Annotated in this window: 96 protein-coding genes and 3 tRNA genes (2 of these 99 running past the window's edge); 59 read left to right on the forward strand and 40 right to left on the reverse strand. The window is 71.1% G+C overall.

Translation table 11 applies throughout. The annotated features are described in order from the left end of the window. Positions 1 to 345: the 5' portion of a transcriptional repressor gene (locus ACSMXO_RS03910; RefSeq protein ID WP_432873800.1), read on the reverse strand. It extends 81 nt beyond the left edge of the window; the window shows 345 of its 426 coding nt (coding positions 1-345); the start codon lies at positions 343 to 345; its stop codon lies beyond the left edge, outside the window. A 214-nt stretch (positions 346 to 559) separates the two neighbouring features. On the opposite strand from ACSMXO_RS03910, the gene ACSMXO_RS03915 reads away from it, so the two are divergent. After that, positions 560 to 1,048, forward strand: coding sequence for a DUF2231 domain-containing protein (locus ACSMXO_RS03915; RefSeq protein WP_455416709.1), 489 nt, complete (start codon positions 560 to 562; stop codon positions 1,046 to 1,048). Between the two features lie 58 nt (positions 1,049 to 1,106). On the opposite strand, the gene ACSMXO_RS03920 is transcribed toward ACSMXO_RS03915, so the two are convergent. Continuing rightward, a complete protein-coding gene (locus ACSMXO_RS03920; protein WP_455416710.1) occupies positions 1,107 to 1,445 on the reverse strand; it encodes a translation initiation factor 2 in 339 nt (112 codons plus the stop codon). A 92-nt stretch (positions 1,446 to 1,537) separates the two neighbouring features. On the opposite strand from ACSMXO_RS03920, the gene ACSMXO_RS03925 reads away from it, so the two are divergent. Beyond that, a complete protein-coding gene (locus ACSMXO_RS03925; protein WP_346259830.1) occupies positions 1,538 to 1,723 on the forward strand; it encodes a hypothetical protein in 186 nt (61 codons plus the stop codon). A gap of 183 nt (positions 1,724 to 1,906) precedes the next feature. On the opposite strand, the gene ACSMXO_RS03930 is transcribed toward ACSMXO_RS03925, so the two are convergent. The 3 genes from ACSMXO_RS03930 to ACSMXO_RS03940 form a co-directional block, all read right to left on the reverse strand. After that, on the reverse strand, positions 1,907 to 2,533 hold the full coding sequence (locus tag ACSMXO_RS03930) for a flagellar biosynthesis protein FlgA (RefSeq protein ID WP_455416711.1): 627 nt from the start codon (positions 2,531 to 2,533) through the stop codon (positions 1,907 to 1,909). Positions 2,534 to 2,823: 290 nt separating this feature from the next. Continuing rightward, complete coding sequence (locus ACSMXO_RS03935) at positions 2,824 to 3,249, reverse strand: FmdB family zinc ribbon protein (protein WP_455416712.1); 426 nt, start codon at positions 3,247 to 3,249, stop codon at positions 2,824 to 2,826. Between the two features lie 95 nt (positions 3,250 to 3,344). Next, positions 3,345 to 3,959, reverse strand: coding sequence for a 5-formyltetrahydrofolate cyclo-ligase (locus tag ACSMXO_RS03940; RefSeq protein ID WP_455416713.1), 615 nt, complete (start codon positions 3,957 to 3,959; stop codon positions 3,345 to 3,347). 101 nt (positions 3,960 to 4,060) lie between these two features. Between ACSMXO_RS03940 and ACSMXO_RS03945 the strand changes: the two genes are divergently transcribed. The 14 genes from ACSMXO_RS03945 to ACSMXO_RS04010 all read left to right on the forward strand — a co-directional run bounded on the left by ACSMXO_RS03945 (position 4,061) and on the right by ACSMXO_RS04010 (position 24,390). Further along, entirely contained in the window at positions 4,061 to 6,910 is a 2,850-nt protein-coding gene (locus ACSMXO_RS03945; protein WP_455416714.1) for a diguanylate cyclase, read from the forward strand. A 9-nt stretch (positions 6,911 to 6,919) separates the two neighbouring features. Further along, positions 6,920 to 7,876: a UTP--glucose-1-phosphate uridylyltransferase gene (locus ACSMXO_RS03950; RefSeq protein WP_346259827.1), complete on the forward strand. Its 957-nt coding sequence runs from the start codon at positions 6,920 to 6,922 to the stop codon at positions 7,874 to 7,876. Positions 7,877 to 7,898: 22 nt separating this feature from the next. Continuing rightward, positions 7,899 to 9,218, forward strand: a complete 1,320-nt coding sequence (locus ACSMXO_RS03955) for a molybdopterin molybdotransferase MoeA (protein WP_318400299.1) — start codon at positions 7,899 to 7,901, stop codon at positions 9,216 to 9,218. Between the two features lie 78 nt (positions 9,219 to 9,296). Beyond that, positions 9,297 to 9,938 (forward strand): GNAT family N-acetyltransferase, encoded by a 642-nt coding sequence (locus tag ACSMXO_RS03960; RefSeq protein ID WP_346259826.1) that lies wholly within the window; start codon positions 9,297 to 9,299, stop codon positions 9,936 to 9,938. Between the two features lie 220 nt (positions 9,939 to 10,158). Beyond that, on the forward strand, positions 10,159 to 10,989 hold the full coding sequence (gene sepX / locus ACSMXO_RS03965) for a divisome protein SepX/GlpR (RefSeq protein ID WP_346259825.1): 831 nt from the start codon (positions 10,159 to 10,161) through the stop codon (positions 10,987 to 10,989). 96 nt (positions 10,990 to 11,085) lie between these two features. After that, positions 11,086 to 11,162: transfer RNA gene (locus ACSMXO_RS03970), tRNA-Ala, on the forward strand. Between the two features lie 372 nt (positions 11,163 to 11,534). Beyond that, complete coding sequence (locus ACSMXO_RS03975) at positions 11,535 to 13,628, forward strand: right-handed parallel beta-helix repeat-containing protein (protein ID WP_455416715.1); 2,094 nt, start codon at positions 11,535 to 11,537, stop codon at positions 13,626 to 13,628. A 182-nt stretch (positions 13,629 to 13,810) separates the two neighbouring features. Further along, on the forward strand, positions 13,811 to 14,731 hold the full coding sequence (locus ACSMXO_RS03980) for an ABC transporter ATP-binding protein (RefSeq protein ID WP_346259893.1): 921 nt from the start codon (positions 13,811 to 13,813) through the stop codon (positions 14,729 to 14,731). Positions 14,732 to 14,967: 236 nt separating this feature from the next. After that, a complete protein-coding gene (locus ACSMXO_RS03985) occupies positions 14,968 to 15,672 on the forward strand; it encodes an ABC transporter ATP-binding protein (RefSeq protein ID WP_455416716.1) in 705 nt (234 codons plus the stop codon). A 16-nt stretch (positions 15,673 to 15,688) separates the two neighbouring features. After that, the gene (locus ACSMXO_RS03990; RefSeq protein ID WP_455416717.1) at positions 15,689 to 18,877 is read left to right on the forward strand and encodes an FtsX-like permease family protein; all 3,189 of its coding nucleotides are present in this window, start codon (positions 15,689 to 15,691) and stop codon (positions 18,875 to 18,877) included. Further along, positions 18,874 to 21,702, forward strand: a complete 2,829-nt coding sequence (locus ACSMXO_RS03995) for an FtsX-like permease family protein (protein ID WP_455416718.1) — start codon at positions 18,874 to 18,876, stop codon at positions 21,700 to 21,702. Before ACSMXO_RS03990 ends, ACSMXO_RS03995 begins: the two co-directional genes overlap by 4 nt. Positions 21,703 to 21,962: 260 nt before the next feature. Beyond that, the gene (locus tag ACSMXO_RS04000; protein WP_455416719.1) at positions 21,963 to 22,196 is read left to right on the forward strand and encodes a hypothetical protein; all 234 of its coding nucleotides are present in this window, start codon (positions 21,963 to 21,965) and stop codon (positions 22,194 to 22,196) included. Positions 22,197 to 22,328: 132 nt separating this feature from the next. After that, positions 22,329 to 22,979 carry a SigE family RNA polymerase sigma factor gene (locus ACSMXO_RS04005; protein ID WP_455416720.1) on the forward strand — a complete coding sequence of 217 codons (651 nt, stop codon included), beginning with the start codon at positions 22,329 to 22,331 and terminating at the stop codon, positions 22,977 to 22,979. A 1-nt stretch (position 22,980) separates the two neighbouring features. After that, positions 22,981 to 24,390: a hypothetical protein gene (locus ACSMXO_RS04010; protein WP_455416721.1), complete on the forward strand. Its 1,410-nt coding sequence runs from the start codon at positions 22,981 to 22,983 to the stop codon at positions 24,388 to 24,390. A gap of 137 nt (positions 24,391 to 24,527) precedes the next feature. On the opposite strand, the gene ACSMXO_RS04015 is transcribed toward ACSMXO_RS04010, so the two are convergent. The 3 genes from ACSMXO_RS04015 to ACSMXO_RS04025 all read right to left on the reverse strand — a co-directional run bounded on the left by ACSMXO_RS04015 (position 24,528) and on the right by ACSMXO_RS04025 (position 29,400). After that, positions 24,528 to 25,355, reverse strand: a complete 828-nt coding sequence (locus ACSMXO_RS04015) for an SGNH/GDSL hydrolase family protein (RefSeq protein ID WP_455416722.1) — start codon at positions 25,353 to 25,355, stop codon at positions 24,528 to 24,530. Positions 25,356 to 25,513: 158 nt separating this feature from the next. Then, positions 25,514 to 27,040, reverse strand: a complete 1,527-nt coding sequence (locus ACSMXO_RS04020) for an outer membrane protein assembly factor BamB family protein (protein ID WP_455416723.1) — start codon at positions 27,038 to 27,040, stop codon at positions 25,514 to 25,516. A 713-nt stretch (positions 27,041 to 27,753) separates the two neighbouring features. Continuing rightward, a complete protein-coding gene (locus tag ACSMXO_RS04025; RefSeq protein WP_455419164.1) occupies positions 27,754 to 29,400 on the reverse strand; it encodes a dolichyl-phosphate-mannose--protein mannosyltransferase in 1,647 nt (548 codons plus the stop codon). A gap of 147 nt (positions 29,401 to 29,547) precedes the next feature. On the opposite strand from ACSMXO_RS04025, the gene rsmI reads away from it, so the two are divergent. Next, positions 29,548 to 30,408, forward strand: coding sequence for a 16S rRNA (cytidine(1402)-2'-O)-methyltransferase (gene rsmI, locus ACSMXO_RS04030; RefSeq protein ID WP_455416724.1), 861 nt, complete (start codon positions 29,548 to 29,550; stop codon positions 30,406 to 30,408). Between the two features lie 24 nt (positions 30,409 to 30,432). Here the strand turns inward: rsmI and ACSMXO_RS04035 are convergent, their stop codons facing one another. Next, on the reverse strand, positions 30,433 to 31,506 hold the full coding sequence (locus ACSMXO_RS04035; protein WP_455416725.1) for a hypothetical protein: 1,074 nt from the start codon (positions 31,504 to 31,506) through the stop codon (positions 30,433 to 30,435). Positions 31,507 to 31,727: 221 nt separating this feature from the next. On the opposite strand from ACSMXO_RS04035, the gene metG reads away from it, so the two are divergent. Then, positions 31,728 to 33,530, forward strand: a complete 1,803-nt coding sequence (metG, locus tag ACSMXO_RS04040) for a methionine--tRNA ligase (RefSeq protein ID WP_455416726.1) — start codon at positions 31,728 to 31,730, stop codon at positions 33,528 to 33,530. 76 nt (positions 33,531 to 33,606) lie between these two features. Continuing rightward, complete coding sequence (locus ACSMXO_RS04045) at positions 33,607 to 34,467, forward strand: SAM-dependent methyltransferase (RefSeq protein ID WP_455416727.1); 861 nt, start codon at positions 33,607 to 33,609, stop codon at positions 34,465 to 34,467. 104 nt (positions 34,468 to 34,571) lie between these two features. Here the strand turns inward: ACSMXO_RS04045 and ACSMXO_RS04050 are convergent, their stop codons facing one another. From ACSMXO_RS04050 to ACSMXO_RS04060, 3 genes are all read right to left on the reverse strand, one after another. Further along, positions 34,572 to 34,778 carry a DUF397 domain-containing protein gene (locus ACSMXO_RS04050; RefSeq protein ID WP_455416728.1) on the reverse strand — a complete coding sequence of 69 codons (207 nt, stop codon included), beginning with the start codon at positions 34,776 to 34,778 and terminating at the stop codon, positions 34,572 to 34,574. Further along, a complete protein-coding gene (locus ACSMXO_RS04055) occupies positions 34,775 to 35,647 on the reverse strand; it encodes a helix-turn-helix domain-containing protein (protein ID WP_455416729.1) in 873 nt (290 codons plus the stop codon). The genes ACSMXO_RS04050 and ACSMXO_RS04055 overlap by 4 nt, the downstream gene beginning before the upstream one ends. A gap of 220 nt (positions 35,648 to 35,867) precedes the next feature. Further along, positions 35,868 to 37,163 (reverse strand): DUF6236 family protein, encoded by a 1,296-nt coding sequence (locus tag ACSMXO_RS04060; protein WP_455416730.1) that lies wholly within the window; start codon positions 37,161 to 37,163, stop codon positions 35,868 to 35,870. 136 nt (positions 37,164 to 37,299) lie between these two features. Between ACSMXO_RS04060 and ACSMXO_RS04065 the strand changes: the two genes are divergently transcribed. Next, complete coding sequence (locus ACSMXO_RS04065; protein WP_346259809.1) at positions 37,300 to 37,743, forward strand: hypothetical protein; 444 nt, start codon at positions 37,300 to 37,302, stop codon at positions 37,741 to 37,743. A gap of 23 nt (positions 37,744 to 37,766) precedes the next feature. On the opposite strand, the gene ACSMXO_RS04070 is transcribed toward ACSMXO_RS04065, so the two are convergent. Beyond that, positions 37,767 to 39,053: a hypothetical protein gene (locus ACSMXO_RS04070; protein ID WP_455416731.1), complete on the reverse strand. Its 1,287-nt coding sequence runs from the start codon at positions 39,051 to 39,053 to the stop codon at positions 37,767 to 37,769. Positions 39,054 to 39,257: 204 nt separating this feature from the next. Between ACSMXO_RS04070 and ACSMXO_RS04075 the strand changes: the two genes are divergently transcribed. Then, positions 39,258 to 40,163: a TatD family hydrolase gene (locus ACSMXO_RS04075; protein ID WP_455416732.1), complete on the forward strand. Its 906-nt coding sequence runs from the start codon at positions 39,258 to 39,260 to the stop codon at positions 40,161 to 40,163. Positions 40,164 to 40,193: 30 nt separating this feature from the next. Here the strand turns inward: ACSMXO_RS04075 and ACSMXO_RS04080 are convergent, their stop codons facing one another. The 7 genes from ACSMXO_RS04080 to ACSMXO_RS04110 form a co-directional block, all read right to left on the reverse strand. Further along, on the reverse strand, positions 40,194 to 41,279 hold the full coding sequence (locus ACSMXO_RS04080; protein WP_346259806.1) for an Lrp/AsnC family transcriptional regulator: 1,086 nt from the start codon (positions 41,277 to 41,279) through the stop codon (positions 40,194 to 40,196). After that, positions 41,276 to 42,142 carry an alpha/beta fold hydrolase gene (locus ACSMXO_RS04085; RefSeq protein ID WP_455416733.1) on the reverse strand — a complete coding sequence of 289 codons (867 nt, stop codon included), beginning with the start codon at positions 42,140 to 42,142 and terminating at the stop codon, positions 41,276 to 41,278. The genes ACSMXO_RS04080 and ACSMXO_RS04085 overlap by 4 nt, the downstream gene beginning before the upstream one ends. Then, positions 42,139 to 43,305, reverse strand: coding sequence for a M24 family metallopeptidase (locus tag ACSMXO_RS04090; protein WP_346259804.1), 1,167 nt, complete (start codon positions 43,303 to 43,305; stop codon positions 42,139 to 42,141). Before ACSMXO_RS04090 ends, ACSMXO_RS04085 begins: the two co-directional genes overlap by 4 nt. Positions 43,306 to 43,313: 8 nt before the next feature. Further along, complete coding sequence (locus tag ACSMXO_RS04095; RefSeq protein WP_455416734.1) at positions 43,314 to 44,237, reverse strand: ABC transporter permease; 924 nt, start codon at positions 44,235 to 44,237, stop codon at positions 43,314 to 43,316. Then, complete coding sequence (locus ACSMXO_RS04100) at positions 44,234 to 45,199, reverse strand: ABC transporter permease (RefSeq protein ID WP_346259802.1); 966 nt, start codon at positions 45,197 to 45,199, stop codon at positions 44,234 to 44,236. Before ACSMXO_RS04100 ends, ACSMXO_RS04095 begins: the two co-directional genes overlap by 4 nt. Before the next feature lie 74 nt (positions 45,200 to 45,273). Continuing rightward, positions 45,274 to 46,887 carry an ABC transporter substrate-binding protein gene (locus ACSMXO_RS04105; protein WP_455416735.1) on the reverse strand — a complete coding sequence of 538 codons (1,614 nt, stop codon included), beginning with the start codon at positions 46,885 to 46,887 and terminating at the stop codon, positions 45,274 to 45,276. Further along, positions 46,887 to 48,095, reverse strand: a complete 1,209-nt coding sequence (locus ACSMXO_RS04110) for a dipeptidase (RefSeq protein WP_346259800.1) — start codon at positions 48,093 to 48,095, stop codon at positions 46,887 to 46,889. The genes ACSMXO_RS04105 and ACSMXO_RS04110 overlap by 1 nt, the downstream gene beginning before the upstream one ends. Before the next feature lie 130 nt (positions 48,096 to 48,225). Here ACSMXO_RS04110 and ACSMXO_RS04115 point away from each other — a divergent pair, with 130 nt between their 5' ends. The 7 genes from ACSMXO_RS04115 to ACSMXO_RS04145 all read left to right on the forward strand — a co-directional run bounded on the left by ACSMXO_RS04115 (position 48,226) and on the right by ACSMXO_RS04145 (position 55,625). Then, entirely contained in the window at positions 48,226 to 49,344 is a 1,119-nt protein-coding gene (locus ACSMXO_RS04115) for an ABC transporter ATP-binding protein (protein ID WP_455416736.1), read from the forward strand. Then, positions 49,331 to 50,485, forward strand: coding sequence for an ABC transporter ATP-binding protein (locus tag ACSMXO_RS04120; protein WP_455416737.1), 1,155 nt, complete (start codon positions 49,331 to 49,333; stop codon positions 50,483 to 50,485). Before ACSMXO_RS04115 ends, ACSMXO_RS04120 begins: the two co-directional genes overlap by 14 nt. 215 nt (positions 50,486 to 50,700) lie before the next feature. Further along, positions 50,701 to 51,576, forward strand: a complete 876-nt coding sequence (gene rsmA, locus ACSMXO_RS04125; RefSeq protein WP_455416738.1) for a 16S rRNA (adenine(1518)-N(6)/adenine(1519)-N(6))-dimethyltransferase RsmA — start codon at positions 50,701 to 50,703, stop codon at positions 51,574 to 51,576. 130 nt (positions 51,577 to 51,706) lie between these two features. Beyond that, complete coding sequence (locus ACSMXO_RS04130) at positions 51,707 to 52,663, forward strand: 4-(cytidine 5'-diphospho)-2-C-methyl-D-erythritol kinase (RefSeq protein WP_455416739.1); 957 nt, start codon at positions 51,707 to 51,709, stop codon at positions 52,661 to 52,663. Between the two features lie 23 nt (positions 52,664 to 52,686). Beyond that, positions 52,687 to 54,495, forward strand: a complete 1,809-nt coding sequence (locus tag ACSMXO_RS04135; RefSeq protein ID WP_455416740.1) for an ABC-F family ATP-binding cassette domain-containing protein — start codon at positions 52,687 to 52,689, stop codon at positions 54,493 to 54,495. Between the two features lie 119 nt (positions 54,496 to 54,614). Next, a complete protein-coding gene (locus tag ACSMXO_RS04140) occupies positions 54,615 to 55,070 on the forward strand; it encodes a DUF4383 domain-containing protein (RefSeq protein WP_455416741.1) in 456 nt (151 codons plus the stop codon). An 81-nt stretch (positions 55,071 to 55,151) separates the two neighbouring features. Continuing rightward, positions 55,152 to 55,625, forward strand: coding sequence for a DUF4383 domain-containing protein (locus ACSMXO_RS04145; RefSeq protein ID WP_455416742.1), 474 nt, complete (start codon positions 55,152 to 55,154; stop codon positions 55,623 to 55,625). Positions 55,626 to 55,644: 19 nt separating this feature from the next. On the opposite strand, the gene ACSMXO_RS04150 is transcribed toward ACSMXO_RS04145, so the two are convergent. Continuing rightward, positions 55,645 to 56,247 carry a TetR/AcrR family transcriptional regulator gene (locus ACSMXO_RS04150; protein ID WP_318397763.1) on the reverse strand — a complete coding sequence of 201 codons (603 nt, stop codon included), beginning with the start codon at positions 56,245 to 56,247 and terminating at the stop codon, positions 55,645 to 55,647. Positions 56,248 to 56,478: 231 nt separating this feature from the next. Then, positions 56,479 to 57,450 (reverse strand): acyl-CoA desaturase, encoded by a 972-nt coding sequence (locus ACSMXO_RS04155; protein ID WP_455416743.1) that lies wholly within the window; start codon positions 57,448 to 57,450, stop codon positions 56,479 to 56,481. Positions 57,451 to 57,598: 148 nt separating this feature from the next. Here ACSMXO_RS04155 and ACSMXO_RS04160 point away from each other — a divergent pair, with 148 nt between their 5' ends. The 11 genes from ACSMXO_RS04160 to pglW all read left to right on the forward strand — a co-directional run bounded on the left by ACSMXO_RS04160 (position 57,599) and on the right by pglW (position 70,928). Next, entirely contained in the window at positions 57,599 to 58,450 is an 852-nt protein-coding gene (locus ACSMXO_RS04160) for a helix-turn-helix domain-containing protein (protein ID WP_455416744.1), read from the forward strand. A 46-nt stretch (positions 58,451 to 58,496) separates the two neighbouring features. Continuing rightward, positions 58,497 to 58,567, forward strand: a tRNA-Gln gene (locus tag ACSMXO_RS04165). 31 nt (positions 58,568 to 58,598) lie between these two features. Beyond that, entirely contained in the window at positions 58,599 to 60,155 is a 1,557-nt protein-coding gene (gene glmU, locus ACSMXO_RS04170) for a bifunctional UDP-N-acetylglucosamine diphosphorylase/glucosamine-1-phosphate N-acetyltransferase GlmU (RefSeq protein ID WP_455416745.1), read from the forward strand. Between the two features lie 51 nt (positions 60,156 to 60,206). Beyond that, a complete protein-coding gene (locus ACSMXO_RS04175) occupies positions 60,207 to 61,187 on the forward strand; it encodes a ribose-phosphate diphosphokinase (protein WP_455416746.1) in 981 nt (326 codons plus the stop codon). A gap of 355 nt (positions 61,188 to 61,542) precedes the next feature. Next, positions 61,543 to 62,232 carry a 50S ribosomal protein L25/general stress protein Ctc gene (locus tag ACSMXO_RS04180; protein WP_455416747.1) on the forward strand — a complete coding sequence of 230 codons (690 nt, stop codon included), beginning with the start codon at positions 61,543 to 61,545 and terminating at the stop codon, positions 62,230 to 62,232. Between the two features lie 99 nt (positions 62,233 to 62,331). Further along, positions 62,332 to 62,922, forward strand: a complete 591-nt coding sequence (gene pth, locus ACSMXO_RS04185; protein WP_455416748.1) for an aminoacyl-tRNA hydrolase — start codon at positions 62,332 to 62,334, stop codon at positions 62,920 to 62,922. Between the two features lie 154 nt (positions 62,923 to 63,076). Beyond that, entirely contained in the window at positions 63,077 to 63,946 is an 870-nt protein-coding gene (locus tag ACSMXO_RS04190) for an inositol monophosphatase family protein (protein WP_455416749.1), read from the forward strand. A 45-nt stretch (positions 63,947 to 63,991) separates the two neighbouring features. After that, a complete protein-coding gene (locus ACSMXO_RS04195) occupies positions 63,992 to 64,135 on the forward strand; it encodes a hypothetical protein (protein ID WP_346259787.1) in 144 nt (47 codons plus the stop codon). After that, positions 64,132 to 65,043 (forward strand): sulfate adenylyltransferase subunit CysD, encoded by a 912-nt coding sequence (gene cysD / locus ACSMXO_RS04200; protein ID WP_455416750.1) that lies wholly within the window; start codon positions 64,132 to 64,134, stop codon positions 65,041 to 65,043. Before ACSMXO_RS04195 ends, cysD begins: the two co-directional genes overlap by 4 nt. After that, entirely contained in the window at positions 65,043 to 66,332 is a 1,290-nt protein-coding gene (gene cysN, locus ACSMXO_RS04205; RefSeq protein ID WP_455416751.1) for a sulfate adenylyltransferase subunit CysN, read from the forward strand. The genes cysD and cysN overlap by 1 nt, the downstream gene beginning before the upstream one ends. Positions 66,333 to 66,503: 171 nt before the next feature. Next, entirely contained in the window at positions 66,504 to 70,928 is a 4,425-nt protein-coding gene (gene pglW, locus ACSMXO_RS04210) for a BREX system serine/threonine kinase PglW (protein WP_455416752.1), read from the forward strand. 27 nt (positions 70,929 to 70,955) lie between these two features. Here pglW and ACSMXO_RS04215 read toward each other — a convergent pair whose 3' ends face one another. From ACSMXO_RS04215 to ACSMXO_RS04250, 8 genes are all read right to left on the reverse strand, one after another. After that, positions 70,956 to 71,348 (reverse strand): RidA family protein, encoded by a 393-nt coding sequence (locus ACSMXO_RS04215; RefSeq protein WP_455416753.1) that lies wholly within the window; start codon positions 71,346 to 71,348, stop codon positions 70,956 to 70,958. 152 nt (positions 71,349 to 71,500) lie between these two features. Further along, a complete protein-coding gene (locus ACSMXO_RS04220) occupies positions 71,501 to 72,373 on the reverse strand; it encodes a hypothetical protein (RefSeq protein ID WP_455416754.1) in 873 nt (290 codons plus the stop codon). After that, positions 72,370 to 72,864: a hypothetical protein gene (locus tag ACSMXO_RS04225; RefSeq protein ID WP_455416755.1), complete on the reverse strand. Its 495-nt coding sequence runs from the start codon at positions 72,862 to 72,864 to the stop codon at positions 72,370 to 72,372. Before ACSMXO_RS04225 ends, ACSMXO_RS04220 begins: the two co-directional genes overlap by 4 nt. 16 nt (positions 72,865 to 72,880) lie before the next feature. Continuing rightward, positions 72,881 to 73,834 (reverse strand): hypothetical protein, encoded by a 954-nt coding sequence (locus tag ACSMXO_RS04230; RefSeq protein ID WP_455416756.1) that lies wholly within the window; start codon positions 73,832 to 73,834, stop codon positions 72,881 to 72,883. Further along, complete coding sequence (locus ACSMXO_RS04235) at positions 73,834 to 74,169, reverse strand: hypothetical protein (RefSeq protein ID WP_455416757.1); 336 nt, start codon at positions 74,167 to 74,169, stop codon at positions 73,834 to 73,836. Before ACSMXO_RS04235 ends, ACSMXO_RS04230 begins: the two co-directional genes overlap by 1 nt. A gap of 282 nt (positions 74,170 to 74,451) precedes the next feature. Beyond that, a complete protein-coding gene (locus ACSMXO_RS04240) occupies positions 74,452 to 76,092 on the reverse strand; it encodes a GmrSD restriction endonuclease domain-containing protein (RefSeq protein WP_455416758.1) in 1,641 nt (546 codons plus the stop codon). 45 nt (positions 76,093 to 76,137) lie between these two features. Next, positions 76,138 to 77,124: a hypothetical protein gene (locus tag ACSMXO_RS04245; RefSeq protein ID WP_455416759.1), complete on the reverse strand. Its 987-nt coding sequence runs from the start codon at positions 77,122 to 77,124 to the stop codon at positions 76,138 to 76,140. Beyond that, entirely contained in the window at positions 77,114 to 78,418 is a 1,305-nt protein-coding gene (locus ACSMXO_RS04250; protein WP_455416760.1) for a DUF3696 domain-containing protein, read from the reverse strand. Before ACSMXO_RS04250 ends, ACSMXO_RS04245 begins: the two co-directional genes overlap by 11 nt. 166 nt (positions 78,419 to 78,584) lie before the next feature. Between ACSMXO_RS04250 and ACSMXO_RS04255 the strand changes: the two genes are divergently transcribed. From ACSMXO_RS04255 to pglX, 3 genes are all read left to right on the forward strand, one after another. Further along, entirely contained in the window at positions 78,585 to 78,926 is a 342-nt protein-coding gene (locus tag ACSMXO_RS04255; RefSeq protein ID WP_455416761.1) for a M91 family zinc metallopeptidase, read from the forward strand. Next, a complete protein-coding gene (locus ACSMXO_RS04260; protein WP_455416762.1) occupies positions 78,923 to 79,516 on the forward strand; it encodes a hypothetical protein in 594 nt (197 codons plus the stop codon). Before ACSMXO_RS04255 ends, ACSMXO_RS04260 begins: the two co-directional genes overlap by 4 nt. Before the next feature lie 119 nt (positions 79,517 to 79,635). Then, positions 79,636 to 83,223, forward strand: a complete 3,588-nt coding sequence (gene pglX, locus ACSMXO_RS04265) for a BREX-2 system adenine-specific DNA-methyltransferase PglX (protein ID WP_455416763.1) — start codon at positions 79,636 to 79,638, stop codon at positions 83,221 to 83,223. A 393-nt stretch (positions 83,224 to 83,616) separates the two neighbouring features. On the opposite strand, the gene ACSMXO_RS04270 is transcribed toward pglX, so the two are convergent. The 3 genes from ACSMXO_RS04270 to ACSMXO_RS04280 form a co-directional block, all read right to left on the reverse strand. Further along, a complete protein-coding gene (locus ACSMXO_RS04270) occupies positions 83,617 to 85,716 on the reverse strand; it encodes an Lsr2 family DNA-binding protein (protein ID WP_455416764.1) in 2,100 nt (699 codons plus the stop codon). Positions 85,717 to 86,269: 553 nt separating this feature from the next. Next, positions 86,270 to 86,512: a DUF397 domain-containing protein gene (locus ACSMXO_RS04275; RefSeq protein ID WP_455416765.1), complete on the reverse strand. Its 243-nt coding sequence runs from the start codon at positions 86,510 to 86,512 to the stop codon at positions 86,270 to 86,272. Between the two features lie 19 nt (positions 86,513 to 86,531). Beyond that, positions 86,532 to 87,386, reverse strand: a complete 855-nt coding sequence (locus ACSMXO_RS04280; protein WP_455416766.1) for a helix-turn-helix domain-containing protein — start codon at positions 87,384 to 87,386, stop codon at positions 86,532 to 86,534. 175 nt (positions 87,387 to 87,561) lie between these two features. Between ACSMXO_RS04280 and ACSMXO_RS04285 the strand changes: the two genes are divergently transcribed. From ACSMXO_RS04285 to ACSMXO_RS04325, 9 genes are all read left to right on the forward strand, one after another. Further along, positions 87,562 to 88,176 carry a hypothetical protein gene (locus ACSMXO_RS04285; protein WP_455416767.1) on the forward strand — a complete coding sequence of 205 codons (615 nt, stop codon included), beginning with the start codon at positions 87,562 to 87,564 and terminating at the stop codon, positions 88,174 to 88,176. Beyond that, complete coding sequence (locus ACSMXO_RS04290) at positions 88,173 to 88,433, forward strand: hypothetical protein (RefSeq protein WP_455416768.1); 261 nt, start codon at positions 88,173 to 88,175, stop codon at positions 88,431 to 88,433. The genes ACSMXO_RS04285 and ACSMXO_RS04290 overlap by 4 nt, the downstream gene beginning before the upstream one ends. Before the next feature lie 2 nt (positions 88,434 to 88,435). After that, on the forward strand, positions 88,436 to 92,191 hold the full coding sequence (locus ACSMXO_RS04295; RefSeq protein WP_455416769.1) for a hypothetical protein: 3,756 nt from the start codon (positions 88,436 to 88,438) through the stop codon (positions 92,189 to 92,191). After that, on the forward strand, positions 92,188 to 95,109 hold the full coding sequence (gene pglZ, locus ACSMXO_RS04300; protein ID WP_455416770.1) for a BREX-2 system phosphatase PglZ: 2,922 nt from the start codon (positions 92,188 to 92,190) through the stop codon (positions 95,107 to 95,109). The genes ACSMXO_RS04295 and pglZ overlap by 4 nt, the downstream gene beginning before the upstream one ends. Then, positions 95,106 to 96,425: a BREX system ATP-binding protein BrxD gene (brxD, locus tag ACSMXO_RS04305; RefSeq protein ID WP_455416771.1), complete on the forward strand. Its 1,320-nt coding sequence runs from the start codon at positions 95,106 to 95,108 to the stop codon at positions 96,423 to 96,425. The genes pglZ and brxD overlap by 4 nt, the downstream gene beginning before the upstream one ends. A 41-nt stretch (positions 96,426 to 96,466) precedes the next feature. After that, positions 96,467 to 98,599: a DEAD/DEAH box helicase gene (locus tag ACSMXO_RS04310; RefSeq protein WP_455416772.1), complete on the forward strand. Its 2,133-nt coding sequence runs from the start codon at positions 96,467 to 96,469 to the stop codon at positions 98,597 to 98,599. 166 nt (positions 98,600 to 98,765) lie between these two features. Continuing rightward, positions 98,766 to 99,671 carry an arylamine N-acetyltransferase family protein gene (locus ACSMXO_RS04315; protein ID WP_455416773.1) on the forward strand — a complete coding sequence of 302 codons (906 nt, stop codon included), beginning with the start codon at positions 98,766 to 98,768 and terminating at the stop codon, positions 99,669 to 99,671. A 159-nt stretch (positions 99,672 to 99,830) separates the two neighbouring features. Continuing rightward, positions 99,831 to 99,903: transfer RNA gene (locus tag ACSMXO_RS04320), tRNA-Arg, on the forward strand. 56 nt (positions 99,904 to 99,959) lie between these two features. Continuing rightward, positions 99,960 to 101,669: a hypothetical protein gene (locus ACSMXO_RS04325; protein WP_455416774.1), complete on the forward strand. Its 1,710-nt coding sequence runs from the start codon at positions 99,960 to 99,962 to the stop codon at positions 101,667 to 101,669. 117 nt (positions 101,670 to 101,786) lie between these two features. Here the strand turns inward: ACSMXO_RS04325 and ACSMXO_RS04330 are convergent, their stop codons facing one another. Next, entirely contained in the window at positions 101,787 to 102,338 is a 552-nt protein-coding gene (locus ACSMXO_RS04330) for a hypothetical protein (protein WP_346259773.1), read from the reverse strand. A 69-nt stretch (positions 102,339 to 102,407) separates the two neighbouring features. On the opposite strand from ACSMXO_RS04330, the gene ACSMXO_RS04335 reads away from it, so the two are divergent. From ACSMXO_RS04335 to ACSMXO_RS04345, 3 genes are read left to right on the forward strand one after another with little or no spacing between them, the layout of a single operon-like run. Beyond that, positions 102,408 to 102,743 carry a hypothetical protein gene (locus tag ACSMXO_RS04335; protein ID WP_455416775.1) on the forward strand — a complete coding sequence of 112 codons (336 nt, stop codon included), beginning with the start codon at positions 102,408 to 102,410 and terminating at the stop codon, positions 102,741 to 102,743. Next, a complete protein-coding gene (locus ACSMXO_RS04340) occupies positions 102,743 to 103,447 on the forward strand; it encodes a WXG100 family type VII secretion target (RefSeq protein ID WP_346259771.1) in 705 nt (234 codons plus the stop codon). The genes ACSMXO_RS04335 and ACSMXO_RS04340 overlap by 1 nt, the downstream gene beginning before the upstream one ends. A 47-nt stretch (positions 103,448 to 103,494) precedes the next feature. Further along, a complete protein-coding gene (locus tag ACSMXO_RS04345; protein ID WP_455416776.1) occupies positions 103,495 to 103,857 on the forward strand; it encodes a YbaB/EbfC family nucleoid-associated protein in 363 nt (120 codons plus the stop codon). Between the two features lie 22 nt (positions 103,858 to 103,879). Here the strand turns inward: ACSMXO_RS04345 and galK are convergent, their stop codons facing one another. Beyond that, a complete protein-coding gene (galK, locus tag ACSMXO_RS04350) occupies positions 103,880 to 105,097 on the reverse strand; it encodes a galactokinase (RefSeq protein ID WP_455416777.1) in 1,218 nt (405 codons plus the stop codon). After that, complete coding sequence (gene galE / locus ACSMXO_RS04355) at positions 105,094 to 106,083, reverse strand: UDP-glucose 4-epimerase GalE (RefSeq protein WP_455416778.1); 990 nt, start codon at positions 106,081 to 106,083, stop codon at positions 105,094 to 105,096. Before galE ends, galK begins: the two co-directional genes overlap by 4 nt. A 199-nt stretch (positions 106,084 to 106,282) precedes the next feature. Between galE and ACSMXO_RS04360 the strand changes: the two genes are divergently transcribed. Next, positions 106,283 to 107,389: a hemolysin family protein gene (locus ACSMXO_RS04360; protein WP_455416779.1), complete on the forward strand. Its 1,107-nt coding sequence runs from the start codon at positions 106,283 to 106,285 to the stop codon at positions 107,387 to 107,389. Positions 107,390 to 107,602: 213 nt separating this feature from the next. On the opposite strand, the gene ACSMXO_RS04365 is transcribed toward ACSMXO_RS04360, so the two are convergent. Together ACSMXO_RS04365 and ACSMXO_RS04370 are read right to left on the reverse strand one after the other, a co-directional pair. Continuing rightward, entirely contained in the window at positions 107,603 to 108,871 is a 1,269-nt protein-coding gene (locus tag ACSMXO_RS04365; RefSeq protein ID WP_455416780.1) for a YCF48-related protein, read from the reverse strand. 3 nt (positions 108,872 to 108,874) lie between these two features. After that, positions 108,875 to 109,636, reverse strand: a complete 762-nt coding sequence (locus tag ACSMXO_RS04370) for an RNA polymerase sigma factor (RefSeq protein WP_346259765.1) — start codon at positions 109,634 to 109,636, stop codon at positions 108,875 to 108,877. Positions 109,637 to 109,755: 119 nt separating this feature from the next. Between ACSMXO_RS04370 and trpS the strand changes: the two genes are divergently transcribed. The 4 genes from trpS to ACSMXO_RS04390 all read left to right on the forward strand — a co-directional run bounded on the left by trpS (position 109,756) and on the right by ACSMXO_RS04390 (position 113,038). Next, entirely contained in the window at positions 109,756 to 110,781 is a 1,026-nt protein-coding gene (gene trpS / locus ACSMXO_RS04375; protein WP_346259764.1) for a tryptophan--tRNA ligase, read from the forward strand. Positions 110,782 to 110,916: 135 nt separating this feature from the next. Next, positions 110,917 to 111,432, forward strand: coding sequence for a 2'-5' RNA ligase family protein (locus tag ACSMXO_RS04380; protein WP_346259763.1), 516 nt, complete (start codon positions 110,917 to 110,919; stop codon positions 111,430 to 111,432). A 98-nt stretch (positions 111,433 to 111,530) separates the two neighbouring features. Beyond that, entirely contained in the window at positions 111,531 to 112,439 is a 909-nt protein-coding gene (locus ACSMXO_RS04385; protein WP_346259762.1) for a YihY/virulence factor BrkB family protein, read from the forward strand. A gap of 152 nt (positions 112,440 to 112,591) precedes the next feature. Beyond that, positions 112,592 to 113,038: a hypothetical protein gene (locus ACSMXO_RS04390; RefSeq protein ID WP_346259761.1), complete on the forward strand. Its 447-nt coding sequence runs from the start codon at positions 112,592 to 112,594 to the stop codon at positions 113,036 to 113,038. Positions 113,039 to 113,270: 232 nt separating this feature from the next. Here ACSMXO_RS04390 and ACSMXO_RS04395 read toward each other — a convergent pair whose 3' ends face one another. Further along, complete coding sequence (locus ACSMXO_RS04395) at positions 113,271 to 114,917, reverse strand: glycoside hydrolase family 13 protein (protein WP_455416781.1); 1,647 nt, start codon at positions 114,915 to 114,917, stop codon at positions 113,271 to 113,273. 366 nt (positions 114,918 to 115,283) lie between these two features. Further along, positions 115,284 to 115,343, reverse strand: the 3' end of a protein-coding gene (locus tag ACSMXO_RS04400; RefSeq protein ID WP_455416782.1) for a LacI family DNA-binding transcriptional regulator. 1,017 nt of this gene lie beyond the right edge of the window; the window shows 60 of its 1,077 coding nt (coding positions 1,018-1,077); its start codon lies beyond the right edge, outside the window; it ends in the stop codon at positions 115,284 to 115,286.

Genomic DNA, 115,343 nt, shown 5'->3' on the forward strand with positions numbered 1-115,343 from the left:
GTACGCGCTCACCGGGTCGAGGCAGGGTGCGGAGCCGACCGCGCAGTCCACGTCGGCGATCTCGCCACAGCCCCGGCAGACGACGTGATGGTGGTTGTCGCCGACCCGCGCCTCGTAGCGGGCGGGCGATCCGGCCGGCTCGATCCGGCGGGAGAGCCCGGCCCGGGAAAGCGCGCCGAGCACGTCGTAGATCGCCTGGGTGGAGACCGAGTCGAGGCGTTCCCGGACCCGCTGGGTGATCTCTTCCACCTCCAGGTGCCCGCCACCGGCCAGTACGTCGAGGACGGCGAGGCGCGGCCGGGTGACCCGAAGGCCCCTCGACCGGAGCAGTTCCTCGCCAGTCATCCCACTATCACAGCACGTCGATGGGACCCCAACAAGGCGGATGCGGGCCGATCGTGGTCACCGCCACACGGCGAGCCGGCAGGTCGCACCGGAGATGGAACCTGAGTGAACCGGGACGGCTCGATGCTCGTGTACCGGTATAGATCGCGGATGACGTGATCGAATTCTCGTACCGTCAGGGTCTCCCGTCGGGAGCGGTAGCAAGGAGGCGTCGGTGTTCAGGGAAGTCATGGGTCTCCCCGCCCACGCGCTGCTGGTGCACGCGGCCGTCGTCTTCGTGCCACTGCTCGCGTTGGTCTCCACCGGGTACGCCGTACTGGCCCGGTCCCGGTTCCGCAGCCGGCTCGACTGGGCGGCGGGGGTACTGGCGGTGGTCGCACCGGTCGCCGCCTTCTTCGCGGTGCAGAGCGGCGAGGAGCTGCAGGAGGTGCTGGTCGCCAAGAACTACGGCCCGGAGATCCTCCAGAAGGTGGAGGAGCATCAGGGCTACGGCGAACTGACGTTGTGGTGGAGCCTCGCCCTCGGTGTGGTGACGCTGGTGCTGCTCGTGGTGACCAGCCCCCGGGCCCGGACCCGGTCCGTGCCGGGTTGGCTCGGCCTGCTACTCGGCGCGGTCGTGGTGGTGCTCGCCGCGCTGAACGTCTGGTACGTCTATCTCACCGGCGACACCGGCGCCGAGGCGGTCTGGCAGGGCGTCATCTAACCCGCAGACCGACAACTGCCGCGCCCCCCGCCCGGCCGGCGCCCACCCGAGCGTCGGGTCAGAACAGGGCTCGGGAGCAGAGCAGGCACATCAGCACCAGCACCACCGCGCCGCCCACCAGGCCGACGCCGTAGGTCAGCGTCCGGGCGCTCCCCTCCTCGGCGTCCAGGGCGGCGTGGTCCTGGGCCGGCAGTGCCCGTGGCGGTGCCGGCCGTACGTGCAGCGGCGGACGCCAACCCGGCGGTGGGGTGGTACTCGGCGGCGGGCCGGGGTAGTGGATCCCGGGTCGTACCGGCGGCGTGGCGGGCTCTGCCGTGGACTCCGGGCTGTCGGCGGGTGGTCCGGTGGGTCGACGCCAGAAGGCGTCATCGGCGGAGTTCCCGCTCTGCGTCGTCACGCTGTCCGACGCTACCAACCGGAGCCGTTTCCGGCCCCTTGCCCGCTGTCACCGGCGGACTGTGGACCGGCTGCCCCGGGTACGCTTGCCGGGTGTCGGGGACGGAGCAGCAGCGCACCACCGGGGTCGGGCGGGATGACGACCGGCCGGTCAAGCTGACCGGTGACTACCGGGTGCTGCCGGAGCAGTCCGTGGACGACACCGACCGAGGCTGGGGCGAGCGGCCGGACTCCAACGACGAACGGTTGTTGGCCGAGCGCCCGCCGCACTGGGAATGACCCGCCTGCGCCGAAGCGCCTGCGATTGATCGACCGCGTCGTTCCGGGCCACTGGCCACCGGCGTAGTGCCTGCTGCTGGTCACCGGCGTAGTGCCGGCGGTTGATCACCGGCTCCGTGCCGGGCGGCTGGTCACCGGCTCCGTGCTGGGCGGCTGGTCACCGGCCTGCGGCTGTGACGGTGGCTACGAACGAACGATGATCGCGAAGCGGGTGGATTCCGGCATCCCGACCGCGCGGTGGGCCTGGTCCGGGCGGAGCGCCAGGTAGACGGCGCTGGCCGCGCCGTCGGTCTGGCCGGGACCCAGCACGTCGAGCACCAGTACCCGGGTTGCCAGGACGGTCGGCTTCGGTGCCCGGCCCGCCTGGTCACCGCCGGGTGCCGCGAGGAGATCCACCCGGGCTCCCGGCCGGGCCACCGTCAGCGCGGCCGGCTCGGCGAGCCGGATCGGCACCCCCACGGTCCCCGCCGGCACCGGCATCCCCGAGTCGCCCGGGGCTACCGTGCCACCGGGTCCAGCCGGCGACCCGCTGGGCCGCTCCGCCGGCCCGCTCCCCGGCGCCGGACTCGCGCCGGCCGACCCGGTGGACGCCGGTCCGCCGGATTCGGCGGGGTCGGCCTTGCCCCCGCTGGCACCGGCCGACGGCGCGGGGCAGGGCGACATCGGCTCGCGTAGGTAGAGCGCGCCGAGCGCGAGCGCCAACAGGGCGGCGACCAGCATCCAGCGGAGTATCGAGCCGGCACCCGGTCGTGACCAGCGGGTCGGGCTCAGCGTGGCATCGCGACGGGTGGGCGTACGGTCGAGCGCCACGGCGAACCTCCCTCGGCCCGGCGGCGCCAGTGGGGTCGGCGTCGTCCGGTGCGCAGCAGGCTAGGCGAGGGCGCCTGGGGGAGGCAGTCGACGATTCACGCCCTGTGGATAACTCGGGGGGTTGTGGATAACTCCACTGACCCCGGCCAGGCGCATTCGCCCAGGCCGCCCCGCCGGGAGACGGAGGGGTCGGCGAAGCGACCTGCCGGCCACCGTGTCGACGGCGGACGAGCCGGCCTTCTCCCAGCCCCGGCAGATGCGCTGGTTGCAGATGCGCTGGTTGGAGGTCGTCAGGTCGTGCTGGTCGAGGAGGAGGACGTCGCCTTCGGCTTGCTGCCGGACCCGCTCGACGCGCCGTTGGTCGAGCCGGATCCGCCGCCGCTGGTGGAGCTGGACGTGCCGCCGCTGGTCGAGCCCGAGTCGCCGCCGGAGCCGGTCTTCGCGGAGTCGCTCTTCGACGAGTCGGACTTGGCCGCCGTGGAGCTGCCGGCCCCTTCCGAGCCGTTGCTCCGGGAGTCGGTCCGATAGAAGCCGGAGCCCTTGAAGACGATGCCCACGGAGTTGAAGAGCTTGCGCAGGCGACCCTCGCACGCCGGGCACTCGGTCAACGGCTCATCGGTGAAGGACTGCACCGCCTCGAGCTGGTGGCCGCACTCGGTGCAGGCGTACTGGTAGGTGGGCACGTTCCCCTCCGGATCTTGCAAGTCTGTTGGCACTCGACGTATCCGAGTGCCAATGGTGCGGCATCGTACCCGTTTTCGTCTAGCCAAAGTGTCCGGGCCGACGCCGGGGAACCCGGACCCGCGACCGGTCAACCGGACACCACCGGCTGGAGTCCACCGGAAGGGGTGATCACGGCCCGTACCGGACAGTCATGATCCATCGCCGGGACCGAGTCGATCAACTCGCCGTCGTGCAACAGCGCCACCGTGAGGACCCCGGGAGCGGCCCGGGCGAGGGCACGGTCGTACGAGCCGCCGCCGCGACCGAGCCGGACGCCGCGCCGGTCGACCGCCACCGCCGGTACGACGACCAGCTCCGCCGAGCCGATCGCGCCCCGACCGAGCCGGTCGGTGGCGGGCTCCCGCAGCCCTCGGCCGGCCGCGACCAGGCAGCCCGGTCCGGCGTACGGCGCCCAGTCCAGGTCGAGGTCGGGGCGGAGTACCGGCAGCAGGAGCTGTGCACCCGGTCCCAGCGCCCCGGCCAGCTCGTCCGGCAACTCCGCTCCGCCCGGCTCACTGCCGACCGGCACGTAGCCGGTGACCAGGCGCGGTCGTACCCGCTGGGCCAGGGTGCGGAGTTCGGCCCGGACACGCTCGGCGGCGGCCAGTCGGGCCGGAGCCGACAGCGCCCGGCGCCGGGCCAGCATGGTGGCCCGGAGCGCGCTCTTGCGCGGGCCGACACCTTCATCCGAAAAATCCGGCACGTAACACTCCCGGGGGCAGGCCGGTTAACCATTGCGGTTGGGTCAGCATCGCAGCATCGGGTGCCGAGCTTCCGGGGGGATGAGTGACGCTGCGTGGACGCTTGACCACAGCTTTCCTCGCCGTCGTGCTCGGGCCGGTGCTGCTCGGTGCGCTCTCCGTCGCCGGTACGGCCGCGACGGCGAGCCGCCATCAGGCCGAGCACCGGCTCAACCTCGCCGCCGACGCCGTCCGTACCTCGATCGGCGCACTCTGCCAACAGTTGCATGCCACGGCCGGCGCGCTGGCCGTACTCGCCGATCCGGCCAGCCGGACCGGCGCGGCGGCCGAGGTGGTGGCGCGAGGGCTGGCGGACGGCGTGCTGATCACCGGCCCGGCCGGTGCGGTCGACTTCGTCACCCCGACGGCACCGGCCCGGCCCTGGGCCTTCTGCTCCGGGACGGCCGGCACCGGCCCGGCGCCTCGTGCCCTGGCGGCCCGGGTGGAACTCCGGGACCGGTCGGGGGCGGTGACCGGCGAGGTCTGGGCCGCACAGGTCCTCGACGCGGCGTTCGTCCGCCGGCTCGCCACCGCCAGCGGAACCGCGGTGACCCTGCTGCGGGAGGTGCCCGGGCCAGCGGCGACGTCTCCGGGCGCGCCGCCGTCGGGCCTCGTCGCGGCACCGGGCTCCGCACCCCCGGATCCCGGGGCCTCCGGTAGTCGTCCGCCCGGCACCGGCATCCCGGGCGTTGGTTCGTCCGTCGGTGGTGGTCCGGCTGGCAGCGTCTCCCCGGGCGTTGGTTCGTCCGTTGGTGGTGGTCCGGCTGGCAGTGCGGCGCCGGACGCGGGGCCGCAGGGGGCCGAGTCGCCGAGTACCGAGTCGAACGGTTCCCGGGCGGCCGTGCTCGCCGCCGCCCGGCGGATCTCCGGGGACAGGATCGTCCAGGCGAACGGGGGCCGGTACGTCCGCCGGGTCGGTCCGGCCCCCGGCCAGCCGTTGGCGCTGGTGCTCTCGGTGCCCCGCGATCCGCCGGTGGCCCGGTACGGACCCCTCGCGATCGTCGTACTGCTCGCCGGGGTGTTCGCGGTACTGGCCGCCGGCCGGCTGGCCCGGTCGACCACCCGGCCACTGGCCGAGCTGGCCCGGGCCGCCGACCGGGTCGCCGAGGGTGACCTGGCGACCCGGGTGCCGGTCCGGTCCCCGGACGAGGTCGGTCGGCTCGCCGACAGTTTCAACCGGATGACCCGGGAGGCGGAGTCCTACCTCCGGGCCCTGGTGATCAGCCGGCACCAGTTGCGTGACCAGCTCGCCGTGCTCGGCGACACCCTGGCCAGCTCACACGACCTGCACCGGATCTTCCAGTTGCTGCTCCGGGCCGCGATGGCGGCGACCGGGGCCCGGGCCGGGGTGGTGCTGCTGCTCGACCCGAGGACCGGAGTCCTGGTCAGCCAGTGCGCCGAAGGTCTCGACCGGCGCGGTGTCGGGCTCGGCCGACCGGCGTCGACCCGTGCACCGGCCGCACCCGCCAGCTCCGGCGGCACCGACCCGGCCGGCGACGGGAGCACCGACCCGGCGGGTGGTGGGCACACCGACCCGGCATGTGGTGGACCCACCGACCCGGCGGGCGGTGGCCCTACCGACCCGGCGGGCGGTGGAGCTACCGGGCCGGCGGGCGGTGGAGCTACCGGGCCGGCGGGCGGTGGAGCTACCGGGCCGGTGGACGGTCGGGGGAGCGGTTTCGCGGGAGCCCATCGGGATCGCCCGACCGACGACCGGCAGCGGCACGGCGATCCACCGGCGCTGCGGGTACCGCTCGGCAAGGGGCTGCTCGGCACGGTCGTGGCGACGGGTGAGCCGCGCCGGGGCCGGCTGGACCGGGACGGGCCGCGCCTCTACGGCCGCGAGCCGCGCTGCCGGACATACGTGGCCGTGCCGCTCCCGTCCTCCGGTACGGCCGGTCAGGTGCCGTATCCGGGGGCGGAGCCGGGGACCGGTACGCCGCCGCTGCGCCCGGCGACCGCTGGCGGCTGGCCGGGCACGGCCGCCGGGCCGGGTACCGGGCGTCCGGGGCTGACGTTCGGGGTGGGGCGGACGCCGGTCGGCGTACTGGCCCTCTATGACCGGCTCGGGGCGGACGAGTTCGACGACGTCGACCTGGTCACGCTGAGCACCTTCGCCGACCATGCGGCGGTGGCGCTGGAGAACGTCCGGATGCACGAGGAGGCGCAGCGGTTGTCGCTGACCGACCCGCTGACCGGGCTCTGGAACTACCGCTATCTCAAGGAGTCGATCCGGCGGGAGATCGAACGGGCCAGCCGGTTCGGCCGGATGCTCAGCGTGCTCGCCCTCGACCTCGACCGGTTCAAGGAGGTCAACGACACGTACGGGCACGCGGCCGGGGACGCGGTGCTGGCCGAGTTCGCCCAGCGGATCCGGGGTGCGATGCGGGAGGTGGATCTCGCCTTCCGCCAGGGCGGCGAGGAGTTCGTGGTGCTGCTGCCGGAGACGGATGCCCGGGGCGCGGCGACGGTGGCGGAGCGGCTGGGCGCGGCCGTCCGGGAGACCCCGATGGCGATCCGGCCCCGGCCCGGCGCGGTCACCCCGGTCGGGGCCCTGGTCTCGGTCACCGTGTCGATCGGCGTCGCCGTCTATCCCGATCACGCCGCCACCGGCCCGCAGTTGCTGGTCGCGGCCGATGAGGCGCTCTACGCGGCGAAGGCGGCGGGCCGGGACACGTACCAGATGGCCACCGCCGGTGGCCGGCTGACGGTCGAGGAGATCCCGGTCCGGGCCGGCGCGGCGACGCCGGACGACGGGCTTCCGTGGGCGGGTAGCCGGCCGACGCTCGGCGCGGGCGGCGGCTGGCCGACCCGGGCGGGGCGGCCGGGCGCGGACGGACCGGTCACCGCCGACGGCGGCCCGGACGGCGCGTTATCCGGGCCACAACCGCCGCGTCAGGGCCGTGGCCGATAGTCTCGCGACATGCCGGAGAACGCAGCTACCCCAGCCAACTCCTCGACGCCGACGGCCGGACGACGGGCGGTGAAGGCGGTCATCCCGGCCGCCGGCCTGGCGACCCGGTTCCTTCCCGCCACCAAGGTGGTGCCGAAGGAACTGCTGCCGGTCGTCGACCGTCCGGTGTTGCAGTACATCGTCGAGGAGGCTGCCCAGGCCGGTATCGACGACGTCCTGCTGATCACCGGCCGGGGCAAGACCGCGATGGTCGACCACTTCGACCGCCGGCCCGACCTGGAGGCGCGGCTGGAGGAGAAGGGCGACCCGGAACTGCTGGCCGCGGTGCGCCGGCCGGGAGAGCTGGCGCAGATCTACACCTGCCGCCAGCCGGAGCAGCTCGGTCTGGGCCACGCCGTCGGGTACGCCGAGACGCACGTCGGTGACCAGCCGTTCGCGGTCATGCTCGGCGACGAGTTCGTGAACCTCTCCGAGCCGCTGCTGCCGGCCATGCTGGATCTCCAGGCCCGGACCGGCGGCATCGTGCTGGCCTTCTTCGAGGTGCCGCCGGAGGAGACCAAGCGGTACGGCATCGCCTCGGTGGCGCCGGCCGACCGGAGCCTGGCCGACCTCGGCGAGGTGGTGGAGGTGACCGGGCTGGTGGAGAAGCCGAAGCCGGAGGACGCGCCGAGCAACCTGGCGGTGCTCGGCCGGTACGTGCTGCCCAGCGCGATCTTCGAGGCGATCGGGCGTACCGGAAAGGGCAGTGGCGGGGAGATCCAGCTCACCGACGCGATGGGTCTGCTGCTCAAGGAGGGTATGCCGGTGCACGCGATCGTCTACCGTGGCACCCGTTACGACACCGGCATGCCGCTGGGCTACCTGCAAACCGTGGTGCAACTGGCCTGCGAGCGCGAGGATCTCGGTGCGGAGTTCCGGCAGTGGCTGGGCGAGTTCGTCGCCTCCGACGCCGGCCGCCGCACATGACGCCCCCCTGCGAGGTGACGGTGTGACAGCGACGGCCGATGCCGAGGCGGCCGCCAACGAGCTGACGCCGCTCGCCGACTACCTGGGCAGCGTGCTGCGCAGGTTGCGGGCGCTTCCCCCGCTCGACCTCGACCTCACCCAGGCGTACGGCAACGTGCTCGCCGAGGACGTCGTCGCGCCGCACGCCTATCCGGCCTTCGACCAGGCGGCCATCGACGGATACGCGGCGCGCTGGGAGGACATCTCGGGAGCGGGGCGTACCGGTGGCACGGCGGGCGGGTACGGCCCGAGCCGGCTCGGCGATCCCCGCCCGGTGCGGCTGAACGTCGTCGGTGACCTCGGCGCGGCGAGTTGGCGGCCGGTGCGGCTGACCCCGGGAGCCTGCTTCTCGGTGGCGGCCGGCTCGCCGCTGCCGATCGCCGCCGACGTGGTGGTGCCGGTGGAGTGGACCGACCAGGGCATGGCGGCGGTGGAGATCTTCCGGACTCCGAAGCGCGGCTACGGGCTGCGCCGGGCCGGGGAGGAACTGCCGGCCGGTACCCTGCTGGCCCGCTCCGGCTCGTACATCTCGCCGGCCCTGGTCGCGGTCTTCGCGGCGACCGGCATCGGGCACGTGGTGGTCCGGCCCAGTCCCCGGGTGGTGATCGTGGCTACCGGTGACGAGCTGGTCGACGTCGGCCGGGCCAGCCAGCCGGGGCAGGTGGTGGACATCAACTCGCACGCGTTGACGGCGGCGGCTGCCGAGGTGGGCGCGTTGGCGTACCGGGTGGGCATCTGCGACGACGACCCGGAAGGGCTGCGCGGGCTGCTGGAGGACCAGACACTCCGGGCCGACCTGATCATCACGACGGGTGGTACCGGCGCCGGCCCGGGTGACATGATCCGCCGGGTACTGTCCCGCCGGGACGGTGGTCGGGCCAGCCCGGTGACCTTCATGGAGGTCGCCCTCTATCCCGGAAGCGCCCTCGGATTCGGTACGGTCGGAGCCGAGGAGGTGCCGGTGGTGTGTCTACCCGGTGAGCCCGGCGCGGCATTGATCGGCTTCGAGGTGCTGGCGAGGCCGGCGATCCAGTTGCTGGCCGGGGCCGAGCCGGTGTTCCGGCCCAGCGTGCGGGCACACCTGCTGGAGACGGTCTCCTCGCCGTCCGGGCTGCGGGAGTTCCGGCCGGCGCATGTGGCCGAGCGGCGCGGCGGCGGCTACACGGTGCAGCCGCTGCGCGGCGGGCCGTACACGCTCTCCGGGCTGGCCGAGGCGAACGGACTGATGGTGCTCGGCGAGCGGGTGACCAGCGCGGCGGCCGGCTCCACGGTGGACGTGCTGCTGCTGGACCGGCGCCGGTGACCGGGCTGCCGGGAACGGCGTGCGGAACGGTGTCGGGACGTCGATGAGGAGGCGCGGGTTGCCGACGGGACACCGGGCGTGAACCTTGCCACGACCCCGGGCTGGCCGGTCGTACTCCGGGACGGGGCGGTGTTGCTGCGCCCGTACCAGCGGTCGGACGCGGCGGCCTGGTCCGAGGTGCGCTGCGCCAACCAAGCCTGGCTGGCACCCTGGGAGTCGTCCCCGCCGGGGCGGTGGGACGAGATGAACTCTCCGGCCGCGTTCCGCTGGGTCTATCGCGACCAGCGCAAACAGGCGCGTCGCGGCGAGAGCATGCCATTCGCGGTCTGCCTGGTCGAGGGTGGTCGGGAGCGGTTGGTCGGGCACCTCAACCTGGGCAACATCGTGCGCCGGGCGTTCTGCTCGGCGTACGCCGGCTACTGGGTGGACGGCCGGGTGGCCGGGCGCGGCGTGATGCCGACCGCGATGGCGCTCGCCGTCGACCACGCGTTCGGGCCCGGTGGGCTGCACCGGATCGAGGTCAACATCCGGCCGGAGAACGGCCCGTCCCGGCGGGTGGTGGAGAAGCTGGGCTTCCGCGAGGAGGCGTACCACCCGCGATACATGCACATCGACGGCGCCTGGCGTGACCACATCGGGTACGCGATGACCAGCGAGGAGGTCATCCGGGAGGGCGGCCTGCTGGCCCGCTGGCACCGGCTGCGCGCCGCCGCCTCCTGACCCCGCGGCGTTGCCCCTGTTGATCTTCTTAGTCGCTGGTCGGCCGGCGCGCCGCACGATATTCCTGGTGTGTCCCCGTAACCTGAAGTAATCGGGACGTGCGGCAACGTCGGACGGACCCGCGCCGGCTCCGGGAGCTGGTCCGCGCCTGCCGTGGACGTACCCGGCGGTGCGGGAGGTGCTCGTCCGGTCGGTTGCCCCGAGGTGGGTGACGGGAGGGATGAGGGTGCCGGCCTCGGTGCTCCTCGCCGTCCTCGCCGCAGCCGGTCTGCTCGCCCTCGCGCCGGCACTGGTCCGCCGGTACGACGCCACGGAGCGGCTGGCCGCGGAGCGGGCGCAGTCGACGGCGCGGGTGCTCCAGCGCCGCCGACGGCGCCGGAGTGTCCCGGGCCGGCAGCCGGTGAACCCACCCCGCACTCGAATCATCACCCTGCGTGCCGGCGTTCCGCCCCCTGAGGCTGCGGGCGCCGAACCGGTCTCGCCGGCCGCCGGTCCCCGCACCCCGGTCTCCGGGCCGCCGGGGAACGGTCGGCGCAGCCGTCGACTGCGTTCGGTGCCCCGGACCCCGGGACCGGTCCGGCGGCGGCCACCGCCCGCCCGGCACACCCCGGCCGTCTACCGGCGGCGCCGGGTATTCGCCGCCCTGCTGCTGCTCAACTTCGTCGAGCTGGTCGGGGTGGTGCTGGTCAGCCCCGGCTTCTGGATCGGCTTCGCGGCCACCGGCGCGCTGCTGTGCGCGTACCTCGTACACCTGCGCAGCCGGGCCATCGCCGACCGCCGTCGGCGGCGGATGCAGGCCCGGGAGGCAGCCTGGCTGGCCGCCCGGCAGGCGGAGGTCCGGCGCGCCCAGGCCCGCCGGGCGCAGGCCCGCCGGGAGGCGCAGCGTCGCCTGGCGGCTCAGCGGGAAGCGGTACGCCGGGCGGCGCTGGGGATGAACCGGACGGCCGACCTGCCACCGGCGGCCAGTGGGGGCGGTCGGGCGGCGGGGTCGGTCTCCTACCGGCGGGCCGGTGGCCTGCGCGGGCGCCCCTACGAGGCCGGCGGACGGTGACCGGCGCCGGGTGACGTGTCGGCGGGGCTGGTTCGCGCTCGGACCGGCCGACCTGTTAGCCTTGGCGCCGGCCCGCCCTGTTGGTGGGTCGGTCAAGGGGCTGTGGCGCAGACCGGTAGCGCACCTCGTTCGCATCGAGGGGGTCAGGGGTTCAAATCCCCTCAGCTCCACCATCGAAGTAGCAGGTCAAGGGCGGTTTCTCGGAAGATCGAGAAGCCGCCCTTGATCATCTGACCGTCATCTGACCGGCGGACGGGTCCCGGACCGTGGCGGAGGAACTCAAGACCGGCGAGGCCATCGGCACCTTCCTGCTCTGGTCGATTCAGCCAGGACCTCGAAACGTCGGCGATCCTCGGCCCCGGCGCGCACCGAGGAACCCGGCCAGCGCGGCGAGGAGCGCGTTCGCGTACACCCTGGCCGGGTGGGCACCTGTTCCCGGGCCGCACAGGATCCGCACACGGGCCGCCCCGTGCGACGCCAACCGTGGTACTGAACTGGTGCCAATGGCAGCAATCGCGTGAGGAAGCCACCCGAGAGGACGCCCCGTGCAATCCCTGACATGCCCGACCACCGCGCCCCAACGAGAGCGATCACCAGGACGGGCCAGGCAGCGCCTGCTCGCCGCCGCCGGCCTGGCCACGCTGGGCCTGGCCACGCTGGGCCCGGTCGCCGTGCCGGCCCCCGCGCACGCCGGGGTGAGCCCGATCCCCGAAGCCGCGACGGGGGCACCCCGGGCCCTGGCGTATCCGGTCCCGGCCGGTGCGCTCTTCGTGTCGCCGGCCGGCAGCGACAGTGCCCCGGGCACGGAGAGCCAACCATTGCGTACGCTCACCGCCGCGGTCGCCAAGGTGGCCGCCGGCGGGACGATCGTGATGCGCGGTGGCGTCTACCGGGAGGGGATGGGCGGCGTCAACAAGCGGATCACCGTGCAGCCGTACCCGGACGAGAGTGTGCGGCTCAAGGGCTCGGACGTGATCTCGGCCTGGACGGCCGACGGCGGTGACTGGCGGGCCAGCACCTGGGTCTCGCCGCTCTGCCAGACCTGCTACGACGCGGACGCCATCGATCCGGCGTACCCGTTGGCGGGCAGACCCGACCAGGTGTTCCGGGACGGCGCACCGCTGCGCCAGGTCGGATCGCGGGCCGAGGTGGTGCCGGGCACCTTCTTCGTCGACCCGACCAGCAAGGCGCTGTACGTGGGTGACAACCCCACCGGCGCGGTGGTGGAGGCGTCGGTCCGGTGGCGGGCCATGCTGCTCAACCCGGGCGCGGCCGGCAGCGTGATCCGCGGCCTCACCTTCACCGAGTACGCACCACACTGGAACGAGGACCAACTCGCGGTGCTGATCGTGAACGCACCGGACGCGGTGATCGACAACAACGTCCTCACCCGCAGCGCGGGCCGGGCACTCGGGATCTACAACACCGGGATCACGGTCACCGGCAACCAGGTGGTCGACAATGGCGGCGCGGGAGGGAACTTCAACCGGGCGCACGACGTACTGGTGACGGGCAACACGTTCAGCCGCAACAACACCGCCCGGTTCGCGGTGTCGACCTGTACCTACGCCTGCACCATGGCCGGGCTCAAGATGGCGCACACCGCCCGGCCGACCGTGCGGGACAACGTCTTCGCCGACAACCACGGCACCGGCTACTGGTGCGACCTGGGGTGCACCGACGGAGCCATCAGCGGCAACACCGTCGTGAACAACGCCAACAACGGCATCTACTGGGAGGTCTCGGCCCGTGCCACGATCACGGGCAACCAGATCGACGGCAACGGGCGGGGTATCAAGGTGTCCGGCTCCGACCACGTGTCGATAACCGGCAACCGGTTCTCCGGCAACCGGACCCAGCTCGGCGTCTACGACGACGCGCGGTCCCCCTCCACCGACTCGTACTCGGCCGGTCTGGGGCTGACCTGGAACACCACCGACACCGTAATCACCTCGAACACCGTGCACGGGACGTCGGCGACCACCCGGTTGATGGAGACGAACCGTACCGCACAGGTCAACGCCGCCCAGATGATCGGGCGGGCGACCGGGAACACCGTGTCGGGGAACCAGAGCATCCACTGGTGCCCGTCGAGCACCTGCACCCAGTACACCACGATCGCGGCGTTCGCCGCCGCCACCGGCATCCCGTTCGGATCCGTCGGCACCCCGACTCCGACCAACCACCTGACCGACCCGGGCTTCGAGGCGAGCCCGCCGGTCTGGGGCACCTTCGGCCCGGCCACCGTGCTCACCCCGGTCGGTACCGCGCGCAGCGGCGCCCGGGCGCTCCAGATAGGCACCACCGGTACGCCCCCGGTCACCGCCGGTGCCACCAGCCCCAACCCGCAAACGCGCACGGTAGCCGGCCGGACCTACTCGGCGTCCTGTTGGGTACGGTCGGCCAGCCCGGTCACCGCGCGGGTCCGGGTGCAGGAGTACACCCCGGACTGGCAGTCGGTCACCGGGCCGACCGAGTCGGCGGGGGTGGCACTGGGCGACCCGAACACCTGGTATCAGGTGGCCCTGACCCACACCGCCACGACCAGCGACAACCTGCTGCCGCTCAGTGTCCTGTCGCACAACCTGACCCCGGGCGGTCCCACGTTGCTCGTCGACGACTGCACGCTGACCAGCTGACCGACTGACCGCAAACGGTGCTGCGCCGGGAGATCGTCTCCCGGCCCAGCACCGTTGCCGCCTCTCGCCGTCCGGGCCGCCAGCCAGCAGGTCGCCCTGAGCGCCGCGCTGTTGACCGCATAGATCTTCATGGCTAGAGTCTGCGCGACGCGGGCCGAAGGAGAGGTGTCGCCATCACACCGCTGTCTCTCCCGCAACCACCGGCACGGCGAGCGGCGGAGTTCGGCCGGGACGCGCTCATCGTCTGCGAGAGCCTGGTCCGGATCTACCAGACCGGGTCGATCGAGGTACAGGCGTTGCAGGGGCTGGACCTCGTCGTACAGAGCGGCGAGATGGTCGCCGTCGTCGGGGCGTCCGGGTCGGGCAAGTCGACGCTGCTCTCCATCCTCGCCGGAATCGACGCCCCCACCGCCGGGCGGGCCCGCGTCGACCGGTGGGACCTGCTGGCGATGTCCCGGGCCGACCGCGTCCGCTACCGGCGGCACACCGTCGGGTTCGTCCGGCAGCAGAGCACGAGCAATCTCGTGCCCTACCTGACCGCGCGGCAGATGGTCGACCTGCCGATGACCGCGGCCCGCACGCCGGCCAGTACCCGCCGCGCCCGCGCCGCCGAACTGCTGGACGCCCTCGGTGTCGCCGACTGCGCCGACCGGCGTCCCGCGCAGATGTCGGGCGGGCAGCAGATGCGGGTCGCCGTCGCGGTCGCCCTCGCCAACCAGCCCCGGGTGCTGCTGGCCGACGAGCCGACCGGCGAGCTGGACACCGCCACCTCGGCGGAGGTTCTCGGGGCGCTGCGGGACGTCAACCGGCAGCTCGGCGTCACCGTCGTCGTCGTGACCCACGATCCCGAGGTCAGCGGCAAGGTCGAGCGGACAGTGGCGATCCGCGACGGGCGTACCAGCAGCGAGGTGTTGCGCCGTGCGGCGACCGGCGCCGACGGCGACGTGCGGGTGGTCGCCGAGGAGTACGCCGTGATGGATCGTGCCGGGCGGGTCCAGGTGCCGCGCGAGTACCGCGAGGCGCTGGCGTTGACCAGGCGGGTCCGGCTCGCCCTGGAGGCCGACCACGTCGCGATCCGCCCCGACCTCGCCGAGCCCGCATGAGCGAGCGCAGCGAGCGAATCATCGGACTCAGTGCCAATGTGTCTCATGTCGGCACGGAGCGCAGCGGAGTGCCGGCATGAGCGAGCGCAGCGAGCGAATCATCGGACTCAGTGCCGATGTGTCTCATGTCGGCACGGAGCGCAGCGGAGTGCCGGCATGAGCGAGCGCAGCGAGCGAATCATCGGACTCAGTGCCGATGTGTCTCATGTCGGCACGGAGCGCAGCGGAGTGCCGGCATGAGCGCCGACCCGCTGGTCACCGTACGCGGCGTCCGGCGGAGCTTCGGTGTCGGGCCGACGGTCGTACACGCGCTACGGGACGTGTCGTTCGACGTCGACGCCGGCACGATGGTCGCCCTGGTCGGCCGCTCCGGCTCCGGCAAGACCACCCTGCTCAACATCGTCGGCGGGCTGGACCGGCCGGACTCCGGCACCGTCGTCGTCGACGGCACCGAGGTGACCACCCTCGACGAGGACGGCCTCTCCCGGCTACGACGCGCGACGGTCGGCTACGTGTTCCAGACGTTCGGACTGATCCCGGTGCTGTCGGCCGCGGAGAACGTCGGCGCACCGCTGCGCCTGGCCCGTACCCCGGTGGCGGAGCGCGAGCGCCGGGTCGAGCTGCTGCTGGAACTGGTGGGCCTGGCCGACCACGCCCAGCAGCGTCCCGGCGAACTCTCCGGCGGCCAGCAGCAGCGAGTGGCGATCGCCCGGGCCCTGGCCGCGTCACCACGGCTGCTGATCGCCGACGAGCCGACCGGGCAACTGGACGCCGAGACGGGCCTGTCGGTGATGTCGTTGCTGCGTGCCGTGGTGGAGTCCGAGGGTGTCACGGCACTGGTTTCCACGCACGACCCGGTGATGATGGCGCTGGCGGACCGGGTGATCCGGATCCAGGACGGCCGGCTCGACGACGAGCCCGACGGGCTGGCATCCCGGTGACGGCCCGGGGCGGCGGATGCTGAGGCTGCTCGGGCTCCGTGCCCGCGCCCAGTGGCCGCTGCTCGCGGCTCTGCTGGCGGTCGTCGTGCTCGGCGCGACCCTGCTCGGCACCTGCGCCCTGCTGGTGACCGGTACCGCAGATCGGGCGTTCGAGGTCGCCGCGGCCCGGGCCGCTCCCGGCGACGTCGGCGTCACCGCCTACACCGTCACCGTGCGGGGCACCCACGCCAGCTCGGTGGCCGCCGATACCCGCGAACTGTTGACCTCGACCCTCGCCCCGTTCTCCGCGACGACGGCCACGCGGGCGTCGTCCGCGTTCCGCACGCTGCCGGAGCAGCTGGCCGGACGGACCGACGTCCTGACCGAGACGTACCTGTCGGCAATGGATGACCTGCCGGCCCGTGCCGCGCTGGTCGACGGACGCTGGCCACAGGCCGCCGGTGGGGCCACGTCGCTGGAGGCCGTGCTGCTCGAACCCACCGCGCGGCGGCTCGATCTCGGCCTCGGCAGTCGCGTCCGGCTCGGCGCGGAGTTGACCGACGAGCCCGCCCCGGCGGTCGACGTGACCGTGGTCGGCGTCGTACGCCCGCTGCCCGGCACCGGGTGGGACCGTGACCCGCTCGGCGGGGCCGGCTACGATCTCGCGTTCAGCGACGGGCGCCAACCGCAGTTGGTGCACGCCTACGGTCCGGTCATCGTCGATCTCGCCGACCTGCTCTCCGGCGGCCACACCATCGACCGGATGGAGATCACCGCCCAACCGGACCTCTCCAGTCCCGCCCGCCACGACCTGGAAACCGTCGCCGGGGCCGTACGCGGCGCCGACCGCCGGCTGGCCGGGATCCTCGGCGACCGGGTGCGGATCGAGAACCTCGCCTCGCGGCTGCCACAGACGCTGCTGGCCGCCCGTGAACAGCAGCGGGTCACCGCCGCCACGGTGCTCGCCGTCGCCCTGCTCGGCGGTGTACTGACCGCGACCGCCCTGGCCCTCGCCGGACGGCTCGCTGCCGGAATACGCGCCGAGGAGACCGGCCTGCTGTCGACACTGGGCTTCGGCCGTGGCCAGCTCGCCGCCGTGTCGGCTGTCGAGGGCGGTACGCTCGCGCTGCTCGCCGCCGCGCTCGCGGTCCCCGCCTCGTCCCTGCTGCATTCCGGCCTGACCCGGCTACCACCGCTGGCGGGCGCCGGCCTCGCCGGGCCACCGGGGGTGACCGCCCCGCAGCTGCTCGTCATCGTCGGCGGCGTACTGGTGCTCGCAGCGGTACTCATGGTCCTCGCCGCCCGGCCGGTCGCCGTGGCCGGCGGCCGACGCGACCCGCGCGGGCTGCTCGCCCGGTCCGGCGCAGACGTCCTGCTCGTGGCGTTCGGCGCGGTCGGGCTCTGGCAGCTGCACGCCCAGGCCGCCGGCGCCGACAGCCGGGTCGACGCCGTCCGGGTTGTCGCGCCCACGCTGCTGCTGGCCGCCGGCGCCGCGCTGGCCCTGCGCCTGATACCGCCCGCGTTGCACGCTGCCGAGCGGCTGGCCCGCCGTGCCCAGGGACTGGCGCTTCCGCTTGCCGCGTTCGAGGCCGCCCGCCGGCCCCAGGCGGTCGCCGCCAGCCTGCTGATCGGCCTTGCCTGCGGAGCCGGCACCTTCGCAGTCGCCTTCGACGCCACCTGGGAACGGTCGCAGTACGACCAGGCCGACCTCTCGATCGGCACCGACCTGGCGATCGCGCTGACGGCCCCGCCGGTCGCCGGGCAGGGCGCGGCGGTCAGCGGGGCGACCGGGGGAGCGGTGAGCCCGGCCGCCGAGCGGGGCGTCGCCATCGGCCAGTGGCTCGGCACGGCCGGCGACGCGCCCCGGCTGGTGGCCGTGGACACCGGCCGCGCCGGGACGCTGCTGCGCGGGCGGCTGGACGGCGACCGTAGCTGGGCGGAGGTGGGCGCCGCACTGGCGCCGCCGTCCCGGGCCGTCGGAGTTGCCGTCCCGGCCGGTACCGCCCTCGCCCTGACCGGTACGGCGACCGGTTCGACCCCGGTCGTGGTGACCCCCAGGCTGGTGTTCCAGGACGCCACGGGCCTGCGGACGACCTGCACCGGCGAACTCGTCCCGCTCGACGGCGCGGTACACCGGCTACCGGAGTGCGTGCCGGCCGACGGTCTGGAACTGGTCGCGCTCTCCCTGCCGATCGCGGCCGATCCGTCCGCCGGTCCGGCCGGTCCCGAGCGCAGCCACGTCGCCGTGACGCTGATGGTTCCCGGGGCGTCGGCCCGGAACGGCGCACCGCCGTGGACGGCCACCTCCGCCCCGCCCGCACCCGAACAGCTCACGGATTCGGCCGTCGCGCTCGCCGGCACCGCCTCGGGCATCGAGTTGAGAATGACGACGACCGTCCAGCTCAGCGGCGCTCAGATCGCCGCCCGTGACCTCGTCGCGACCGCCTTCCCCGCGCCCGGACCGATACCCGTGGCCGTCTCGGCCCGCCTCCTCGACGAACTCGGGGTGCACCGCGGCTCCCCGCTCAGCATCGGCGTCGGCGCCTCGGCCGTTTCCGTCGTCGTCGCCGACGTGGTGCCGTACGTCCCGTCCGCCCCCGGTGCCGCCGCCATCCTGGCCGACCTGGACGCGGTCTCCCGTGCCCTGGTGGTCGCCGGCGACCTCCAGTATCCCGTGGACGGCTGGTGGGTCGGCCACCCCACCCGGACGGACGCCGCCGTACACGCCGCGGCCCTGCACGTCGGTCAGGTCACCACCCGCGCCGCCGAGGCCGAGCGCCTGCGCGCCGGGCCGTTGCGCGCCGGACTGCCGGCCGCGCTTCGGCTGCTCGTCCCCGCCGCCGCGTTGCTGCTGGTCGCCGGTGTCGTCCTGCACGTACTCGTCGACCTGCGGGCCCGCACGGTCGAGGTGGCCCGGCTGCGCGGACTGGGAATGACCCGGCGCGAGGTCCGCGCGGTGCTGTTCGGCCAGTACGCCGGCCTCCTGCTGCCGCTGCTGATCGCGGGTGCGGCCGTCGGCGGGCTCGCCACGCTCGTCGTCGCGCCCCCGCTGGTCCGGTCCGACGCCGGTGCCGCGCCGGTCCCGCCCGTCGTGCCGTACTGGCCGTGGGCGGCCGAGGCGGCCCTGCTCGGCCTGCTGCTGGCCGGTTGCGTGCTCGCGGTGGCGGTTGTGGTCACCGTCCGGACCCGGCGCGCCGAGGCCGCGTACCTGCGGGTGAGTTCGTGATCCGGCTCCGGCGCCCCTCGGCGTCCTGGCGACCCGCTGTGTCCTGGCGACACGCCGTGCACTGGCTGCCCGCGCCGCACTGGCCGACCGTCCGCAGCCGCCCTCGGGCCGATGCCGGGCCGCTGCTGTTGACCGCGGTCGTCGTCGCGGCCGTCGTCCTGTTCGCCGGTGCCGTGCCGCCACTGATCCGGGCCACCGCCGACGACGCCGTCCAGCAGGCGGTACGCCGCGCCGGCGACGACGCCGCAGTCCGGGTGCATACCCGTTGGGAGCCGGACGCCGGACCGCGCGGCGGACGCGTCCGCGACCCGTACCTCGCCGAGGCCGTCGGCGACCTGCACGGGATGGCCCGGGACGAACTCGGACCCGATCTGGCGGCCGCGCTGCGCCCGTCCATCGCCAGCGTCACCAGCAGCATACTCAAGATCACTGACGGCAGCGTGCAGCGCACCTTCCAGCTCAGCTACCTCGGGAACGATCCTGCGACCGGTGGGGGCCCGGACGTCATCTGGATCGCCGGCGGCGCCCCCCGGCCGGCGGTCCCGGAGGCGGACAGCCGGGTCGAGGTCCTGTACGGCGGACCGCCCCGGCCGGTGCAGGTCGGCCTGTCGAAGGCGGACGCCGAAGCCCTCGGCCTGGGCCCCGGCGACCGCATTCCGCTCGTGGACCAACGCAAGAACGAGAAGTACGTCCAGGTCAGCGGTGTCTTCGAGGCGGCGGACAGCGGCGATCCGGCCTGGCGACTCGCACCGTGGCTGTTGCGACCCGTTCCCGGCGTCGACGGCGTGGGCAGCACCCGGCTCGCCGGGCTGCTCTCCGCCGACTCCCTGCCCGACGCCCGGCTCGCCTTCGAGGACGACGAGCTGGAGCGCAGCATCTGGTTCAGCCCCGACCCCGAGGCGTTCACCCAGGACTCGGCGGGGAGCATCGCCGCGACCGTGGTCGCCCTCAAAACGTCCTCCGGCTCCTCCGGGGTCCGAGACAGCTCCCTGCGCTGGGAGACGCGGCTCGACGCCGTGCTACGGGACGTCCGGACCCAGATCGCCGCCGCGACCGCGCAGGCGTCCGTACTGCTCATCGGTGTCCTGGCCGTCGCGGTATTGGTGCTGACGCTCGCTGCCGAGCTGCTGGTCCGGCGCCGCGCCTCGGCGCTGGCCGCCGCCCGGCAGCGCGGCGCCGCCCTGCCGGACCTCGCTGCGGAACTGCTGCTCGAATCCAGCGTGCTGGCGCTGGTGGCCGCCGTGGCCGGGCTCGCGCTGGCCGGCGCGGTCGCCCCGGGCCTCTCCTGGAGCTGGGCGGCCCCGGTGGTCCTCACCGCAGCCGCTGCCGGCCCGGCTCTCGGCACACTCGCCGCCGCCCGGGCCACCCGGGACCGACGCGTCCCGGCCAACCGGGCCGCCCGCCGCTGGGTCCGCCGCACCGGGCAACTGCGCCGGGCCACCCTGGAGACCGCGGTCCTGGCCGCCGCGCTGGCCGCCTTTGTCGCGCTGCACCAGCGCGGAATCCTTCCGGCCGTCCTCTCCGGCGCGCCAGCCGGTCCGGAGTCCGGCCAGCACGATGGCCTGACACTGCCGGCGAGCGCGCCCGCGCTTGGCGCGCTCACCGGCGGGCTCGTGCTGCTGCGGCTGCTGCCTGCCGGCACCCGCCTTGCACTGCGGCGCTCCCTGCGCTCCCGCCGCCCGCTGGCGGTGTTCGGCGCCGCGCGGGCGGCCGCGACGTCGGCACGCGTACTTCCACTGCTGGTCCTGGTGACCTCGGTCGCGCTGGCGTCGTTCGCGCTCACGCTCCAGGCCACCACCGTCCGGGGCCTCGCGGCGGGCGCGTGGCGTACCGTCGGCGCCGACGTCCGGGTCGACGTCAGCCCGGCCGCCGAGGACTCCACGGCAGATCTCGCCCGGCGCATCGCCGCTGCGCAGGGGGTGCGGCAGGTGGTGGCCGCGCAGGTGACCGACAGCGCCTCGATCGCCGCCGATTCGACGCTCGTCGCGCCCCGTCTGGTGATCGTGGACGCCGTTGCTCTCGCGCGGCTCCTGGCTGCGACCCCGTTGGCGGGCGGACCGGAACTCGACAAGCTCGCAGTGACCGGCCCCGGCCCCGTCCCGGCGCTGGTGCGCTCCAGCGACGGCGAGCTGCGGCCCGGCATGCGGCTGGAGCTCCGCCGGCAGGACGGCCCGGCCGTCCAGCTCGCCGTGGTCGGCGCGGCGCCCACCGTCGGCGACGCGGACGACGTGGTCATCGTCGACGCCGCCGCGATTGCCGCCACCGGTGTGCCGGTCGTTCCGAACACCGTGTGGGTGGCCGGCCCCGGCGCGGCTCGGGCGGCCGCCGACACCAGCGTCGCGGCTGAGGTGGTGGTGCGCGAGGACGTGTTGGCGCAGCGCCGCGCGGCGCCGCTCTCCTTGGGGATGCTGCGACTGGGCCGCGCCTCGGTTGCGATGTTGCTGGCCATGGGGCTGCTCGGACTCGCGCTCGGCGCGGCTGCCGGTGCGCCGGAGCGGTGGCAGACCCTTACCCGGCTGCGGACGCTCGGCCTGCGGCCGACGGACGCCCGCCGGGTCGCCGCGGGTGAGTTGCTGCCGCCGGTGGTCGTCGCCGCGGTGGGCGGCACACTGCTCGGCACACTGCTCGCGGGCCTGACGCTCGGTCCGCTCGCGCTGCGACTGCTCACCGTGCAGGCTGCCGACCCGGCGCTGGTGCTGCCGTGGTGGGAGATCGGCCTGCTCGCCGTCGCGTTGCCGGTGGCGGTCGTCGCGGTGCTGCGGGTCGAGTTCGCATTCCGGCGCCGTCGGCGGCTGGGCGAGGTGCTCCGGGCGGGCGGGGGATAGCCGCCGGCGACCGGGCGCGGTACCTCGGGCGGGCGGGGATAGCCGGCGATCGGACCTGCGGTAGTTCCGGTCGGAACCGGATGTTCTCCGGAACCGGATGTTCTCCGGAACCGGATGTTCTCCGGAATCGGACCCGGCTGCGGCTGCGGCTGACTGTGAGCGCTCCGGGAACGCGGTCCACCCGGCCGGAGCGGCGGTGGACCGCGACCCGCTGCTCGTTCCGGCGCATCCGCGGGCGATCGCGCTCGTAACATGAGAACGTGGAGTGGGTCACCGTACGCTTCGCGGGCGGTCCGGCCGACGGCACTGCCCGGGACCTGCCGGCCGCGCCCGGTGGCCGGCCGCCGCGACGGTGGGTGTTGAGCAGCAGCTCGGACGGGCCTGCGGACCTGCCCGGCGTGGACCACCTCTACGAGTTGCGGCCCCAGCAGGACGCCGACGGCTGCTGGACGATGGCGTTCGTCCGCTCCGACCCGGTCGGCATGACCGAGTAGCGACGCCGGGGCGAGGGACCGGCCGCACGACGTGCGGCGTTGACCGTGCCGGAAATTGTCGACCACGGATACAACCATTCGCGGCCCGGCGAGCATCCCAGTGCCGGAATCGTCTCTGGGAGGGTCGACCGGATGCAGCCGGACTGGGAGCACGAGTACGTCGAGTTCGTCACCGCCGCGATGCCGAGGATGCGGCGGTTGGCGTACCTGCTCTGCGGTGACGCGCACCGGGCCGACGATCTTGTCCAGCAGACCTTCACCACGCTCTACGTGCACTGGCCCCGGGTGCGGACCGTCACCCACCTCGACGGGTACGTCCGGACCACCCTGGTCCGGTTCTTCCAGGGTGAGAAGCGGCGGCCGTGGTCGAGGCGGGTACGCCTCACCGACTCGCCGCCCGAGCCGCTCCCCGGGCACGGGCCGGACGTCGAGGAGCGGAGCGTGCTGCGGGCCGCGCTCGACCGGCTGCCCCGGAGGCAGCGTGCCGTGCTGGTGCTGCGGTTCCTCTGCGACATGTCCGTGACCGAGGTGGCCGAGACCCTGCGGTGCTCGGCCGGGACGGTGAAGAGCCAGAGCTTCCACGGGCTGGCCACGCTCCGACGGCTGCTCGACGAGCAGTCGGGGCCGGGCGCGACGCCGCTCACCTCGCGCGATCCGACCGCCCGGGCCGGGCCGCCGCCGCTGGCTGCGGCGACACCCTGGCCGTCCCAGAGTTGGTCCCGGCCGGCGGCCTCTACCCCCACCACCTCCGAAGGCTTTCCCCGCTCGACGGATAGGAGATGAGATGGACGAGTTCGACGCCGCCGCAGCCCGTGACCTGTTGCGCCCGCTGGACGGGGATCCGGACCAGCCATCCACCGTGGAGATCGAGAGCCTGCTCCGGGCCGGCCGGCGCCGGGTCCGGCACCGCCGGCTGCTGGCCGGCGGTGGCCTGGCCGCGACGACCGCCGTCGTCCTGGTAGCGGTTCCAGTCGCACTGGCGGCGGTACGCGACCGCGAGCCCACCGTCCCGGTGCCGGACACCGGGGAGGTGGCTCAGCCCGTCCCGACCCCGAGCGGTCCGGCACCGGCGACCCCGCCACCGGCGCCGACCAGGTGTACGCCGCACCGGCTGCCGCTGCCGGACGGCGCCACCGAGAGCCAGGTACTCGACGGCGACCCGACCGGGCGCTACCTGGTCGGGGTGGCCCGGGACGCCCGGACGGCGCGTACCTGGACGTTGCGCTGGGACCGGGGCGCCATGACGGTGCTCGAACCGCCGACCACCGATCCGGCCCGGCTGCTGGTCAACTCGCAGGGAGTCGTCGCGGGTGACGGCATAGCGGTGCGGGACGGTACGGCCGTGCAGGTCTCCTGGGTCTACCGGTACGGCCGGTTCGTCGACCTGACCGACTCGAACGGGGGCTATCTCGGCGACGTGATGGATCTCAACGAACGCGGTGACGTGCTCGGCGGCATCCGTACCTCCGGCTATCAGGGCGAGCCGGCCGGCACGACGGGCGGCCCTCCGGAGCTCCCGGGCGGTGCGGCAGGAACGCCGAGCGGTGCGGGCGCGTCGCCGGGAGGCGGGCCTCCCGACGGCTACACCGACGTCTCGGGGCGCCACCCGGCAATCTGGGCGGCCGGCGCGGAGCAGAGCCCGACCAGGCTGGCGGAGGACGGCACCGGGTCGCCCTACGCCACCGGGATCGACGACGACGGCACCCTGGTCGGCGGCTTTCTCAGGTTCGGGGCCGGCTGGGCGGTCCGGATGATGGTGTGGGCTCCGGACGGTACGACGCGCACCCTGGCACCCCCGCCGCGACACGGTGTCAGCACCGCCAACCTGTCGATTCGGGGCGGCTGGGTGCTCGGCTGGTCGGTCGCGCCGCCCGGCGCCGGGCAGAAGGCCGTACCGACCCGGTGGAACGTGCGTACCGGCGAGGCGACCCCGCTGACCGGTCTGGCCCGGGGAGTGGCGATCAACCGGTACGGCTGGGTGGCCGGGTTCGTCCGGGACGCGGCCGGCGTCGAGACCCCGGCGGTGCTGGCCGGCGAGCGGCCGCTGGTGCTGCCGGCGCCGGATGGGGCGGTACCCGGCAGGGAGGGACCGGCGGCGGTGAGCGTCAGCGACGACGGCCGGGTGGTCGGCGGGCTCGTCTCGGTCGGCCCGGACGCCACCGCCACCGCCGCCGTCCGCTGGACCTGCGAGTGATCCGGAGGTACGGCGGGGAGCCGAGTGGTCCCCGCCGTACCCCACGGTCCCGATTCCGGCCGGGCGACCGGTCCGGAGCAGCCCGGCGAGGCGGCGGTGCGCCCGGGCGGGTACCGGGTGGGTCGGGTGCGTACCGGTCAGGACCTGCGGGCGGCGGCGGCCCGGAGGGCGGTCTCGACGATGCCGGCGTACCCGACGTGTCCGGCCCGGTTCGGATGGTACGACTCGCCGAGCGGGTTGGAGGTGCCGTTCAGCCACTCGACGTCGTCGCAGACCGCGTGCCCGGTGAACGGCCCCCGGGCGTCGACGAAGGCGAACCCGTGCGCGGCGGCCCGGGCGGCGATGGTGGTCGCCAGCAGGTCCGCCGCGGCGTTGAGCTCGGCCTGCTCACCGGGGGAGATCCGGGCGATGATGTTGCACTCCTCGCCGTTGAAGAGGCGCGGATATCCGACCACCGCGACCCGGGCGTTCGGGGCGAGGCTGCGGATCCGGGAGTAGAGCTGGTCGAGCCGGCCCGGCAGGGTGTTCCGGATGATGTTCTCCGCGCTGTCGATCTGGGACCAGCAGGTGGTGGGCCAGGGCAGCGCGCACTGCACGATCACCGACGACCAGCCGAGGTCGTTGCCGCCGGCCTGCACGGTGACGTAGTTGGTGGCCGAGTTGAGGCTGCCGAGCTGCCCGCTGAGCACGCTGGAGGTGGTGGCTCCGGCGCAGGCCGGGAAGCTGAGCGTGGCGCCGAGCCGGGCCGCGTCGAGCACCGGGTAGGAGTGTCGGGAGCGTTGGCAGGAGCCGCTGTCCGGGTAGTACTCCCGGGTGCCGGTGCCGGAGGCGTACGAGTCGCCGAGCGCGGTGTAGGTGGTCGCGGCCGCGTGCGCGGGTACGGCGGCCAGGCCGACGGCGAGCGTGCTGACGAGTGGGACGGTGATGGCGGCTAGCAGGGGGACCAGGCGACGAGGCAGCGACATGATTGGCCTCCCGACATAGGCAAATGTAGATGTCAGGTTGGCAGATACCTGCGCCGCGCGAAAGTAGCTGTGTAGGTTTCTTTCTTCTCGTTCACCTCTGGTTCTCGTGGCCGTCGAATCGTCCGGAGGCCCCGGGCCGGTCTGCGGTGTCGACCGGCTCAGCGGGCCGCGATGGCGTGGAACGCGCCGGCCCGGGTGCCGACGTAGATCCGCCCTCGCCAGACCGCCGGAGTCGACTCGATGCAGCCGCCCAGCTTGACCTTCCACAGTGGCTTCGGTGCGGCCGTGGTGTCGGCGACGTCGTACCCGTGCAGCGTGCCGTTGCAGTCCCCGATCACCAGTACGTCGTCGACCACCACCGGCGACTGCCAGGTCGGGCCGGGCAGCTCGAACCGCCACCGTACGGCCCCGGTCGCCCGGTCGACGCCGAGCACCTCGCCGCCCTGGGTGTCGAAGATCGCGATGTCCCTGTGCAGGGCGGGGCTGCCCCAGATGCCGGCCGGCTTGCGGGCGTGGTCGTCGACGTGCCAGACGCTCGGGTTGCCCTTGCGCTTGGGGTCGAGCTTCATCATCTGCCCGACCTGCTTCGACCGGGCGGTGCCCCGCTCGTACTCCGAGCCGACGTAGAGCGCGCCGGTCTCGTCGACCGCGATCGAGGCGTCGGTGTCGTCACCGGTCCAGAACCGGAACACCCGCTTGGGCTTGCGCCCCTGCTTCAGACCGCTGATGTCCCAGCCCTGCACCAACCCGCCGGAGTTGGCAAAGTAGACCACGTTGCCGGAGATCGCCACGGAGTTCTCGATCGAGACCATCCGGTCGTCCACGTCGCGGAGGAGTTGGGCGTCCCAGCCGGGGGTGTTGAACACCAGCTTCGGCTTGACCGTGACCTTGCCGTTGGCGGCGTACCTCCGGTTGAGCTTGACGATGTGGAACTGGCTGTTCTCGCCGCCGAGGAAGAGGTAGTCGTCGAGGATCAGGCCGGCACCGTCGAAGTCGTCGTTCCACATCGTCGGCGAGACCGCCCGCGCCGACAGCTTCCACAGCTCGGTCGGCCTGCCCCGGTCGATCGCGATCACCCGGTAGTAGTTGTCCCGCGATCCGGAGTAGACCAGCGGAAACCCGTCCGGGTCGACGGTGACCGAGCCCTTGATGATGTCGCCGGTCGGAAAGTCCGGCAGGATCCGCTCGCCCGTCTCGCCGTCCAAGAAATGGATCTTGTGGTCGTACGCCCCGAAGACCACCCAGGTCCGCCCGTCCCGCTCGAAGACGGCGGGTTGGCCGGTCCAGCCCGTACCGCACCAGACCCGGGTGCCCTTCTCGTCGGTCGACTCCCCACACAGGCCACCGCTGCGCGGGAACTGCCACTGCCGCGCCGGGGTCGTCCGGGGCATCGGCCCGGTGCCGTAGTAGGTCCGGGTCGGATTGCCCCGGAAGGTGAGCAGGCCGTCCACCTTGGTGCCGTACGGCTTGCCGACGAGGGCCGGATCCGACCAGCCGGTGAACGCGGTGGGTTTGGCGGCACCCACGCCGCCCGGGGTCGGGCTGGCGCTGCCCGACCAACTCGGGCCGGTGGCAGGCGCGTCGCCGCCCAGATCACAGGAGGTGAGGCCGAGCACGGCCACCAGGCCGACCACGACCAGCCGGGTCGGTGTCGGGGTGAATCCTGAACGCAGTGGTCCGGTCACCGCAACAGTGTGCCTATCGACGTCAACTACCGACAGGACCGCTATTCGGTCACTTCAATGTCGGGTCGTTCCGGCGGGTTGGCCTGATGATCGGCGGAGTCGGCATCCTGTGAACGGGGGAGCCGCCCGGTGGCAGGCGGGTGCCGGTCCCGGCCCGGGAGCGAGCGGTGGCGGCCCCGCTTCGGGCCGGTTCAGATGGCCGGCCGGGGCCGGTCGATCGGGTGGCTGATGCCCGTCCGAGTACTCTGCCCCATACGCCCGTTGTGTTCGGCGGTGCGTCGGTCGGAAATCTGACTTAACACCACCCGTTGTGCCACTGATCCAGGGTGGTTAAGCTCCTTGGTGCGCGCCCCAATCGCCCGCTTCCCCCGTGGCAGGCGATCGGGGCGCGCACCTATGTCCGGGCCTTGCCGTGGCCCGACCAGCCTTCCTGCCAGCGCCGTCCGCCGTGCCCCGCGCACCGGCCACGAGGCGCCCCGGGGCGACCACGCACGCCTAGCCGTTCCTGCGATCGTCCACGTTCCTCCCGGTCGTCCATCATGGAACCGCGCCGTCAGATCGTCGTCGGATCGCACCATCACGGTGCGAGCGGCACGCCGGGACCGTCGAGACGGCCGGGATTGTCGAGACGACCGGGACCGTCGAGACGGAGCGGCCGGCGCGGGCACGGAGCGTGCGCCGCCCGGCCGTCTCGGTCGGCTGTGCCGAAGGGGTCAGATCCAGCGGTTGCCGAGCCACATCCGGCTCGACCACTCCGCGTACGGCAGGATCTGCCCCACGAAGATCGGATGGAAGTAGGCGAAGCAGATCGCCACCAGCAGCACGTACGTGCCGGCGACGATCGCGCCGATCATGCGGCGGTCACTGGTCCGCCCGCCCTGGCCACCGTCGCCGGCCGATGCGGCGGGCGGATCACCGCCGGCCGGGGCGCCCGCTGGCGCCGGTGCCCGGGCCGGGCCGATGATCGCGCCCAGCACGTAGGTCACGGCCAGGATCATGAACGGCACCACCGGCGCGACGTAGAAGAAGAACATCGTCCGGCCGTCCAGCGCGAACCAGAACCACGGCAGCAGACCGGCCGCCGCCGGCAGCAGGATGGCCAGGGGCCGCCAGTCCCGCCGGGCCAGGCCCAGCCAGGCGACCGCGGCCAGCGCCGGCAGGAACGACCACCACAGGATCGGGGTACCGAGCAGCAGGATCTCCGAGGCGCAGCTCGGAGCCCCGCAGGCGCCCTGGTCGGACCAGTGGAACGCGACCGGCCGGCCGAGCAGCAGCCACTGCCAGGGCCAGGACTGGTAGACGTGTTTGTCGTCGAGGCCGGAATGGAACTTGAGCGCCTCTTCGTGGTAGTGCCACAGGTTCTGCAGGCTGCCGATGATCGGCAGGCTGGACTGGCCGGTGTCGGCCCGCCAGTTCCGGAAGTAGCCGTTGTCGCTGGCGAACCAGCCCGACCAGGTCGCGAGGTAGACGAGCCCGATCAGCACCCCGGCGCCGAGTAGCCAGAGCCCCTCGTCGAGGAAGGTGTCCCGCCACGGCCGGCGTACCCCGGCGGAACGGCGGGCGCCGACCTCCCAGAGCACGACCAGCAGCGCGAACACCGGTACGAAGTACAGTGCGCTCCACTTCACCCCGAAGGCACAGCCCAGCATCACGGCGGCGAGCAGCCGCCACCACGGCACCCCGTCGGACCACCGGAACGGCGGCCGGTTGCGTCGCCCCGGCTGGCTCGGGTCGAGGCCGGACTCGATCGCCCGCAGCCAGCGCTTCCGCCGGACGTCCCGGTCCACCACCAGGGCGCCGAACGCGGCCAGCACGAAGAACATCAGGAAGATGTCGAGCAGCGCGGTGCGGGAGAGCACCAGGTGGAAGCCGTCCAGCGCCATCAGCAGCCCGGCGGTGCAGCCGAGCACGGTCGACTGGAACATCCGGCGGGCGATCCGGATCAGCAGCAGGACGGAGAGCGTACCGATCGCCGCGGCGGAGAACCGCCAGCCCAGCTCGTTGTAGCCCCAGATCTGCTCGCCGATCGCGATCATCCACTTGCCGAGCGGCGGGTGCACCACGTACGCGGCGGTATTGTTCTTCTCGTCCCATTCGACGCCGCGCAGCAGCAGGTTGTGCGCGTCGGTGGCGTAGTAGATCTCGTCGAAGATCTTGCCCTTGGGGTTGCTCAGCCCGACGAAGCGGAGGATGCCGGCGATCAGCACCACCACGGCGGTGGCCAGCCAGGACCACGGTTCGAGCCGGGCGTCGAACGGGGCCAGCCGGCGTCTGATGATCCCGGGTACGCCCCCGTTGGGGCGCTCGGGGCGCTCGGTCGTGGCTGTCCCGGCCGGGGTGGCCGAGACCACCTCGACCACCGGGCCTGCCGGCGGCCCGGCGGTGCCCGGGCTCTCGGTCTGCGCTGTCGACGCCAGAGTCACCCCGTGATCGTAGGCTGCGATGGTGTGAAACGGGGCACGACGCTCGCTATGTGCGATGACAGGTATCGATGAAGGAGTCGGTCGGTGGAAAAATCGCCCGGTAACGGCCGGCTGATCCTGCTCGGAGCGCCGCTCGGAAACCCCGGCGACGCCTCGGCGCGGCTGCGGGACGCCCTCGGGCAGGCCGACGTCGTCGCCGCCGAGGACACCCGCCGGCTCACCCGGCTGGCCCGCGACCTGGACGTCACCATCACCGGCAAGATCGTGTCGTACTTCGAGGGCAACGAGGAGCGCCGTACCCCGGACCTGGTCGACGCCGTCCTCGACGGCGCGCTGGTGGCGCTGGTGACCGACGCCGGGATGCCGAGCGTCTCCGACCCCGGCTACCGGCTGGTCCGGGCCGCGCTCGACGCGGGCGCCCCGGTCACCGTGGCGCCCGGCCCGAGCGCGGTCACCACCGCGCTCGCCCTCTCCGGCCTGCCCACCGACCGGTTCTGCTTCGAGGGGTTCCTGCCCCGCACCGGCGGCCCGCGCCGGGCCCGGCTGCGGGCGCTCGCCGCCGAGGAGCGGACGCTGGTCTTCTTCGAAGCGCCGCACCGGGTGGCCGGCGCGCTCGCCGACCTGGCGGCCGCGTTCGGCACCGACCGGCCGGCGGCGCTCTGTCGGGAGCTGACCAAGACCTACGAGGAGGTGCTGCGCCGCCCGCTCGGCGAGCTGGCGACCTGGGCCGCCACCGGCGAGCCGCGCGGCGAGATCACCCTGGTGGTGGCGGGTGCCCCGGCGGTCGCCGCGCCGGTCCCGGCCGTCGCGGACCTGCGGGCCGCGGTCGCCGACCTGGAGGCCGGGGGTACGTCCCGACGCGACGCCATCACCGCGGTCGCCACCGAGTACGGCCTGCGCCGCCGGGACGTCTACAACGCCGTGCACCCCCCGGCGTCGAGCTGACGCGTCGGCCGGCGCCAGCGGGGGTCAGTAGGCGCCGGCCAGGAACCCGGCGGCGAGCAGCAGCGGGCCGGCGACGCTCACCAGGGCCGCGGTGTGCCGGTTGCGCCGCTCGACCAGTCGCAGCGCCCCGCTGGTCCAACCGGCTCCCACGCAGCACAGCAGCACCATCCCGAAGCCGAGTACCCAGCGCAGGTGCAGTAGTCCGGTGCCCGCGCCGACGTACGCCTTCCCGCTGTCCGCCCCGGTCATCCGGGCCGTGAACCGGCTGCCGAACTCGCGGTGCGCCGCGCCGACGTCGACCAGCCGGATGTCGTGGACCCGCACCGAGCCGCTGTCGGCGCTGAAGGTGCCCCGGCAGTGCTGCCCGAGCCCGTGCCCGGTGCAGGTCTGCACCGTCGCCGTACCCAGCTCGCCGTGGCCGACGGCGAGCCAGAACGGCTCGGCACTGACCCAGGCGAAGAAGCTGGCGACCAGGGAGCAGAGGATCACCCCGGCGAGCCCGAGCGCCGGGTTCCGCGGCGGCTTCGGCGGTCGCGGCACCCGCCGCCGGGTCGCGGCCGCGGCCGGGTCCTTCGGCCGGCCGTACCAGGTCCGGGGAGTCGGCTGCACGGGCGTGCCGTCCCAGTGGACCTCCTCGATCGGCAGCCAGAAGTCGTCCTCCTCGGCCGCTTCCGGATCCGTTCCCGGTGCGGCGGTCGGTAGCGACCCGGTCGGTCCGCTCCAGGTCGGTGCGGTGGCCCGGGGCGCCCGCCGGGGCAGCATCGCGAGCGGGGCGCCCGTGGTCGGCTCGATACCGGACGGGCCGGCGAGCGTGCCGGGGGCACCGAGCCAGGCGGAGCCGAGTGCGGGTGTGGCACCCCGGAACGGTCTGGCCGGAGCCGGCTCGTACGCCGGGGCCGGCCGCTGCTGCGGCGCCGGTCCCGCCTCGGCGGCCGGATTGTCGGTGGCCTCGGCGGGCTGGACCGGCCCGGTGGGTGATTGTCCGGACGCGGTCCCGGCGGGTGTCGGCGGACCGGGCTGGGCGGGTGCCGTCGGGCCGGGCTGGGTCTCGGAAGGGCGCGTTTCCGCTGCTGGCTGCCCACCCTCCTGGCCCGTCACCCGTCCATTGGACAACGCTGCTCGGACTCGCCAGGGCAGCCGCACAGGCGTGTCGAAGGAGAAAAAAGTCGGATATCAGTCTGAATATTGGCAGGTTGAGTGATCTTTCCGCTAAACACCCGTCGATGGCGGGCCGCCGGCCAGCCCCCTACCGGCGCCGTCGGCCCGGGGTACGGCGTTGGTTCGCGGTACTCGGAGGGTGGTCACTAGGCTTGCTTCTCATGAGTCACGTTCTCGCGGCGGTTGCCTGGCCGTACGCCAACGGCCCGCGCCACATCGGCCACGTCTCCGGCTTCGGGGTCCCCTCCGACGTGTTCAGCCGGTACATGCGGATGGCCGGGCACGACGTACTCATGGTCAGCGGCACCGACGAGCACGGCACGCCGATCCAGGTGCAGGCGGACAAGGAGGGGGTCACCCCGCGCGAACTGGCTGATCGCTACAACCGGGTGATCGTCGAGGACCTGCACGGGCTCGGCCTCTCCTACGACCTCTTCACCCGGACCACCACCCGCAACCACTACGCGGTGGTGCAGGAGCTGTTCGAGACGCTGCACCGCAACGGCTACATCGTGCCCAAGGTCACCATGGGGGCGATCTCGCCGTCCACCGGCCGTACCCTGCCGGACCGCTACATCGAGGGCACCTGCCCGATCTGCGGCTACCCCCATGCCCGGGGTGACCAGTGCGACAACTGCGGCAACCAGCTCGACCCGATCGACCTGATCAACCCCCGATCCAAGATCAACGGCGAGACACCGCAGTTCGTCGAGACCGAGCACTTCTTCCTCGACCTGCCGGCCTTCGCCCAGGCGCTGGCGAAGTGGCTGGACACCCGGGAGGGGTGGCGGCCGAACGTGCTGCGCTTCTCCCGGAACCTGCTGGACGACCTCCAGCCCCGGGCGATCACCCGGGACCTGGAGTGGGGCGTACCGATTCCGCTGGAGGGCTGGCGCGACCGCAGCGACAAGCGGATCTACGTCTGGTTCGACGCGGTGATCGGCTACCTGTCCGCGTCCATCGAGTGGGCGCGGCGCTCCGGCGACCCGGAGGCGTGGCGGCGCTGGTGGGCGGCGGACGCCCAGGGCAAGGACGCCCGGGGCTACTACTTCATGGGCAAGGACAACATCGTCTTCCACTCGGTGATCTGGCCGGCGCTGCTGCTCGGCTACGACGGCGAGGGCGACCGGGGCGGTGAGCCCGGCGACCTGGGCCGGCTCAACCTGCCGACCGAGGTGGTCTCCAGCGAGTTCCTGACCATGGAGGGGAAGAAGTTCTCCTCGTCCCGGCAGGTCGTGATCTACGTACGCGACTTCCTGGCCCGGTACGACGCGGACGCGCTGCGCTACTTCATCGCCGTCGCCGGCCCGGAGAGCCAGGACACCGACTTCACCTGGGCGGAGTTCCTGCGCCGCAACAACGACGAGCTGGTCGCCGGCTGGGGCAACCTGGTCAACCGGTCGATCTCGATGGCCGCGAAGAACTTCGGCGCGATCCCGCCGATCGACCCGGCCGGGCTGACCGAGGCCGACGAGGCGCTGCTCGCCACCGCGCGGGCCGGGTTCGGCATCGTCGGCGACCTGATCTCCAAGCACCGGCAGAAGCAGGCGATCGGCGAGGCGATGCGGGTGGTCGCCGAGGCCAACAAGTACCTCTCCGAGCAGGCCCCCTGGAAGCTGAAAGGCGAGGCCGACAAGCCTCGGATGGGCACCATCCTGCACGTCGCGCTCCAGGTGGTCAGCGACGCCAACACGCTGCTCACCCCGTTCCTGCCGCACTCGGCGCAGCAGGTGCACGAGCTGCTCGGCGGCACCGGGGTACACGCGCCGATGCCGTCGATCGTGGAGGTCGACGACCTGGACGGCGGGCCGTCGTACCCGGTGCTGACCGGGGACTACACGGTCGGGGCGCGATGGGAGTCGGTACCGGTCGAGGCGGGGCGGGCACTGGCCGCGCCGAAGCCGGTCTTCCGCAAGCTCGACCCGTCGATCGTGGACGAGGAACTCGCCCGACTCGTCGGCTGAGCCAGCCGGTCGGGTACGATCCGTCTTTCCACTTCCCCCCGAGTCAGAGACGGTTGTCGATCGTGGAGCTGGTGTCGTGACCGCGCCGAATGACGGAAGTAAGCCTCAGATCCGGCAGGACGTGCCCACCCCGGCGCGGATGTACGACTACTGCCTCGGTGGCAAGGACAACTTCCCGGTCGACCGGGCGGCGGTGCTGGCCGTGCACAAGCAGTTCCCGGAGGGCGTGACCGAGGCCCGGAACAACCGCCTGTTCCTCTACCGGCTGGTGCGCTTCCTGGCCCGGGACGCCGGGATCCGGCAGTTCCTCGACATGGGCAGCGGGCTGCCGACCCAGGCCAACGTGCACCAGGTGGCCCAGCAGTTCCAGCCGGACGCGCACGTCGTCTACGTCGACAACGACCCGATCGTGCTGGCCCACGGGCGGGCGCTGCTGGCTGACGACCGGACCACCACCGTGATCGCGGCGGACATGACCGAACCGGAGCGGATTCTCGGCGACCCGGAGACGCGGAAGTTGGTCGACTTCTCCCGGCCGGTCGCCGCGCTGTTCCTGTCCATCGGACACTCCATCGTCGATGACACGTTACTGCGGAACATGCTCGGCACCGTGTGGGAGGCCGTCGCGTCCGGCAGCTACCTCGCGTTCTCCCAGGTGTGCGGGGTGGACCAGGCGACGGTGGACGAGGGCAACGAGATGACCAAACGGCTCGGCCTGGCCTGGCGCAACCGCACCCCGGAGCAGGTCGTCGAGCTGATGCGCGGGTTGACCGGTGCGGAGTCGGTGGAGCCGGGCCTGGTGAAGGTCGTCGACTGGCGTCCCGACCCCGACCAGCCGACGTTGGCGCATGTCGACGAGCCGCTGCGGCCCTATCTGGAGTCGCCCCCGGAGAACCAGCGCTCCATGGAGTGCGGCGTGGTGTTCCGCAAGCCCTGACCCACCCGGTAACTCGGGGACGATGTCCCGCCAAGGGGTGTCCCCGTCGAAGGCTGTCGAGCTGCCCCGCTTGTGCTCTCGGCACCACCCCTCGGCGACCGCTACTATCGCTGCGGGTGCCGCCGGACGCCCCGGACGAACTGGCGCCAGGGGCCGGCGGCGAAGGTCAGGATCGGGCCGTACGGGTCCTTGCTGTCGCGTACGGCGACCAGGTCGGCGAGGTTGTCGGCGACCTCGACACAGTTGCCTTCCGCCCCGCTGCGGGTGCTCTTGTGCCAGGCGGCGCCGGTCAGCTCGGTTCGGTCGGTCATCGTCTCTCCCCTGCGAACGATCTGATCACGTCGTTCGATTCTCCCTCCGGGAGGGCGAGCCGGGCGAGGTCCTTCCAGATGGCGTTGTAGGCGTCGATGTCTTTCGGCCGGTCGAGATAGAGGGCGCCGGTCGGCCCCTCCTGGTAGACCATCGGCGGCTCGCTCCGGTCCCGCCTCGGCTGCGGGAAGGTGAGCATCACGAACGCACCGCCGGTCGAGGCGCGGTGCGGCCCGACGGCCAGCGGCAGCACCCGGAGCCGGATGTTGGGGCGCTGGTTCAGCACGGTCAGGTGGTGAAGCTGCTCGACCATCGCGGCGTGGTCGGCCAGCGGGCGGCGCAGCACCGCCTCGCTCAGCACGACGTCGACCTGCGGTGCGGCGGGACGGGTCCGGGTGAGGATTCGCTGCCGCTTGAGCCGCAGCTCCACCCGGCGCTCGCGGTCCTCGTCGCTCCAGTCCGGCCGGCCGATCCGCATCACCTCTTCCATGTAGCGGCGGGTCTGCAACAGCCCCGGCACCAACTCGCCGTCGTAGTGCCGGATCCGCTCGGCGTGCTCCTCCATGCTGACGTACAGCTCGAACCAGTCGGGTATCGCGTCGCCGTACGCCTGCCACCAGCCGTCGGCGGTCTGCCGTGCGAGGCTGACCAGCGTTTCCGTCAGCTCCGGCGGCGCCTGGTAGACGTCGCAGAGCGCCTTCACGTCGGGAGTCCGGACCTGTTGAAGTCCGCTCTCGATCCGCCAGATCTTCACGGTCGAGCATTCGATCGCCTCGCCGGCCGTCTTGATCGTCATGCCGCCCTCGTCCCGCAGCCGACGCAGATAGCGGCCGAGTTGCCGGCGAGGCACGGTCGTCCGTTCCTGGTCCATGGGTGACGTACCTTTCTCTTCTCCTGAAATGCCGTGGGATTGCAGAATGAAATGCCGGCTCGCTGGCGGGGGAAAGGAATGGCGGCCGGGTGCGGTGGAACCACGGCATCGGCATGCCGCCAGCGCCGACAGCCGGGATGGATTTCGGCTCCGGTCATCGACAAGGATGCTATCGGTATTGATGCGGGCGCGAGGCCACGAAATCGCCGGGGAGCAGAGGTTACCGGCGGCTTCGTCGCTCGGGAACCGCCCGCCGAATGGCCGACCGGATCTGCGCGACGGTGTCGGAAGGCCCCAGTTCGTGTCGCAGTTCCAACAGATAGCCGGCAGGGTGGCCGGCGACGACCTGCCTCCGCTGGTCGAGCGTGCTGCTCACGGCCCCGATCAGGCACCCCGCCACCACTCCCGCGCTGGTGACGACGGGCGGAAAATGGACGGCGTTGGCCAGCACACCCAATGCGGCCGGTGGCGCGAGCGTTTGGAGACTGAGTACGGCTCGGACCGGCACCAGGCCGAGCCGACCGAGCGTACGTTCCATCTCTTCGAGCGGATGGGCGATCCGGCTCTGCACGTGGTTGCGGAGTTTGGCCGCTCGCACGTCCGGGTCCCGGACCTCGCTGATCGCCACGAAGTCCGGGGTGAGCGAGTCGAGGAATTCGCGATATTGCAGCAACTGCGGCAGCAGCCTCCGTCGCGCCTCGATGATCCGCTCGACCGGCACCTCGGCGAGGTCGCGCGGCAGTACCGTCTCCAGGGCCAACACCGCGAACGCGTGGCTGTAGCCCGTCGGGTCCTCCGGCGCCGGGTCGGTCTCCTCGCCGAGCAGGATCCGGGCCATCGCCTCGACCGTCCAGCCCGCGGTGCCGGCGGAGGCCAGCGGCTGGTCGGTGATCGGCGTCATCCCGTTCTCCCGGGCGACGACGTCAGCCAGGATCGCCAGGTACAGCCGGGCCAGGCGGCGGTGCGCCGCCAGGTCAGCGATGTGCAGCACCTTCCCGTCGGACGCGCGCCGCCACTGGTAGCTCCGGGAGATCAGCAACCCGGCCTCCGCCAGCCGGTGCGCCAGCCCGTACGACAGTTTGCCCGGATGAATCTTCTCCAGCCGGGGATCCGTCGGCAGGAGTTCGTCGTACACGTCCCGGGTGTGCAGGGATTCGACCCCGAGTGCCTCGGCGCCGTACCGGGGGGTCAGCTCGTCCTGGTGCCGGTCGAGAAAATCGAAGAACAGCGCGTCGACCTGGTTCCGGGTGTCCACCCGCCGGGCCCACTCGAGGTAGACGTCATCCACCCTTTCGAGAACCTCGGTGTCCACCCAGGACCGCCCGCCCAAGCCGGGCCGTACGTCGATGATGAAGTCGAGTTCGTCCCGGAGTCGCTTGACCGTGTCGGAGTCGCGCAGGCCGTAGTAGCCGGTCGGACGGATCCGGCCGAGCTGGGGCCAGTGCAGGGCGGCGGCCTTCACCCACTCGTCCGCCGGAAGGTTGACGTACGGGAAGTAGAGCGCGACGTCACTCACCGGGACCACAATGCCCGCTCGGCGCCACACCCGGAAGTCACCGCCCGGCGCCGCCGACTCCTCCGCCGCCGTTCTGGTCGAGCCATGGGATCGTGGCAGGGCGAAGCGCGGGTACGCGGACCGATCGGAGGAGACGATGCGCAACACCGAGATGGCGAAGCTCGACGGGCTGGTCGGCGAATGGACGACGACGCTGTCGGACGCCTGGTTCCTCGAACCGCCGGGCACCACGGTGCCGGGCACCAGCACCGTCGAATGGCTCGGGGAGTCGTTACTGGTCGTGCGGTCGGAGTTCGGCGGGGGCGGGCACGCGCATTCCGAGCTGAGCCTCGTCCTCGGACGCAGCGACCCGAACGACCGGTTCGTCGCGCTCTACCAGGACGACCGCGGCGTCTGCCGCCAGTTCGCGATGACCTTCGACGGCGGGCACTGGACGATGAGCCGCGAGGATCCTGATTTCCACCAGCGCTTCATCGCCGACGTCGAGCAGGACCGGATCCTCGGCCGCTGGGAGGCATCCGAGGACGCCGGCAAGACCTGGCGGAAGGACTTCGACCTCACCTTCGAGCGCCTGAGCTGACCCGCCCTGAGACCGACGCTCTCTCAGACTTCGTACGGCACGTCGAGGAGCTGGTCGTCGGTCACCTCGACCGCCGGCGCCCACGCCTCGTAGACGCCCCGCTCGTAGCACTGCGCGCCGAGCGCCGCGACGTTGTCCGGGTCGGGCCGGCAGAGCCGTACCCGCAGCCAGCCGCCCTCCTCGCGGAGCACCAGGCAGCGGGTGTCGCGCCAGATGACGTACCGGGCCCGGCGGGTGAGGGTATCCACCGGATAGCGGGCCGACCTGGTCATCGCCAGCACCCGGAACTCGCCGGGCGGGTCGGCGACCGCCTCGTGCTCCTGCCCCCGGTATCCGCCGATCAGCAGGGTGGACCGGATGGCGTCGCTGGTCGAGACGTACTCCTGGTCGGGGGAGACCCCGGGCACCGCGGCCAGCAGGTGCCGCCAGCGCGGCCCGGCCATCCGCAGCCAGCCGCGCTGTTCCGGCTGGTACGTGTAGAGCACCACCTCGTCCCCGTCCGGGGTGTGCGCCAGCAGGGCGGCGTTCGCCGGCAGCGGCAGGTCGGCGAAGTCCCGGGTGACGAACTCCGGGATCAGGTGCCGCCCACTCGGGGTGAACCCGGTGCCGAGCACCGGCGGCCCGACCCGGTCGTGCGGCGGCATCGTCATCAGACCCTCGTGCTCGGGGGCCAGCGGTGCGACGTAGTCGATCGGGTCGGTCGCCCGCCAGCGCAGCAGGTACGCGACCTCGGGCACCGCCCGCCCCGCCTCCGAGTCGGTACGCAGCAGCATCTGGTCGGCCGGCGTGCGCAGGTGCGCCACGTCGTACTCGCGGTAGCAGAAGCCGTACGGCAGCCAGCCGCGCAGCAGGAAACCGGCGAACTGCTGGGCGGAGAGCGCCTTGACCATCTGGCTCCCCCGCCGCACGGTCGCCGACTCGCGTACCGAGACCAGCACCGGGTCCTCGGCCGCGGCCGGGCTCTGGCTGAGGCCGTGGATGTCCGTCCAGCCCCAGACCCGGTGCAGCGGTGCGGTCAGCGGGGTGTCCGGGACACCGAGCCCGTTCGCCCGCTCGCCCGGACCGGCGCCACCGCCGGTCGCCCTGGCGCCGGGGAGCACCCCGACCTCGCTGGCGTGCGCGTACCGGTGGTACGGGTAGCGTGCGTCGGGGCGGCGGTCCCGCTCGAAGCCGGGCACGGGCTCGGTGCTGAACAGCTCGTACGCGGCACCCCGGGCGAGTTCCTCGGCCGGGTGCACGGCTGCGCCGTACCGGACCCGGAGTCCGGCCGGCGTCTCGGGCACCGCACTGGCCGGCGGGGACACGCTCACCGCGCCGACGCTAAGACCGGTCAGTACCGGCCCGGTGAACAGAGGGTTACCGACCGGGGTTGCCCCGCCGCCCCGAACGCGAACTGCCGGTTCGGCTGGCCGGCCGGCGGCGGTTCGGCCGCCCCTCACCGCCGGTTCGGCGGATCCCGCGCAGAACCGCCCCCGTCCGGTACGCCCGAGCCCGGCTCGTCCCGCCGATATGTGATGCTGGCGGCGATGAGTCAGCAGCCGACCGAGAGCCGCCGTGCGCGGGCCGCCCGCCGGGCGGGGGAGTTTCCACCGGTACCGGAGCCACTGCCCGGGCCGGTGATCGACAGCCACACCCACCTGGACATCACCCTCGCCGAGGCGGGCACCCCGCCGTGGAACGGCCGGCCGGACGATCCGGTGGCGGGGGCCGTCGAGGTGGCCGCCGGGGTCGGAGTGGACCGGCTGGTGCAGGTCGGCGTCGACGTGGCGTCGTCGCGCTGGGGTGCCGAGCTGGCCCGGCGGCAGCCGGGGGTGGTCGCCACGGTGGCGCTGCACCCGAACGAGGCGCCCCGGCTGGCCGACCTCGACGAGGCGCTGCGGGAGATCGAGTCCCTCGCCGCCGAGCAGCGGGTACGCGGGATCGGCGAGACCGGGATGGACTTCTTCCGTACCGGTGACGAGGGCCGGGCGGCCCAGGAGGCGAGCTTCCGGGCGCACATCGCGATCGCCAAGCGGTACGCCAAGCCGCTGGTGATCCACGACCGGGACGCGCACGCCGACGTGTTGCGGATCCTCGACTCGGAGGGTGCCCCGGAGACGGTGGTGCTGCACTGCTTCTCCGGGGACGCCGAGTTCGCCGCCGAGTGCGTCCGGCGCGGTTACCTGCTGAGTTTCGCCGGCACGGTCACCTTCGGCAACGCCGCCGGGCTGCGCGAGGCGGCCCGGATCACCCCGCTGGACCAGATCCTGGTGGAGACCGACGCGCCCTACCTGACGCCGATGCCGCACCGGGGACGGCCGAACGCGTCGTACCTGATCCCGCTGACCGTCCGGTCGCTGGCCGAGACGACCGGCGCCGACCTCGGCGAACTCTGCGCGGCGATCTCCGCCACCGGCGACCGGGTCTTCGGCCCCTGGTGACGCCGCCCGCCGGCCACGCGCCGCGCGGGCTCAGGCCGACGTACGCCGGTTGCGGGCGGTGACGCGGCCGTTGCCGGCCGGGGTACCGCCGGTCGGCTGGGTCGGGACGGCGTCGCCGCCGATGCCCTGGGCGGCGAGTCGCCGGGCGGCCCACGGAGTGATCACGAAGCCCCGCTTGACGGTGAGCAGTTGCACCCCGGCGGTCCACGCCTGGATGCCGTCGATCCCGCCGAGCGTCTTGGTGGTGAACTCGAAGACGTCGGCGTGGGTCGGCAGGATCACCTCGCACATCAGCGACTCCTGGCCCAGCGTCGCGGCGACGTAGCGGACGCCGCGCAGCGCGGCCAGCTCCCGGGCCACCCCGTCGAGCCGGGACGGCGCCACCGACAGCCAGAAGAAGATCTCCGCCTCGAAGCCGAGCGCCGTCGCCGGGACCAGCGTGATCACCTGTACGCAGCCCGCGTTGTACAGCGACTCGAACCGTCGCCGTACGGTGCTCTCACTGACTCCCAACCCGCCGGCCACGGCCTGGAAGCTGTTCCGGCCGTCCTCGCGGAGCGCCGCGATGATCCGCTCGTCCAGCTCGTCGAGGTGCGCCGGGGGGCAGTCGTGCACCGGTGGCGGGGCGACGAGCTGGGGTTCGGTGCCGAGCAGGTGCCGGGACCACTCGTGGGTCGACTTGTAGGTGTGCAGGTTCAGGTCGGCGACGCTGCCCTGCACCCCGGGGATCTTCTGCAACCCGTTGAGCAGCACGCTGTGCAGGCTGGTCCCCTTCGGCACCAGTACCTCGGCCACCAGGTCGTACACCCCGGTCACCAGTGCGACGAAGCGGATCTCCGGCATCGCGGCCAGCGCCTGCGCGGCGGCGAGCTGGCTCCCCGCCGCGCAGCGGATCCGTACGATCAGCAGGTCGGCCGGCCCGCCGCCGGGCTGCGGCGCGGCGGCGACCTTGACCAGCCCGTCGGCGAAGAGCTGCTGCGCCCGGCGGGCCACAGTGGTGACCGAGGTGCCGGTGAGCTGGGCGATCTCCGTCCAGCTCGCCCGGCCGTTGACCTGGAGCGCGGCGACGATGCGCCGGTCGGTCGGATCGAGGTCGTAGATCTCGCCCGGGATCATGCCCGCGGCGCCGGTACGCCGGCCAGGAACTCCCGGACGACCTGCTGGAACCGCTCCGCCTCCTCCAACTGCGGGGAGTGCCCGGAGTGCTCGAAGACCACCAGTTTCGCGTCCGGGATCAGTCCGGCGATGGTTTCGCTGCACTCCACCGGCGTGATCCAGTCATGTCGACCCACGGTGACCAGGGTCGGGCAGGAGATCCCCGGGAGCAACGACTTGATGTCGTAATTCGGCTGGTTGACGGCAAATGCGAAGTTGTGCGTGGCGTACCGGTACGGCGTGTTCGCCACCCGCTCCCGCACCTTGTCCCAGTCCAGGTCGTGGTCGTAGAGCGGCAGGATCTCCGCCCAGCAGTCCCGGAGGTCGTCGTCGTCCCGGACCGTGCCGGACATGATCCGGTCCAGCTTCACCCGGTCGATCTCCACCCGCGCCGAGGCGAGCGCGTTGCGCAGCGCCAGCTCCTGGTTGGCGTTGTCGGCGGCGGTGTCCCGGAGCACCAGTGCGGCCACCCGGTCCGGATAGCGGATCGCGTACTCCATCGCGATGAAGCCGCCGTACGAGCCGCCGGCCATCACGATCCGCTCGGCACCGATCCACTCCCGCAGCCCGTCCACGTCGGCCGCCCACTGCTGGTGGGTGAACGGCCCGTTCCCCTCGCTCGCCCCGGAACCCCGGGCGTCGAAGACCAGCACCCGGTACTCGTCGGCGAAGGCCGCGAACGACGCCCTCGGTTCCGCCATCGAGCCCAGCCCCGGCGCGCCGTGGTGCACGATCATCACCGGCTTCTCCGGCGCGTCGTCGCCCAGCACCAGCACGTTGAGCCGGTTGCCGTTGATCTCCACCATCGTCGGTTCCATGGTCATGCTCCGATCACGATCTCGTCGAGGTCCCGGGGATAGCTGGTGAGCCGCCGTGGCCCGTCGTCGGTCACCAGTACGGTGTCCGAGATCCGGTAGCCGGCGTGTCCGGGCACGTACACCCCGGGTTCGCTGGAGAGCACCATGCCGGGCGCCAGCACCGTGTCATCGCCGTCGGCCACCCAGGGCGGCTCGTGGAAGCCGAGCCCGATCCCGTGCCCCTGCCGGTGCCGCAGGAACTCGCCCAGCCCGGCCCGGCGGATCACGTCCAGGCAGGCCCGGTTGGCGTCCACGCACCGGACGCCCGGGCGCAGCGCCTCGGTGCCGACCTGCTGCGCCTGGCGGACCACCTCGTAGTAGCGGCGCTGCTCGGCGCTCGGCTCACCGAGCAGGAAGGTCCGCTCGCTCTCCACGAACCGGCCGCCGACCGCGCAGCCGAGCGAGAGCATGAACGGCTCGCCGTGCCGCAGCCGGTCCCCGCCGGGCAGCCGGTGCGGCTGGGCCGAGTTCGGTCCGCCGTAGACCAGGCCGCCGGTGAGCATCGGCACCACCACGACGTCGTCGTGCTCGGCGTACATCAGCGCCGCGCCGTACCGGGTGACGTGCCCGGCCAGCTCCGTCTCGGTGGGCAGCTCGCCGCCACCGGCCGCCGCGTCGGTGACCAGCCGGACGCCCTCGGCCAGCATCGCATCGGCGATCCGGGCCGCCTCGGCGTGCAGGGCGATCTCCTCCGGGGTCTTGCGCAGCCGCAGCGTCCCGACCAGGTCGCTCGGCTCCCAGGCGGTGCCGGGGAAGGCCCGGCCGATCCCGGCGACCCGGGCGACCGAGGTGGACGGGGCGTAGCCGGCCCGGACCGGTGGGGCCGGCACCGCGTCCCGGAGCACCGCCCACGGGCTCCGCTCGCCGGGGAACTCCGGATAGACCACCAGGTCGGCGGCGGCCCGCTGGTCGGCGGCGTACTCCCGCTCCAGGTCCGGGACCAGCAGCAGTACGGCGCCGTCCCGGGCCAGGTAGGCGGCGACCGGGCGCTCGTTCGGGAAGTGCGAAAACCCGGTCAGGTACGCCACGTCGAGCGGATCGTCCAGCAGCAGCGCGTCCAGCCCGGCCCGGTCCAGTTCGGCCCGGACGGTCTCGTGCAGGGCGGAGTAGAAGGAAGCAGCCAGTCGCACCGGCCTCGTCACCTCGTCCTCGGGTTGCGGGCGTCGTTGTACGCCACGGCGAGCAGGGTGGTGGCCACCACCAGCAGCAGGATGGCCAGCGACGGGAAGAGCGTGGTCCACCAGGCGGTGGCGAGCGAGCCGGAGCGCTGCGCCTGGTGCAGGATCGTTCCCCACGACCAACTGTTCGGGTCGCCGAGCCCGAGGAACGACAGCCCAGCCTCGGAGAGCACCGCCCGGGAGGTGGTCAGCACCACCGAGACGGCGACCACCGGCGCGACGCCGGGCAGTACGTGCTTGCGGATGATCCACAGGTGCGAGCCGCCGATCACGTGCGCCGCCGAGACGTACGGCATCGGCACCACGGCCAGTCCCTGGGAGCGGACCACCCGGGCCACCTCGGGCCAACTGAAGACCGCGATCACCACCACCAGGGTCGGCACGCTCGGCCCGGCCAGCGCGGCGACCAGGATCATCAGCGGCAGCACCGGCAGCGAGAGCGAGACGTCGACGATCACCCCGAGCACCAGATCGGCCGGCCGGAAGTACGCCGCCGCGACCCCGACCAGCACGCCGATGACGATCGCCAGCAGGCTGGCCGCCAAGCCGACCACGATGCTGACCCGGGTCCCCCAGACCACCTGGGCGAAGACGTCCCGCCCCAGGTCGTCGGTGCCGAACCAGTGCCCGGCCCCCGGGCCGGCGAGCACCTCCTCGCCGTACCCGCTGGGGTAGTCGGCGATCAGCGGCGCGGCCAGCGCGACCAGGCCGAGCAGCAGCAGGATTCCGGCGCTGACCATGCCCAGCGGGTTGCGCCGGAACGACTGCCAGGTCTGCCGCCCCACCGATTCCGACGGCGGCAGCCCGCCGGCCGCCGGGGTCCCGGCGGCGGCCGGCGGCGGCGCGTCGCCCGACGGCGGGATCAGCGCATCGGTCGTCGTCATGACGTCCTCACCCTCGGGTCGAGCAGTCCGTAGGCGAGGTCGGTGAGCAGGTTGGCGGCGATCACCGCGAACGCGAGCATCAGGAACGCGCCCTGCAACACCGGGAAGTCGAGCTGGCCGACCGCCTCGAAGATGGCCCGGCCGACCCCCGGGTACGCGTAGATCGACTCGGTCAGCACCGCCCCGCCGACCAGGAAGCCCAGTTGCAGCCCGACCAGCGTGGTCGTCGGCAGCAGCGCGTTGCGCAGCGCGTGCCGCCAGACCACCTTCCGGTTCGGCAGCCCCTTGGCCCGGGCCAGCGTGCAGTAGTCCTCGCCGAGCGCGTCGATCAGCGTGCTGCGCAGGGTCAGCACGTACGAGCCGAGCTGCACCAGCACCAGCGACAGGCAGGGCAGGATCAGGTGCAGCGCGATGCTGCCGTACGCGGCCAGCCCGTAGACGTCGTCGTCCATCGCGCCGCCGATCGGCAGGATGCCGAAGACCACCCCGAAGACGTAGAGCAGGAACACCCCGATGCTCGGGATGAAGAGCGACTGGCCGGTGATGCCGCCGACCTGGATCAGCCGGTCCAGGGTGCCCTTGGCCCGGGTGGCCGCGAGCACGCCGAGCGGGATGCCCAGCGCCACCGTCACCACCAGCGCGGAGCCGGCCAGCAGCAGGGTCCAGGGCAGCCGCTCCAGCAGGATGTCCAGCACCGGCTGGTTCTGCCGGAACGACACCCCGAGGTTGCCGTGCAGGAGCTGGGTCAGGTACTCCCAGTACTGCACCGCCAGCGGCCGGTCCAGGCCGTAGTCGCGCAGCAGCTCGGCCCGCAGTTCCTCGGTCATCCCCGGGTCCGCCACCGCCAGGGCCGGGTCGCCGGGCAGCAGGCGGAGCAGGAAGAACGTCACGGTCACCGCGAACCACATGGTCAGTACGCCGCGCAGCAGGCGGCGGGTGACGAACCGGGCGCCAGCGGGCATGGTCTCTCTCCTCCCTTGGCTTGGCGTCGGGGCGGGCCGGTCACACCGGGCCCGCCCCGACCGCGTCGAACTGGTCAGCCCTTGGTGGCCTGGGCCACCGAGACGGGGTTGACGATGGAGAGCAGCTCACTCGGCTGGACCAGGAAGTTGGACCACTCCGCCGAGTGCGCGATGGTGAACTCCTCGACATAGAGCACGTTGTCGTACACCTTGTCGGTGATGATCTTCGCGGCCTGCTGGATCGGGCCCTTCTGGGCGGCCTGGTCCAGCTGCGACCGGGCCTGGTCGATCAGGGCGTCCAGCTCCGGGTCGCAGGCGTTGGCGTAGTTGATGAAGCCCTTGCACTTGAACGCCAGCGCCAGGTTGGCCGGCGGGTTCTCCATGATCGCCCACGAGCCGGCGTAGATGTCGTAGTCCCGCGCGGTGTACTTCTCGACGTACGTGTTCCGCTCCAGACCCTCCAGCTTGATCTCGATCCCGGCCTCCTTGCTGGAGTCCCGGACCAGCTGCGCCCACTTGGAGATGTTCGGGTCGGCCTGGTCGTAGATCATCCGCAGGCTCAGCCCGTCGAACAACCCGTCCCCGTTGCCGTCGGAGAATCCCGCACCGGTGAGCAGCGACTTCGCCTTGGCCGGGTCGTGCGCGTACTCCTTGGCGGTCGGGTCCTGCCACTGCTTCAGCGTCGGGGTCAGCACCGAGGAGTTCGACGAGACCGCCTTGCCCTGCAACGCCACCCGGCGGATCGCCTCGTAGTCGACCGCGGCGGCCAGCGCCTGGCGTACCTCCAGCTTGTCCAGCGGCTCGCGGGCGGTGTTGTACTGCATGTGCGCCCAGCCCAGCGACGGCACCTTGACCAGCTTGAGCTTGCTGTCGCCCTCCAGGGTCTTGGCCAGCGGCGGCGGCAGCGCGTTGGCGATCAGGTCGACGTCGCCGTTGCGCAGCGCCAGCGCCTCGGTGTTGACGTCGGGGAAGACCCGGAAGACCACCTCCTTGGTCTTCGGACCGCCCTCGACCAGCGGGAAGTTCTCCATCCGCTCCAGCACGTACCGCTGGCCCCGCTCCACTGTGGTCAGCTTGTACGGCCCGGCCGACACCCAATCCTTGTCGTTCGCGAACTTCTGCACGCTGCCGACCTTGCTGAAGACGTGCTCCGGGACGACCGGCATCCAGAAGCCGACGTTCTCCAGGAAGGTGCCGTCCGGCTGGGAGAGCTGGAACTCGATCTCCGTCGGGGAGATCACCGTGGACTTCTGGTACGACGAGATCAGCCCGGCGACGACGCCGATCTTCTCCTTGGCGACGGCGTCGATGGTGAACGCCACGTCGTCGGCGGTGACCTTCTCCCCGTCGCTCCAGGTGAAGTCGTCCCGCAGCGTGAACTTCGCCTTGCGCCCGCCGTCGGTGTACTCCCACTTGCTGGCCAGGTACGGCGAGCGCACCCCGTCCATCCCCATGCTCATCAGCCGGGGGTACATCAGGTTGGTGACCCAGGTGTCGGTACGGCTGTTGCCGACCAGCGGGTTGTAGTTGAGCACGTCGGCGGTGGTGCCGATCGTGATCCGGTCCGCCGAGCCGCCGCTGCCGCCGCCATCGGAGCTGTCCGGGTTACTGGGTGAGCAGGCGGTCGCCGCCAGCCCTATCGAGAGCGCGCCCGCCGCCACGGCGAGGGCGCGCCGGAATGTACGCATCAGTGCCAGACCTCCTCAAGGACGCGCATGATGTTGCCCCCCAGGACCTTGCCGATCTCGTCGTCCGAATAGTCGTGGCTGACCAGCCAGGAGACGATGTTCCAGTAGCACTCGGCCGGGTTCTCCAGCCCGTCCACGTACGGCACCCGGGGGTGCTCGACGTGGCCGTGCGCCTCGGCGATGGACAGGTGTGCGGCGAAGGTGTCGTGCAGTCCGACATGGTCGCCGAAGAGGGTGTCCGGCCCGAACGCCACGTGGTCGATGCCGACCAGGTCGACACAGTGCACAAAGTGGTCCATCACCGACTCGATGCTGTGCTCGGGGTGGGCCGGCGAGAGCGTGGTGTGCGGTGCGGCCTCCAGGCCGAGCACCCCGCCGCGCTCGGCGCAGGCCCGGATCACCTCGTCCGGCTTCATCCGGTTGGTGGGCCAGACGGTACGCGATCCGGCGTGCGTGATGAAGATCGGTTTGGTGGAGGCGGCGATGACGTCGGCCGAGGTACGGTCGCCGGAGTGCGACACGTCGATCGCGATGCCCAGCTTGTTCATCCGGCGTACGGCCTTCTCGCCGAAGTAGGTAAGGCCGCCGTCGCCACGCTCCTTGAGCCCGCTGCCCAGGGTGTTCGCCTCGCTGTAGGCGATGCCCATCTGCCGGACGCCGAAGCCGTAGAGCATGTCGATCCGGTCCAGCTCGTTCTCGATCATCGTGGCCGCCTCGGTGGCCAGCACCAGACCCATCCGGCCGGTCTCGTGGGCGTGGTGGATGTCGGCCAGCCGCTCCACCCGGATCAGGTAGTCCTGGTGGGCCAGGTCGGACAGCCGCATCCCCAGGTCGGCGATGACGTCGGTCCACTTCCAGCCCATCTGGCTGGTCACGCAGCAGGTGCCGTCCATCATGTTGTCGAAGACGGCGGTCATGCCGGAGCGGGCCAGTCCGGCGTACCCGGTGTGGTGCCGGGCGGTGCGGTTGTAGTCGACGGTCTGGCCGATCTCCTCCGGGAAGACCGACGGGTGGTCGTGCAGCGAGATCACGACGTTGTCGGCGAGCAGCCGGCGGACCCGGTCTCGCTGCCCGTCCGTCAGCGAGATGCCCTGGTACGCCGGCACCCGGCCGAGTTCCGGAGCGAGCTTGAACTCCCGGTAGTCGGTACCTGCCTCCAGGTAGCTGTAGGACGTGTATCCGGTGTAGCGCGGGGCCGGGTCGAGCACGCCGCTCCCTCCTTCGGGTCGGTGCCAGATGCTGGGCGCGCGGTGGATTTCGGCGCCGTGACCTGATCTGGGTGTGGATTGTCGGCGATGTGGGAGCAGAGATTGCCAGGATCAGGCGCAGCGTGTCAACATGTTGGCCAACTCCGGCGCGGATCAACGGCTGGGCGACAGAAATCGTTACGGCAGGAAACATCACGGAAATTCGGGAGGTGTAGTGACTAGCGGGGTAGAGAGCCAGCGACGGTCACCCGATGCCGACCTGCCGGCCGCACTGCGGGTCCGGGGCCTCGACGTCACCTTCACCGGCCGGCGCGGCACCGTCCCGGCGGTGCGCGGGGTCGACCTCGACATCGCCGCCGGCGAGGTGTTGGTGCTGCTCGGCGAGTCCGGCTCCGGCAAGTCCGTCACCGCCCGCGCCGTGATGGGACTGCTCGACTCCGGCGGGGTGCAGGTCCGGTCCGAGCAGATCCGGGTCGCCGGGCACGACCTGACCACCGCCGGCCCGGAGCAGGTCCGGAAGGTGCGCGGCGAGACCATGGCGCTGGTCTTCCAGGACGCCCTCTCCGCGCTCAACCCGGTGCTCTCGATCGGCGACCAGCTCGGCGAGGTGTTCCGGATCCACCGTGGGCTGTCCCGCCGGGCCGCCCGGGCCGAGGCCGCCGAACTGCTCAAGCTGGTCGGCATCCCGGCCCCGGACCGCCGGGTACGCGACTATCCGCACCAGTTCTCCGGCGGCATGCGGCAACGGATCCTGATCGCCATGGCGGTCGCGCTCGGCCCCCGGCTGCTGATCGCCGACGAGCCCACCACCGCGCTCGACGTGACCGTGCAGGCGCAGATCCTGCAACTCGTCGACCGGCTGCGCGCCGAACTCGGGATGGGCGTCCTGCTGATCACCCACGACCTAGGGGTGGCCGCCGAGATCGCCGACCGGGTCGCGGTGATGTACGCCGGCCGGATCGTCGAGACCGGCACCGTGGCCGAGGTACTGGACGGGCCGGCCCACCCGTACACGGCGGCGCTGCTGCGCTCCGTACCCGATCTGGCGCAGCCCGGCGACCGGCTCCGGCCGATCCCGGGGAGCCCGCCGAACCTGCTGGCGCTGCCGACCGGCTGTGCCTTCCATCCGCGCTGCGACCGGGCCACCGAGGAGTGCACGGTGACCCGCCCGGAGCGGCGGCCGCTCGCCGTACCCGGCCGGACCGCCGCCTGCCACCACGCCGAGGAGGCCGTCGATGCCCCCGTCTGACCACCCGGCCGGGCCCGGCCCAGCCTCCTCCGGCCCGGCCGGGTCAACCCCGACGGTCGGTACGCCGACCGCGCTCTCCGCCTCCGCCGGCCCGAACACCTCCGGCCCGCTGACCGCCGACCCGCCGACCATCGGCGAGCCGCTGCTGGTCGCCACCGGGGTCCGCAAGACCTACCGGGCCGGACGCGGCCTCGGCGGCCACTCCCGGGTGCACGCCGTGGACGGGGTGGACCTGACCGTGGCGGCCGGCGAGACCCTCGGGGTGGTCGGCGAATCCGGCTGCGGCAAGTCGACCCTGGCCCGGCTGCTGGTCGGGCTGGAACGCCCCGACTCCGGCCAGGTCCGCTACGCCGGCCTCGACGTCGGCTCCGCCCGGGGCACCCGCCGCCGCGAACTGCGCCGCGCCGTCCAGATGGTCTTCCAGGACCCGGTCACCTCGCTCAACCCCCGGATGCCGATCCTGGACGTGATCGCCGAACCGCTCGACGTGCACAAGCTGGCCCGGGGCGCGACCGCCCGCCGGGACCGGGTCGCCGAGCTGCTGGAGATGGTCGGGCTCGCCCCGGACATGATGCGCCGGTTCCCGCACGAGTTCTCCGGCGGGCAGCGACAGCGGATCGGCATCGCCCGGGCGCTGGCCACCGAACCCCGGGTGGTGGTCTGCGACGAGCCGGTCTCCGCCCTCGACGTCTCGGTGCAGGCCCAGGTGGTCAACCTGCTCGCCGAGTTGCAGCAGCGGCTCGGCATCGCCCTGGTCTTCATCGCGCACGACCTCGGCGTGGTCCGGCACGTCTCGCACCGGGTCGCGGTGATGTACCTCGGCCGGCTCGCCGAACTCGGCCCGGCCGCCACCGTCTACCAGGACCCGGCCCACCCGTACACCCGGGCGCTGCTCGGCTCCGTGCCGGTGCGGCACCCGCGCGAGCGGGGCCGGGAGCGGATCGTGCTGTCCGGCGACCCGCCGAGCCCGGTCGACCCGCCGTCCGGCTGCCGGTTCCACACCCGCTGCCCGATCGCCCAGGACGTCTGTGCCCGGGAGACCCCGGCGCTGCTCGTTCCCGAGGGCGACGCCCCGACCGTCGCCGGCGAGCGAATCGCCGCCTGCCACTTCGCCGGTACGCCGCTACCGGCTACGTCGTAGCCCGCAGCGCCGTCGGTCCGGCTCTTTGCTCGGTACAGCTGGACACCAGAGGCGTTACGGCACTCGGATAACGCCTCTGGTGTCCAGGTCGGCGCCGGCCGGGACGGCGGAGCGGCCGGCTGCTCGTGCGGCCGGCGACCGTGGGCACAGCGACGTCGGACGGTACGGCGGGTACGCCGTCCCGGCCGCACCGGCGGGCCGTACCCTGTTGCAGCATGGCCGCAGACCTGCTCGGCCCGGCGGAGATCCGGGAACTCGCCGCCCGGCTGGGTGTGCACCCGACCAAGAAGCTCGGCCAGAACTTCGTGCACGACCCGAACACGGTGCGCCGGATTGTCGCCGCCGCCGGACTGACCTCGGCTGACGTGGCGCTGGAGGTCGGGCCGGGGCTGGGCTCGCTCACCCTCGGCCTGCTGCCGGTGGCCGGGCACGTGCACGCGGTCGAACTCGACCCGGTGCTGGCCGGGGCGCTGCCGGAGACGGTGCGACGGCACGCCGGCCCGACCGGTGCGGCCCGGCTGACCGTGCACCCCGCCGACGCGCTGCGGATCACCGCCGCCGAGCTGGCCGAGCCGGCCCCGACCGCGCTGGTGGCGAACCTGCCCTACAACGTCGCCGTGCCGGTGGTGCTGCACCTGCTCGCCGAACTGCCCGCGCTGCGGCACGGACTGGTGATGGTGCAGAAGGAGGTGGCCGACCGGCTGGTCGCCGGTCCGGGCTCCCGGACCTACGGTGTCCCGTCGGTCAAACTCGCCTGGTACGCCGACGCGCGCGGCGCCGGCCGGGTCCCGCCGAACGTCTTCTGGCCGGTACCGAACGTCGACTCCGGGCTGGTCGCCTTCACCCGGCGCGAGCCGCCCCGGCCCGACGTACCCCGGCAGCAGGTTTTCGCGGTGGTCGACGCCGCGTTCGCGCAGCGTCGCAAGACCCTGCGGGCCGCGTTGGCCGGCTGGGCCGGCGGTCCGGACCGGGCGGCGGCGGCGCTGGTCGCGGCCGGGGTCGATCCCGGCGCCCGGGGCGAGTCGCTGACCGTCGCGCAGTTCGCCGCGATCGCCGCGTCGGCCCCGGTGGCCGCCCGACCCGCCGAGTAGGCTGACGGCGTGTGTGGCAGGAGGTGGCCGACGTGACGGCCGAGCCGGTGGATCCCGCGTCCTGGCGACCGTGGTCACCTGACCCGCTCCGCCAGCGGCTCGCCCGGCCGCGGGCCCGGGGCATCGCTGCATGACCGAGGCATGGCGGCCGGACGACGAGGACGAACGTCCGCGCCGGAGGATGTCCGGCCCGGTCAAGGTCCGGGTACCGGCGAAGGTGAACCTCCATCTCGGGGTCGGGCCGCTGCGCCCGGACGGCTACCACGAGCTGAACACCGTCTACCAGGCGATCTCGATCCACGACGAGCTGACCGCCCGCCGGGGTGACACCCTCACCCTGACCATGGAGGGCGAGGGCGCCGGTGAGCTGGCCCTGGACGAGTCCAACCTGGTGATCCGGGCGGCCCGGGCGCTGGCCGCGCACACCGGGGTGCCGGCGCACGCCCGGCTGCACCTGCGCAAACAGATCCCGCTGGCCGGCGGCCTGGCCGGGGGGAGCGCCGACGCCGCCGCCACGCTGGTCGCCTGCGACGCGCTCTGGGGCACCGACCTGAGCCGGGACGAGCTCGCCGGGATCGCCGCCGGGCTCGGCTCCGACGTCCCCTTCCTGGTGTACGGCGGCACCGCGCTCGGCACCGGCCACGGCGAGACGATCAGCCCGATCCTGGCCCGCCCGGTCACCTGGCACTGGGTGGTGGCGATCGCCGAGGGCGGCATCTCCACCCCGGCCGCCTACCGCGAACTCGACCGGCTGCGCGCCGAACACGCCGCCCCAGCACCGCTGCGTACCGCCGACGCGCTGCTCGCCGCGCTGCGTGGCCGGGACCCGGCCCGGCTCGGCCGGGCGCTCGGCAACGACCTCCAGGCCGCCGCGCTCTCGCTGCGCCCGGCGCTCGCCGAGACACTGAAGGCCGGCGAGGCGGCCGGAGCGCTCGCCGGCATCGTCTCCGGCTCCGGGCCGACCTGCGTCTTCCTGGCCGCCGACAGCGGTCACGCCGAGCGGGTCGCCGCCGAGCTGACCGCCTCCGGGCTGTGCCGGACGGTCCGCACGGCGTACGGGCCGGTCCCCGGCGCCCGGGTGAGCTGACCACCTGACTACCGTCTGAGTACATGGCCAACATCGTCAATCTGGACCGGGTCTCCAAGGGGTACGGCGCGGCGGGGCAGCTCCTGACCGACGTCTCCCTGGGCCTTTCCGACTCGGACCGGATCGGCGTCGTCGGGCTGAACGGCACCGGCAAGTCCACCCTGCTGCGGTTGCTGACCAAGGCCGAGGAGCCGGACAGCGGCCGGGTGACCCACCGCCGCGACCTGCGGGTGGCCTGGCTGCCGCAGACCCTCGTGCTCGACCCCGAGGCCCGGGTCCGGGACGTGGTACTCGGCACCGCCTGGCTCGACGAGGGGTTCGGCGCCGAGCACGAGTGGGCCGGCGACGCGGGCGTACGCGCGATCCTGGACGGGCTCGGCATGCCGTACCTCGGGCTGGACCAGCCGGTCGGGCCGATGTCCGGCGGCGAACGGCGGCGGGTGGCCCTGGCCGCCCTGCTGGTCCGCACCGCCGACCTGCTGGTGCTGGACGAGCCGACCAACCACCTCGACGTGGCCGGGGTGGACTGGCTGGCCCGGCACCTGATCGGCAAGCGCGGCGCGCTGGTGGTGGTCACCCACGACCGGTGGTTCCTGGACGCCGTCTGCACCGACACCTGGGAGGTCGCCGACCGGACGGTACGCGCCTACGAGGGCGGCTACGCCGCCTGGACGCTGGCCCGGGTCGAGCGGGAGCGGGTGGCCGCGGCCACCGAGGCGCGCCGGCAGAACCTGCTGCGCAAGGAGATCGCCTGGCTGCGACGCGGCCCGCCGGCCCGGACCTCCAAGCCGCGGTTCCGGATCGAGGCGGCGAACGCGCTGATCGCGGACGTACCGCCGCCGCGCGACACGGTGTCGCTGCAACGGCTGGCCACCGCCCGGCTCGGCAAGCAGGTGTACGACCTGACCGACGTCACCCTGACCGCCGGCCCGAAGTTGATCCTGGAGAACCTGACCTGGCAGGTCGGTCCGGGCGACCGGATCGCCATCGTGGGCGCGAACGGGGCCGGCAAGACCACCCTGCTGCGGCTGCTGGCCGGGGTACGCGGCCCGGACGCGGGGCAGGTGCGGACCGGCTCCACCGTCCGGCCCGCCTTCCTGTCACAGGAGCTGGCCGAGCTGCCGGGCCAGCTGCGGGTACTGGAGGCGGTCGAGGAGGTGGCCCGCCGGGTCGTACTCGGAGACCGGGAGGTCAACGCGTCCCAGCTCGCCGAGATCTTCGGTTTCGACGACCGGCGGCTCTGGACCCCGGTCTCCGACCTCTCCGGCGGGGAGCGGCGCCGGCTGCAACTGCTCCGGCTGCTCGCCGCCGAGCCGAACGTGCTGCTCTTCGACGAGCCGACCAACGACCTGGACACCGACACCCTGGCCGCGCTGGAGGACCTGCTCGACTCCTGGCCCGGCACCCTGATCGTGGCCAGTCACGACCGCTATCTGGTCGAACGGGTCACCGACGTGGTGTACGGGATGTTCGGCGACGGCCGGCTGGTGCACCTGCCCGGCGGCATCGACGAATATCTTGCCCGGGCCGCCACGCCCGGCGGGCCGCCACCGGACGGGCGGAGCAACGGCACGGTACCGGCCGCCGCACGGGTCGACGGCGCGCTCTCCGGCGGGGAGCTGCGGGCGGCCCGCAAGGAGCTGAGCCGGCTGGAGCGGCAGATCGGCAAGCTGGAGCAGCGCGAGGCGGCGCTGCACGACCAGATGGCCGAGCATGCCACCGACTACACCCGGATCGCCGAACTGGACGGCCAGCTCCGGGCGGTACGGGCCGAGCGGGAGCAGACCGAGGAGGCCTGGCTGGCCCTGGCCGAGCAGGTACCGGAGGGCTGAGCGCCGGCGCGGCGACGACGGCGGCAGCTGACCGGCGGGGGTGTGCGGCGTCACCCGGATGCCATGCGGAAGAATCTAGCCCCGACCCTCACTGGCAACGGCGTTGGAGACTGCTGATCATGGCCCACAACCCCGTCAACCATCCCGCGCGGCCGGTCTACCGGGCGATCGGCGGGCTGACCGGCCTCTACCTGGTGGCCTTCGGCGTCCTCGGCTTCGTCGAGGCCGGCGGCGGCGAGTTCTTCGCCCAGGACGACACCCTCGTGCTGGGCCAGGGGACCAACCTCGGCTACTCGGCGATCTCGACCGTGCTCGGCCTCGTGATCCTGCTCGCCACCCTGGTCGGCCGGAACGTCGACACGGCGGTCGACAAGTTCCTCGGGTACGGCCTGATGGCGCTCGGGCTCGCCGGGCTGGCGGTGCTGCGTACCGACGCCAACTATCTCAACTTCACCGTCGCCACCACCATCGTGACCATGATCCTCGGTCTGGTCCTGCTGATGTGTGGCATGTACGGCAAGGTCGGCTCCGAGGAGGAGGCCAAGGCCTGGCAGGACGCCCGCCTGGTGCTCTGATCCCGGCGTTCGCCGGGCAATCCCCTCCGGCCCGGGTGACAATCCGGTAGGAAAGTCGCCCACCGGCAGCGAGGAGGGGCAATGGCGCATATTCCAATCAACCATCCGGCGCGGCCGGTCTACCGGGTACTCGCCGGGCTGATCGGCCTCTACATCGTGGTCTTCGGCGTCTTCGGACTCTTCGAGACCGCCGGGCACGACTTCTTCAGCCGGGACAGCCACTGGGTGTTGGGGCTGCGGACCAACATGGCGTTCGCGCTGGTGTCGGTGATCTTCGGGCTGGTGGTGCTGTTCGGGGCGGTGCACCGGGGCAATTTCGGGCACCTGATGAACCTGGCCATCGGGGTGGTCTTCCTGGTGGTCGCCATCGCGATGATGACCGTGCTGCAGACCGAGGCGAACATCCTCAACTTCTCGATGTCGACGGTCATCGTGTCGATGCTGTTCGGCCTGGTCCTGCTCGCCACCGGCCTGTACGACAAGGTCGGTCCGCCGGAGCACGCCGAGACGGAACGCGAGATGCGCAGCAGTTCGAACGCCCGCCCCGGCCGCTGAACCCGGCCCCGCCGGCCGCTCAGCGGGTCCGGCGGGTGAGCAGGGTCGGCTTGGCCTCCAGGTGGGACAGGCCGTTCCAGGCCAGGTTCACCAGGTGCGCCGCCACCGTCTCCTTGCGCGGCTTGCGTACCTCCAGCCACCAGCGACCGCTCAGCGCCACCATGCCGACCAGGGACTGCGAGTAGAGCTCGGCGAGCTTCGGGTCGTAGCCCCGGCTCTTGAACTCGGCGCCCAGGATGTGCTCGACCTGGTGCGCCACGTCGTTCATCACGCTGCTGAAGTTGCCGGTGGCGGAGAGCACCGGAGACTCCCGGACCAGCACCCGGAAGCCGTCGGTCTCCTCCTCGATGTAGTCGAGCAGGGCCAGCGCCGCCTGCTCCAGCAACTCCCGGGGATGCCCGGCGGTCAGTGCCGTGGTGACCCGGTCGAGCAGGGCGCGTACCTCCCGGTCGACGACGACCGCGTAGAGGCCCTCCTTGCCGCCGAAGTGCTCGTAGACCACCGGCTTGGAGACCTTGGCGCGGGCGGCCACCTCCTCGATCGAGGTGGCGTCGAACCCGCGCTCGGCAAAGGCCTGCCGGCCGATCGCGATGAGCTGCTCTCGGCGCTGGGCCGCGGACATCCGTACCCGGGAAACGGGCTTGGCGGGCGGCGGCGGTGGCGTCGGGGCCGGGACCTGCCGGCGCCCGATCCCGCGGGTGGTACGCGGACTGTCTGTCACCTCGTTATCCCGCTGCCGTCCCGCGATGCCGCGCTGACTCGTGTCGTCCCTGGTGGTGCCCTCGCTGCGCTCGGTCACCTGGCCATCCTGCCAGGCAGACGCTCGTGGCCGGGTGCCCGGGCGCGTCGCGGGTCAATGCGACGGTGTTGATTTGAGCAGTTTCGCGGCGACCCGTTCGGGCTTCGGCCACCGCACGTCGTACGCGGCGCCGACCTTCTCGAAGAGCCAGATCGTCCGGGCCGTGATGTCGACCTGACCACGCAGTACGCCGTGCCGGGCACAGGTCGGGTCGGCGTGGTGCAGGTTGTGCCAGCTCTCGCCGAAGGACAGGATGGCCAGCGGCCAGAAGTTCGTCGCCCGGTCGCCCTCGCGTACCTCGAAGGGCCGCTCGCCGTAGACGTGGCAGACGGAGTTGATCGACCACGTGATGTGGTGCAGCAGGGAGACCCGGACCAGGCCGGCCCAGAAGAACGCGGTCAGCGCGCCCTGCCAGGACCAGGTGACCAAACCGCCCAGCAGCGCCGGGGTGAGCAGTGAGAGGCTCACCAGCAGCGGGAAGAGCCGGTCGACCCGGCTGATGTCCTTGTCGGCGAGCAGGTCGGGGGCGAACCGCTCGCGGTTGGAGAGTTCCCGGTTGAACAGCCAGCCGACGTGCGCGTGGAACAGCCCCTTGGTCAGCCCCCACACGCTGGCGCCGAACCGCCATGGAGAGTGCGGGTCGCCCTCGACGTCGGAGAAGGCGTGGTGCCGGCGGTGGTCGGCCACCCACTGGGTGATGTTGCCCTGGACGGCGAACGAACCCGCGACCGCCAGGGTGACCCGCAGCCAGCGCTTGGCCTTGAACGACCCGTGCGTGAAGTACCGGTGGAAGCCCACCGTGATGCCGAGCCCGGCCACCACGTACCACACTCCGGCGATCGCGATGTCGGTCCAGCTCAGCCACCCGCCCCAGGCCACCGGTACGGCGGCGAGCAGGGCGAGGAAGGGGATGGTGACGAAGGACCAGAGGGCGACGAGGATGCCCTTGGACTGGACGCCGTCGGTGAGCGGCTTGGGCCCCTTCTTGGCTTCGGAGGCCGGTTGTTCGAGCAGGACGGAGGACATGGCACCTCGCTGAGCGTAGGGGGAAGACTGATAACTTACGCCTACGTCACCGTAACCTACGCTCTCGTAGTCTGCCATGGACGCGAACTGGGAATCCGCTGTCAGCCATCGACGGATCTTGTCGTACACGGGTCCTAATCTCCTGGTCATGGTCGATCCGCTCGCTGCCGAGGCGCGTCGTCTGCGTACCGTCGAGCTGCTGTCCGCGCGAGAGATCCGGCGACGGCTCAGCATCGGCAAGGACCGGTTGTCGGCGTTGCTGCGAGATGTTCCCCCGCCGGAGTGGACGAAACGGCCCAACGCCAAGGACGAGTTGCGGGACCGGGCCGTCGAGCTGCGCGCGGCGGGCCGCTCGGTGCCGGAGATCGCCGACGAGCTGGGGGTGGCGAAGTCGACGGCGTACCGGTGGGTCCGGCACCTGCCGCTCGACCCCGACCCGGAAGCCGAGGCTGACCGTCGACGAGCACACTCCCGTCGGATGACCGACGCGCTCTGGGGACCGCATCGCGCGGCCCGGGACGCGGCCCGGGCGGAGACGATCAAGGCGACGGCGGCCTGGGTGAAGAGCCTTCGCTACCGCGAGTTGATCCTGGTCGGTGCGGCGATCTACTGGTGCGAGGGTGCCAAGGCCAAGCCCTGGCGCCCGAACGACTGTCGCGTCAAGTTCGTCAACAGCGACCCGGGCCTGGTCCTTCTGTTCATCCGCTTCGTCGAGGCGCTGGGAGTGCGGCGGTCGGTACTGCGGTTCCAGGTCAGCATCCACGAGACGGCCGACGCGGAAGCCGCCGGGCGGTGGTGGTCCGATCTGGTGGACGTTCCGGTGGAGGCTTTCCGGAGGCCCTCGCTCAAGCGGCACCGGCCGGAGACCAACCGGCGAAACACCGGCGACGGCTATCGCGGCTGCCTGGTCATCGATGTCCCTGGCTCGAGCCGGCTGTACTGGAAGATCGAAGGGATCATGCGTGGGATGACAGATGAGGATCTGAGGACGGGACGGTAGGGTGTAGATGCTCTCCAACTGAGGGGCACTTTGTCCCTTTTGATGGTCCCGGGTCGTCTAATGGCAGGACGTCAGGTTTTGGTCCTGATTGTAGGGGTTCGAATCCTCTCCCGGGAGCTTCGCCCATCGTCGCTGGTGCCTGGTTAGCATGGGGCCGCACACTGCCGGCCGTTCTGACGGGAGCATTCTCGTGTCCCAGCCCCGCCTCCGCACCGTCGTCGTCCTCGCCGCCGGTGAGGGCAAGCGGATGAAGTCGGCGCTACCCAAGGTGCTCCATCCGATCCTCGGGCGTACCCTGCTCGGCCACGTGCTCACGGCGGCCGCCCCGGTGTCGGCCGACCGCACGCTGGTGGTGGTCGGCCACGGCGCCGACCAGGTCACCGCGCACCTGCGCGACGTCGCCCCGTACGCCGAGCCGGTGCTCCAGGCCGAGCAGCACGGCACCGGGCACGCCGTCCGGATCGCCCTGGAGAGCGCCCCGGACGCCGGTGGCACCGTGGTGGTGCTCAACGGAGACGTACCGCTGCTGCGGCCGGAGACCGTCACCGAACTGGTCGCCGCGCACGAGGCAGCTTCAGCGGCGGCGACCGTACTCGCCGCCGAGGTGGCCGACCCGACCGGCCTGGGCCGGATCGTCCGGGGCGCCGACGGCGGGCTGGAGCAGATCGTCGAGGAGCGCGACGCCAGCCCGGCCCAGCGGGCGATCCGCGAGATCAACGCCGGGATCTACGCCTTCGACGCCGCGCTGCTGCGCGACGCGCTGGGCAAGCTCTCCACCGACAACGACCAGGGCGAGGAATACCTGACCGACGTCTTCGGCCAGTTCGCCGCGACCGGCGAGACCGTGGCGGTGCACGTCGCGGCGGACGCCACCGAGACGCTGGGCTGCAACGACCGGGTCGAGTTGGCGGCGCTGCGCCGGCTGCTGCGGGACCGGGTCAACGAGGGCTGGATGCGCAGCGGAGTGACCCTGCTCGACCCGGCGACCACCTGGATCGACGTCACCGTCACGCTGGGCCGGGACGCGGTGGTCGACCAGAACACCCAGCTCTGCGGCGCCACCACGGTCGGTCCGGAGGCGGCGGTCGGCCCGGACACGACCCTGATCGACACCACCGTCGGCGCCGGCGCCACCGTGATCCGGGCGCACGCGGTCGGCGCGGCGGTCGGTCCGGGCGCGAGCGTGGGGCCGTACGCGTACCTGCGGCCGGAGGCGACGTTGCGGGAGAAGGCGAAGGTCGGCACCTTCGTCGAGGTCAAGAAGTCGGAGATCGGCGAGGGGGCCAAGGTGCCCCACCTGACGTACGTCGGGGACGCCACCATCGGGCCTCGGGCCAACATCGGCGCCGGGACGCTCTTCGTGAACTACGACGGGGTCAACAAGCACCACACGGTGGTCGGTGAGGCGGCGTTCGTCGGCTGTGACACCAGCCTGGTCGCGCCGGTCGAGGTGGGCGCCGGGGCGTACGTGGCGGCGGGCAGCGCGGTGACCGTCGACGTGCCGCCGGGGGCGCTCGCGGTGACCCGGGCCCAGCAGCGCAACATCGACGGCTGGGTGCTGCGCCGCCGGGCCGGCACGAAGTCGGCGGCGGCCGCGGAGCGTGCCGGACAGGGGGCGCCGGGCGCAAGCGAAGGTGAGCCACTGCACGGGGGCTCCGTAGCGGGTGAAGGTCGTCCGGCCTCGGGAGATACTGCAACCGAATAGTCTCTGGCCCAACGCCGGGTGACCCACCGACAAACGGGAGCAGACGAGCCGATGGGCAGCATCGTCGCCGAAAATCGCAAGAGTCTGATGCTCTTCTCCGGAAGGGGATTTCCGGAGCTGGCAACGGAGATCGGTGAGGTGCTCGGGGTGGCGCCGACACCGTCCGACGCGTACGAGTTCGCCAACGGTGAGATCTTCGTACGGTTCAAGGAGTCGGTGCGTGGTTCGGACGCCTTCGTGGTGCAGTCCGTCACGCACGGCGTGAACAAGTGGGTCATGGAGACCCTGATCATGATCGACGCCTTGAAGCGCGGCTCGGCCAAGCGGATCACCGTCGTGTTGCCGTTCTATCCGTACTCCCGGCAGGACAAGAAGCACCGCGGCCGGGAGCCGATCTCGGCCCGGCTGGTCGCGGACCTGCTCAAGACGGCCGGCGCCAACCGGATCCTCACCGTGGACCTGCACACCGCGCAGATCCAGGGCTTCTTCGACGGGCCGGTGGACCACCTCTTCGCGATGGACATCCTGGCCGAGTACGTCCAGCGCAAGTACGCCGGCCGCCCGATGACCGTGGTGGCCCCGGACTCGGGCCGGGTACGCGTCGCGGAGCGCTGGACAGACCGGCTCGGCGGCTGCCCGCTGGCGTTCATCCACAAGACCCGGGACCCCTCCAAGCCGAACCAGGTGGTGGCGAACCGGGTGGTCGGGGACGTCGAGGGTCGGGTCTGCCTGGTCGTCGACGACATGATCGACACGGGTGGCACCATCTGCAAGGCGGCCGAGATCCTGCACGAGGCGAAGGCCGCGGACGTGCTGGTGGCCTCCACCCACGCCCTGCTCTCCGACCCGGCGACCGAACGGCTGAAGAACAGCCGGATCAGCGAGGTGGTGGTGACCAACACCCTGCCGCTGCCGCCGGAGAAGCAGCTCGACAAGCTCACCGTGCTCTCCATCGCGCCGCTGCTGGCCCGGGCGATCCGCGAGGTCTTCGATGACGGCTCGGTGACCACCCTCTTCGGTGGGCTGAGCTGACGACTGCCCGGCGGACCGACTCGACGCTGCGCCGGGTCGGTCGGCGGTCCCCTCCGACGGCGCGGGCGTATGGCTTGCGGGGGTGCCGGGAGACGGAATTGGCGGATGGCGAATGGCGCCGACCCGCCTGGGCGGGGACCGCCGCGAAGCCGCATCGGGGCTCGGGTAGACTGGTGCGGTTGCCACGGCGAGGGTGCCCTGCGGGCCGCTGAAGCAAGCGCCGCACGGATGCACCGTCATCGACGCGGTGCTCCGGGCAGTGGCCACACGCAAAGCCCCCAGCGCGCCCCCTCGCCCAAGCACCGCCAACCGCCAGCCGACGTAGCGCCGCAGTGACCGTATCAGGAGTCTTCCCGTGTCCGAGGTAAAGATCAGCGCCGAGCCCCGCACCGAGTTCGGCAAGGGTGGTGCCCGTCGTACCCGCCGGGCCGGTAAGGTGCCCGCCGTGCTGTACGGCCACGGCGAAAAGCCCAAGCACATCGCGCTACCCGCGCGTGAGTTCGCCGCCGCCATCCGGCACGGTGGCGCCAACCAGTTGTTCGCGATCGAGATCAGTGACGGCACCCAGGCGCTCGCGCTGCCGAAGGCCATCCAGCGTGATCCGATCAAGGACACTCTCGAGCACATCGACCTGCTGCTGGTGCGGCGGGGCGAGAAGGTCACCGTCGACGTGCCGGTGCACCTGACCGGCGAGGCGGCCAGGGACACCCTGGTCGTGCACGAGCAGAACACCCTCTCGGTGAGTGCCGACGCGACCCGGCTGCCGGAGAGCTTCGAGGTCTCGATCGACGGCCTCGAGGTCGGTTCGCAGGTGACCGCGGCGGACGTACGACTGCCGCAGGGTGTGGAGCTGGTCGCCGACCCGGAGCAGATCCTCGCGCTCGTCACCCAGGCGCCGAGCGCCGAGCAGATGGCCGCCGAGGCCGGCGAGGAGCCGACCGAGGAGGCCGAGGAGGAGGCCGGAGCCGAGGGGCCCGGTGCCGAGGCCGCCGCGGCCGAGAGCGACAACCAGGGCGCGCCCGCGCAGGCTGCCGCAGAGGCCTGAGCGACAACCGTCTGACAGGCGCCCCCGGACGTTCGGGGGCGCCTGTTTCCGTACTGTGACACCGAGCGGGCCGGGAAGCAGAACTGGGGGAAGAGCGGCGTGGCGGAGGAGCTTCATCCGTGGTTGCTGGTCGGGCTCGGCAACCCCGGCAAGGAGTACGCGCGGCACCGGCACAACGTCGGCTTCATGGTGGCCGACCTGCTTGCCGAGCGGATCGGCGCCAAGTTCGGCCGGCACCGCCGGGCGGTCGCCGAGGTGGCCGAGGGACGGCTCGGGTTCGGCGGGCCGAAGCTGGTGCTGGCGAAGCCGATGACCTACATGAACCTCTCGGGCGGCCCGGTGGCGGCGCTGGCCCAGTTCTACAAGGTGCCGGTCGACCAGGTGGTCGCCGTCCACGACGAGCTGGACATCCCGTACGGGCAGATCCGGCTGAAGCAGGGCGGTGGCGAGGGCGGGCACAACGGGGTGCGGTCGATGTCCAAGTCGCTGGGAACGAGGGACTACCTGCGGGTGCGGTTCGGGATCGGGCGGCCGCCGGGGCGGCAGGACCCGGCCGACTTCGTACTCTCCGACTTTTCCTCGGTGGAGCGCAAGGAGCTGGAGTTCCTGGTGGACCGGGCGGCCGACGCGGCGGAGGCGATCGTGACCCGCGGCCTGGAGTGGGCGCAGAACTCGTACCACGGGACCTGAGCGGCGACGGACGGACCGCGCGACCGGTGTGGCGGACCGCCGGTGCACCCGCGCCCGCACCGAGACCGGTAGTCTTCTCGCCGCAGGTGAGGAGGCTGACGATGATGATTCCGTGTCGGGCGGCCGGCGACGCCGGTTCCATGGAGGTGTGCTGATGGCCGCGCCGCCAGTTATCGACGGTGAGTTCGCCCGCTGGTTGGCCGGTCGGGCCGGCCAGGCGCTGCTGGAACTCCGGGCCGAGCTGGGCTTCTCCGACCCGGGAGCGCTCAAGGCGGCCGGCGACAAGGTCTCGCACGAACTCCTCCGCACCGAGCTGGCCCGCTGGCGGCCCGCCGACGCGGTGCTCTCCGAGGAGGACGAGGGCGCCCGGCTGGCCTGGGCCGCCGATGCCGAGCCGGAGGTGGCGCCCCGGCTGGGCGCCGACCGGGTCTGGATCATCGACCCGCTGGACGGCACCCGGGAGTTCTCCGAGGAGGGCCGGGCGGACTGGGCGGTGCATGTGGCGCTCTGGTCCCGCCGGGCCGGCACCGCGCACGGACTGGTCGCCGGCGCGGTCGGGCTGCCCGCCCAGCACCGGGTGCTCGGCACCGACCAGCCGCCGGCGTACCCGCCGATGACGCTGCCGGCGGCGACCGACGGTACCGGCCCGGACGGTACTGGCCCGGACGGCATCGGCCGGCGGATCCGGTTGGCCGCGAGCCGGAGCCGGCCCCCGGTCTTCCTCACCGACCTGGCCGCCGAAGTCGGCGCCGAGCTGGTGCCGATGGGCTCGGCGGGCGCGAAGATCGCCGCCGTGATCAGCGGCGAGGTCGATGGGTACGTGCACGCCGGCGGCCAGTACGAGTGGGATTCGGCGGCTCCGGTCGCTGTGGCGACGGCCACCGGACTTTTCGCTTCCCGAATCGACGGATCCGCGCTGAAATACAACCAGGCCGATCCCCGCCTGCCGGATCTGGTGGTGTGCCGTAAGGATCTCGCTCCTCGGCTGCTCGCAGCGTTGCAGCGCCACCTCCGGGTACCGTAGGCCAGGACATGGCGACTTAACCGACCGGGAGGGTCTGGAAATCCCATGCGAGCAGCACCTGCGCGGGCCGGCATGAGCGGGCACCGCGAGCGGATCGGCCAGCGGGCCGGCGCCCTTGCCGAAATCGCCGATCTCGCCAGCGCCGGGAAGCCGGATTCCGTCGGTGAGCGTGGCGAGGTGACGGCATGACCTCGCCGGCGGCCTACCGGGTCTCCCATCTCGACGCGCTGGAAGCCGAGAGCATCTTCGTCATCCGCGAGGTGGTGGCCGAGCTGGAGCGGCCGGTGCTGCTCTTCTCCGGAGGCAAGGACTCGATCGTCATGCTCCGGCTGGCCGAGAAGGCGTTCGCGCCGGCCCGGATCCCGTTCCCGGTGATGCACGTCGACACCGGGCACAACTTTCCCGAGGTGCTGGAATACCGCGACCGGCGGGTGGCCCAGATGGGGCTGCAACTGGTGGTGGCCAGCGTGCCGGAGGCGCTGGAGTCCGGGCTGGTGCAGGAGCCGGCCGACGGGGTACGCAACCGGATCCAGACGCCGGTGCTGCTCGACGCGGTGGAGAAGTACCGCTTCGACGCGCTCTTCGGCGGCGCCCGGCGGGACGAGGAGAAGGCCCGGGCCAAGGAGCGGGTCTTCAGCTTCCGCGACGACTTCGGCCAGTGGGATCCGAAGAACCAGCGTCCCGAGCTGTGGTCGCTCTACAACGGCCGGCACCACCCGGGCGAGTCGATCCGGGTCTTCCCGCTCTCCAACTGGACCGAGCTGGACGTCTGGCACTACATCGCCCAGGAGAAGATCGCGCTGCCGTCGATCTACTACGCCCACCAGCGGGAGGTCGTCGAGCGGGACGGCATGCTCTACGCGGTCAACGAATTCATCTCGCCCCGGGCCGGTGAGACGCCCTTTGTCGAGCAGGTCCGCTACCGCACCGTCGGCGACGCCTCGTGCACGGCGGCGGTCCGGTCGGCGGCGGACACCGTCGAGCTGGTGATCGAGGAGGTGGCCGCGACCCGGATCACCGAACGCGGCGCCACCCGGGGCGACGACCGGGTCAGCGAGGCGGCGATGGAAGACCGCAAGCGGGAAGGCTACTTCTGATGACGGCGACCACGGTCCCCACCGAGACCCGTGCGATGGACCTGCTCCGGTTCGCCACCGCCGGCAGCGTCGACGACGGCAAGTCCACCCTGATCGGCCGGCTGCTCTACGACACCAAGTCGCTCTTCACCGACCAGCTCGAGGCGGTCGAGGCGGTCAGTGCGGCCCGGGGCGACGAGTACACCAACCTGGCGCTGCTCACCGACGGGCTGCGGGCCGAGCGGGAGCAGGGCATCACCATCGACGTGGCGTACCGATACTTCGCCACCCCCCGGCGGAAGTTCATCATCGCCGACACCCCCGGGCACATCCAGTACACCCGGAACATGGTGACCGGGGCGTCCACTGCGGACCTGGCGCTGATCCTGGTCGACGCACGCAAGGGGCTGGTCGAGCAGTCCCGCCGGCACGCGTTCCTCTGCTCGCTGCTCCGGGTGCCGCACCTGGTGCTCTGCGTCAACAAGATGGACCTGGTCGACTGGTCCCAGGAGGTCTTCGAGCAGATCGCGGACGAGTTCACCGCCTTCGCGGCGAAGCTGGACGTGCCGGACCTGACCGTGGTGCCGATCTCGGCGCTGCATGGCGACAACATCGTCTCCCGCTCCGAGCACACCCCGTGGTACGAGGGCCCGTCGCTGCTGCACCACCTGGAGCACGTGCACATCGCCAGCGACCGCAACCTGGTCGACGTACGGTTCCCGGTGCAGTATGTGATCCGTCCCCAGTCGACCACGGTCACCGACTACCGGGGCTACGCCGGGCAGGTCGCCTCGGGTGTGCTCAAGCCGGGCGACGAGGTGATGGTGCTGCCGTCCGGGTTCACCAGCCGGATCGCCTCGATCGAGACCGCCGACGGCCCGGTCGAGCAGGCGTTCCCGCCGATGTCGGTGACCGTGCGCCTCACCGACGAGATCGACATCTCCCGGGGTGACCTGATCTGCCGGCCGACCAACGCCCCGGCGGTCGCCCAGGACATCGAGGCGATGATCTGCTGGATGGACGAGACCAGGCCGCTGCGGGTCGGCGGCAAGTACGCCATCAAGCACACCACCCGGTCGGCCCGGGCCGTGGTCCGCAACCTGCGGTACCTGCTCGACGTGAACTCGCTGCACCGGGACGAGGCCGCCACCGAACTCAAGCTCAACGAGATCGGCCGGGTACGGCTGCGGACCACTGTGCCGCTGCTCGCCGACGAGTACCGGCGCAACCGTACGACGGGTGGCTTCATCGTGATCGACGAGTCGACGAACCGTACGGTCGGCGCGGGGATGATCGTCGAGGCGGGCTGACCGTCGTAGGTCGTCGCCGGGTCGGAAGGGTCGCCGGTCGAGCCGGCTACCGGGTGTCGTCCGCCGATAACCCGAGCGCGCGGGTTGTCGCGGAGTCACTACGCTGGGATGCCTGCCGCTGACCCGTCCGGGCCAGGATCGCGGCATGGACGTGACAGGAGGCGTGCACCGATGCAGGACGGCCGGTGGACGACGATCACGCCGTCGCAGTTCGACCACGAACGGGCCGCGTTGGAGTACATCCGCCGGCACCTTCCCGACGCCGAGCCGTACCGGGCCTGGTCGAACTTCACCTTCACCGCCGACACCGGTCACGTCTACGAAATCGACCTGCTGGTGGCAGCCCGAGCCGGCCTGTACCTGATCGAGATCAAGAGCCTGCACGGCCGGCTGACCAACAGCGGTCCGAACTGGATCGCGGACAACCAGGGTGCGGTCCGTACCTTCGACAACCCGCTGCACCTGGCCGACCTCAAGGCCAAGCGACTCCGCTCGCTGCTGGACCGGCAGGCCGCGAAGCAGAAGCTCAAGGTGAGGCTTCCGTTCGTGCAGGGCGCGGTGTTCCTCTCCGCGCCGGATCTCCAGGTCCAGCTCGACGACCATCAGCTGCACTGGGTGTACGGGCCGGAGCCGCACCCGGGGCAGCCGGCCGGACCGCTGCCGGGAATCTGGTCCGAACTGCTCGGCGCAATGCCGCGCGACGAGCGCCGGCAGGTGACGCCGGAGTTGTCGAGGGCGCTGCCCAAGCTGCTCAAGGAGGTCGGCATCGCGCGGAGCCGGCGGTACGAGCAGGTCGGCTCGTGGCAGCTCCAGGCCAAGCCGTTCGACGTCGGCCCGACTTGGCAGGACCACCTGGCGCAGCACTCCCAGTTCGCGCACGAGCAGCGCCGGATCCGGATCTACCTCCTGGAACGCAACTCCGCCAAGGCGGAACGGGCCAGCATCGAGCGGGCCGCCCGCCGGGAGATGATCGCCCTGCACGGGATCAGCCACCCGGGCATCGTGCAGGTCGACACGATGGAGCCGCACGAGGGCGGGCCGGCGCTGATCTTCCGGCACGATCCGCGGGCGGTCCGGCTCGACCACTTCATGGCCCAGTACGGCGAGCGCCTCGACGTCGGTACCCGGATCGGAATGGTCCGGCAACTGGTGGAGGCGATCGGGTACGCCCACGGCCGCCGGCTCTACCACCGCAGCCTCTCGGCCAGGGGAGTACTGGTCACGCCTGGTCAGCGGCACCGGGGGGAGCCGGAGGAGGCGGCCTGGCTCCGTCCACATCTCCAGATCAGCGACTGGCAGGTGGCGACCCGCGGGCCGGACTCGGTCGGCGGTAGTGCGGACGCCCTGCGTATCTCCCCGTCGTCCCGGCTCGGCCCGCACCTGGAACGCTCCGCCGAGGCGTATTTGGCGCCCGAGTTGAGTGCGCCGGCACCGGACCCGGTGGCGCTGGACGTCTTCGGGCTGGGCACTCTCGCCTACCTCCTGCTCTCCGGCCAGCCGCCAGCGTCCAGCCGGGCCGAGCTGCTGGCCCGGCTGGCCAAGGAGGACGGCCTACGCCCGTCGTCGATGGTCGACTCGGTCTCGGAGTTCATGGACGAACTGGTGCAGGCGGCCACCGCTCCGGTACCGGCGCGCCGGCTCGCCTCCGTGGCCGAGCTGCTGGAGATGCTGCAGCTGGTCGAGGAGGAGTTCACCGCACCGCCGGCCGTCGCCGAGGAACACATCGACGTCCTCGAGGCGAAGGTCGGCGACACGGTTCTCGACTGGCAGATCAGGAAGAAGCTCGGCACCGGCTCCACCTCCCGGGCCTTCCTGGCGCAGAACACCCGTACCGGTGCCCTGGAGGTGCTGAAGGTCGCGCTCTCCGACGAGAAGGCGGCCCGGCTGACCCACGAGGCGCAGGTGCTGCGCGGGCTGCACAAGGACTCCCGGGTAATCCGGCTCGCCCGGGAGGAGCCGATCGAGGTACCACCGCGTTGGATGATCGTGCTGGAGCACGCTGGTGAGACGACGCTCGCGCGCAAGCTCCGCGAGGACGGCCGGCTCACCGTCGACGAGTTGGAGACGTACTCCGACTACCTGTTCGGCGCGGTCGACCACCTCCAGGGCGAGGGGGTCGTCCACCGGGACATCAAGCCGGACAACATCGCGATCAGGATCCGGCCGAACCGGACTCGCCAGCTCGTCCTCTTCGACTTCTCGCTGGCCGCGCTGCCGGTCAACGAGATCGAGGCGGGCACCCCGCGCTACCTCGATCCCTTCCTCGGTACCACCAGCCGGCCGGTCTACGACGAGCAGGCCGAGCGGTACGCCGTCGCGGTCACCCTGCACGAGATGGCCTCCGGCGAGGTTCCGGTCTGGGGCGACGACCTCACCAACCCGCTGCACACCGAGGGGCCGCCGGTGCTGGCGGTCGAGGCGTTCGACCCGGCGATCCGGAACGCGCTGGTCGGTTTCTTCCACCGGGCGCTGCACCGGGACGCCGCGCAGCGGCACGCGTCGCTGAAGGAGATGCGGGACGCCTGGCAGCAGGTGTTCCGGCAGTCCGATCACACCGCCCCGGTCGGCTCCGCGCATCCGGCCAGTTCGGAACATCCGGATGTCGAGGTCGAGACGACCGTTGCGGACCGGGACGAGGCGGCGGCCAGGGCGACCCGGGCGACCGTACTCGAAGCCTCCGGCCTGACCCCCCGGGCGGTGTCGGCGGCGCACCGACTCGACGCCACCACCGTCGGGGACCTGCTCGGGCTGGGCTCGAAGCAGCTCTTCACCCTGCCGGGCCTCGGGTTCAAGACCCGGGGCGAGTTGCAGCAACGGCTGCGGGAGTGGCGGGCGCGCCTCGGCGAGCAGGAATCCGGTCCGGCCCCGTCGCGCAACCGCGTGGAGGCGCGCGCCGAGATCGCCGCCGAGACGGTACGCGCGGAGGCGCGGCCCGGCTCCGACGGCAGGTCGCCGGCGGACCTCGCCCGGATCGGGCTGGACGCGGTCACGGCCTTCCTGGTGCCACAGCATCCGAACCAGAAACAGGTGGAGGCGGTACGCCTGCTGCTCGGCCTGCCCGACGAGGCCGGTGCGCTGCCGGACCTGCCGCCCTGGCCGCTGCAGGCGCAGGTGGCGAAGCGGATCGAGGTCAGCGCGGGCCGGGTGGCGCAGTACCTGATGGCCGAACGCAAGCGCTGGCACGCCGATCCGGTGCTGGCCAGCGTACGGGCCGAGCTGATCACCCTGCTCGCCGAGAGCGGCCGGGTGATGCACGCGACCGAGCTCGCCACCGCCCTGTTGATGCGGCGAGGATCGGCGGAAGAGTTCGAGCCGGTACGCCGGGCAGTTGCGCTCGCAGTGGTCCGGGCTGCGGTCGAGATCGATCCGCTCGCGGACGAGCCGAGATTCGCGGTACGCCGGCACGGCGACCCGGCGCCGGAGAGCCGGAACCGGGACCGGCTGCTGATCGCCCTTGAGGTGGCGGCCGACGAGTCACCGGACACGCCGTCCGCGCCGGCGCTGCTCGACCTCGCCGACGCCCTCGGCAAGGCGGCGGACCGGCTCGCCGAACTGGAGGTGCTGCCGAGCCCGGCGACGGTGCTGCGGGAGCTGGCCGCCGTCACCGGCACCGTCGGCGACGGTGGCTTCCGGCTCGATGACCGGCGGATGGTGCAGCTCGCAGCGGTGGCCTCGGCGCGGGCGGCGGCCTCACCCCGGCTGGAGATCTATCCCCGTGACCTCGACCCGGTGCGGGCGCTGCGGCTGACCCAGGCCGGCCTGGTGCCACCGTCGGTCGGCGACCGGCGCGCCGAGCTGCGCGAGAAGGACATCCAGCAGCGGGTCGCCGCGCGATTCCCCGAGATGCCACCGCTGCCGAGCCATCCCCGGTTGGGGCACCTGCTCGCCGAGGCGGGATTCCCGCTGATCTACCGGAACGGGGCCTACCACGCCCGGCCGGGGACCGGATCGTCGACCAGGATGTCGTCGCACCAGCGGCGGTCGACCGACACCCGGATGACGATGTGGAACGCGGCCTCGCCGGAGCTGGCCGCCGCGTTCCGGGCCGAGCAGCAGCTCAACCGTACCGGTGAGGAGGGCGGGTTCCGGGCGTTGACGGTGCGCACCGACCGGTATCCGGCCGCCCAGCAGGAGCTGGTCAGCCGGCTGAACGCGCGTCCGTGTAGCGTGGCGGGCCGGTTCCTGGCGCAGCTTCGTACCCTGGTCGAGGCGCGTCCGAAGCCGACGTGGCAGACGGTGCTCGCCGCCGACGCGGCCGACCCGAACTCCCGGGACGCGTTGAAGCTGGCCGAGTTCGCGGCCCGGACTTGGCAGCAGCTCCGGCCGGAGTTGCTGGCCCTGCCGGACCGCCGGCTGCCGCTGCTGCTCTTTGACGCCGCGCCGCTGGCCCGGTACGGCGCGATGGAGTTGCTGGAGGAGTTGGCGGACCTGGCCCGGGGTGGGGCAGGGGCGGTGTGGCTGCTCTGCCCGACGGAGGATCCGGGCCAGCTTCCCCGGCTCGACGCCACGGTGGTGCCGGTGGCCCAGGACGAGTGGGTCACGCTGCCGGACGCCTGGGTGGCGAACGAGCACCGGCGCGGCCGACTGCCGCGTTGACCGGTGTGGGGAGCCGGCCCGATCATCTCAGTAGTAGGCGGCAGCCAAGGCGTCCACCTGTACCCGGAAGCTGGGACCGACGAGCCCGGCGACGAACAGGATGGTCAGGGTCGGTTTGTGGCTGCGGAGCCAGCGGGCGAGCTCAGCTCGCAGCGGATCCATGTCGACATCACCGACAAGGTAGATGGTCAGCTTTACTACATCCTTGACCTGCAAGTCGGCGGCGAACAGGTTCTGACGGACGTTGTCGAGCGCGATCGCCAGTTGTTCGATCAAGACGTCCGGCACGTGTCCGTCAGGTCGGATCCCGAACTGGCCCGAGAGCACCAACCAGCGCAGGGCGCCAACCTCGGCCTGGTGGTGGAAGCCGGCGATCGGCGGGTGAACCCGCTCTGGCGAGGGATTGCGAAATTTTCTCATCGCGGATCAGTTGGGGCCGGTCTGGATAGATGGGAGACCCTTCCTTGGTCATGGCCTCCGTGAAGTCGCAAGGGAAGGCGAGGACCTGCTCGGTCTGCGGGGTGGACGCCTGCGCGTCCAGGTGCGGCGCCGTCCAACCATCTGTCCATACGTCAGTTCACGGGCTGGGTTGGGCCCGCAGGCAGGTAGCTACTCGGGGTCAGATCACAGTAGACGTCGAGCTCGGTACGAGCCAGATCTGCCTCTGGTAGCTTGCCGCCAAGCGCCTGCGCCCGCGTGGTAAAGTCGCCCGCCGCACAGACTTCGGAATTCGGCATAGGATGGTACGCCCCGCCGACCACCGCTCCGGCCGCGTCGCGGAATACCATCATCTTGCCCCGGCCGCCGAGTTCACGGCAGGCGTTGGAATTCGCCACGAGATGCACAATGACATCACCGTTGCTAGCCAGCGGTGGCTTCTCGGGGTTGAGCCGGGCGGTGACCGTCGGGAACTTCTCCGTGTCCGCTTCTGGAATCCATTGGGTTTGGACCAACTGCAGATTTGCCCGGGCAACCGTTATCCAGATACCGGTCCGGGTGAAGCTGGCCGGGTCCAGGAACGCATAGGTGCCGATCACCGCACGTTCGCCGGGACGGATGATCGGGATCTCGAAGAAGTAGTTGAACCGCCCGGCCTCCCCCAGTGCGTACTTGCCGTTCGCGTCCAAGGCCCCAAAGATTACTCGGGTTCGGTATGCCACCTGGGAACTAGTATTTTCGACGACGGCGCCGATGCTGACCTCGCCCTTGTCCGCGATCTGCGTGAAGCCGGTCTCGGTCACCGTGACGGCGCCGCTCGACGGCGCCGCGATCGTCGTCCGGTTGTCGTCACCCGGCCTCGCCGAGGTCACTCCGCTGGAGACCTCCGGGTACGGGCAGGCCGCGGTCTCTCGGGCGTCGCCCGGCCGCAGTGCCCACCACACGCCCGCCGCCACCAGCAACACGACTGCGACCGCACCGGCGAGCAGGATCGTCCAGCGCTTCACTGGTACACCCGCACCTTCAGTTGGTTGACCTGCTGGAGTTGATCGCTGATCAGGCGGGTCACGGCGACCTGCAGCCCAGCGAGGAAGGAGTGCTCGCTGAGCGCTTGGAGCGTCCCGGCGCTGAGCTGGACCCGCCACTCCTGCATCCCGCGCACCGAGACCATGATCCGGTCGTCGTCCGACCGGCCGACGGCGAGCACCTGGGCGCGCTCCTCGTGGAACCGCTCGTCTTCGTAGGACGAGATGGATTCGTCCGGGTAGACGTTGAACTCTGCCATGCTCGCCCGGAGGGCGCGCTCTCGGGCCGTCCACAACAGTCGGGCCAGGCCTTCGAGCTGCCGCTCGAGCTGTCGCTCATCTGCCTGGTCGTAGTAGCCGGACGAAAAGTAGATCTCGACGCCGGTGTGCCCGCGAACCTCGCCGTGCACCCCGCCGCCTGGCGCCGAGGCGTGTACGTGGATGGCGTTGATCCGGTCGGCCATTTCGCCCATGACTCCGTCCGTCCTGCTAGCTCGAGAAACCCAGGAAGTCCTGGTCGGTGACGTTCTCGGGGGTTGTCTTCGCGAGCAGCGGCCGCTTCGGCACGAACGACTCCCGCTCGTCGCGGACTACCGAGTTGGCGCCGCTGAACACTGTCGCAATCTTGCCTTCCTGCTCAACGATCCGCGCAATCAGCTCTTTCAACCCGCGATCGACCTCACGGATCACGCCATCCGCCGTCGATGCCGCGAAACGCCGGTTTTCCGGCGGGTCGTCCTTCACAAAAAGGGAGGCACCCCCGGCTACTTTGTCGACCACGGCGAGACCGACGAGGACGCCGGTGCCTGCGGTGGCAACGCCGAGCGGCACGGCAGCGATGCCCGCCACCGCAGCAACCACCGTGAACGCCACCGTCCAGTTGTCCTTGCTGCACCGATTCGGCATATTCTCCAGGACATCGATGGCCTGGTTGACAATATCCGCGACGTTCTTGCGGGCCTCCGTCCAGATAGCCTTCTCCTGCTGGATGAGCTTCATGCAGGTCACCACAGCGTTGAACTGGCTGGCCTGCTGAGCGGGAAGCTTGTCGAGATATTGCGATTTGAACTCACGTGCTGCTGCGCCACTCCAACTCGCCAGGTTGTCGCCTACCGTGGTTACCCCGGAGAACTTGTTGTTGTTCGGTGCAGTGAGCTCGAGGTCCGGTTGCGGCGAGTTCTGGGTTGTCATCAGCACCGTAGCGCTGGCCCTTAGATCAAGAAAAATGCTGTCGAAGTTATTCGGCCGCGGCATATCAAGGAAGGGATAGAACATCGCCGGTACGCCGGCGAACGCCGCCTCGATAGCGCTGACGTCCAGCTTCTGCTGGCCGGACTGGTCCTCCTGCCGGGGAGGGATCGCTGCCTGTTCGCAGGCAGTCTTTATGGCTGCCTGGCGCAACGCCTCCGCGCCAGCGGCAAGGTTTTCGTAGGTGTAGGCCATCAGAAGCGTCCCTGCCCAACATCGTCTTTCATCGCGTTGAACTGGTCTACGGCGGCTTGGTCCGAAGTGGCATAGTTGTCGGCGGCCATTTTGAGGGCCTGCCCAGCCAGCTCCAGATTGCTCTGACTGTCCCGGAAGATCGCGGACATCGTCATCCGCAACTCGGCGAAGGCTTGTTGCGCGGGACCATAGCCGCCACCGCCGATCTCGGCTGGCCGGGAGAAGTAGCCGTCCCCGGACTCTGTCTGGCCGAAGCGCTTTCCGGCCTCGGCGAACTGCTGAGCCACCTCCGGCAGCATCCTGTCACCGGCGACCCACAGCTCGTAGAGGTCCACCCCCAGGTCCCTGCCGGATTTAGGCACGGTAGTCCTCCTCCGCGAGTGCGCCAGGAGAGGAGGGCGCGCCGAGGCCCCTACCTGGGTCGGCGTCGACCTGGCTGGCGTCACCGCCGTGATACTCCGGCGGCCAGCCTGGCTCGGTTGTCTCCATGATCCGGTTACCCCCGATTACAGGTGAAATTGCCTCGGAGGTTATAGCACGAAGCGCGACCGTCCCGTCACCCTACAGTCGGGAACCTGTGGATAACCTCGATGCTCGCACCACCCACGACCGTCCGATCAGGATCCGTCTTCTTGGACGGTGTCCCAGGTCAGTTCCTCGCCGCCGATCTCCTGGATGAACTCCTGTTCCAGGCCGACGAGAGTCGTGGTGCGCTCTCGGATGAAGCCGTCGCGGTCGTCGGCGAGCAGCTGGGCCAGCGCGGCCGGCGGGACGCCGTGGCTGACCGCCACCGTCCGCAGTCGAGCTGGCGGAAGGGCGAGGAGAGCGTCGCGTACGGAGGTGCCGGGCGGGGTGGGCAGGACGATCCGGTTGGCGATGCTGGAAGCGTCGCGTACCCCCGTCACGATCCGGCGGTAGGCGGCGGCACCGGAGCGGGCCAGCAGGTCGACCAGCTCGATCGGCTCGCCGTCCAGCCCGTGGCGTTGGCCGAAGTGGTTCAGCTCCCAGAGCAGGAAGGCGCGTACCCGACCGTCCTCGGTGTCGAAGCGTTCCGGCAGCGGCTGGGCGTACAGGCCCTGGAGGCTCAGCTCGGCTCGGCCGGTGGCAAAGGCCCGCATCTGATGCAGGGCGCGGCGGAGCTGGAAGGCGTTGCCACCGACGAAGAGCGTCGACCACGAGGTACTCCAGAACCAGCGGACCAGGGCCCGGCTCTGCGTGCCGTCCGGGTCGGGCCGGTGGTGGAAGAAGAGCGCGAGCAGCATGACCTGCTGCGGGTACGGCACCAGCCAGGCCGCCGGCACCCCGGCCTCGTACCGGAGGAACCGCACCGCCCGGTGCAGGGCGACCTCGGCCTGCGCGACGACACCGTCGAGGGTCTTCCCGACCCGGTCGGCGAGGGCGGTCCAGCGGGCGCCCTGCACGTCGTCCTCGCCGGTGATCGCGACGATGGTCTGGAAGACCGGTTCCGCGGCGACGTCCCCGAACCCGCTGTCGGCGATGCTCTCCCGGATCGACGCGATGCGGTCGGTGAGGGTCTCGCCCTGCTCGGCCTGGTAGGTCAGCGCGGAGACCATCTGGTCCGGGCTGATCTGCCGGCCGCTGCTGTTGACCCGGGAGAACGCCTCGACCGCGTGTTCCAGGTCGCCGCCGAAGAGCCGGATCACCGGAATCTTGTACGCCTTGATCCGCTGCGCGACCTGCTCGGCCTCGTCGACCAGGGCTTCGGAGTTGTCGGCGGTGGTCGGGTCGCGGGCGAGGCGGCGGGCGTGGGCCAGGAAGTCCATGGTGCGCAGTACCGCCTGCATAGGGAGCAGGTTGGCGGGCGGGGCGTGTTTGCCCCAATGCTGGAACAGCAGGTCGTGCTGGTCAGCGGCGCCGAGGGTCCGGTAGATCCACCATTGCCGGTCCCGGCCGGTGCCGGCCGGCTCGGGGCGGTGCACGAGGGTGCCGAAGAGGGTGGAGAGCCGCTGGTGCCCGTCGAGCAGGTACGCGACCGGACCGTCCGGGGCGGGCGGGACCTCGATGCCGGCGACCCGGTCGAGGGTGGGCAGGGAACGGCTGGTCTCCCAGACCAGGATGCTGCCGATCGGGTAGCCGCGCTCGATGCTGTCGTAGAGGTCGAGCATCTGGTGGGGGTGCCACACGTAGGGGCGCTGGAAGCGGGGGACCCGGAGCCGGCCGGAGCGGACCTCGTCGAGGAGCTGTTCCAGCAGCAGCACCTCCACCCTGATGTTGAACTCCTCGGCCCGCACGGCCATCCGTTCTCCCTGGTTGCGCTGGTGTGGCATCCGGTCGTCGTACCGTCAGATTCTGCCGGCGATGGTCGCGAGCAGCTCGCGAAGCTCGGCCACGACGTCGTCGCCGAGTTGGGCGAAGTCGTGCTCGGTGAGTCCCTCCCGGTAGGTGCGCATCCGGCTCAGCAGGTCGGAGCCGAAGCCGTCGTGCAGCGCCGACCTCGTCCGGTGGTCGAGGTCGGGGAAGAGTTCCTCGTGGGCACGGACCGCGTCCGCCGACCTGTCGAGCCGGCTGAAGCCGTGCTTCATGTCGTAGTGGCCGCGCTGTTCGGGCGTCAGTTGCTTCAACCGGTCCAGCCGGGCGGACGCCTCGGCGAGCTGGCCGACGCCGGCGAGCACCTTGTCGGGTACGTAGTTCTCCGCCTCCCGGCGGACCAGGACGTGCACGCCGATGTCCAGGTCTTCGAGGGTCTTGGCCTTGTCGTGGCTGCCGGTCCGCTGGCGCGGGATCAGTCGGTCGCTGTCGAGGACCGCGACCACCCGGATCACCCGGCGGAAGCGGTTCCCGGCGGCCAGTGCCGTCTTCATCAGGTCGCTGCCGCCGCCGTGCCCGATCTCGACCCAGCGGTTCCGGAACGCGGTGAGGATCCGCTGATGACCGAGGACGTACGCGACGGTCTCCAGGAAGGAGCCGTCGGACTCCTGGTTCTCCACCACGACCACCGCACGTTGGCACAGGTCCTCGGCGTACTCGGTGAGGTCGGCCCGGGACACGGCTACCGGGTCGGCGGTGGCCTGGGTGGTGCCGGTCCAGGCGTTGACGGCCACGGCCGCGTCCTCGGCGAGTGCGATGTAGGTGTCGGCGAGCTGTGGCAGGTGCCTCGGCACGAAGTCCCGTACTGCGGCGACGACGGCCACGTCCGCGACGACCCACTCGTGCCGCTCCTCGGCGAAGCAGCGGAGCAGGTCGTAGAGGTGATGCAGGTCCGGCAGGGCGTACGGTCCGGTGCTGTCGTCGGTGTCGGCGAAGACCTCCGGGGCCAGCTCAACGCGCACTGGCGTCTCGCTTCGCCCACTGGGCGCGGGCCAACGCCCGAGTCTCCGCGTAGTCCTCGGAGAAGACGCCGGTCGGCCAGTAGTCGAGGTTGCCGTCGGCGTCGATGGTGATCCGCCGGGCCTGGGCGGAACCGTCGGCCTGCTCCACGAAGTAGACGGCGACGGTGTCCGGGTCTACCTTCCCTTCGGCGATGCGCAGCCGGAGCCGGAGCAGGAACGTCTCGCTGTGCGTCTCGATCAGGAACCGGACCGGGGTCGCGTCGACCGCCGCGAGGTAGAGGTCGGCGAGGTCGGCGTGCGCGGCCGGGTGCAGGTGCAGCTCCGGCTGCTCGATGATTTCGAGTACGGGCCGGTCCGGCGGGCTGACCACGTCGAGCGCCCGTTGGACGAAGATCGGCAGGGCCTGGGCGACCCCGGTGCCCGCGTCGGCCAGGTTGACCGCGAAGTCGGTGCCGGCGGCCGAGCGGAGTACGACGGACCAGACCTCGCCCCGACTGACCAGGTCCAGCTGCCAACCGGGCAGGAGTTCAGCGAGACCGCTGTTGACCTGCCGGATCAGCTCCCCCTGCCGGCCGGCGGTGTCGCTGGCGAGGATGCCGGCGGCGTGTAGGCCGGTGCTGCCGAGTTCCTTCGGCATCCGGGCCGGCAGCAGGTAGCGCCGCTGCGGCTGCTCCCGGAACGGTCCGAAGTAGCGTACGGCGGGGAAGGACTCCCGGAAGTTTCCGAGCGCGACCAGCAACGTGTTGACCATCTCGTTCGGCAGCGACGGATCGTCCCGCCTCAGCAGGTGCGGGTCGGCGGGAAGTAGCCCGTGGAACGGGATCGGCAGGTCACTCCACACCTGGTCGCCCAACTCGACGGAGTACCGGGGTGGCTCGGACGGATCGTTCAGCTCCCATTCGAGGTGGGCCAACCGCGCCCCGGACTGGGACAGCTCCAGCTCCGATACCACCTGTGTGTCGTAGCGGTCGCGGGTGATGTTCTGCACCGTGGCCTTGAGTCGGGTCGGAAAGAGCGGGCCGTTGACCGTCAGGTCGAGGTTGATGCTGCCGTGCGGGCGGCGGCCGTGGATCAGGTCGACGAAGAGGCCGACCAGCCCTTCGCCGAGGGCGTCCAGGTCGAGCGGGGTCGGCGCGTCGGTGTGGATGCCGGAGTCGAGCAGCACCGGGGCGCGTACCAGGGCGCTCTTGCCGGAGTTGTTGCGGCCGAGGACCACGGTGACCGGCCGCAGGTCGATGTCCTGTCGTTGGGCGAAGCATCGGTAGTTGCCGAGGGCCATCCGGACCAGAGACATGGGCCACACCATAGCCGGGTGATCGGATGGTTGCGTACCGCCATGACGAGGTCGTGGCCGGGCTGTGCCCGGCATTGGCGGCAGGGAGCCGAGCAACTTCGTCCCAAAGGTATTAGTCGAACTTCTGAGCCTGCGTGCTGACCGCCCAGCGGTAGCGTGGACGGGCATGGGGGAAGAGGTTCGTGCCGATCCGGTCGAAATCGCCAGGGTCGCGCAGTCCTATCTGGACAATTCCATCGAACTCGCGTCCGCGCTGCGTGCGGTGCGCGCCGACGCCCTGATCTCGCCGGCCGACTTCGGGCAGGTCAGCCGGGCCGGCCAGCTCAACATTGAAGGGCCGGACGATGTCGGGGTCGACAACAGCGAACGGGAGGCCGTTGGCCTGCCGATCGACGAGGACGACGACCCGAACACGCCCGGCCAGATCGACCCCGATCACCCCTACAGCTACACCGAGAATGCGTTCCGCGACGAGCTGGGCTGGCCGAAGAGGACGTCCTATTCATGATCAAGAGGTTGCTTCTCGTCGGCGGTGCGGCGTTAACCGTCGTCATGCTGGCTGGCTGCGCAGAGCCGTACGAGGATTTCGAGCCGGAGTGGACCCCGACCGGCGCCAAGCCGACGGCGAGATTCGACGCTGAAGTTGCCCCTCGGGCGGCTGCCCTGGACATTCGTTACACGCTGCGTAACCAGGGCACGGAGCCGATCGTCGCCTACGTCGGGGTGGAGGACGACACCGCCTCCCATGCCGAGGATGTCTACCTGACCGTCCGGAAGGACAGCACGATCGAGGTGGCCAAGCGCACCTTCGCCATCCCACCTGGGTTGAACGTCGAGGCGATCGGCACCATCGAGGGCGTGGTCGTCCCACCCGGCGAGGAAGTCACCGAGGAGTTCTCGATCCACCTGCCGCTGCGCGCCAACCGGCCCTACTCCAGCAGGTTCAAGCTCCCAGAGCCGTTGCGGGAAGTAGTCTTCTGCCTCGGCGCCGTACTCCAGAGCGAGGCCGCCGCGTCGAAACCCGGCGCCGATGGTCGCGGGAAGTATCCGCTGAACGGGCCACAGCATCTCTTCTGTTCGCCGCCCGCGACGCGGTGATCAGCGCCCGCCCGGGACGGGCGGTGTACCGGTTGCGGCCGGACGGCTGCGGAGAGCGGCGGCGCCAGCCCGGTACGGTGGGGCGGTTCGGTGCGGGGCAAGCGTGAGGTGGGCGGACTGTGATCGATCGTCGGGCGCTGCTGAAGGACCTCCAGGGCCAGGTTAGGGCGTTGGAGAAGGACCTGGTCGAGCAGATCGGCGACTCCGGCGACCACTACAAGAAGCTGCGGTCGGAGTACGATCGGGCTTTTGGATTGAAGCGTACGGCGGCGACCTGGGCGGCGTGGCGGGACGAGCGGGTGACCCAGACGGCGGTGGCCTGGGTGCTGGGCTCGGTCTTCGTCCGGTTCTGCGAGGACAACGGGCTCTTCGGCGACGTCTGCTATCTGGCTGGGCCGGAGAAGGACCGGGCAGTCTTGGCCGAGGAGTCGCAGGACGACTACTTTCGGCAACACCCGGAGCGGACCGACCGGGACTGGCTGCTGGCGTCGTTCGAGCACATCGGCGGGACGCAGGCCGGGCGGCTGCTCTTCGACCCCGAGCACAACCCGGCGCACCGGATCCCGATCAGCCACGACGCGGCCAAGGCGCTGATCGCGTTCTGGCGGCGACGCGACCAGGCCGGGACGCTGGTGCACGACTTCACCGACCCGGAGTGGGGGACCCGGTTTCTCGGCGACCTGTATCAGGACCTGTCGGAGGCGGCGCGGAAGCGGTATGCGCTGTTGCAGACACCGGAGTTCGTGGAGGAGTTCATCCTCGACCTGACGCTGACCCCGGCGATCAACGAGTTCGGCCACGAGACGATCAAGGCGATCGACCCGACGTGCGGCTCGGGGCATTTCCTGCTCGGCATCTTCCGGAGGCTGATGAAGGAGTGGGAGGAGCAGGATCCGGAGCGGGACCGCTGGGAGATGGTCAGGGCGGCCCTGGAGTCGGTACACGGGGTCGACATCAACCCGTTCGCGGTCGCCATTGCCCGCTTTCGACTGCTGCTTGAAGCGATGCGCTCCGCCCATTTCGCAGGCTTCGAGCAGGCGAACAAGTACGTCTTTCCAATCCAGGTTGCCATCGGCGACTCTCTACTCAAGAACCGGCAGGGCACCCTTTTTGACGACGTAGACGAACTGGCCCAGTTCAGGTACGCCACCGAGGACATCGATAAGTTTCCCAGCATGCTGACCGAAGGTCGTTACCACGTCGTGGTCGGCAACCCGCCATACGTTACTCCCAAGGACAAGGAATTAAACGAACTGTACCGAGGGCTCTATGGGGAGGTCTGCTCGGGCAAGTATGCTCTCTCGGTTCCCTTTGCTAAGCGCCTTTTCGACCTGGCTAGGCCTTCTGAATCGGATGGTCGTGGGTCCGGCTTTGTCGGCCAGATTACTGCCAACTCCTTCATGAAGCGCGAATTTGGTCGAAAACTGATTGAGCAATACTTTGCGGAGAAGGTCGACCTCACTCATGTTATCGACACCTCTGGCGCCTATATACCGAGCCATGGCACGCCCACAGTGATCCTCGTGGGTCGTAGAACGCCAATGGCTAATCGTGCCGACACCATCCGCGCTGTAATGGGGATTCGAGGGGAACCTGCTGCGCCACTTGATCCGGAGCGTGGCAAGGTTTGGCAAGCGATTATCTCCAGGCATCACCAAGCCGGCTTCGAAAATGAATGGATCTCCGTCGCGAACCTAGCTCGGCAGCAACTCAACATCTTTCCCTGGAGTTTGACTGGCGGTGGGGCGGACAGCTTGACCTCGGCAATTGTTGGCGAACGGCCGACCCTCTCATCTCTAGGTGCCGTTGCCGGGATCACCGCCGTTACAGGGGAGGACGAACTCTACCTACTGCCGAGTCGACAATCCGCGTGCAGATTAGGAGTTTTGCGCACGATTCCTCTAGTCCAGGGGGAGGCTGTCAGAGACTTCAATCTGCACAGAACGCAGACCGCTCTGTGGCCGTATTCCGATGAGCTTGATGTGCTTCCATTAGGAGCGGATCCCGGTCTGACCCGCCTGTTCTCGTCCTATAGATCTGCAATCAATCGCCGGAAACGTTTCGGTACGCCGATGATTAAGAGAGGGCTGGCGTGGTGGGAGTGGCAAGAACTCTATCGGGATAAGCTGCGGAGTCCTCTTTCGATCGCCTTCGCGTTCGTAGCCACTCATAATCACTTTGTGCTCGATAGGGGCGGGAAGGTGTTTATCCGGACGGCCCCCGTGATTAAGTTGCCGACAAGCGCGACGGAGAACGAACATCTAGGCCTTCTTGGAACGTTGAACAGCTCGACCGCGTGCTTTTGGTTAAAGCAAGTTAGCCACGATAAAGGCAGTCAAGGTGTCAACGAAGGTTTCAAGAGCCAGGAGTGGGAGCGGTTTTACGAGTTCACTGGTACGAAATTGCAGGAGTTTCCGCTGCCGAAGGCGTACCCGTTGGGGTTGGCGCGGGAACTGGATGCGGCGGCGCAGCGCTTGACGGCGGTGAGCCCGGCGGTGGTCGCGGGTGAGGGTGTGCCGACGCGGAGGCGGTTGTCCGCTGCGGAGGCTGAGTGGGAGTCGACGCGGGGGCGGATGATCGCGCTCCAGGAGGAGCTGGACTGGCAGGTCTACCACCAGTACGGGCTGTTGCCGGACGAGCTGACTGCGCCGGCCGAGTCCGTGCCGGAGTTGCGGCTCGGCGAGCGTGCTTTCGAGATCGTGCTCGCCCGGAAGATGGCGGAGGGCAAGGCCGAGACACAGTGGTTCGCCCGGCACGGGTCGACGCCGATCACGGAGCTACCGGAGCACTGGGCGCCGGAGTATCGGGCGGTGGTGGAGAAGCGGATCGCGGTCATCGAGCAAAACCGCTACCTGGCGCTGATCGAGCGGCCGGAGTGCAAGCGGCGGTGGGCCACCGAGGGCTGGGACCGGATGCTCGACAAGGCGCTACGGGACTGGCTGCTGGACCGGTGCGAGGCACACGAGCTGTGGTATGCCCCGGACGAGAACGGTGTCCCGCAGCCCCGTCCGCTGTCGGTCGCGCAGCTTGCCGACGAACTGCATCGCGATTCGGACTTCCTCGCCGTGGCGGATCTCTATGACCCGGGCAAGGAGCTGTCGGCCCTACTCGCGGAGCTGATCGAGCCCGAGCACGTGCCGTACCTGGCTGCGTTGCGCTACACCGCCGCTGGGCTGGAGAAGCGCGCCGGCTGGGAGCACGTCTGGGAACTGCAACGGCAGGAGGACGCCGCGCCCGACGAGCCGGCCAAGCGAAAGATCCGGGACCAGATCCCGGTGCCGGAGAAGTACAAGCCGGCCGACTTCCGCAAGAACAGCTACTGGAGCAACCGGGGCAAGCTCGACGTGCCGAAGGAGCGATTCATCTCATACCCGCAGGCGGGCCGGGACAACGATCCGTCGCTGCTGATCGGCTGGGCTGGCTGGGACCACCGCGAGCAGGCCCAGGCGTTGGCCGTACTCATCGTGCAGCGTGATGAACAGGCGGGCTGGTCGGCCGAGAAGCTGATACCCCTACTGGCTGGGTTGCGGGAGGTGATGCCTTGGGTGAAGCAGTGGCACGGCGAGTTCGCCCCGGAGATCGGCGACTCTCCCGACGCCATCTATGACGGCTTCCTCACCGACCGGCTCAACATCCACGGCCTTACGGAGAGCTTTCTAGCGGAGTGGCGCCCTCCCTCGGCAGCACGAGGTCGACGACAAGCCTGATCGCTCGAAAGAGACCGGGCGGACATCATCAAGGCAGGGTTCATCCGCTGACATAGCCAGTCAACGGGCAGTACGTGTGGACGGGGTCTGGCTCACCGGTGACCCACACCCCGCTTACGGGACGGTTGTGGCGCCCTAATCTGCCGAATAGCGGATACCGGTACGCCTGACTCACCTGTACGGAGGATCATCGCCGTCGCGCCTCAGGGCGCTCAGCGCGAGCACTTAACGCGAGGCGCCACCTGCGCACCTTGAACCTCAAATAATCGCTGCCTACTCAGTAGCACGCCGGTCACTAGGATCGATTGCCAGGGTGAATGCGCGCAACGCAGTGCGCGCGTTGCCGTGATCGAGCGGCTTTGCCCTCCCTGCAGTGAGGTATGAGCGACGGCATCACTTGCGCCGGTCGAGGTATCGCTTGATTACGCTCGACGGCAATCGGCCTCTGTCTCGAACGTGCACACCGGCCTTTGCCGCCCAGGCTCTGACTGCCGCAGCATCGACCTTTGCCGGACTGGTCTCAAAGCTTAGGGGATTCCTTTCATCATTGGCCGCGACCGGCGGCTCTAAGTCGAGCAGATCACCGTCTTGCTCGCCCGCGTCGAAGATGCTGCGCATTGCGCTCCGTCCGCCGGGCTCCACGCCTAGCGCTCGCAGTTTCGACGCAGTGATCTCGGGCGACTCAAGCGGATAGTATTTGTCGGCCTTGCGCCCAACCGTTTGCATCATCGGAGAAGCAAGGAAGCTAAGCACTTCCTGAATCTCTTCCGGGTCTGGGTCGAGCTTGTCTCGGAGCAGATACCGTAGTGCAGTGACGTCGAGCATTCCGCCTGACCTTGCCACCTCCCGGTCGTCATTGGCTTCCCGCCACAGCGTAGCCACGACGTGCCTCATCAGCATCTGCCTCCGGGTCACCCCGTCCCAGGCGGTTTCCGGCGCTGCAGTCTCGATGTCGAAGATTCCAGCCAAGGCGCTCGGGGCGAGAGGTGCGACCTCGTTGAGTTCCAGGTAACGACGCAAAGTCGGTACGTCGATCAAACGAACGTTCCGCTGCTGCGCCCACTTCCGTAGGCGACCGTCGGGGAATGACGGACCTACAATGACCGCTCTGTCCGCGTCATGCCGGACCCTGTGTTCTTCGACGGCGTCAAAGCTGATTGCTCCCTCCAACACCTGCCCCGAGCCGGACGATTTGACTTCCACGGTGATTCGCCGCTGCTTGCCGGGACCGAGCCAGACAGACAGTAGGATATCTGTGCGCCCGGGACCGCCGAGATGACGCACACCGAAGCCGAGGAGCCGCAAGGCGCTATGCACGGCCGATTCGAATCGTTTGGGATCCCGCGAGTCGACGGAGGCTGCCTGCAGCTCGTCGACCGCCTCCTGCATTGGCGAATGCACGGATGCGGCGGAACTCTCCGGCGTTGGTGCCGGATCGGTATCCGGCTGAAGGCAGGGAAGTTCGTCGGCCAACGCCCTGCCCAGCGGGGTAGCCATATAGCTCGTGTGCGAGACCCGGACGAGCAGTCCGCAACTACTAAGCAATCGAAGCCGGACACCGATCTCCGACCGCTGCGGACTGTCATCCCCCAGCACCGCCTGAACAGCACTCATTAGGTCGCCTACATCGGTCGGCCGCGGCAACAAGGTCACAAGCTCACCGAACATCAGTATATGGGCATGGATGATCCGAATGAGATCGAGCGGTTCCGCGCTTTCCAGCCACAGCTGGGCGCACGGGGTCGGAGCGAACTTGTCCAGACCCACCTGCTCCACTAGGCCGAGAGATCGAAGCGCCGCCAACGCGGTTTCCGCCGACGACTTCGAGAGACCGAGCTCTGCGCTGCAGATGCGCTGGTACTCCTCCCGTTCGATGGATGGACTGAAGAAGGTAATCAGCCGGCGAAGACTCTCGTAAAGAGTCTCCCCTTCACGTCCCGCCGGTAGAAATCCGATGACCCGCTTTCGCGCGCCCAACTTCTCGTCGTCGAGCGAGTTCAAGATGTCCGCGATGACGCCGTTGGCTGGCGGGATGTCGTTGACCACCTGGTCCTCCGCTGCGGCATGTGGCAGGGAGGCGGGATCCACAATCTCGAGCTTTTCAAGGAGAGAAAGGCCACAGGCCGTCGGCACGACCTCATAGTGCGACCATCGTTCGATAAACCCGCCTACGCGGAGCCAGGCAGTCCTTCTGCGAACCTGGTCGAGCGAAGTCCAGCCGACTCCGTACCTGGCTGTTGCGCGGTCTAGCAGTTCCTCGTGAGTACGTGCTCCGGCGCAGATCTCGCTCAGTGCTTCTCCGACGAATCGGATCCTGCTGTGAATCAGGCCGATCAGGAACTCGTCGCCTCCCTCGCTGAGCCAGATTTCTGCTTCCTTGGTCAGTTCGATGAGACCTGCGTCATTCTTGACCAACAGTCCTATCGGCGACAGGCGACGCAGCAGCCACTCGCCGGTGAACTCACCGGGTTCGTTGGATCCCCAATTGATCATGGATTGAGCGGTCAACCGGGCCGCCGCGACTGTCGGCAACATCTTCCGGAGATCTGAGATCCAGTCTTCCGGTGCCCCAGGCAACGCAGGGGCGGCCAGCAGACGTGATGCCCACGGCAGCGCAGGCGGAATTCCGGTCAAGGGAGCCCTGTCGGACATCGGTGCCTAGATCCCCTCTACCTCAAACGATCCAAAATCTGTGAACGCGCTGGCTTTCTTGCGCGAGGAGCATGATAGTGCGTGCGTACGACAATTTTCCGATGGGTAGGCGCCGGGGTGGGAAAGCCGGCTACGAGCGGGTCGCGATCCGCAACCTACCTGACGAGCGCGAGCGATGTATGTTTCGGCTGCCGCGCTTGCGGACGCCTTCAGAAGCAGGAACGACGTGCTCATCTGCCGCGATCAGCGTGCCCGTTCGGGTGCGGCGACCGAATGAGTAGATCACGTTCGGCCATTCGCAGTCGGCGCACCCGCCACTGTGGTCGGATCTGTACGTCGGTGCTCAGCCCGTAAACGGACCGGGCGCAGGAACTGTTTCCACTCGGCCCCGACGTCAGGCTCCGAACGAGCCCGGTTCTGTCGGTCGGTGCGCGCTGAGCCTGGGGTCTTGATCCAGGCCCTTGGTGAAGCTGGCCCAGGCGTACGGGGTGAATCGCAGCACCGGCCCTGTCACGTCCTTCGAGTCCCGTACGCCGATCGTGCCGGCCAAGTCGGCGACCTCGACGCAGTTTGAGCCGTTCGGGCTGCTGCGGCTGCTCTTGCGCCAGACGACGGGCTTCCGGTCGGGGGCGGTCATCGATCGTCTCCTTGCAGGGCTACTTGGGATAGTCATCCACGACCCGAGCCAGGAACTCACCCGAGCGGTCGGGGTCGAGCGCCTTCGCCCGCAGGTGGTCGAAACTGAGTCTATACCGGGCGACCTGCGGCTCCTTGTCCATGAGTAGTGTGCTCGTATCGTTCTCGACGTAGACGAGAGTGGGGTCGAGCGCCTCATCGTCATAGCCCAGGACCGTGAACGGCCCGCTCATGGCGGCGTGGGCTCCGGCACTGAACGGCAGCACCTGCAACACGATTGACGGGTTCGCGCACGCTTCGATGAGACGGGCGACCTGTGCGCGCATCACGCTCGGTCCTCCGACCACCCGTCGGACCACTGCCTCGTCCAGCACGATCCAGAGCTTCGGCGGTACGTCTCGGGAGAAGAGCGCCTTCCGTGCCAGCCGGGCGGCGACGATGCGGTCGGCCTCGTCCTCGTCGGCTGTTGCCCGTCCGGCCTGGATGGTCGCCCGGATGTACTCCTCGGTCTGCAACAGGCCCGGAACGAGAAGGCTCTCGTACGAGCTGATCGACGAAGCTTCGGCCTCGAAGCCCACGTAGGCGTCGGGCAGCACGTCACCGTACGCGTTCCACCAGCCCTTCTGGCGCGCCTGCCGCGCCAGGCTGGCGATCGATGCCTGCTCCTCGTCGGTGGCCTTGTAGAGGGTCAGCAGATCTTGGACGTCCTTCTGGGTGACGCGGGAGTGGCCCTGCTCGATCCGGATGACCTTGGTTCTATGCCAGCCAAGGTCGGCGGCCACGTCCTCGGCGATCAAACCCGCTCGGTCACGGAGCCGCCGCAACTTCCGTCTGAGCCGGCGAGCCCTGATGGTCGGGCTCGGAATCTGCGCCACTACCTCACCCCTTCCAGTAATCAACGCCGATGATTGCTTCATCGCGCTCCTGAGTCAACTCTCGCCAAGTTTCATAAAAGTTCTCGACCGATGCGACGTTGCAAAAATTTGTCGCCTCGTCCATGCTCGCTGTAGCGCGCCGTTCACCCACGACGATCAACGCCTGAAGGTCTACGTGACGCAGAACAGTTCGCCGCACTGGGACCGGTCGCGTCGCGAGCGGACCCCACCCGAGGACTCCCACCCCGACCCAGCCACCCACGGTGCACCGTCCGACTCGTACGCCGATCTCTTCGCGGTCCTCGACCGGGCCGACGTCTCCGAGGCCGTCCGCGCGGCCCTCGCCCACGCCCTCAACCCACCCACCCCGCCCGACCTACCGACCGACCCCGGCGCACACCGCCGACTCCACGCCGCCCGCGAGACCAGCCCCAACCTGCGCCTCCGCTCCCTCGGCCGGACCACCGAACCCCGCCGCCGCTACACCCTGCACGTCACCTTCCCGGCCCACGACCTACTGGCAGCCCGCAGCAAAGCGGCCGTCTATACCGAGGCACTGCTCCTGCTCCGACCCGAACTGACCGCACACCCAGCCCTGCTGAGCCGCGCCGACCAGTGGAATCACAGCGAGCCGGTCACCTGTGGCCGCCCCGGACCCGACGGCGAGGTCTGCGTCCGGGCCGCCGACCATCCCGGCTGCCACTGGGACAGCGTCCTCGGCGGCTCCTGCTGGAGCACCGAAAAGCCGACCGGTTCGGCCAGCTACTGCGACCGGACGGAGGATCGGTGAGTCGCCCGGCCCGAGGCGGGAAGCTTCCGCCGTACCCCCGGGTCTGTCCCTGGCGGCACTGCGGACTGGCCGTGCTGCGCGACAACGACAACTGGATCCACGCCAGCCTTTCCTGCGCCTGCCGCGACCGCTGGGGCCGCGCCTACGGCACCACCGCCGAACCGACCCCGCCTGCCCTGGTCCGGACCGCCGGGACCGGGCGTCCAGTACCCGAGTCCGGGTCACTGGCCTGGGATGACGGTTCCGATACGGTGTAGCCATGCCGGAGCAGACACCCTCACCGCTGCTGCGGGACGTGATCGTCATCCCAGAATCCCCCGCTGCAGGCGATCTGGTCCTGAGGCTCACCGATGGCGTCACCAACGCCAAGGAGACCCTCCGCGAGTACGTCATCCCGGATCGCCTGGTCGACAATTTCGACCAAGCACTCCGGCTTATCCAAAACTCGCTTGACACAGGTGCCTCCCGAGCCGCCTACCTGCACGGCTCGTTCGGCTCTGGCAAGTCGCACTTCATGGCGGTGTTACATGCACTGCTACGCGGCGAACATGCTGCGCGTAGCCGGGATGAGTTCGCTTCGTTGCTCGCCCGCCATAATGTCTGGCTCGACGGCCGAAAATTCCTCCTAGTGCCGTACCACATGTTAGGTGCGAAGTCGCTAGAGCAGCGGGTGCTCGGCGGCTACATCGAATATGTGCGCAGGCTGCATCCTGCGGCACGGATCCCAGGGCTTCACCGCACAGACCCCCTGCTCGACCAGAGTCGGCACCTGCGCGCCCAGATCGGCGACAAGGCGTTCATCGCCGGTCTGCCCAGTGGCGAAGAGGATGAATGGGGTGATATCAACGCCTGGACCGGTGACAAGCTGGATGCCGCGTTCGCTGCTGCCCCTGAAGAGCAGATCCGCCGCGACCTCGTCAACGACTTGCTCAGCAGTTGGCAGCAAGGCTTCTTTCGAAACGCTTTGGAGGACGCGGACGGGTTCATCTCACTCGACCGCGGACTCGCCGAAATGGCCACCCACGCTATGGAGCTAGGGTACGACGGCTTGGTACTCTTCCTCGATGAGTTGATCCTCTGGCTCGCCAACAGCATCGGTGACCAACAGTTTGTGTCTCGCGAGATCCAGAAAATAACCAACTTCGTGGAGGGCGGCGACGTCACCCGACCAATCCCCGTAATTACCTTCATTGCTCGCCAGCGTGACCTGCGCGAATTTGTTGGTGCGGAGGTTATTGGTGCCCATGACCTGGCCTTCCAGGACACCCTCAATCTTGCCAGCGGCCGTTTCGACGTGATCACGTTGGAGGACCGCAATTTGCCGCAGATCGCCCGACGGAGGCTTCTCCAACGGGTCGGCGGTGACGGCAGCCCGGCCGACCAGGCAATCAATGAGGCATTCGAACGAATCACGCGGGTCCGGTCCGACGTATGGGACGTCCTGCTTGGTTCTGATACTGGCAGTGGCGCAGACCTGGAATCCTTCCGCCTAACCTATCCGTTCAGTCCAGCATTTATGTCGACCCTGGTGTATGTCTCGAGTGCATTGCAGCGCGCCCGAACTGGCTTGAAGCTGATACGTCAGCTACTCGTGTCGCGTCGTGACGAATTGCGGCTTGGTCAGCTCATTCCGCTTGGCGACCTCTACGACGTTCTCATCCGTGAAGGCGACCAGCCGTTCACCGAACGGCTGAAGGTCGAATTCGAAACCGCACAGAGGTTCTACCAAAACCGATTGCGGCCATACCTGATGGAACAGCATAGTGTCAGCGACGACGATCTGGAGCGCGCGCGGCGCGGCGAACAAGTGGACCAGCGGGTGAATGCCCGGATACGGGCGTTCACCGGCGACGACCGTATTGTCAAGACAATGCTGCTGGCTGCACTCGCTCCGTCGGTACCTGCATTACACAACCTGACTCCGCGCAAGCTCTCCGCGCTAAACCACGGCAGCATCACCAGCCCTATCCCCGGCGGCGAAGTTGGGCTAATCGGCCGCAAGATCGAGCAGTGGGCCGCCCAGTTCGGCGAGATCAAGATGTTCGACGGCGATGTGGTACGACTGGAACTCGTCGGAGTCGACGTGGACAGCGTGCTCAACAATGCCCGACACTTCGATACCGTCGGCGGCCGGCAGAACATGGTCAAACGGCTGCTCTGGGAAGAACTCGGCATCACCGCCACGGATGGCTACTTCGACCAGGCTCACTTGGTTTGGCGAGGCAGTCGACGCACCATCGAGATTGTCTACGGCAACATCCGCGACCCAAACGAGCTACGCGAGGACGCGTTCCATCCGTTCACGCCGAACAGCTGGCGTCTGATCATTGACTACCCGTTCGACCAGGGCACGCACAGCCCCGCCGAGGACCGCAGCCGGGTACTGAATTTCCACTTCACAGCGCGTACCGTTTGCTGGATCCCGGCCACCCTGACCGGCAACCGGCAGAACGACCTGGGCCGGCTGGTCATGCTTGATGCGCTGCTCGGCGGGCCGTCGAGTCGGTTCGAGATGGCAGCCAGACACCTTAGCGAAGACGATCGCCGCCGGGCCCACGCGACCCTCACCAACCAGCGTGGCGCCCTACTCACAGCGATCAAGGGTGTGCTACGCCAGGCATATGGGGTGGCGAGCAAGCAGCCTGCGGACGTCCTCACCACCTACACCGACCACTTGCTAAGCCTCACCGACCCCCGCTACCTCACCCTGCCAGTCGGTGCGAAGCTGAGCGCGGTGCTGCCCTGGCTCGCCGACCAGATGCTCTCGGCGCAGTATCCGGCGCATCCGGACTTCGACCCGGACCGCCGGGGCGAACCGCTGCGGGTCACCGACCTCAAGACCACGCTGGAATACGTCCGCCGGGCGATCGAGTCCGGCAAGGACCGGGTCGACGTCGAGAAGAAGGACCGGGCTGTCGTCCGCCGCATCGTCAACCCGCTCGGCCTCGGCGTGATGCACGAGGCGGCGTACGTGCTCGGCCGGGACTGGGTCGAGCACTTCCACCGCCGGGCCAACCAGGAAGGCATCGGCGGGGACCTGCGCGTCGCCGACCTGGAACGCTGGCTGAACGAGCCGCAGCCACGCGGCCTCGAACAGCCGGTGGCCCAGCTCGTGATGGCCGCCTTCGCCGAGCAGACCGACCGGACCTGGGTCCGGCACGGCGCGATCCTGACCCCGCAACCCGAACTCACCGCGATCAACGGCGAGCTGGCCCTGCGTACTCCGGAACGGCCGGCCGAGGACGACTGGCAGACGGCCCGGGAGCGGGCCATGCACCTCTTCGGCTTCATGGGGCCGACCCTGGCCCGGGGCCGGCTCGTCGCAATGTTCGTCCAGGACCTGTCCCGGCAGGCGCGACAGCACCGGGAAGCCGCGCACCGCCTGGTCGACGAGCTGGAACGGCACGCCGACCGGCTCGGCCTCGACCCCGCCGCCACCGCCGGCCGGCTGCACACCGCGTACGCGGCCCGGGACCTGCTCGACGGCCTGGACAGCCGGCACCGGGACATCGACATTATCAAGCAGCTCGCCCGGACCGACCTGGGCGGCCCGGCGCAACGGGCCGGCCGGAGCATCCGGAGCGCGGACGACGTCGTCCAGGCTCTCCGCAACACCTCGTGGGACAACTTCGACCTCCTTGCCGACCTCGGCGAGCCGTGGGCAGCCGAGGCGGCGGAGATTCTGTCGGCGCTGCGGCAGGCCGCCAACGACGACGAGCTGACCACCCCGCTGGCGGCGGCGCTGAACCGGGCCCGCAGCCGCAGCACCGACCTGCTCCGCCGGGTCACCCGGAACCAGCCCCGACCGGCGCGACCCGACGTGACCTCCGATCCGGCACGGGATCCGGAGACCGGCGCATCGACAAGCCGGCCGACGCTCGATCGCGGCCCGAGCGAACAGGGCAGCGTCCTGGTCGACGGGGACGACCTGACCGAGCTGGTCGAGACGCTGCGCAAGGTCGCCGGCCGTAACCCGGGCAGTCGGATAGAAGTCGTCTGGCGGGTACGCCGGTGACCGTCACCGCATCGTCCCACCGGGCGCTGCCGGTCAACCCCCGCACCCTCGGCCAACGGATCAAACCCCGGCTGCGCAACCACCGCACCGGCCCGGCCCGGATGCTGCTGGTCGAGGCCGTGCCGGAGTGGCCGTACGACCCGATCCTGAGCATCGACGACAAACTCCAGGTACGGGTCGTCGCCTGCCGTTCCATCCTGGCCGTCTGGGAGCAGGTCGCCGAACCGCACGACCTGCCCATCGTGCTGCTCACCGACCTCTCCGAGCAGGAACTCGGCATCGGCATCCTCAGTCGGGTGCACCAGCACCGGATCATCGACATGAAGCCGTGGACCCTGATCAGGGAGGCGTTCGGCGCCCGGCAGTCGGACCCCCGGCTGGAGGAACTTCCCTGGGCCGGGCGTGCACTGCTGGAGGCCACCCCGCCCGGCGGCTGGCCGCAGCTTCCCGGGATCGTCCTGCAACGCGACACCGCGCTGCGCCACCTGACCGTGGAACGGCTCCAGCTCGGCCGGCTCGGCACCGCCGCCGAGGACATCGACCCGGCGACCCTGCTGCGCTGGAGCGCCCTGCCGTTCGCGCCGCAGGCGTTGAGCGCGCTGCCCGACGCGGAACGGGCCGGCTTGCTCGGCTGGCTGGGCGACGAGTTCGGTCCCGCAATGCGGGTTCTCGCCGCGCTGCACGAGGTCGGGCACGTCACCGACACCCTGCCGCTCGGGCTGGTCTGCGGGGCACTCTGGGCGGCCGACGACCCGGACAGCCTGCGTGCCCAGGGCCGGGTCGAGCAGTACCTCGGCGGGGTCCACCTTGACCGGGACGTCGTTGCCGCGTTCGCCGCCGCCGCCCACGAGACCATGCTGGGCCTGCTTTCCGGCGCCACCGGACGCGACGGCGGGCCGGGACGAGAGGGCGGGCCGGGGCGCGACGACGGCATCGGCCGGGTCGCTGGTGGGGCCGACCCGCGCCAGCTCGGCCACATCGTGCTCGACCGGGCCGAGGAACTGCTGCTCGGCTTCGCCGCCACCGGCGCCGCCCGGCACAGCGACATCCTCCGCTCCAGCTTCACCCACCGGCTCGGCGAGGTCGCCCGGGCACTGAGCCGTACGGTCACCCGCCGGCAGGTGCTGCCCGAGGCGCTTCCCGCCGCCGCAGCCGCCGTGGCGCACCTGGCGGAGCACCGCCTCGCGGCGCACTACCCGCACCGGGTCGAGCGGGCCGAGATGGCGCTGCGGCTGGCCCGCTGGCTCACCGAACCGGCCCCACCGCCGCTCGGCGTGGCCGAGGGGATCGGCCGCCAGGTCGAGCAGTGGTCCTGGGTCGACCTGGCGCTGGAACACGTCTGGATCGGCGAGGACGCGCACGCCGAGCTGGCCGCGACCTACCGGCTCATCCACGACCAGGCGCAGCACCGCCGCCGGGAGCTGGATGCGGCCTTCGCCACCCAGCTCGCCACCTGGACCGCCAGCGGCGGCGGCGCGGGGGACCTGCTCACCGTCGAGACCGTGCTGGCCCGGGTCGTCGTTCCGGTGGTGCGGGAGGAGAACCGGCCGGTACTCGTCGTGATGGTCGACGGGATGACCGCCGCCATCGCCGCCGACCTGGCCGACCAGCTCACCCGGCAGGGCTGGCTGGAGTACGACGCGCTGGCCAGTCGCCCGGGACGGAAGACCGACCCCCGGCGCCGGGGCGTCGTCGCGGCCCTGCCGACGGTGACGACGGTGTCGCGTACCTCGCTGCTGGCCGGTGCGCTGCGCGAGGGCGGCCAGTCCGAGGAGCGGACCGCGTTCGAGCACAACCCGCTGTGGCAGGGGCGGCCGGCAAAGCTGTTCCACAAGAGCACCCTGCAGGGCGACGCGGGGGAGGTGCTCAACGACAAGCTGGTCCAGGCGTTGAGCGACCCGGGTACCGTCGTCGGCGTCGTCGTCAACACCGTCGACGACGCACTCCGGTACGGCCGGGAGAGCGCCGACGCCGGCTGGCGGATCGACAACCTCGGCGCGCTGCGCGCCCTGCTCGACTACGCCCGCTACCAGGGGCGAGCCGTGATCCTCACCAGTGACCACGGGCACGTGCTGGACCGCGACACCACCTCCCGGTCCGTCGTCGACCCGGCGTCGGCCCGGCACCGCACCGATCCGGCCCCGGCCACCGACGGCGAGATAGAGCTGACCGGCCCCCGGGTCGTCGCCGACGGCGGGCGGGTCGTCGCGCTCTGGGACCCACGGCTGCGTTACCTGCCCCGCCAGGCCGGCTACCACGGCGGCGTGTCGCTGGCCGAGGTGACCGTGCCGCTGCTGGCCCTGTTGCCGCTCGGCGCGGCGGCCCCACCCGGCTGGCGTCTCCTCGGCCCGCAGCAGCCGGCCTGGTGGACGGTGCCACTCGGGGCGCCGCCGGACGCCGTCACCGCCGGTCCGGAGTCGGCGGCGGCCACGATCCCACCCCCCGGGCAGGCGGCGCCGCCCCGGCGGGAGCGGTCGGGAACGCGGCGGAACACCCGTGATCCCGAGCCGGGCACCACCCTGTTCGAGTTGCCCGCCGTCGAGACGGTGGTCGAAGCGGCCCCGCCGGCAGGGGCGGTGCGGCCGGAGGGGCCCGCTGCCCTGGTCGACGCGCTGCTCGCGTCGGAGATGTTCGAGGCGCAGCACTCGCTGACCCCCCGGAAGGTGCCGATCGGCAAGATCAGAGGCGCCCTGACCGCGCTGCTGGACGCCAACGGGGTGCTGCCGGCCGTACTCGTCGCGGAGAAGGCCGGTGAGCAGCCCGTCCGGGCCACCGGATTCGTCACCACGCTCCAGCGCATCTTCAACGTCGACAACTTCCCCGTGCTCTCCCTGGTCGACGACGGGCGTACCGTCCGGCTGGACCTGGCACTGCTGCGGGAGCAGTTCCAACTGCCGGGCTCGGGGAGGCGGTGGTGAGCAGCGGGGTCAGCAGCGCCCGGCGTCGTCAGGTGCTGGACGCACTGCGGCGCGGAGCCGTACCCGAATCCGGCCTGGACCTGCTCGCCGTCGGCCTGGAGCGGTTCTCCACCGCCGTCACCGAGGAGATCGAGACGGTACGTACCGGCGGCGCGGTCTTCAAGGCCATCCGGGGCGAGTACGGCTCCGGCAAGACCTTCTTCGCCCGCTGGCTCGCCGAACAGGCCAAACGGGCCAACCTCACCACCGCCGAGGTGCAGATCTCGGAGAACGAGACCCCGCTGCACCGGCTGGAGACGGTCTACCGCCGCCTTACCGAGCGGCTGACCACCGCCACGTTCCCGCCCAGCGCGCTGCGCCCCGTCGTCGACGCCTGGTTCTACGCGCTTGAGGACGACGTCCTCGGCGGCGGGACGGTGGACCCGGCCGACCAGGCGGCGGTGGAGCGGGCCGTCGAGGAACTGCTCGGTCAGCGGCTCGGTGTGGTGGGCCGGACCGCGCCGACCTTCGCCAACGCGCTCCGGGGCTACCGGGCCGCCGTCGCCGCCGGTGACCCGGCCGGTGCCGACGCCGTACTGGCCTGGCTAGGCGGGCAGCCGCACGTCTCGGCGGCGGCCCGTCGGCACGCCGGAATTCGGGGCGACCTCGACCACTTCGGTGCACTGGGTTTCCTGCAGGGGCTGCTCGCCGTGCTCCGCGACTGCGGATATCCGGGCCTGCTGCTCGTGCTGGACGAGGTGGAGACGCTGCAACGGGTCCGCTCCGACGCCCGGGACAAGGCGCTCAACGCGCTGCGGCAACTCGTCGACGAGGTGCACTCCGGCCGCTTCCCCGGGCTGTATCTCGTGATCACCGGTACTCCGGCCTTCTATGACGGGCCGCAGGGAGTCGCCCGGCTGGCGCCGCTCGCCGGCCGGCTGGCCACCGACTTCCCGGCCGACCCGCGCTTCGACAACCCCCGGGCGGTGCAGCTGCGCCTGCCCGGCTTCACGGTCGAGGCGTTGGTCGAACTCGGCGCCCGGGTACGCGACCTCTTCGCCGACGGCAACCCAGCCCGCGACCGGCTGCTCCGGCTCGCCGACGACGCGTACCTGGCAGACCTCGCGACGGCGCTCGCCGGCCGGCTCGGCGGGAAGGTCGGAATCGCTCCCCGGCTCTTCCTCAAGAAGCTCGTGGCCGGAGTGCTGGATCCGATCGAGTTGCACCCGGACTTCGACCCGCGCCGCGACTTCGCCCTCACCGTAGCCGACGCGGAACTGACCGAGGTGGAACGCAACGCCACCCGAGCCGACGAGATCTCCCTGGACCTGCCGTGACCGCGCCTGCCGGCCACCAGGCAGCCGATCGGCTCCATCCGGTGTTGTTGCACCACATCGTCAACACGCTCGGCTGGCGGCAGCTTCGCGAGTTGCAGGAGGCCGCGGTCGAGCCACTGCTCGCCGGCGAAGACGCCGTACTGCTCGCCGCGACCGCCAGCGGCAAGACCGAGGCAGCGGTCTTCCCACTGCTGTCCCGGATGGCCAGCGAACAGTGGGCCGGTCTCTCGGTGCTGTACGTCTGCCCGCTGAAAGCCCTGCTGAACAACCTCGAACCCCGGTTGGCCACGTACGGCTCCTGGCTCGGCCGGCGCGTCGCGGTGTGGCACGGCGACGTTACCGCACCGGCACGCAAGGCGATCCTGCGCGACCGCCCCGACCTGCTGCTGACCACGCCAGAGTCGATCGAGGCGATGCTGGTCAGCGTCAACGTCGACCACGCCCGGTTCTTCGCGGACCTGCGGGCGGTGGTCGTCGACGAGGTCCACGCGTTCGCCGGTGACGACCGGGGCTGGCACCTGCTCGCCGTACTCGAACGGCTCGGCCACGCGATCGGCCGGCCGCTGCAGCGGATCGGACTCTCCGCGACTGTCGGCAACCCGGCGCAACTGCTCGACTGGTTGCAGGGAGCGGCGGTGGGCCGTCGACCGGGGCGGGTCGTGGCGCCCCACCTCGATCCGCCGGCACCCGGGCCGACAGCGCCGGCCGCCGCCACGACCGGCACTGCAGTCGCGCCCAAGCAGGCGGTCCCGGCCGGGGAGATCGAGCTGGACTACGTTGGCTCGCTCCAGAACGCCGCGACGGTGATCGCGGCCCTGCACGCGGGCGAGAAGCGGTTGGTCTTCTGCGAGTCCCGCCAGGATGTGGAAGAGCTGGGGCAGTTCCTCCGGGCGAAGGGCGTCGCCACGTTCCTCTCGCACGCCTCCCTCTCGCTCGACGAACGGCGGCGTGCGGAGCAGGCCTTCTCCGAGGCCCGGGACTGCGTCATCGTCTCCACCAGCACCCTGGAACTCGGCGTCGACGTCGGAGACCTCGATCGGGTCATCCAGATCGGCGCGCCACGATCGGTCGCGTCGCTGCTGCAACGGCTCGGCCGTACCGGGCGGCGGCCCGGCAGCACCCGCAACTGCCTCTTCCTGACGCCCGACCGGCCGAGCCTGCTCCGTGCCGCCGGCCTGCTGCTGCTCTGGGGACGTGGTTGGGTGGAGCCGGTGGTCGCGCCACCCGAACCGCGGCACATCGTCGCCCAGCAGATCCTGGCGCTGTGCCTCCAGGAGCGTCAGGTCGGCGGGCAGGTGTGGCACGAGTGGTGGAACGGACTCGAACCCTTCACCAGGACCGCCGACGTGATTCTGCGGTACCTCGTCGACGAGGGCTACCTGGAGCGTGACGGCGACATGCTCTTCATCGGTCCGGAGGCGGAACTGCGGTTCGGGCACCGCCACTTCATGGCTATGACGGCGGTCTTCACGGCACCCCCCGAGTTCACGGTGCTCGCCGGGCGTACCGAACTCGGCCGGATCGACCCGAGCCTGCTGACCGAGCAGGTGCAGGGGCCACGCCGGCTGCTCCTCGGCGGCCGGAGCTGGCAGGTCACCTACATCGACTGGAAGCGCCGCCGCTGTTTCGTCGAACCGGTCGACAGCGGCGGGAAGGCGCGTTGGACCAGTTCCGGCCTGGCCGGGCTCTCGTACGAGCTGAGCCGGGCGATGCGTGACGTGGTGCTCGGGGCGGAACCGCCGGTGACGCTCACCCGGCGGGCGACCGACCAGCTCGCGGAGTTACGGGAGCAGTACCTGCCGGCCGCGCATCCTGGCGGCACCGTCATCACCCGCCCCGCCAACGGCGACGTGTACTGGTGGACCTGGGCGGGTTTCCGTACCAACGCCACCCTGACCAGCACATTGGCCGGCCTCACCGATCCGATGCAGGAACACACGGACCTGTACCTCCGGCTGCGCCGGGACCTCACCCCCGCGCAGTGGCGCAGCGGGACCGCGGACGCCGCCGACCGGCTGTGCCTGCCGGAGGTCGACGAGAAGGCACTTACGGGGCTCAAGTTCAACAGCGCGCTGCCGCAGCGACTCGCTCTCGCTACCCTGGCCACCCGGCTGGCCGACCTGCCGGCCGCACTTGAGGTACTGCGCGGACCCAGCCGATTCGTCATTGCCTGACGTGGGCAACAGCGGAACGGTTCAGAACCCGACCCGGTTCTCGGGAGGCAGCGGAACCGCGAAGTCGCCGACCCGCCTGATCGTCGGTACCGGCGGACCATCGCATCAATTGGCCTCCGTCGCTGCGAGCGCCATTACTGTCACTGCCGCTGGCTAAGCTGGCCACGTGATCAATAAGTCGACGCTTGGCACCGATCTGTGGCGGCCACCGACGCTCGACGACACGGTCGTCGCCGCCTACCTGCGCCGGCTGGGTCTCGACCCGGTGGCCGAGCGGGCGGACCGGCCGTCGGTGGCGCAGTTGCACCGCCTGCACGCCGCGCACGTCGAACGCGTGCCGTACGAGACCGTCTGGATCGCCCTGGGCGAGGCGCGGGGGATCGACCCGGTCGAGGCGGCGGGATACCTGGTAGCCGGGCGAGGTGGGTACTGCTACCAGCTCAACGGCGCATTTTCCGCACTGTTGACCACGCTCGGCTACCAGGTGACCTGGCATCGGGCCGGCGTGCAGGGCCAGGCCGGGGATCCGGCCGGGGACAGCGGCAACCATCTCGCGCTGACCACTGAGCTGGACGGCCGAGCCTGGTGGGTGGACACCGGCCTGGGCGACGGCCCGCTCGACCCGGTGCCGCTGGCGGCCGGAGCGTTCGGACCCGACGACCGGTTCCGGCTGCGGCCGTCGGAAGCCGTGCCGGCCGGCTGGCGGTTCGACCACGAACCCGGTGGCGCATTCGTCGGGATGGACTTCCCCACCACGGCCACCCGGCCGAGCGATCTGGTGGACCAGCACATCGAACTCTCCACCTCGCCGACGTCGGGCATGGTGCGGGTGGTGACGGCGCAGCACCGGACGCCGGCCGGCGCCCGGATCATCCGTGGCCGGGTGCTGACCGAGCGGCCGGTGGCCGGGTCCGCGACGGTCCGGCAACTGTCCGGGTACGCCGAATGGCGGATCGTGCTGCGCGAGGTGTTCCACCTGCCGCTCGACGACGTGCCGGACGAGCGGCTGCGGGCCGTGTGGCAGCGGATCGAGGCGGACCATGCCGAATGGGAGCGGGACGGCGGCTCCTGACCTCGGCGACCACCACGGGCAACCGGTGCGACACCGATCCCACCCCAGTGGCTGTCGACACCCGTTGCCGGTCCGGTCGTGCCGGGCTCGGCCCGGGCCCGGGCCCGGGTGGAACCCTGCCGTTAGCATCGAAAGTTGAGCCCACCCGGGTTCGGTATGGCCCTCGTAGCTCAGGGGATAGAGCGGCGGCCCTCGGAGCCGCAGGCGGGTGTTCGAGTCACTCCCGAGGGCACCGCAGGTTGGTCGACGACAACTGTTGTCCGGTTCGCAGGTGATGGATTGGTGACGGTGAAGCGACGGACGGTGGTCTCCTGGCTCGGCGGCGGCGTCCTCGCAGCGGGTCTGGCCCTCGCGGCCACGTTCTTCGGTCTGCAGAGCCTGGAAGTGGCCAGTTGGCTGGCCGGCGTGGCAAGCCTCTGGGCTGCGTTGCTGACGCTGGTCCTGGCGAGGGACGGGATCGCTGTGGCCTCCCCGGCATCCGCCGGCACCGCCATCCTGCCCTCGCCCGACGCGCCTCAGGTGACGGTTCCGGCGGGTTCGCCGGAGACGGTCCGGTCCGCAAGCGCCGTCCCGGACCCCGCGTACGAGGCTCGGCAGGTCGCCCACGTCCGTATCGCAGCCGAAGCCTGGATCCCATATCTCCACCGCCCGGGTGTGTCCGAGGGCCTGCTCCGCGGCATGCCAGCCCGAGAACTCTGCCCGGCTCTGGCACCGCTCGACGAGTTCCTCGAGCACGCACTGCCGGAGATCGATGTCGAGGTCCGCACCGCGCACCGCCCGCACGACGTGCCGGCGGACAGCGTCGCCCGGTTCTGGACCGTCCTACTGATCGACTCCATCGTCCAGGACGGTGGCCTGGGCCTCCAGCGCTGGATACTGCGGGAGACCGACACGATCCTGCGGAACGAACCGGCGGCCGTACCGCGTCTCCGTGAGATGTGGCGGTGGTTGTTCGACACCTATCTGAGTGCCACCGCCCCGCACCGCGAGACCGGGCTGGCGAACAGCCTCATCGCCGAGGCGATCAGCCAATGCGGTGGCGAGCACAAGCGGCTCTATCCGAACGTCAGTTTCCTCATCGAGATCGCCCGCGACGACCCGGTGACGCTGCGCCGTATCCGCGACGAGCTGCAGCAGCATGACGCCGTGCTCAGGGCCCGCGGCAGCGGCCCGGCGACCCTGAAGCGGGTACGGATCCTGCTGGGCCGGCTCGGCGCGGCCGTCGGCCCCAGCGTCTTCACCCCCGACCTGGTCGACTTCTCCGCCAGCGCCATCTGCCCCTACCCGTTCCAGGCGATGCGCTATCCACTGCGGGTCGGCGACGTCGACCTCATCCTGCGCCGGCCACCGGGCAGCGAACCTGCCATGCCCTATGTACTGCCCCAGGACCGGGTCGACGGGAGCGCGTTCGCCGGGATGTGGCGGGAACTGAGCAACCTCCTCGGCTCGCTGCCCCGGCCACCCGGCGGCGACGACTGGCGCTGGGACATTCCCACGGTCGCCGAGTGGATCACGCTCTCCGGTTGCGTCGCCCAGCCCTACCCCTGGGGACTTGACCCGCCGACACCGTTGCACGCCAATCTCAAGTTCACGCCGGACAGCCGGCTCAGCCCGGTCGGTGCCTATGAGGCCGGCCGATCGCCGGACGACGTCTATGACTGCTGCGGGGGCGTGCACGAGATCGTCCGTGAGTTGCCGCATGAGCGGTTCGACGGCGACCGGCGCTTCGAGGGCGCCTTCCGGCTCGCCGGCGGTTCCTACCTGAGCCCACCCCACGGCGTCACGGGCCAACGGTTCCGCCACCTCTCGCGGGACGATCGGGGCGACCGACCGAGCTGTGTCGGGATCAGGCTGATCGGCTACCGCGAGCGGGACGAAGCAACGCGCTGGGAAGCGCTGCGCGCCCATCGAGTCGGACGGCAGAAGCGGGCCGCGCCCCGGATACCGCCGCGACCGCGGCCCGGTGGCGACAGCGCCCAACGTCCGGCGCGGCGTTGACGCCACGGACCTGGGAGACCCTCAGGCCCACCGTCGAACCCGGACCCGGACGGGCGTATCGACGGGGCGATGTGTTGTGTGGTCAGCGCCGGTAAGATCGTCGGGCCGTTTCGGCGGTCAACCAGGTGGGTGGACGACGGCCCGTCCGGCTGCCAGTCCGGCGAGCGCGACTAGAACCTGCCGGGCGTCGTGGTCGGACATCAGCGTGGTGACCACGAGCCGGGTGCCGGGTGGCATGCCGGGATAGCGGGGGTCGGCTTCGATCCAGACCAGCTTCTCCGGGCCCTGGTGTCTCGGATACACGGCGCGGACCGCCTCCCACGGCAGCCACTGTGGACGGGACAGGAAGCCGACGTTGCGCACCCAGAGGCCGGCATGGTCCGCCGCCAGCAGCGGTCCACGCCCGATGAACCGGTGGTGTCCGACCAGCACCGGAACTGCCAGCAGGAGACCCAGAGCGAGCAGCGGGATCGCGACGAGCGCCACGGTGACCCCGGGGGACGTGCCGAGGTCGCGGGTGCCGAGGTAGAGCACCGTACCGACGACGCAGCACAGCAGCAGATAGCCGGCGAAGGTGATGCCGCCGAACCAGAGCAGGAACTTTCGGCGGTCGGTCCGGACGACGAACGGCAGGTCCTCCGGGATGCGTTCGGGTCGGGCCGATGTCACGGCTACTCCTGTCGGGTTCCATCGACATTGACTGTAAGTAATACTCTTACCTAATGCTGAGGGGGGCCGATGACGGATAGCGGCTTTGTCACTGACACTGATGCACTCCGATGGTACGGCGTTAGATGCTCCGCCGTCGCCGACGATCTCGATGATCTCAATCGGCGGATCTTCCTCGGAGATGCCGTACTCGAAGATCGGGTGTGGGGCGGCAGGATGATGTATCTGGTCGCGCTTGGTTGGCACTTGGAGAGACTCGGTCAGGTCTACGAGGCGGCCCGGCGGGCGACAGCGGTCCGGAACAACAAGATCGTTCAGCAGTTGCGGATCACCGACACCAACCTGCACGAGGTCGCACGATCTTATGATCGGGCTGACCGGAGTGCCCATGGGCGATTCATCTGATGGCTCTGGTCATTCCCGCCGAGGTCCGTGAACTGTCGTCGATCGCGCGAGCGGTGGGATGTGATGATCCGCTCCGGTATCTCGAAGAGTTGTCCTGGGTCGATATCGATCGCCTCAAGGCGGTGGGCGAGAGTGTGTGGGGAGCCGGTGGAGAGAAGGCCGCTGCCCAGGTGGCGCTCGAGGAGCACGCGGAGCGGTTGACGGAGATGCTGCTGTCATCCGTGCAGGATCGCTGGACGGGCGCGGCGTACGAGCAGTTCGTCGGCTATATGGAGACGATCGAGCGGGCGATCGACGACGAGGCCGCCGCGCTACAGGTCGTCGGGTCGGCGTTGGTCGACGTTGCCGAGAGCTTCGAAGTCCGCTGGTACGAGATTGTCGGATACATCCTGGGCGTCATCGGATTGATCCTGGGAATCGCTGGTGCCGTGATCGCTGTCTACACCGGCATCACCGGAGTCGGAGCGGTGGTCGGCCTGATCGTCGGGATCGTCGGCGTCATAATCGGCGCGGTCGGTCTGATCATCGCGGGTTTCGCGTCGATACTGCCGCGGCTGGAGGCGATGACCGAGGCGATGCAGAACATCGGTCCCCGTATCCATGCCGCGACCGCCGTTGACGAACTCGGCGGCGACGACATTCCGGGGGCCTTCCCGGGCGACCATACCGCCTGGGAACCCAGGAACGAAGATCCGTATAGCTGAGCGAGGGACGGATGTTTCGAGGCGAGCATGGCCATCGACTCAACGAGATGCTCGAACGGTTCCACAACGTGCGTGACCGGCTCGGCGAGATCCAGGCCGAGGTGGCGGCGGCGGACGCTACGGCGGAGACTGCCGACGGCCTGGTGAGAGTCACCGTGGCCGCCGGAAAGATCTCGGAGTTGTGGCTCGACCCGGCTGTCTACCGAAGGCATGAGCCGCGAACGTTGGCACGCCTCATCGTGGAAACCATCGACCGTGCGCAGGGAGCGTTCAACGACTTGGTGAACGCGCGCTACCGCGAGGTGCTGGGTCCGGGTTTCGACATCCGGGACATCGCCACGACGCCAGGCAGTGAGGAGGCCGAGGAACGCATCCGGCAGACCTCTCGCCATCTGTTCGGCAGCGGCTGACCGAGCCCGACCGGTTCGGTTGTCAGCCGAGGCGTACGGCGCCCGGGCCGGGGGTCACGGTGAAGGTGGCCGGGGCGCGGAAGCCGCGTCCGGCGTACGCCTCGGTCACCGCCGACGCCACAGTCTCGGCGGCTGCCGCGTCGACCAGGGCGAGTACGCAGCCGCCGAACCCGCCCCCGGTCATCCGGGCCCCGTACGCCCCGGCGGTCAGCGCCGCCTCCACCGCGGTGTCCACCTCCGGGACGGTGATCTCGAAGTCGTCCCGCATCGAGGAGTGCGAGGCGGTCAGCAGCGGCCCGATCTCGGCCAGCCGGCCGGCGCGGAGCAGTTCGACGGTCTCCAGTACCCGCTGGTTCTCGGTGACGACGTGCCGCACCCGGCGGCGTACCGTCTCGTCGTCGAGCCGGGCCAGCGCGGCGTCGAGCCGGTCGACGGTCACGTCCCGCAACGCCGGGACCCCGAGCGCGGCGGCGGCGGACTCGCAGGCGGCGCGGCGGGCGGCGTACTCGCCGCCGACGTGCCGGTGTGGCGCGTTGCTGTCGATCACCAGGATGGCGAGCCCGGCGGCGTCGAGGTCGAACGGCACCTGCTCGACGGCGAGCGTCCGGCAGTCCAGGAAGAGCGCGTGCCCGGGCTGGCAGCGCAGCGACGCGGACTGGTCCATGATCCCGCAGGGCATTCCGGCGTAGTCGTTCTCGGCCCGCTGGGCCAGCGCCGGCCGGTCGGCCAGTGGCAGGTCCAGTTCGCCGAGGTCGGCCAGGGCGGTGAGCACGGCGGACTCCAGCGCCGCCGAGGAGGAGAGTCCGGCACCGAGCGGTACGTCGGAGGCGATGGCCAGCCGGGCCACCGGTACGTCGTGCCCGGCCTCGCGCAGCGCCCAGACCACTCCGGCGACGTACGCCCCCCAGCCGGCCACCCGGCCCGGTTCGGCGGCGTCGGCCCGGCCGAACGAGAGCCGTTCACCGGCCTGCTCGGACCAGACCGTCCAGCGCCGTCCCTTCTCCGGTGCGGCGGCGACGACGGTGCGCTGCGGCAGCGCGAACGGCAGCACGAAGCCGTCGTTGTAGTCGGTGTGCTCGCCGATCAGGTTGACCCGGCCGGGTGCCGCCCACACTCCAGCGGGGCGTTCGGCGTACTCGCTGAGGAAGCCGGCGGTGGCGCGCTCGGTGACCGGCCCGGCCGGCCGGTCCGGGTGGTTGGTGGTGGCCGGGCGGTGCGTGGTCTCGGGAGTGCCGGTCACGACGCCGCCCCGCCGAGGATCTGCTCCTGGTAGAACGTCCAGGCGTCGGCGACGATCTCCGGCAGGGCCGGCTTGGCCGGAGTCCAGCTGAGGTCGGTCCGGGCGCGTTCGGCGGAGGCGACCAGCGCGGCCGGGTCGCCGGCGCGGCGCGGCGCCGTCTCGACCGGCACCGGGTGCCCGGTCACCTCGCGGACCGCCTCCACCACCTGGCGGTTGGAGAAGCCGCAGCCGTTGCCGAGGTTGAAAACCTGGTGCGCGCCGGGCTTGGCGGCCTCCAGCGCGAGCAGGTGGGCCCGGGCCAGGTCCTCGACGTGGATGTAGTCCCGGACGCAGGTGCCGTCCTCGGTCGGGTAGTCGTCGCCGAAGAGTTGCAACTTGTCCCGGCGGCCGGCGGCGACCTGGAGGGCGATCGGGATCAGGTGCGTCTCCGGTTCGTGCCGCTCGCCGAGCGCCACCCCGGGGCGCAGGTACGCCCCGGCGACGTTGAAGTAGCGCAGCGAGACCGCCGCCAGTCCGTGTGCGGTGGCCATCGAGGTGAGCGCCATGTCGACGGCGAGCTTGGTGGCGCCGTACGTGCTGGTCGGCAGCGGAGTGCTGGTCTCCTTGATCGGCGTCTCGGTCGGGTTGCCGTAGACGGCGGCGGTGGAGGAGAAGACGATCCGGGGCACCCCGGCCAGCCGGGCGGCGTCCAGCAGCGCCAGCGAGCCGACCGTGTTCACCTGCCAGTAGAGCTCCGGCTTGACCATCGACTCCCCGGCGGCGATCAGCGCGGCGAAGTGCAGGACGCCGTCGAAGCCGGAGTCGGGGGTCAGCACTCCGGCGACGTCGGCGACGTCGGCCTGGACGAAGGTGGCCTCCGGGGCCAGCGCCTCGGCGTGTCCGGTACGCAGGTCGTCCAGGACCACCACCTCGTGCCCGGCGTCGAGCAGCAGCCGGGTGACGACGCTGCCGACGTAACCCGCACCTCCGGTGACGAGCAGTTTCACGCCTGTGCCTTTCTGCTTCGGTACGACGGATGCCGCGCTGGCTCCGGTGCCGATTCCGTATCGGCTTCGTGTTCGGCGCCGGGCCCCCAGCATTTCACCATGTTCTGTCAATTCTGCACAGAGTCGAACATCGGCCGGTGGGGTGCACGGGTGGCGGAGGTGCCCACATCGGGTACCTCCGGTGTCTACCATCCTTGGCATGCGGGACGGCGGCAGTACCGGGCCCCGGCGACGATCGTCGGGGCGTACTCGACGGCAACCGGGTCCACTCGCGCGGGCCCTGGCCCGGATCATCGTACGGGCGGCGGACGGCTCGACCCGGCTGGTCACCGCGCTGCTCGGGGCCAGCCCGACGGCCGGTCGGGAGCAGATCAGCGAGGCCGAACTCCGGGACCTGGTCGCCGCGAACACCCGGCTCGACCCGGTCGAACGGCGGATCATCGACGAGGTACTCGTGGCCGGCGCCAGCCTGGTCCGGGAGGTGATGATGCCCCGGACCGAGGTGGTCTTCCTGGCCGCCGGACTGACTCTCAAGGAGGCAGCCCAACTCGTCCGGGTCGAGACCCACACCCGGTATCCGGTGGTCGACGGCACCTCCGACGACGTGGTCGGCTTCGTGCACCTGCGCGACGTACTGCTCCGGCCGGACGACGACACCTGCACCACGATCGGGGACCTGACCCGGGAGGTGAAGAAGATCCCGGGCAGCAAGCGGGTGCTGGCGGCGCTGACCGAGATGCGCCGCGAGCGGCACCACCTCGCGGTCGTGATCGACGAGTACGGCGGCACGGCCGGGATCGTCACCCTGGAGGACCTGATCGAGGAGCTGGTCGGCGAGATCCACGACGAGTACGACAGCGCGCCCGACCCGGTGTCGACCGGCGGCCCGACCGAGGTGGACGGCCGGCTCAACCTCGCCGACTTCGCCGAACGGGTCGGCATCGCCCTGCCACCCGGCCCGTACGAGACGGTCGGCGGCTTCGTGATGGCCGCCCTGGGCCGGTTGCCGGTCTGCGGTGACGAGGTGCCGGTGCCCGGCGCGGAGGAGCCCGGCGTGGCCGGCAACGGCGGTGGGCCGGGCCGCCCGGCGGGTGGGTTCCGCAACGGTGCCGACCCGGACGGCGGCTCCGGCGCGGGCGGCTGGCTGCTCCGGGTGCTGGCGGTGGAGGGCCGCCGGGTGGCCCGGGTCGGTGTCTCGGTGGCCCGGCTGCCGGAGCAACAGCGCGCCAGCGTGCCGGCCGCACGCACCGACGGGGAGCCCGGCGAGGCATCCGAGTCCTCGCCCGGCTCGGCCGACCTCGGGTGACTCGTTCGGCTGGCCCCGGGTGACTCGTTCGGCTGGCCCCGGGTGACTCGTTCGGCTGGCCCCGGGTGACTCGTTCGGCTGGCCCCGGGTGACTCGTTCGGCCGACCTCGGGTGACTCGTTCGGTCGGGCCCCGGGTGACTCGCCAGTCTCGGATCGCCGGGATCGGCGGCGCTCAGACGATCTGGAATTCGATCGGATGATCTCGAATCCGGTCAGATGATCTGGAGTTTGCGCCAGGTGGCGCCGTCGGCCGAGTAGGCCGCCCAGCCGGAACCGAACAGGTCGTAGGCGAGGTAGCCGGCGACGGTCCGCTCCAGCCGGGCGAGCGGAGGCAGGCTCCCGCCGGCCCGCTGGAACGTCACCCCGTCGTCGGCGCTCAGGTAGAGCTGCCGGTCGGTGCCGGTCACCAGCAGCCGGCCGTCCAGCAGCGGCACCAGCGCACCGGAGAGCCCCGCCGGCAGCCCCGACGAGCCGGACCGGCTCCGGGTGAAGGTCCGGCCACCGTCGGCGGAGTGGTGCAGGGCCAGCAGCCGCCGGTCGGTGCCGAGCACCGCCGCGTACGCCTGGCTGCCCAGGCTGGCCACTTCGACGGTACCGGCCGAGACGCCGGTGCCCGGCAGTTCCACCGTCCGCCAGCGTGCTCCCCGGTCCCGGGTGATCGCCACCGCGGGGTGGCCGTTCCGGAAGCCGCCCACCCACCAGGCGCCGTCGGCACCGGCCGCCGGTGCCACCCAGCAGACGTCGAGATCGGGTGAGGTCGCCGGGGCGCCCGCCCGAGCCAGCTCCGGTCGCCACACCTCCACGTCCAGGCCGCACCGCCCGCCGCCCGGCCCGGCCCGGAGCAGGTCGCCCCGGACCGCCGGCACCTGGCCGGTCCCGTCCCCGGTCCCGACCTCCCGCCAGCTCCGTCCCTCGTCCGTGGAGGCGTACGCCCCGCCGGGGTGGCTGACCAGCAGCCGTCCGCCTGGGAAGGCGGCCAGGTCCAGGCTGCGCTGCCCGGCGCTGCCGGCCGGCAGTTCACTGTGTTCCCAGCTCGCGCCGCCGTCCGAGGTCCGGGCCAGGTTGGCCGGGCAGGGCTCGGCGGCCCCGCAGCGGGCCAGCAGGTAGCCGTGGTCCGGGTCGACGAACTCGACGTCGCTGATCGTCCCCGGCACGTGTGCCACGGCGGCCGTGGTGAGCCCGTTGATGGTGATGCCGGCACCGGTGTAGACCGGACCGCCGGGTGGTGCGCCCGCCACCGGCGGCGGCACCGGGTCGGTGCCGTCGCCCGTCCACGGCTGGAGCGCCACGGTCGCCACCACCGCCAGGCTGAGCAGGGCGGCGCCCCCGGCCGCACCGGCCGCGTGCCGCCGACGGCGCCGGGTCGCCGCGCGGTCCCGGATCCGGGCCAGTGGCGGCTGGTCGATGCTGTCCAGCAGCGTCGCCCGGCCGCGTGCCAGCCGTACGTCGAGGTCCGGGCCGGAGAAATCTCGGTCAGGCATCTCTCACCCCGGTCGCACCGCCGGCCGTACCCGGGCCGGTGGTTCGGTCCTGGCGGCCATCGGATCCGGCCGGCCGGCCGGACTGTCCGCACTGTCGGCCGGAGGGTCCGTCCGGCCCTCCGGTCCCGGCGTCGAGGCGGGCCCGCCGGTGCCCTGGTAGTCGCCGAGTTGGACGGCGAGCGCCGAACGCCCCCGGGACAGCCGGGACTTCACCGTGCCGGTCGGTACCCCGAGCACGGTGGCGATCTCCTCGACCGGCAGGTCGGCGAAGTAGTGCAGCACGATCACCTCCCGATAGCTGACCGGCAAGCCGGCCAGGGCCTCCCGCAGGTCGGTCCGCTCGGGTCCGGGAGCGGCCTCGACCAGTCGGGTCACCGGACGGTCCCGCAGCAGGATGGTGTCCAGCAGTTGGCGTCGCCGCCAGCGGCGGCGTACGACGTTGACCGCGACCGTACGCAGCCACGCCTCGGGGTTGTCGACGTCGGTCAACCCCTGCGGCCGGGCGATCGCCCGGGCGAACGCCTCCTGCACCACGTCCTGCGCCTCGGTCAGGTCCGTGGTGAACGCGTAGACCTGCGCGACCAGTCGCCGGTAGCAGGCGTGGTACAGCTCGCCCATCGCCTCGTCCACCGCGCCCCGCTCGCCGCCGGAGGAGCGTCCGCCCCGCTGCCGTACCAAGCGCTGTCCCTCCCGGCCGGGCGGTACGCCGCACCCGGGTACGGCGGAGCCGCCGACCGACTCCGGTTTCAGGGTACGAGTCCGCACCGGTGCGCCCGGTTCCCCGGATTCCCGCTCGACCGCGCCGCACCGCCGCGGTGCGACCGGGGCGGAATGGCACGGGGGCGTCGGGACACGCTCCCGCGGTTGCTGTCAGAATTGCCGGCATGTCCGACGCTCCTGCCCGGCCCCGGGTGCTCTCCGGGATCCAGCCGACCGCCGACTCGTTCCACGTGGGCAACTACCTGGGTGCGGTACGCAACTGGGTGGCGATGCAGGAGACGCACGACACCTTCTACAGCGTGGTGGACCTGCACGCGATCACCGCCGGGCACGACCCGGTCGCGCTGCGGCACTCCACCCGGGTCGCGGCGGCGCAGCTTTTCGCCGTCGGGCTGGACCCGGAGCGGACCACCCTCTTCGTCCAGTCCCAGGTGCCGGAGCACGCCCAGCTCGCCTGGGTGCTGAGCTGCATCACCGGGTTCGGCGAGGCGAGCCGGATGACCCAGTTCAAGGACAAGTCGGTGAAGCAGGGTGCCGACCGGTCCAGCGTCGGGCTCTTCACCTACCCGATCCTGCAGGCCGCCGACATCCTGCTCTACCAGGCCGACGCGGTGCCGGTCGGCGAGGACCAGCGGCAGCACCTGGAGCTGACCCGCGACCTGGCGCAGCGGTTCAACACCCGGTTCGGCCGGACCTTCACCGTGCCGGCGCCGCACATCGTCCGGGACACCGCGAAGATCACGGACCTTCAGGACCCGACGGCCAAGATGTCGAAGTCGTCCTCGTCGCCGGCCGGGATCATCATGCTGCTGGACGACCCGGCGAAATCGGCCAAGAAGATCCGGTCGGCGGTGACCGACACCGGCCGGGACATCCTCTTCGATCCGGAGCGGAAGCCGGGGGTCTCCAACCTGCTGGTCATCTATTCCGCGCTGACCGGCCGGAGCATCGACGAGCTGGTCGAGGCGTACGCGGGCAAGGGCTACGGGGACCTGAAGAAGGACCTGGCCGAGGTGGTGGCGGAGTTCGTCCGGCCGATCCAGCAGCGCACCCAGAGTTACCTCGATGATCCGGCGCAGCTCGACAAGCTGCTGGCGATCGGCGCGGAGAAGGCCCGCGCGGTCGCCTCGGTCACGCTGCGCGAGGCGTACGACCGGGTGGGGTTCCTGCCCGGCACCCGGAACGGCTGAGCCCGCCGGACGCCCCGGCGGGGCTCAGACCGCCGGGTACCGGGACGTGGTCGCCGGGCGGCGCGCTGCCGCCCGGTGCGGTGAGTGGAGCGGAGTGTGGTTGTCACGGACGGATCGCAGGATCCGGGAACTCCGATGACCCGGGTCGGGATCGCCGTGGACGTCCCGGAGCCGTGGTGTGAGTTCCTCACCCGACGGCGGGCGGAGGCCGGTGACCCGCAGGCCGCGTACGTGCCGGCGCATCTGACGCTGCTCGGGCCGACCGACGTACCCCTGGCGAGCCTGCCGGCGGTGGAGCGGCACCTGGCCGAGGTGGCCGCCGCGCACCGGCCGTACCTGCTGCACCTGCGCGGTACCGGCACCTTCCGGCCGATCACCGAGGTGGTCTTCGTGGTGGTGGCCGCCGGGATCAGCGAGTGCGAGCTGCTCGCCGCGGCGATCGGCCGGGCGCCCGAGCTGCGCCGGGAGAGCCGTTTTCCGTACCATCCGCACGTCACGGTCGCCCAGGACGTCGCACCGGAGGCGCTGGACCAGGTGTACGAGGACCTGGCCGACTTCTCCGCCCTGTTCAAGGTCGAGAAGTTCACCCTCTTCTCGCACAGCGGCGACGCCCGCTGGCAGCCCCGCCGGGACTTCCCGCTCGGCGGCTGAGTCCCGCCGAGAGCCGGGAAGCCGTTCACGACGCGGCGGTGCCGGCGTGGCGGGTCGAGCGGGCCCCGCGTCGGGTGGTGATGGGCAAGGATGGCGGCGTGAACGCGTTCGAGCGGGCGGTGCTGCGCGTCGACGCGCGGCTGACGGCGTACCGCCGGCAGTCCCCGTGGTTCGACCACCTCGCCCGGGCGGTGGGCCGCTACACCGACGTGCTCGGCGCCCGGTTGGCGGCGGCGATCGCCTACTACGGCTTCTTCGCGGTCTTCGCCCTCGGCCTGGTGGCGTACGCGGTGCTGGGCGCGCTGCTCGGGGACAGCGCGGAGAGCGGCGAGGTGATAGTCGGGTTCCTCACCCGGAACCTGCCGTTCGTCGACCCCGAGCAGATCCGGCAGAGCAGCAGCCGCCCCGGGGTCATCGGGTTGATCCTGCTGGCGGTCACCGGCATCGGCTGGGTCGAGTCGATCCGCTCCTCGCAGCGGTTGATCCACGGTCTGGCCCAGCATCCGGGCTACCTCGTGCTGCGCCAACTCGTCGACCTGGCCGTACTGCTGGTGATCTTCGTGTTGCTCGGGCTCTCGATCGGTGCCGTGGACGCGCTGGAGTCGCTGCTGAGCTGGCTGCTGGGCGCACGTTCGATCGGGCTCACGATCTGTAGCTGGTTCCTGGCGTTTCTGATCAACATGCTGCTGGCCTCGGCGCTGCTGCTCGCCGTACCGAGGCTGCGGATGAGTTTCCGGCGGTGGCTGCCGGCGGTGCTGCTGGTGGCGGTGGGCGTGACGCTGCTGAACTCGGTCGGCCGGTACTACGTGGTGCGCTGGGAGCGGAATCCGGCGTACACGGTGGTGGCCGGCGCGGTCGGCCTGCTGATCTATCTCTATCTGCTCAACCAGTTGCTGCTGTTCGGCGCGGCGCTCGCGGCGACCAGCCACCAGGGGAGGGTCCGCGACCTGGCCGGGGCGCCGGAGGTGCCCGATCCGGCCCGGCCGCACCCACCGTCGACCGAATGAGTCGGCGACCGGCTGTGGATGGCGGCCAGAGCTGTGGGTGACGGCCGGCTGTGGGCGGCAACCGGGCGTGATCGGTCCCGGAGAAAGAGACCAGAACTACGATTCGGGCAAAAGCCACTAATGGTGTGTGGATCGCCGCGATGATGAGTCGCGTGGGCGCACTAGTGACGTTGGAACTGCCGGACGACTCCCCGATCCTCGCCCTGCCCTGGATCATCACGTTCGGCCCGCTCGACGACGACGAGGAGTGGGAGCCGGTGGTCTGCGGCCCGTACGAGCGGCCCCACGCCCTGGCGCTGGCCGAGTCGGTGGTGGCCGACGAGGAGCTGATGGCGGTGGTCGAGCCGCTGCTGCCCCGGGTCTCCGCCGAGGAGATCCGGGCCGAGATCGCCGCCGCGCAGATCGCGGTCGAGGCCGAGGACGAGGCGGCGGACCTCGACGACACCAGCATCTACGGCGACTACGAGGACCTCGGCGAGGAGGAGGTGATCGGCGAGAGCACCCGAGCGCCGGCGCAGCCCCGGCAACCCCCGGACCCCACCGAGGTACGCGCCGGCATCGCCCGGATCGCCGCGATGCTCACCCGCCCCTCCCCCTGACGGGCGGCTCCGGGCACACCCACCCCACCGGATCGGGGAATCTCGACGGGGTTCCCACCCCACTGAGACTCCCGCACACCATTCCGGGCAGAGTCCGGGGTGGTGTGACGCACCGGTGCTCCGGGAGTGCGCTCCCGGAGCACCGGTACCACCATCCCCTCCACCACAAAGGGGCCGCCGCCCCAGCCGCCCGTCGGCGCGGAGCGCGGCGGACGACCAGGTCGATAGGGAGTTACCCGGTTACCGGCCGGATGAACCACCCGGCCGCGTCGGTCGGCAGCCGAGCCGGGTCGTCGGTCGCGCCCGGCGGCTGGCTGCGCAGGATCGGCGTCCCGTACCCGTCGACACCCACCGGCTCGTCGCCGAAGTTGACCACGCAGACCAGCTCCGCCGAACCGGCCCCCGCCGGCCGGCTGAAGGCGAGCGCTCCCGGCTCGCTGCCCAGCCAGGTCACCTGGCCCGGTTCGGTCGCACCGCCGACCGGCGCGTGTTCGCGCCGCAGCCGCAGCGCCGTCCGGTAGAGCTCCAGGGTCGAGTCCGGGGCGCCGGTCTGGGCGGCGACCGAGAGGGCCCGCCAGGTGGGCGGGGCCGGCAACCAGGTCGGGGCACCACCGGCCGGGCCGAAGCCGTACGGCGGGACGTCGCCGCCCCACGGCAGCGGTACCCGGCAGCCGTCCCGGCTCTCGCCGGTGCGCCGGAACGCGGGATCCTGACGCAGCTCGTCCGGCAGGTCGAGCACCTCCGGCAGGCCGAGTTCCTCCCCCTGGTAGAGGTAGACGCTGCCGGGCAGCGCGAGCATCAGCAGGGCGGCCGCGCGGGCCCGACGCAGCCCGAGGGCGCCGTCGCCGTACCGGGTGACGTGCCGCTGCTTGTCGTGGTTGGACAGTACCCAGGTGGTCGGCGCGCCGACGATCGCCGACTCGGCCAGCGCGGTGTCGACCACCTTGCGGAACGAGTCGGCCGACCAGGTGGCGTCGAGGAAGTCGAAGTTGAACGCCTGGTGCAGTTCGTCCGGCCCGACGTACCGGGCCAGCCGCTGCGGGGTCTCGGCCCACGCCTCGGCGACCGCCATCCGGCCGCCCGGGTAGCTGTCCAGGATGGGCCGCCAGGCCCGGTAGATGTCGTGCACCTCGTCCTGGTCGAAGTAGGGCAGCCGGGCCCGGCCGAGCAACTCGACCTGGCGCTGACCGGCCGGGACGCCGTCGCCGACGTCCGGCAGCCCGTCCGCCTTGATCATCCCGTGTGCCACGTCGATCCGGAACCCGTCCACCCCGCGGTCGAGCCAGAACCGCAGCACGTCTTCGAACTCGGCGCGTACCTCGGGGTGCCGCCAGTTCAGGTCGGGCTGGGCCGGGTCGAAGAGGTGCAGGTACCACTGGCCGTCCGGCACCCGGGTCCAGGCCGGGCCGCCGAAGATCGACTTCCAGTCGTTCGGCGGGAGTGCGCCGTCCGGTCCCCGGCCGTCCCGGAACAGGTAGCGGTCTCGTTCGGCCGAGCCGGGTGGGCTGGCCAGGGCGGCGACGAACCACGGGTGCACGTCCGAGGTGTGGTTCGGCACGATGTCGACGATGATCCGCAGCCCCAGCGCGTGCGCGTCGGTGATCATGTGGTCGAAGTCGTCGAGCGTGCCGAAGATCGGGTCGACGTCCCGGTAGTCGGCCACGTCGTAGCCGCCGTCCACCATCGGCGAGCGGTAGAACGGGGTCAGCCAGAGCGCGTCCACGCCGAGGTCGCGCAGGTACGGCAGTCGGCTGCGTACTCCGGCCAGGTCACCGATGCCGTCACCGTCGTCGTCGGCGAAGCTGCGGACGTACACCTGGTAGACCACCGCGGACTTCCACCAGTCCTCGGGCCGGCTCGGTGCGGGGGAGGCGCTCATGCCGGCACTCCGCTTCGCTGCGTGCCGTCATGAGGCACATCCGCGCTGAATTGGCTGATTCGCTCGCTGCGCTCGCTCATGCCGGCACTCCGCTTCGCTGCGTGCCGTCATGAGGCACATCCGCGCTGAATTGGCTGATTCGCTCGCTGCGCTCGCTCATGCCGGCACTCCGCTTCGCTGCGTGCCGTCATGAGGCACATCCGCGCTGAATTGGCTGATTCGCTCGCTGCGCTCACTCATGCGGGGGTGTCCGTTCGTCGGGCGTGGAACGCGGGGCGGATCAGAGCAGGATGCCGGGCCGCGCCTGAAAGAGTCAAGCAGTTCTTGCGCAAGAAGTTGCCGGGCGACTCCGCAGGGCGGTCCGGTTCAGACCGGCAGCGGCAGGTCGGCGGCCGGCGGCCGGGGCTCGTCCACCGGCTTGTCCAG

Source organism: Plantactinospora sp. DSM 117369 (assembly GCF_053764795.1).

Excerpts from the sequence above, each read along its gene's own strand:
- ACSMXO_RS03950 (WP_346259827.1), top strand. The coding sequence starts at position 6,920 with ATGCCGGAGAACGCAGCTACCCCAGCCAACTCCTCGACGCCGACGGCC.
- sepX (WP_346259825.1), top strand. The coding sequence starts at position 10,159 with ATGAGGGTGCCGGCCTCGGTGCTCCTCGCCGTCCTCGCCGCAGCCGGT.
- ACSMXO_RS03985 (WP_455416716.1), top strand. The coding sequence starts at position 14,968 with ATGAGCGCCGACCCGCTGGTCACCGTACGCGGCGTCCGGCGGAGCTTC.
- ACSMXO_RS03990 (WP_455416717.1), top strand. The coding sequence starts at position 15,689 with ATGCTGAGGCTGCTCGGGCTCCGTGCCCGCGCCCAGTGGCCGCTGCTC.
- ACSMXO_RS04005 (WP_455416720.1), top strand. The coding sequence starts at position 22,329 with ATGCAGCCGGACTGGGAGCACGAGTACGTCGAGTTCGTCACCGCCGCG.
- ACSMXO_RS04010 (WP_455416721.1), top strand. The coding sequence starts at position 22,981 with ATGGACGAGTTCGACGCCGCCGCAGCCCGTGACCTGTTGCGCCCGCTG.
- ACSMXO_RS04015 (WP_455416722.1), bottom strand. The coding sequence starts at position 25,355 with ATGTCGCTGCCTCGTCGCCTGGTCCCCCTGCTAGCCGCCATCACCGTC.
- metG (WP_455416726.1), top strand. The coding sequence starts at position 31,728 with ATGAGTCACGTTCTCGCGGCGGTTGCCTGGCCGTACGCCAACGGCCCG.
- ACSMXO_RS04050 (WP_455416728.1), bottom strand. The coding sequence starts at position 34,778 with ATGACCGACCGAACCGAGCTGACCGGCGCCGCCTGGCACAAGAGCACC.
- ACSMXO_RS04055 (WP_455416729.1), bottom strand. The coding sequence starts at position 35,647 with ATGGACCAGGAACGGACGACCGTGCCTCGCCGGCAACTCGGCCGCTAT.
- ACSMXO_RS04065 (WP_346259809.1), top strand. The coding sequence starts at position 37,300 with ATGCGCAACACCGAGATGGCGAAGCTCGACGGGCTGGTCGGCGAATGG.
- ACSMXO_RS04075 (WP_455416732.1), top strand. The coding sequence starts at position 39,258 with ATGCTGGCGGCGATGAGTCAGCAGCCGACCGAGAGCCGCCGTGCGCGG.
- ACSMXO_RS04080 (WP_346259806.1), bottom strand. The coding sequence starts at position 41,279 with ATGATCCCGGGCGAGATCTACGACCTCGATCCGACCGACCGGCGCATC.
- ACSMXO_RS04085 (WP_455416733.1), bottom strand. The coding sequence starts at position 42,142 with ATGACCATGGAACCGACGATGGTGGAGATCAACGGCAACCGGCTCAAC.
- ACSMXO_RS04095 (WP_455416734.1), bottom strand. The coding sequence starts at position 44,237 with ATGACGACGACCGATGCGCTGATCCCGCCGTCGGGCGACGCGCCGCCG.
- ACSMXO_RS04100 (WP_346259802.1), bottom strand. The coding sequence starts at position 45,199 with ATGCCCGCTGGCGCCCGGTTCGTCACCCGCCGCCTGCTGCGCGGCGTA.
- ACSMXO_RS04105 (WP_455416735.1), bottom strand. The coding sequence starts at position 46,887 with ATGCGTACATTCCGGCGCGCCCTCGCCGTGGCGGCGGGCGCGCTCTCG.
- ACSMXO_RS04115 (WP_455416736.1), top strand. The coding sequence starts at position 48,226 with ATGTTGGCCAACTCCGGCGCGGATCAACGGCTGGGCGACAGAAATCGT.
- ACSMXO_RS04120 (WP_455416737.1), top strand. The coding sequence starts at position 49,331 with ATGCCCCCGTCTGACCACCCGGCCGGGCCCGGCCCAGCCTCCTCCGGC.
- rsmA (WP_455416738.1), top strand. The coding sequence starts at position 50,701 with ATGGCCGCAGACCTGCTCGGCCCGGCGGAGATCCGGGAACTCGCCGCC.
- ACSMXO_RS04130 (WP_455416739.1), top strand. The coding sequence starts at position 51,707 with ATGACCGAGGCATGGCGGCCGGACGACGAGGACGAACGTCCGCGCCGG.
- ACSMXO_RS04135 (WP_455416740.1), top strand. The coding sequence starts at position 52,687 with ATGGCCAACATCGTCAATCTGGACCGGGTCTCCAAGGGGTACGGCGCG.
- ACSMXO_RS04140 (WP_455416741.1), top strand. The coding sequence starts at position 54,615 with ATGGCCCACAACCCCGTCAACCATCCCGCGCGGCCGGTCTACCGGGCG.
- ACSMXO_RS04145 (WP_455416742.1), top strand. The coding sequence starts at position 55,152 with ATGGCGCATATTCCAATCAACCATCCGGCGCGGCCGGTCTACCGGGTA.
- ACSMXO_RS04150 (WP_318397763.1), bottom strand. The coding sequence starts at position 56,247 with ATGTCCGCGGCCCAGCGCCGAGAGCAGCTCATCGCGATCGGCCGGCAG.
- ACSMXO_RS04155 (WP_455416743.1), bottom strand. The coding sequence starts at position 57,450 with ATGTCCTCCGTCCTGCTCGAACAACCGGCCTCCGAAGCCAAGAAGGGG.
- ACSMXO_RS04160 (WP_455416744.1), top strand. The coding sequence starts at position 57,599 with ATGGTCGATCCGCTCGCTGCCGAGGCGCGTCGTCTGCGTACCGTCGAG.
- glmU (WP_455416745.1), top strand. The coding sequence starts at position 58,599 with ATGGGGCCGCACACTGCCGGCCGTTCTGACGGGAGCATTCTCGTGTCC.
- ACSMXO_RS04175 (WP_455416746.1), top strand. The coding sequence starts at position 60,207 with ATGGGCAGCATCGTCGCCGAAAATCGCAAGAGTCTGATGCTCTTCTCC.
- ACSMXO_RS04190 (WP_455416749.1), top strand. The coding sequence starts at position 63,077 with ATGGCCGCGCCGCCAGTTATCGACGGTGAGTTCGCCCGCTGGTTGGCC.
- ACSMXO_RS04195 (WP_346259787.1), top strand. The coding sequence starts at position 63,992 with ATGCGAGCAGCACCTGCGCGGGCCGGCATGAGCGGGCACCGCGAGCGG.
- cysD (WP_455416750.1), top strand. The coding sequence starts at position 64,132 with ATGACCTCGCCGGCGGCCTACCGGGTCTCCCATCTCGACGCGCTGGAA.
- cysN (WP_455416751.1), top strand. The coding sequence starts at position 65,043 with ATGACGGCGACCACGGTCCCCACCGAGACCCGTGCGATGGACCTGCTC.
- pglW (WP_455416752.1), top strand. The coding sequence starts at position 66,504 with ATGCAGGACGGCCGGTGGACGACGATCACGCCGTCGCAGTTCGACCAC.
- ACSMXO_RS04215 (WP_455416753.1), bottom strand. The coding sequence starts at position 71,348 with ATGAGAAAATTTCGCAATCCCTCGCCAGAGCGGGTTCACCCGCCGATC.
- ACSMXO_RS04225 (WP_455416755.1), bottom strand. The coding sequence starts at position 72,864 with ATGGGCGAAATGGCCGACCGGATCAACGCCATCCACGTACACGCCTCG.
- ACSMXO_RS04230 (WP_455416756.1), bottom strand. The coding sequence starts at position 73,834 with ATGGCCTACACCTACGAAAACCTTGCCGCTGGCGCGGAGGCGTTGCGC.
- ACSMXO_RS04240 (WP_455416758.1), bottom strand. The coding sequence starts at position 76,092 with ATGGCCGTGCGGGCCGAGGAGTTCAACATCAGGGTGGAGGTGCTGCTG.
- ACSMXO_RS04250 (WP_455416760.1), bottom strand. The coding sequence starts at position 78,418 with ATGTCTCTGGTCCGGATGGCCCTCGGCAACTACCGATGCTTCGCCCAA.
- ACSMXO_RS04255 (WP_455416761.1), top strand. The coding sequence starts at position 78,585 with ATGGGGGAAGAGGTTCGTGCCGATCCGGTCGAAATCGCCAGGGTCGCG.
- ACSMXO_RS04260 (WP_455416762.1), top strand. The coding sequence starts at position 78,923 with ATGATCAAGAGGTTGCTTCTCGTCGGCGGTGCGGCGTTAACCGTCGTC.
- ACSMXO_RS04270 (WP_455416764.1), bottom strand. The coding sequence starts at position 85,716 with ATGATCAATTGGGGATCCAACGAACCCGGTGAGTTCACCGGCGAGTGG.
- ACSMXO_RS04275 (WP_455416765.1), bottom strand. The coding sequence starts at position 86,512 with ATGACCGCCCCCGACCGGAAGCCCGTCGTCTGGCGCAAGAGCAGCCGC.
- ACSMXO_RS04295 (WP_455416769.1), top strand. The coding sequence starts at position 88,436 with ATGCCGGAGCAGACACCCTCACCGCTGCTGCGGGACGTGATCGTCATC.
- ACSMXO_RS04335 (WP_455416775.1), top strand. The coding sequence starts at position 102,408 with ATGACGGATAGCGGCTTTGTCACTGACACTGATGCACTCCGATGGTAC.
- ACSMXO_RS04340 (WP_346259771.1), top strand. The coding sequence starts at position 102,743 with ATGGCTCTGGTCATTCCCGCCGAGGTCCGTGAACTGTCGTCGATCGCG.
- ACSMXO_RS04345 (WP_455416776.1), top strand. The coding sequence starts at position 103,495 with ATGCTCGAACGGTTCCACAACGTGCGTGACCGGCTCGGCGAGATCCAG.
- ACSMXO_RS04360 (WP_455416779.1), top strand. The coding sequence starts at position 106,283 with ATGCGGGACGGCGGCAGTACCGGGCCCCGGCGACGATCGTCGGGGCGT.
- ACSMXO_RS04365 (WP_455416780.1), bottom strand. The coding sequence starts at position 108,871 with ATGCCTGACCGAGATTTCTCCGGCCCGGACCTCGACGTACGGCTGGCA.
- trpS (WP_346259764.1), top strand. The coding sequence starts at position 109,756 with ATGTCCGACGCTCCTGCCCGGCCCCGGGTGCTCTCCGGGATCCAGCCG.
- ACSMXO_RS04380 (WP_346259763.1), top strand. The coding sequence starts at position 110,917 with ATGACCCGGGTCGGGATCGCCGTGGACGTCCCGGAGCCGTGGTGTGAG.
- ACSMXO_RS04395 (WP_455416781.1), bottom strand. The coding sequence starts at position 114,917 with ATGAGCGCCTCCCCCGCACCGAGCCGGCCCGAGGACTGGTGGAAGTCC.